The organism is Pseudomonas sp. Leaf59 (assembly GCF_920984685.1).
Lineage (GTDB): Bacteria > Pseudomonadota > Gammaproteobacteria > Pseudomonadales > Pseudomonadaceae > Aquipseudomonas.
Genome location: NZ_CAKLBR010000006.1, coordinates 173,015 through 288,357 on the forward strand (window position 1 = coordinate 173,015; position 115,343 = coordinate 288,357).

The 115,343-nt window shown below is 63.2% G+C and carries 95 protein-coding genes and 1 pseudogene (1 of these 96 cut by a window edge); 38 read left to right on the forward strand and 58 right to left on the reverse strand.

Annotation, left to right across the window (positions count from 1 at the left end; all coding sequences use genetic code 11):
* The 3 genes from LUB09_RS09105 to LUB09_RS09115 form a co-directional block, all read left to right on the forward strand.
* Positions 1-75: the end of a transglutaminase family protein gene (locus LUB09_RS09105; RefSeq protein ID WP_231422396.1), read on the forward strand. 3,216 nt of this gene lie to the left of the window's left edge; the window shows 75 of its 3,291 coding nt (coding positions 3,217-3,291); its start codon lies beyond the left edge, outside the window; its stop codon occupies positions 73-75.
* Between the two features lie 158 nt (positions 76-233).
* Complete coding sequence (locus LUB09_RS09110) at positions 234-2,720, forward strand: circularly permuted type 2 ATP-grasp protein (protein ID WP_231422397.1); 2,487 nt, start codon at positions 234-236, stop codon at positions 2,718-2,720.
* Positions 2,720-3,610 (forward strand): transglutaminase family protein, encoded by an 891-nt coding sequence (locus LUB09_RS09115; RefSeq protein ID WP_209987939.1) that lies wholly within the window; start codon positions 2,720-2,722, stop codon positions 3,608-3,610. Before LUB09_RS09110 ends, LUB09_RS09115 begins: the two co-directional genes overlap by 1 nt.
* A gap of 36 nt (positions 3,611-3,646) precedes the next feature.
* Here the strand turns inward: LUB09_RS09115 and LUB09_RS09120 are convergent, their stop codons facing one another.
* Positions 3,647-3,829, reverse strand: a complete 183-nt coding sequence (locus tag LUB09_RS09120; RefSeq protein ID WP_209987942.1) for a hypothetical protein — start codon at positions 3,827-3,829, stop codon at positions 3,647-3,649.
* Between the two features lie 222 nt (positions 3,830-4,051).
* On the opposite strand from LUB09_RS09120, the gene azu reads away from it, so the two are divergent.
* Positions 4,052-4,498, forward strand: coding sequence for an azurin (azu, locus tag LUB09_RS09125; protein ID WP_231422398.1), 447 nt, complete (start codon positions 4,052-4,054; stop codon positions 4,496-4,498).
* A gap of 119 nt (positions 4,499-4,617) precedes the next feature.
* On the opposite strand, the gene nadE is transcribed toward azu, so the two are convergent.
* From nadE to LUB09_RS09140, 3 genes are all read right to left on the reverse strand, one after another.
* Positions 4,618-5,445, reverse strand: a complete 828-nt coding sequence (nadE, locus tag LUB09_RS09130) for an ammonia-dependent NAD(+) synthetase (RefSeq protein ID WP_057009741.1) — start codon at positions 5,443-5,445, stop codon at positions 4,618-4,620.
* Between the two features lie 3 nt (positions 5,446-5,448).
* Positions 5,449-6,663, reverse strand: coding sequence for a nicotinate phosphoribosyltransferase (gene pncB, locus LUB09_RS09135; RefSeq protein ID WP_209987948.1), 1,215 nt, complete (start codon positions 6,661-6,663; stop codon positions 5,449-5,451).
* A 222-nt stretch (positions 6,664-6,885) separates the two neighbouring features.
* Positions 6,886-7,776, reverse strand: coding sequence for a LysR family transcriptional regulator (locus LUB09_RS09140; RefSeq protein ID WP_209987952.1), 891 nt, complete (start codon positions 7,774-7,776; stop codon positions 6,886-6,888).
* 153 nt (positions 7,777-7,929) lie between these two features.
* On the opposite strand from LUB09_RS09140, the gene amaB reads away from it, so the two are divergent.
* The 9 genes from amaB to LUB09_RS09185 all read left to right on the forward strand — a co-directional run bounded on the left by amaB (position 7,930) and on the right by LUB09_RS09185 (position 18,873).
* Positions 7,930-9,420: an L-piperidine-6-carboxylate dehydrogenase gene (amaB, locus tag LUB09_RS09145; RefSeq protein WP_231422399.1), complete on the forward strand. Its 1,491-nt coding sequence runs from the start codon at positions 7,930-7,932 to the stop codon at positions 9,418-9,420.
* 106 nt (positions 9,421-9,526) lie between these two features.
* The gene (gene amaA, locus LUB09_RS09150; protein WP_231422400.1) at positions 9,527-10,810 is read left to right on the forward strand and encodes an L-pipecolate oxidase; all 1,284 of its coding nucleotides are present in this window, start codon (positions 9,527-9,529) and stop codon (positions 10,808-10,810) included.
* A 373-nt stretch (positions 10,811-11,183) separates the two neighbouring features.
* Positions 11,184-12,320 (forward strand): branched-chain amino acid ABC transporter substrate-binding protein, encoded by a 1,137-nt coding sequence (locus tag LUB09_RS09155; protein ID WP_057009736.1) that lies wholly within the window; start codon positions 11,184-11,186, stop codon positions 12,318-12,320.
* Positions 12,321-12,522: 202 nt separating this feature from the next.
* A complete protein-coding gene (locus LUB09_RS09160) occupies positions 12,523-13,437 on the forward strand; it encodes an ABC transporter permease subunit (RefSeq protein ID WP_003236186.1) in 915 nt (304 codons plus the stop codon).
* A 2-nt stretch (positions 13,438-13,439) separates the two neighbouring features.
* A complete protein-coding gene (gene livM, locus LUB09_RS09165; RefSeq protein WP_231422401.1) occupies positions 13,440-14,717 on the forward strand; it encodes a high-affinity branched-chain amino acid ABC transporter permease LivM in 1,278 nt (425 codons plus the stop codon).
* Positions 14,714-15,589 carry an ABC transporter ATP-binding protein gene (locus LUB09_RS09170; protein ID WP_209987963.1) on the forward strand — a complete coding sequence of 292 codons (876 nt, stop codon included), beginning with the start codon at positions 14,714-14,716 and terminating at the stop codon, positions 15,587-15,589. The genes livM and LUB09_RS09170 overlap by 4 nt, the downstream gene beginning before the upstream one ends.
* Positions 15,586-16,302: an ABC transporter ATP-binding protein gene (locus LUB09_RS09175; RefSeq protein WP_209987966.1), complete on the forward strand. Its 717-nt coding sequence runs from the start codon at positions 15,586-15,588 to the stop codon at positions 16,300-16,302. The genes LUB09_RS09170 and LUB09_RS09175 overlap by 4 nt, the downstream gene beginning before the upstream one ends.
* Positions 16,303-16,996: 694 nt before the next feature.
* A complete protein-coding gene (locus tag LUB09_RS09180; protein ID WP_231422402.1) occupies positions 16,997-17,761 on the forward strand; it encodes an SDR family oxidoreductase in 765 nt (254 codons plus the stop codon).
* Positions 17,762-17,967: 206 nt separating this feature from the next.
* Positions 17,968-18,873: a cation diffusion facilitator family transporter gene (locus LUB09_RS09185; RefSeq protein WP_231422403.1), complete on the forward strand. Its 906-nt coding sequence runs from the start codon at positions 17,968-17,970 to the stop codon at positions 18,871-18,873.
* Positions 18,874-19,225: 352 nt separating this feature from the next.
* Here LUB09_RS09185 and LUB09_RS09190 read toward each other — a convergent pair whose 3' ends face one another.
* The 7 genes from LUB09_RS09190 to LUB09_RS09220 all read right to left on the reverse strand — a co-directional run bounded on the left by LUB09_RS09190 (position 19,226) and on the right by LUB09_RS09220 (position 24,285).
* Positions 19,226-20,335, reverse strand: a complete 1,110-nt coding sequence (locus LUB09_RS09190) for an AGE family epimerase/isomerase (RefSeq protein WP_231422404.1) — start codon at positions 20,333-20,335, stop codon at positions 19,226-19,228.
* 171 nt (positions 20,336-20,506) lie between these two features.
* A complete protein-coding gene (locus LUB09_RS09195) occupies positions 20,507-21,079 on the reverse strand; it encodes a HupE/UreJ family protein (protein WP_209987979.1) in 573 nt (190 codons plus the stop codon).
* Between the two features lie 23 nt (positions 21,080-21,102).
* On the reverse strand, positions 21,103-21,717 hold the full coding sequence (ureG, locus tag LUB09_RS09200) for an urease accessory protein UreG (protein WP_003236172.1): 615 nt from the start codon (positions 21,715-21,717) through the stop codon (positions 21,103-21,105).
* 23 nt (positions 21,718-21,740) lie between these two features.
* A complete protein-coding gene (locus LUB09_RS09205) occupies positions 21,741-22,415 on the reverse strand; it encodes an urease accessory protein UreF (RefSeq protein ID WP_231422405.1) in 675 nt (224 codons plus the stop codon).
* Positions 22,412-22,912, reverse strand: a complete 501-nt coding sequence (gene ureE / locus LUB09_RS09210; RefSeq protein ID WP_231422406.1) for an urease accessory protein UreE — start codon at positions 22,910-22,912, stop codon at positions 22,412-22,414. The genes LUB09_RS09205 and ureE overlap by 4 nt, the downstream gene beginning before the upstream one ends.
* A gap of 192 nt (positions 22,913-23,104) precedes the next feature.
* Positions 23,105-23,737 carry a TetR family transcriptional regulator gene (locus LUB09_RS09215; RefSeq protein ID WP_209987987.1) on the reverse strand — a complete coding sequence of 211 codons (633 nt, stop codon included), beginning with the start codon at positions 23,735-23,737 and terminating at the stop codon, positions 23,105-23,107.
* A gap of 179 nt (positions 23,738-23,916) precedes the next feature.
* Positions 23,917-24,285, reverse strand: coding sequence for a hypothetical protein (locus LUB09_RS09220; RefSeq protein WP_231422407.1), 369 nt, complete (start codon positions 24,283-24,285; stop codon positions 23,917-23,919).
* A gap of 345 nt (positions 24,286-24,630) precedes the next feature.
* Between LUB09_RS09220 and LUB09_RS09225 the strand changes: the two genes are divergently transcribed.
* Entirely contained in the window at positions 24,631-26,697 is a 2,067-nt protein-coding gene (locus LUB09_RS09225) for an AsmA family protein (protein ID WP_231422408.1), read from the forward strand.
* A 134-nt stretch (positions 26,698-26,831) separates the two neighbouring features.
* Here LUB09_RS09225 and LUB09_RS09230 read toward each other — a convergent pair whose 3' ends face one another.
* Both LUB09_RS09230 and LUB09_RS09235 read right to left on the reverse strand, forming a co-directional pair.
* Positions 26,832-27,362 carry a ferritin-like domain-containing protein gene (locus LUB09_RS09230; RefSeq protein ID WP_209987997.1) on the reverse strand — a complete coding sequence of 177 codons (531 nt, stop codon included), beginning with the start codon at positions 27,360-27,362 and terminating at the stop codon, positions 26,832-26,834.
* An 88-nt stretch (positions 27,363-27,450) separates the two neighbouring features.
* Entirely contained in the window at positions 27,451-28,365 is a 915-nt protein-coding gene (locus tag LUB09_RS09235; protein WP_231422409.1) for a DMT family transporter, read from the reverse strand.
* A gap of 122 nt (positions 28,366-28,487) precedes the next feature.
* On the opposite strand from LUB09_RS09235, the gene LUB09_RS09240 reads away from it, so the two are divergent.
* Together LUB09_RS09240 and LUB09_RS09245 are read left to right on the forward strand one after the other, a co-directional pair.
* On the forward strand, positions 28,488-28,787 hold the full coding sequence (locus tag LUB09_RS09240) for a PsiF family protein (protein ID WP_209988003.1): 300 nt from the start codon (positions 28,488-28,490) through the stop codon (positions 28,785-28,787).
* 199 nt (positions 28,788-28,986) lie between these two features.
* On the forward strand, positions 28,987-30,000 hold the full coding sequence (locus LUB09_RS09245; protein ID WP_209988006.1) for an AI-2E family transporter: 1,014 nt from the start codon (positions 28,987-28,989) through the stop codon (positions 29,998-30,000).
* Between the two features lie 338 nt (positions 30,001-30,338).
* On the opposite strand, the gene LUB09_RS09250 is transcribed toward LUB09_RS09245, so the two are convergent.
* Positions 30,339-31,607, reverse strand: coding sequence for an Hsp70 family protein (locus LUB09_RS09250; RefSeq protein ID WP_209988014.1), 1,269 nt, complete (start codon positions 31,605-31,607; stop codon positions 30,339-30,341).
* Between the two features lie 238 nt (positions 31,608-31,845).
* Here LUB09_RS09250 and LUB09_RS09255 point away from each other — a divergent pair, with 238 nt between their 5' ends.
* Positions 31,846-32,787, forward strand: coding sequence for a DnaJ C-terminal domain-containing protein (locus LUB09_RS09255; RefSeq protein WP_209988018.1), 942 nt, complete (start codon positions 31,846-31,848; stop codon positions 32,785-32,787).
* 78 nt (positions 32,788-32,865) lie between these two features.
* Positions 32,866-39,855, forward strand: a complete 6,990-nt coding sequence (locus tag LUB09_RS09260) for an NEL-type E3 ubiquitin ligase domain-containing protein (protein WP_231422410.1) — start codon at positions 32,866-32,868, stop codon at positions 39,853-39,855.
* Between the two features lie 48 nt (positions 39,856-39,903).
* On the opposite strand, the gene ureC is transcribed toward LUB09_RS09260, so the two are convergent.
* The 11 genes from ureC to urtA form a co-directional block, all read right to left on the reverse strand.
* The gene (gene ureC, locus LUB09_RS09265) at positions 39,904-41,604 is read right to left on the reverse strand and encodes an urease subunit alpha (RefSeq protein ID WP_209988027.1); all 1,701 of its coding nucleotides are present in this window, start codon (positions 41,602-41,604) and stop codon (positions 39,904-39,906) included.
* Positions 41,605-41,716: 112 nt separating this feature from the next.
* Positions 41,717-42,022 carry an urease subunit beta gene (locus LUB09_RS09270; RefSeq protein ID WP_003236142.1) on the reverse strand — a complete coding sequence of 102 codons (306 nt, stop codon included), beginning with the start codon at positions 42,020-42,022 and terminating at the stop codon, positions 41,717-41,719.
* The gene (locus LUB09_RS09275; RefSeq protein ID WP_231422411.1) at positions 42,019-42,552 is read right to left on the reverse strand and encodes a GNAT family N-acetyltransferase; all 534 of its coding nucleotides are present in this window, start codon (positions 42,550-42,552) and stop codon (positions 42,019-42,021) included. Before LUB09_RS09275 ends, LUB09_RS09270 begins: the two co-directional genes overlap by 4 nt.
* A 5-nt stretch (positions 42,553-42,557) precedes the next feature.
* The gene (locus LUB09_RS09280; protein WP_209988033.1) at positions 42,558-43,070 is read right to left on the reverse strand and encodes a GNAT family N-acetyltransferase; all 513 of its coding nucleotides are present in this window, start codon (positions 43,068-43,070) and stop codon (positions 42,558-42,560) included.
* Between the two features lie 10 nt (positions 43,071-43,080).
* Positions 43,081-43,383: an urease subunit gamma gene (gene ureA, locus LUB09_RS09285; RefSeq protein WP_003171437.1), complete on the reverse strand. Its 303-nt coding sequence runs from the start codon at positions 43,381-43,383 to the stop codon at positions 43,081-43,083.
* Positions 43,384-43,463: 80 nt separating this feature from the next.
* Positions 43,464-44,303, reverse strand: coding sequence for an urease accessory protein UreD (locus LUB09_RS09290; RefSeq protein WP_231422412.1), 840 nt, complete (start codon positions 44,301-44,303; stop codon positions 43,464-43,466).
* 31 nt (positions 44,304-44,334) lie between these two features.
* Complete coding sequence (urtE, locus tag LUB09_RS09295) at positions 44,335-45,033, reverse strand: urea ABC transporter ATP-binding subunit UrtE (protein ID WP_209988035.1); 699 nt, start codon at positions 45,031-45,033, stop codon at positions 44,335-44,337.
* Positions 45,034-45,103: 70 nt separating this feature from the next.
* Positions 45,104-45,937, reverse strand: coding sequence for an urea ABC transporter ATP-binding protein UrtD (gene urtD / locus LUB09_RS09300; protein WP_231422413.1), 834 nt, complete (start codon positions 45,935-45,937; stop codon positions 45,104-45,106).
* Positions 45,934-47,001, reverse strand: coding sequence for an urea ABC transporter permease subunit UrtC (gene urtC, locus LUB09_RS09305; RefSeq protein WP_231422414.1), 1,068 nt, complete (start codon positions 46,999-47,001; stop codon positions 45,934-45,936). Before urtC ends, urtD begins: the two co-directional genes overlap by 4 nt.
* Positions 47,001-48,503, reverse strand: coding sequence for an urea ABC transporter permease subunit UrtB (gene urtB / locus LUB09_RS09310; protein ID WP_231422415.1), 1,503 nt, complete (start codon positions 48,501-48,503; stop codon positions 47,001-47,003). Before urtB ends, urtC begins: the two co-directional genes overlap by 1 nt.
* Before the next feature lie 139 nt (positions 48,504-48,642).
* Positions 48,643-49,908: an urea ABC transporter substrate-binding protein gene (gene urtA / locus LUB09_RS09315; RefSeq protein WP_231422416.1), complete on the reverse strand. Its 1,266-nt coding sequence runs from the start codon at positions 49,906-49,908 to the stop codon at positions 48,643-48,645.
* A gap of 286 nt (positions 49,909-50,194) precedes the next feature.
* Here urtA and LUB09_RS09320 point away from each other — a divergent pair, with 286 nt between their 5' ends.
* Complete coding sequence (locus tag LUB09_RS09320) at positions 50,195-54,805, forward strand: DUF4329 domain-containing protein (protein ID WP_231422417.1); 4,611 nt, start codon at positions 50,195-50,197, stop codon at positions 54,803-54,805.
* 4 nt (positions 54,806-54,809) lie between these two features.
* Here the strand turns inward: LUB09_RS09320 and LUB09_RS09325 are convergent, their stop codons facing one another.
* The 12 genes and pseudogenes from LUB09_RS09325 to cbiE form a co-directional block, all read right to left on the reverse strand.
* Positions 54,810-55,820 (reverse strand): FecCD family ABC transporter permease, encoded by a 1,011-nt coding sequence (locus LUB09_RS09325; RefSeq protein WP_231422418.1) that lies wholly within the window; start codon positions 55,818-55,820, stop codon positions 54,810-54,812.
* A complete protein-coding gene (locus LUB09_RS09330) occupies positions 55,817-56,764 on the reverse strand; it encodes an ABC transporter substrate-binding protein (RefSeq protein WP_231422419.1) in 948 nt (315 codons plus the stop codon). The genes LUB09_RS09325 and LUB09_RS09330 overlap by 4 nt, the downstream gene beginning before the upstream one ends.
* Positions 56,761-57,549, reverse strand: a complete 789-nt coding sequence (locus tag LUB09_RS09335) for an ABC transporter ATP-binding protein (protein WP_231422420.1) — start codon at positions 57,547-57,549, stop codon at positions 56,761-56,763. Before LUB09_RS09335 ends, LUB09_RS09330 begins: the two co-directional genes overlap by 4 nt.
* A gap of 59 nt (positions 57,550-57,608) precedes the next feature.
* Entirely contained in the window at positions 57,609-59,717 is a 2,109-nt protein-coding gene (locus LUB09_RS09340; RefSeq protein ID WP_231422421.1) for a TonB-dependent receptor, read from the reverse strand.
* A 148-nt stretch (positions 59,718-59,865) separates the two neighbouring features.
* Positions 59,866-61,248 carry a PepSY-associated TM helix domain-containing protein gene (locus LUB09_RS09345; protein ID WP_231422422.1) on the reverse strand — a complete coding sequence of 461 codons (1,383 nt, stop codon included), beginning with the start codon at positions 61,246-61,248 and terminating at the stop codon, positions 59,866-59,868.
* Between the two features lie 130 nt (positions 61,249-61,378).
* Positions 61,379-61,768 (reverse strand): DUF2946 domain-containing protein, encoded by a 390-nt coding sequence (locus tag LUB09_RS09350; protein WP_209988060.1) that lies wholly within the window; start codon positions 61,766-61,768, stop codon positions 61,379-61,381.
* Positions 61,769-61,779: 11 nt separating this feature from the next.
* Positions 61,780-62,253: a copper chaperone PCu(A)C gene (locus LUB09_RS09355; RefSeq protein WP_231422423.1), complete on the reverse strand. Its 474-nt coding sequence runs from the start codon at positions 62,251-62,253 to the stop codon at positions 61,780-61,782.
* A 47-nt stretch (positions 62,254-62,300) separates the two neighbouring features.
* Positions 62,301-62,696 (reverse strand): DUF2946 domain-containing protein, encoded by a 396-nt coding sequence (locus LUB09_RS09360; RefSeq protein ID WP_209988065.1) that lies wholly within the window; start codon positions 62,694-62,696, stop codon positions 62,301-62,303.
* A gap of 97 nt (positions 62,697-62,793) precedes the next feature.
* On the reverse strand, positions 62,794-63,081 hold the full coding sequence (locus LUB09_RS09365) for an addiction module antidote protein (RefSeq protein WP_231422424.1): 288 nt from the start codon (positions 63,079-63,081) through the stop codon (positions 62,794-62,796).
* Between the two features lie 3 nt (positions 63,082-63,084).
* Positions 63,085-63,240: pseudogene (locus LUB09_RS09370) on the reverse strand (type II toxin-antitoxin system RelE/ParE family toxin); the annotation flags it as partial.
* A complete protein-coding gene (locus tag LUB09_RS09375) occupies positions 63,241-63,960 on the reverse strand; it encodes a cobalt-precorrin-6A reductase (protein ID WP_231422425.1) in 720 nt (239 codons plus the stop codon).
* Entirely contained in the window at positions 63,957-65,162 is a 1,206-nt protein-coding gene (gene cbiE, locus LUB09_RS09380; RefSeq protein WP_231422426.1) for a precorrin-6y C5,15-methyltransferase (decarboxylating) subunit CbiE, read from the reverse strand. Before cbiE ends, LUB09_RS09375 begins: the two co-directional genes overlap by 4 nt.
* Positions 65,163-65,200: 38 nt before the next feature.
* Here cbiE and cobG point away from each other — a divergent pair, with 38 nt between their 5' ends.
* The 5 genes from cobG (at position 65,201) to LUB09_RS09405 (ending at position 70,530) form a co-directional block, all read left to right on the forward strand.
* Entirely contained in the window at positions 65,201-66,538 is a 1,338-nt protein-coding gene (gene cobG, locus LUB09_RS09385) for a precorrin-3B synthase (protein ID WP_231422427.1), read from the forward strand.
* A complete protein-coding gene (locus LUB09_RS09390; RefSeq protein WP_231422428.1) occupies positions 66,531-67,157 on the forward strand; it encodes a precorrin-8X methylmutase in 627 nt (208 codons plus the stop codon). The genes cobG and LUB09_RS09390 overlap by 8 nt, the downstream gene beginning before the upstream one ends.
* Positions 67,157-67,888 carry a precorrin-2 C(20)-methyltransferase gene (locus tag LUB09_RS09395; protein WP_231422429.1) on the forward strand — a complete coding sequence of 244 codons (732 nt, stop codon included), beginning with the start codon at positions 67,157-67,159 and terminating at the stop codon, positions 67,886-67,888. Before LUB09_RS09390 ends, LUB09_RS09395 begins: the two co-directional genes overlap by 1 nt.
* Entirely contained in the window at positions 67,888-69,525 is a 1,638-nt protein-coding gene (gene cobJ, locus LUB09_RS09400; RefSeq protein ID WP_231422454.1) for a precorrin-3B C(17)-methyltransferase, read from the forward strand. The genes LUB09_RS09395 and cobJ overlap by 1 nt, the downstream gene beginning before the upstream one ends.
* Before the next feature lie 225 nt (positions 69,526-69,750).
* Positions 69,751-70,530, forward strand: coding sequence for a hypothetical protein (locus LUB09_RS09405; RefSeq protein ID WP_209988080.1), 780 nt, complete (start codon positions 69,751-69,753; stop codon positions 70,528-70,530).
* Positions 70,531-70,908: 378 nt separating this feature from the next.
* On the opposite strand, the gene LUB09_RS09410 is transcribed toward LUB09_RS09405, so the two are convergent.
* The 12 genes from LUB09_RS09410 to LUB09_RS09465 form a co-directional block, all read right to left on the reverse strand.
* Positions 70,909-73,680, reverse strand: a complete 2,772-nt coding sequence (locus LUB09_RS09410) for a hybrid sensor histidine kinase/response regulator (RefSeq protein ID WP_209988082.1) — start codon at positions 73,678-73,680, stop codon at positions 70,909-70,911.
* A 100-nt stretch (positions 73,681-73,780) separates the two neighbouring features.
* Positions 73,781-75,073: a phosphoribosylamine--glycine ligase gene (gene purD, locus LUB09_RS09415; RefSeq protein WP_209988085.1), complete on the reverse strand. Its 1,293-nt coding sequence runs from the start codon at positions 75,071-75,073 to the stop codon at positions 73,781-73,783.
* Between the two features lie 166 nt (positions 75,074-75,239).
* Positions 75,240-76,847 carry a bifunctional phosphoribosylaminoimidazolecarboxamide formyltransferase/IMP cyclohydrolase gene (gene purH / locus LUB09_RS09420; RefSeq protein WP_231422430.1) on the reverse strand — a complete coding sequence of 536 codons (1,608 nt, stop codon included), beginning with the start codon at positions 76,845-76,847 and terminating at the stop codon, positions 75,240-75,242.
* Between the two features lie 81 nt (positions 76,848-76,928).
* Complete coding sequence (gene fis / locus LUB09_RS09425; RefSeq protein ID WP_003221275.1) at positions 76,929-77,249, reverse strand: DNA-binding transcriptional regulator Fis; 321 nt, start codon at positions 77,247-77,249, stop codon at positions 76,929-76,931.
* Entirely contained in the window at positions 77,246-78,259 is a 1,014-nt protein-coding gene (dusB, locus tag LUB09_RS09430) for a tRNA dihydrouridine synthase DusB (protein ID WP_231422431.1), read from the reverse strand. The genes fis and dusB overlap by 4 nt, the downstream gene beginning before the upstream one ends.
* Positions 78,260-78,445: 186 nt before the next feature.
* Positions 78,446-79,642, reverse strand: coding sequence for a DUF3426 domain-containing protein (locus LUB09_RS09435; protein WP_231422432.1), 1,197 nt, complete (start codon positions 79,640-79,642; stop codon positions 78,446-78,448).
* Positions 79,643-79,672: 30 nt separating this feature from the next.
* Positions 79,673-80,551 carry a 50S ribosomal protein L11 methyltransferase gene (gene prmA, locus LUB09_RS09440; protein ID WP_231422433.1) on the reverse strand — a complete coding sequence of 293 codons (879 nt, stop codon included), beginning with the start codon at positions 80,549-80,551 and terminating at the stop codon, positions 79,673-79,675.
* Positions 80,552-80,844: 293 nt separating this feature from the next.
* The gene (gene accC, locus LUB09_RS09445) at positions 80,845-82,206 is read right to left on the reverse strand and encodes an acetyl-CoA carboxylase biotin carboxylase subunit (protein ID WP_046033970.1); all 1,362 of its coding nucleotides are present in this window, start codon (positions 82,204-82,206) and stop codon (positions 80,845-80,847) included.
* A 17-nt stretch (positions 82,207-82,223) separates the two neighbouring features.
* Positions 82,224-82,685: an acetyl-CoA carboxylase biotin carboxyl carrier protein gene (accB, locus tag LUB09_RS09450; protein WP_015373672.1), complete on the reverse strand. Its 462-nt coding sequence runs from the start codon at positions 82,683-82,685 to the stop codon at positions 82,224-82,226.
* A gap of 24 nt (positions 82,686-82,709) precedes the next feature.
* Positions 82,710-83,165, reverse strand: coding sequence for a type II 3-dehydroquinate dehydratase (gene aroQ / locus LUB09_RS09455; protein WP_015373673.1), 456 nt, complete (start codon positions 83,163-83,165; stop codon positions 82,710-82,712).
* 307 nt (positions 83,166-83,472) lie between these two features.
* Positions 83,473-85,434, reverse strand: coding sequence for a methyl-accepting chemotaxis protein (locus LUB09_RS09460; protein WP_231422434.1), 1,962 nt, complete (start codon positions 85,432-85,434; stop codon positions 83,473-83,475).
* A gap of 53 nt (positions 85,435-85,487) precedes the next feature.
* On the reverse strand, positions 85,488-87,158 hold the full coding sequence (locus tag LUB09_RS09465; RefSeq protein ID WP_209988104.1) for a response regulator: 1,671 nt from the start codon (positions 87,156-87,158) through the stop codon (positions 85,488-85,490).
* Positions 87,159-87,458: 300 nt separating this feature from the next.
* Here LUB09_RS09465 and LUB09_RS09470 point away from each other — a divergent pair, with 300 nt between their 5' ends.
* The 5 genes from LUB09_RS09470 (at position 87,459) to LUB09_RS09490 (ending at position 92,706) form a co-directional block, all read left to right on the forward strand.
* Complete coding sequence (locus LUB09_RS09470) at positions 87,459-88,526, forward strand: DUF2333 family protein (protein ID WP_209988107.1); 1,068 nt, start codon at positions 87,459-87,461, stop codon at positions 88,524-88,526.
* A gap of 2 nt (positions 88,527-88,528) precedes the next feature.
* The gene (locus LUB09_RS09475; protein WP_231422435.1) at positions 88,529-89,065 is read left to right on the forward strand and encodes an NUDIX hydrolase; all 537 of its coding nucleotides are present in this window, start codon (positions 88,529-88,531) and stop codon (positions 89,063-89,065) included.
* Positions 89,066-89,248: 183 nt separating this feature from the next.
* A complete protein-coding gene (locus tag LUB09_RS09480; RefSeq protein ID WP_209988113.1) occupies positions 89,249-89,620 on the forward strand; it encodes a translation initiation factor Sui1 in 372 nt (123 codons plus the stop codon).
* 142 nt (positions 89,621-89,762) lie between these two features.
* The gene (gene speA / locus LUB09_RS09485; protein WP_003233168.1) at positions 89,763-91,676 is read left to right on the forward strand and encodes an arginine decarboxylase; all 1,914 of its coding nucleotides are present in this window, start codon (positions 89,763-89,765) and stop codon (positions 91,674-91,676) included.
* A gap of 136 nt (positions 91,677-91,812) precedes the next feature.
* A complete protein-coding gene (locus LUB09_RS09490) occupies positions 91,813-92,706 on the forward strand; it encodes an alpha/beta hydrolase (RefSeq protein WP_231422436.1) in 894 nt (297 codons plus the stop codon).
* Here LUB09_RS09490 and LUB09_RS09495 read toward each other — a convergent pair.
* Positions 92,651-93,988 carry an MATE family efflux transporter gene (locus LUB09_RS09495; protein WP_231422437.1) on the reverse strand — a complete coding sequence of 446 codons (1,338 nt, stop codon included), beginning with the start codon at positions 93,986-93,988 and terminating at the stop codon, positions 92,651-92,653. The two genes, LUB09_RS09490 and LUB09_RS09495, sit on opposite strands and share 56 nt — an antisense overlap.
* A 473-nt stretch (positions 93,989-94,461) precedes the next feature.
* On the opposite strand from LUB09_RS09495, the gene LUB09_RS09500 reads away from it, so the two are divergent.
* Positions 94,462-99,357 (forward strand): alpha-2-macroglobulin family protein, encoded by a 4,896-nt coding sequence (locus LUB09_RS09500; RefSeq protein WP_231422438.1) that lies wholly within the window; start codon positions 94,462-94,464, stop codon positions 99,355-99,357.
* A 57-nt stretch (positions 99,358-99,414) separates the two neighbouring features.
* Here the strand turns inward: LUB09_RS09500 and LUB09_RS09505 are convergent, their stop codons facing one another.
* Complete coding sequence (locus LUB09_RS09505; protein ID WP_003233162.1) at positions 99,415-99,708, reverse strand: hypothetical protein; 294 nt, start codon at positions 99,706-99,708, stop codon at positions 99,415-99,417.
* A 209-nt stretch (positions 99,709-99,917) separates the two neighbouring features.
* Here LUB09_RS09505 and pbpC point away from each other — a divergent pair, with 209 nt between their 5' ends.
* The 5 genes from pbpC to LUB09_RS09530 all read left to right on the forward strand — a co-directional run bounded on the left by pbpC (position 99,918) and on the right by LUB09_RS09530 (position 104,669).
* Positions 99,918-102,233 carry a peptidoglycan glycosyltransferase PbpC gene (gene pbpC, locus LUB09_RS09510; protein ID WP_269325484.1) on the forward strand — a complete coding sequence of 772 codons (2,316 nt, stop codon included), beginning with the start codon at positions 99,918-99,920 and terminating at the stop codon, positions 102,231-102,233.
* Positions 102,234-102,392: 159 nt separating this feature from the next.
* Positions 102,393-102,701, forward strand: coding sequence for a MazG-like family protein (locus LUB09_RS09515; RefSeq protein ID WP_003233158.1), 309 nt, complete (start codon positions 102,393-102,395; stop codon positions 102,699-102,701).
* The gene (locus LUB09_RS09520; protein ID WP_231422439.1) at positions 102,694-103,443 is read left to right on the forward strand and encodes a methyltransferase domain-containing protein; all 750 of its coding nucleotides are present in this window, start codon (positions 102,694-102,696) and stop codon (positions 103,441-103,443) included. The genes LUB09_RS09515 and LUB09_RS09520 overlap by 8 nt, the downstream gene beginning before the upstream one ends.
* Before the next feature lie 24 nt (positions 103,444-103,467).
* Positions 103,468-104,088, forward strand: coding sequence for a DUF4136 domain-containing protein (locus LUB09_RS09525; protein WP_231422440.1), 621 nt, complete (start codon positions 103,468-103,470; stop codon positions 104,086-104,088).
* A gap of 23 nt (positions 104,089-104,111) precedes the next feature.
* The gene (locus LUB09_RS09530; protein ID WP_209988133.1) at positions 104,112-104,669 is read left to right on the forward strand and encodes a DUF4136 domain-containing protein; all 558 of its coding nucleotides are present in this window, start codon (positions 104,112-104,114) and stop codon (positions 104,667-104,669) included.
* A 63-nt stretch (positions 104,670-104,732) separates the two neighbouring features.
* Here LUB09_RS09530 and LUB09_RS09535 read toward each other — a convergent pair whose 3' ends face one another.
* Complete coding sequence (locus LUB09_RS09535; RefSeq protein WP_209988136.1) at positions 104,733-105,581, reverse strand: MaoC family dehydratase; 849 nt, start codon at positions 105,579-105,581, stop codon at positions 104,733-104,735.
* A gap of 2 nt (positions 105,582-105,583) precedes the next feature.
* A complete protein-coding gene (locus LUB09_RS09540) occupies positions 105,584-106,927 on the reverse strand; it encodes a 3-oxoacyl-ACP reductase (RefSeq protein ID WP_231422441.1) in 1,344 nt (447 codons plus the stop codon).
* A 105-nt stretch (positions 106,928-107,032) separates the two neighbouring features.
* Here LUB09_RS09540 and LUB09_RS09545 point away from each other — a divergent pair, with 105 nt between their 5' ends.
* Both LUB09_RS09545 and LUB09_RS09550 read left to right on the forward strand, forming a co-directional pair.
* Entirely contained in the window at positions 107,033-108,310 is a 1,278-nt protein-coding gene (locus tag LUB09_RS09545) for an acetyl-CoA C-acetyltransferase (RefSeq protein WP_231422442.1), read from the forward strand.
* 134 nt (positions 108,311-108,444) lie between these two features.
* Positions 108,445-109,344 carry a PA4780 family RIO1-like protein kinase gene (locus LUB09_RS09550; protein ID WP_057009670.1) on the forward strand — a complete coding sequence of 300 codons (900 nt, stop codon included), beginning with the start codon at positions 108,445-108,447 and terminating at the stop codon, positions 109,342-109,344.
* Positions 109,345-109,485: 141 nt separating this feature from the next.
* Here LUB09_RS09550 and cueR read toward each other — a convergent pair whose 3' ends face one another.
* The 3 genes from cueR to LUB09_RS09565 form a co-directional block, all read right to left on the reverse strand.
* Complete coding sequence (cueR, locus tag LUB09_RS09555) at positions 109,486-109,887, reverse strand: Cu(I)-responsive transcriptional regulator (protein ID WP_231422443.1); 402 nt, start codon at positions 109,885-109,887, stop codon at positions 109,486-109,488.
* Positions 109,884-112,076: a heavy metal translocating P-type ATPase gene (locus LUB09_RS09560; protein WP_231422444.1), complete on the reverse strand. Its 2,193-nt coding sequence runs from the start codon at positions 112,074-112,076 to the stop codon at positions 109,884-109,886. Before LUB09_RS09560 ends, cueR begins: the two co-directional genes overlap by 4 nt.
* A 72-nt stretch (positions 112,077-112,148) precedes the next feature.
* Complete coding sequence (locus tag LUB09_RS09565) at positions 112,149-112,529, reverse strand: hypothetical protein (RefSeq protein WP_003233137.1); 381 nt, start codon at positions 112,527-112,529, stop codon at positions 112,149-112,151.
* A gap of 204 nt (positions 112,530-112,733) precedes the next feature.
* On the opposite strand from LUB09_RS09565, the gene LUB09_RS09570 reads away from it, so the two are divergent.
* Positions 112,734-113,927 carry a multidrug effflux MFS transporter gene (locus tag LUB09_RS09570; protein WP_209988152.1) on the forward strand — a complete coding sequence of 398 codons (1,194 nt, stop codon included), beginning with the start codon at positions 112,734-112,736 and terminating at the stop codon, positions 113,925-113,927.
* A 4-nt stretch (positions 113,928-113,931) separates the two neighbouring features.
* Here the strand turns inward: LUB09_RS09570 and LUB09_RS09575 are convergent, their stop codons facing one another.
* Together LUB09_RS09575 and LUB09_RS09580 are read right to left on the reverse strand one after the other, a co-directional pair.
* Entirely contained in the window at positions 113,932-114,945 is a 1,014-nt protein-coding gene (locus tag LUB09_RS09575) for a zinc-binding alcohol dehydrogenase family protein (protein WP_231422445.1), read from the reverse strand.
* Between the two features lie 37 nt (positions 114,946-114,982).
* Positions 114,983-115,276, reverse strand: a complete 294-nt coding sequence (locus tag LUB09_RS09580; RefSeq protein ID WP_231422446.1) for a putative quinol monooxygenase — start codon at positions 115,274-115,276, stop codon at positions 114,983-114,985.
* Positions 115,277-115,343 lie beyond the last annotated feature (67 nt).

The window sequence follows — 115,343 nt, forward strand, 5'->3', positions numbered from 1 at the left end:
GTGCCCACGGTGGTGCTCAACGATGAACTGCCGATGACGCTCGATCTGCGCCGCTTCCCCAATAAAAATGACTGAATGCAATTCAACCTGTGGGAGGGGGCTTGCTCCCGATCGCGGTATATCAGCCGATACATAAGTGACTGATCCGCCGCCGTCGGGAGCAAGCCCCCTCCTACATTGGATTGCGGCAAGTTTGAATTACACTGACCCCCCTTTGCCCTGCCGAGCGTTCCATGTCCGATTTGCTCGACCGTTACCCGCTGACCGCGGGCACCTACCACGAACTGCTGGATGACAGCGGTGCCGTGCGTGCCCATTGGCAGCGCCTGCTCGACCACCTGCAACGCAGCACGCCCAACCAGTTGGCCCAGCGCCAGGCGCTGCTGACCCGGCAGATCCAGGAAAACGGCGTGACCTACAACGTCTACGCCGACCCCAAGGGCGCCGACCGCCCGTGGGAGCTGGACCTGCTGCCCCATGTGCTGGCTGCCGATGAATGGCAGCACCTGGCGGCCGGTATCGCCCAGCGTGCGCGCCTGCTCAACGCCGTGCTCGCCGACCTGTACGGTCCGCAACGCCTGATTGCCGAAGGCCTGCTGCCGGCCGAGCTGGTGTTCGGGCATAACAACTTCCTGTGGCCGTGCCAGGGCATCCAGCCGCCGGACGGCGCGTTTCTGCACCTGTACGCGGTGGACCTGGCGCGTACGCCGGATGGTCGCTGGTGGGTGACGGCCGACCGCACCCAGGCCCCCTCGGGCGCCGGCTACGCCCTGGAAAACCGCACCATTGTGTCCCGCGCCTTCCCGGACCTGTACCGCGACCTGCAAGTGCAGCACCTCACCGGTTTTTTTCGCACACTCCAGGAAACCCTGGCGCGCCAGGCACCGGGCGACAACCAGCCGCCACTGATTGTGCTGCTCACCCCGGGGCGCTTCAACGAAAGCTATTTCGAACACCTGTACCTGGCCCGCCAGCTCGGCTACCCGCTGGTGGAAGGCGGCGACCTGACCGTGCGCGACAGCACCGTGTTTCTCAAAACCCTCAGCGGCCTGCGTCGGGTGCACGCGATCATGCGCCGCCTGGACGATGACTTCTGCGACCCGCTGGAGCTGCGCACCGACTCGGCGCTCGGCGTGCCCGGCCTGCTCGACGCCGTGCGCCAGGGCAATGTGCTGGTGGCCAATGCCCTGGGCAGCGGTGTGCTGGAGTCCCCTGGGCTGCTCGGCTTTTTGCCGAAGATCAACGAGTTCCTGTTCGGCGAAACACTGATCCTGCCGTCGATTGCCACCTGGTGGTGCGGCGAGGCGCCGGTGCTGGCCAAAGCCTTGGAGAAACTGCCCGAGTTGCTGATCAAACCGGCGTTTCCCTCGCAGAGTTTCGCCCCGGTATTCGGCCGCGACCTCAACCCCGAACAACGCCAGGCCCTGGCCGAGCGCATGCGCGCGCGGCCCTACGCCTACGTCGCCCAGGAGCTGGCGCAATTGTCCCAGGCGCCGGTGTGGCACACCGTCGACGACCACCTGCAACACCGCGCCATCGGCATGCGCGTGTACGCCGTGGCCAGTGAGGACGGTTATCGCGTGCTGCCCGGCGGCCTGACCCGCGTGGCGGCCGATGCCGACGCTGAAGTGGTGTCGATGCAGCGCGGCGGCGCGAGCAAGGACACCTGGGTGCTCGGCGAGCGCGCCGCCGCTGGTGAGCTGTGGCGTGCACAACGCACAATTGGCGCCCATGACCTGGTGCGCCGAGACCCTTATCTGCCCTCGCGCGTGGTGGAGAACCTGTTCTGGTTCGGCCGCTATTGCGAGCGCTGCGATAACAGCGCGCGCTGGTTGCGTATCGTGCTCGCGCGCTATGTCGACGGCGACGACCCGCTGGCCTTGCAGGCGGCGGTGGAGCTGGGAGAAAACCTGCGGCTGCTGCCGGAGGAGGGCGAGTTGCCGGAGCGCCTGCTCGCGGCCTTGCTGGGAGATGACTGGCCGTCGAGCCTGCGCGCCAACCTGCAACGCTTGCAGTGGGCGGCGTCCCAGGTGCGCGGCAAGTTGTCCCGCGAAAACTGGCAGGCGCTGGTGGAGCTGCAGCGCGAAGCCATGGAGTTGGAGCGCGACGCTGCGGATGTGGGCGAGCTGCTGGACTTCCTCAACCGCCTGGTGATGTCCCTGGCGGCGCTGTCCGGCTTTGCCCTGGACGACATGACCCGCGACGAAGGCTGGCGCTTTCTGATGATGGGGCGGCGCATCGAGCGCCTGCAGTTCCTGAGCAGCAGCCTGGCAGCGTTCCTGCGCGGCGTGGCGGTGTTCGATCAGGCCGGGCTTGAGTGGTTGCTGGAGCTGGGCAACAGCAGCATCACCTACCGCTCGCGCTACCTGGCAGTGCCGCAGTTGATCCCGGTGCTCGACCTGTTGCTGCTCGATGAGCAGAACCCCCATGCGGTGCTGTTCCAGCTCAAACTGGTGAGCCGTACCTTGCGCCGCTTGAACGACGACTTCGGCGTGCCGCGCGAAACCGGCCTGGCGCCGTTGGTGGAGCGTCTGGCGCGTTTCGACCTGGCGTGCCTGGAGAACCCGCTGTTCGGCGAGCCCGGTGTGCGCGCCGCACTGAACGGTCTGGCCGACCTGTTGCAGGCGGTCGCCGATGAGAGCGGGCAAGTCTCGGATCGCCTGGCCCTGCGCCATTTTGCCCATGTAGATGATGTCAGCCAGCAAACGGTGTCGGTGTAATGAGCGCGCGCTATCAGATTTTTCACGATACCCACTACCACTACGACAGCCCGGTGTCCCTGGCCCAGCAGTTGGCCCACCTGTGGCCCCGGCCTTGCGCCTGGCAACGTTGCAGCTCGCAGCAACTGGACATCAGCCCCGAGCCGTCCTCGCGGCGCGATGAACTGGATGTGTTCGGCAACCCGATCACCCGCCTGGCGTTCGAGCGGCCTCACGATGAATTGCTGGTCAATGCCAGCCTGAGCGTGGAAGTGCTGGCGCGGCCGGCGCTGGATTTTCGGCAGTCGCCGGCCTGGGACCGCACCCGTGACAGCCTGGCCTACAGCAGCCAGCCGCTGTCGCCAGAGCGGATCGAAGCCTGTCGCTACCGGTTCGAATCGCCTTACGTGCACCTCAAACAAACGTTCGTCGAGTTCTCCGCCAGCTGTTTCCCGCCCGGCGCGCCGTTGCTGGTAGGCACGCAGGCATTGATGGAAAAGATCTTCAGCGAGTTCACCTTCGATGCCGAGGCCACCCAGGTCGCCACGCCGCTGGTGGAAGTGCTGGAACGTCGACGCGGCGTGTGCCAGGACTTCGCCCACCTGATGCTCGCCTGCCTGCGCTCGCGTGGCCTGCCGGCGCGCTACATCAGCGGCTACCTGCTCACCCAGCCGCCGCCCGGCCAGCCACGGCTGATCGGCGCCGACGCGTCCCACGCGTGGGTTTCGGTGTTTTGCCCGGTGTCGGGCTGGGTCGATTTTGATCCGACGAATAACGTGCAGCCGGCACTGGAGCACATCACCCTGGCCTGGGGCCGGGATTTCTCCGATGTGTCGCCGTTGCGGGGGGTGATTCTGGGAGGGGGGAGCCATGACCCGGAGGTGCGGGTGACGGTGATGCCGCTGGAATAACTGTGGCAAGCGCGCTTGCCACAGTGTGGGGAATACTTATTCAGCCGGATCTTTTGGTGTTTCGCTCTCGTCGCTCGTTACTTCAGCATCTGCATCCGGGGTCTCGCCACCGGCTTCTTCGTCTGCAGCGGCTTTTTTGCGTTGCAGTTTTTCCTCTTTCTTCTGTTCCTTGGCCAAGTCTCTCTGACGTTTGGCGAAGGAGTAATTAGGTTTGGCCATGGGCGATCCTCTAGGGTCGAAGGGGAGGGGGGCGGCGCGCAGCTGCCTTTGGGTCGCTATGGTAGCAGCTTAGCGGCGCGGTTGGCGGCTGGCAGATTGTGCTGAGCAGGCTGATAGCCTAAAGTTGTATACAATCTGCCGGTGCAGATCATAAGAATTCAAGCCCGTCTGAGGCGCCCTTTGCGGTATTACGCGTTTTAAAACCTTGCCATGGAGATTCACATGTTTGCCAAAATCGTTGCTGTTTCCCTGCTGACTCTGGCCAGCGGCCAGTTGCTTGCAGCAGAGTGCGCGGTCACTGTTGATTCCACCGATCAGATGTCCTTCAACACCCAGGAAATCACCATCGACAAGAGCTGCAAGACATTCACCGTCGAGCTGACTCACTCCGGCAACCTGCCGAAAAACGTTATGGGTCACAACTGGGTGCTGACCAGCGCGGCCGATATGCAACCGGTCGCCAGCGAAGGCATGGCTGCTGGCATCGACAAGAGCTACCTGAAAGAGGGTGATGCGCGCATCATCGCGCACACCAAGATCATCGGTGCCGGTGAGAAGGATTCGGTGACTTTTGATGTGTCGAAGCTGGCTGCGGGTACTGACTACGCGTTTTTCTGCTCGTTCCCGGGGCACATCTCGATGATGAAAGGTACGGTGGTGGTCAAGTAACACCGCGTTATCGTTCATCGGGGGCAAGCCCCCTCCCACATTCGACCGCATTCCAAGTGTGGGAGGGGGCTTGCCCCCGATGACTATCTGACAGTCAACACAAAACTACCTGACTCACCTCACGGCGCAAACGGCATCACCCGCTTGTGCTCGGTCTTGCGATACGTCTCGCAGATAATCCGGAACGCCTCTTCGCGCACCGGCTCACCGTGCAGGAACGCATCGATCTCGGCATAGGTCACGCCATGTGACGCTTCATCCGGCTTGCCCGGCGACAAATCTTCCAGGTCCGCCGTCGGCACTTTCTCCACCAGCGACTCCGGCGCGCCGAAGTAACGCGCAATCGCGCGCACCTGGTTTTTCACCAGCCCGCTCAAGGGGGCCAGGTCGCAGGCGCCATCGCCGAACTTGGTGAAGAAACCCATCACCGCTTCTGCCGCATGGTCAGTGCCGATCACCAGGCCACCGGCCGCGCCGGCGATGGTGTACTGCGCCACCATGCGCATGCGCGCCTTGGTGTTGCCCAGCACAAAGTCGCGGGACGCGGCGGGCTTGTCTTCAAACGCCGACACTTCAGTGGCCAGGGCTTTCACCGCCGGGCCGATGTTCACGGTGTGGCGCTCGTGCGGGTTGATGAAGTCGACCGAAGCCTGGGCATCGAGTTCGTCGAACTGGGTTTCGTAGGGCAGGCGCACCGCGATAAAGCGATAGGCCTCGTCGCCGCTGCTGGCGCGCAGTTCCTGCATCGCGCGCTGGGCCAAAAGGCCTGCGGTGAGGGAGTCGACGCCGCCGCTGATGCCCAGCACCAGGGCCTTGAGTCCGGAATTGCGCAGGCAGTCCTGGATAAACGTTATGCGCCTGACCACTTCGGCCTCAAGGGCCGCCTGGTCGTTGAACGGCGCCTGGACCTTGAGCTGCTGCGCAATTTCACGCTGTACGGCTTGCATGGTTCACTCCTTGCTGGATAGGGCAGGTACTTTGAAAACGTGACGCAAATAGGCGACGAAATTGGGGTCGGTGCAGTGGGTCTTGCCCGCTTCATCGGAAATCTTCGCGACCGGCTGGCCATTGCAGGCGGTCATTTTAAGCACGATGCTCATCGGCTCCACCCCTGGAATGTCGCAGGTCAGGTTGGTGCCGATACCAAAGCTCACATTGATGCGACCGCGCAGCGCACGGAATATCTCCAGCGCCTTGGGCAACGTCAGGCTGTCGGAGAACACCAGGGTCTTGCTCATCGGCTCGATGCCCAGTTTGTGATAGTGGGCGATGGCTTTTTCGGCCCATTGCACCGGGTCGCCGGAGTCGTGGCGCAAGCCGTCGAAGAGTTTGGCGAAGTACAGATCGAAGTCGCCGAGGAACGCGTCGGTGGTGATGCAGTCGGTCAGGGCGATGCCGAGCAGGCCACGGTATTCGCGCACCCAGCAGTCGAGCGCGGCGATCTGGCTGTCGATCAGGCGCGGGCCGAGTTGCTGGTGGGCCATGATCCACTCGTGGGCCATGGTGCCCAGCGGCTTCATGTCGAATTCGCGGGCCAGGTGCACGTTGCTGGTGCCCACGAAGCGCCCGGGGAAATCGTGCTTGAGCACGCTCACCACTTCTTCCTGCACGCGGTAGGAAAAGCGTCGGCGCGTGCCGAAATCCGCCACTTGCAGCTCCGCCAGCTCCTCGCTGCTCGCATGGGCGGTCAGCCAGTCGAATTTGCGATACAGCTGCTCGCGCGCCTGTTCGAGGATCACGCTCTGGTAGCGGTAGCGGTTACGCACTTCGCTGACAATCGCCAGCATCGGCACTTCAAACAGGATCACATGCAGCCACGGCCCGCGCAGGCGGATAAACAACTCGCCGTTTTCGATACCGGTCTGCACGTAGCGCAGGTTGAAGCGGAACAGCCCGAGGAAGCGCAAAAAGTCCGGCTTCATGAAACTGATGCGTTCCAGAAAGCCCAGTTGGTCGGGGCTCAGGCTCAGTTCGGCGAGGCGCTCGATCTGGTAGCGGATTTCCGCCAGGTACGGACGCAGGTCTTCGCTGTTGCGGCAACGAAACTCCCATTCAACGTCCACGTTCGGGTAGTTGTGCAGCACCGCCTGCATCATGGTCAGCTTGTAGAAGTCGGTGTCGAGCAGGTTCTGCACGATGCGATCGGCAAACACACTCTCGCTCATAACGGGAATCTCCAGACGGGTCGGCGATGGGCGCCGGCCTTTACGCATAATTGAGGAAAGAGCTAGTGGCGCATAGACCTGTAGGGTTTTGCCAGCGATTTTTTTTGCTGAGGCCACTGGCGCTATCGGGAGCAAGCCCCCTCCCACACTTGACCGGGTTGGCACATGAGTACACGGTCAACTGTGGGAGGGGGCTTGCTCCCGATAGCGGTATTCCACGCACTAAATGACTTGCTCCATCATCCACTTCACAAATTCCCGCACCTTGGGCACCTCTGCCGAATGCTCCGGATACGCCAGGTAATACGCATCCTGGCTGGGCATCGCATGCTGCCAGGGAATTACCAGCTTGCCCTCGGCCAGTTCCTCTTCCACCAGAAACCTCGGCAACAGCGCCACACCGCACCCCACCTGCGCGGCGCGAATGCACATGTAGAAGGTGTCAAAACGTGGCCCGTGGTAGCTGTGTTCGGTATGAAGCCCCTGATCGGCGAACCAGTCATGCCAGCCCTGCGGGCGTGAGGCGTTTTGCAGCAGCACCAGGTCGCTCAATTGTGTGGGGTCGGTGAACGGCGTCGCGGGCAGGCTTTCCGGGGCGCACACCGGCACCAGTTCCTCGCTGAACAGCTTCAGGCTCTCGGTGCCGGGCCGCGAGCCCTGGCCGAAGTAGAAAGCCATATCGGCCTTGCCTTGCAGCAGTTCGTCCGGTTCCTGCTCGTTGCACAGGTCCAGATGAATCTGCGGGTGACGCAAACGCCAGCCCTTGAGGCGCGGCACCAGCCAGCGCGCGCCGAACGTGTAGGGCGTGGACACGCGCAGCACTTCGGTCTCGCCGCCGTAGGAGCGCAGGTAATGGGTGGACATCTCCACCTGCGTGAGGATCTTGCGCACTTCCACCAGGTACAGATCACCCGCCGGGGTCATCTGCAGGCGGCGCCGCACCCGGCGAAACAACAGGTGTTGCAGCAACTCTTCCAGCTGCGCCACCTGCTTGCTCACCGCGCTTTGCGTGAGGTTGAGTTCCTCGGCGGCGCGGGTGAAGCTCAGGTGGCGGGTGGCCGCTTCGAAGCACTGCAGGGCGGTGATCGAGGGCAAATAGCGTTTGTTCAGCACGGCACGCCTCTTTTTATTCTTTGCATGAATAAACGGAATGATATCTCGCCTAATCGTCGTTTGTTGGCAAGTCTTGGGCCAGCTACAAATAGGCCCTGAATTGCCGTGCGTGTGGCGGCGCGATTTTTTGTGTGCAGATTGAAGGAGTGACCCATGGTTGCCGCATTGCTTGATCGTCTCGGGGTGAGCCCGGCGCTGTACCAGGCGGGTAAACAGCCCGTGCATTCGCCGATTGATGGCAGCGTGATCGGCAGTGTGCACTGGGAAGGTGCCGCCGAGGTGGAGCAACAGGTCAGTCGCGCCGAGCATGCATTCGACGCCTGGCGCAACGTGCCGGCACCGCGTCGCGGCGAACTGGTGCGCCAGTTTGGTGATGTGCTGCGCCAATACAAGGCCGACCTCGGCGAACTCGTGTCCTGGGAAGCCGGCAAGATCACCCAGGAAGGCCTGGGCGAAGTGCAGGAGATGATCGACATCTGCGACTTCGCCGTCGGCCTTTCGCGTCAGCTCTACGGGCTGACCATCGCCTCCGAGCGTCCCGGCCACCACATGCGTGAAACCTGGCACCCGCTGGGCGTGGTCGGCGTGATCAGTGCGTTCAACTTTCCGGTGGCCGTGTGGGCGTGGAACACCGCCCTGGCGCTGATGTGCGGCAATGCGGTGATCTGGAAACCGTCGGAAAAGACCCCGCTCACCGCCCTGGCCTGCCAGGCATTGTTCGAGCGCGTGCTGAAGACCTTCGACGGCGCTCCGGAGTACCTCTGCCAGGTGATCATCGGTGGTCGCGATGCGGGCGCCGCGCTGGTGGATGACCCACGCGTGGCGCTGATCAGCGCCACCGGCAGCACCCGCATGGGCCGCGAAGTGGCGCCGAAAGTCGCCGCACGCTTTGCCCGCAGCATCCTCGAGCTGGGCGGCAACAACGCGATGATCCTCGGCCCCAGCGCCGACCTGGACATGGCGGTGCGCGCCATCCTGTTCAGTGCCGTCGGCACCGCCGGCCAGCGTTGCACCACCCTGCGCCGCCTGATCGCCCATGAGTCGGTCAAGGAGGAAATCGTCACCCGCCTCAAGGCCGCCTATTCCAAGGTGCGCATCGGCCACCCGCTGGAAGGCAACCTGATCGGCCCGCTGATCGACAAACACGGTTTCGACGCCATGCAGGACGCCCTGGAACAGGCGTTGAGCGAAGGCGGCAAGGTGTTCGGCGGCCAGCGCCAGTTGCAGGACAAATTCCCCAATGCGTACTACGTGTCCCCGGCCATTGTGGAAATGCCTGAGCAGAGCGACGTGGTGTGCACCGAAACCTTCGCGCCGATCCTTTATGTGGTCGGCTACAGTGACTTTGCCGAAGCCCTGCGCCTGAACAACGCCGTGCCCCAGGGCCTGTCGTCGTGCATCTTCACCCTTGATGTGCGCGAAGCCGAGCAATTCATGTCGGCGGTGGGCAGCGACTGCGGCATCGCCAACGTCAACATCGGCCCGAGCGGCGCGGAGATCGGCGGCGCGTTCGGCGGCGAGAAAGAAACGGGCGGCGGGCGTGAATCGGGTTCGGATGCCTGGCGCGGGTACATGCGTCGCCAGACCAACACCGTGAACTACTCGCTGGAGCTGCCGCTGGCGCAGGGCATCACCTTCGACTGATTCCCCAAGGCGGAGCGCGGTCAATGTGGGAGGGGGCTTGCTCCCACAGTTGATCGCATTTGCACATCAAGAATGGTTGTTTGTTGGGTCTCATCGGAGTCTGGCAATGGCACTGCGCGAAGCATGTTTGTGGGAACACCTCACCCCCGGCCGGCCCGACCGCGCCGCGCTCAAGGGCGAGGTCAAGGTGGATGTGTGCGTGATCGGCGCAGGCATCACCGGGTTGTCGGCAGCCATTCACCTGCTGGAGCAGGGCAAAAGCGTCGCCGTGCTCGAAGCCCATCGCACCGGCCACGGCGGCTCTGGGCGTAACGTCGGGCTGGTGAATGCGGGCCTGTGGATCCCGCCGGACGAGATCGAAGCCGGTTTTGGCGAAGCGGTGGGCAGCCAGCTCAACCGTATGCTGGGTGCGGCGCCGTCGCTGGTGTTCAGCCTGGTCGACACATACAACATCGATTGCCAATTGCGCCGCGAGGGCACCTTGCACATGGCGCACAACGCCCGGGGCGAGGCGGATTTGCGCAGTCGTGAGGAACAATGGAAGCGCCGTGGCGCGCCGGTCGAGCTGCTGACCGGTCAGGCCTGTGAACAGGCCACCGGCACCCGCAAAATTTCCGCCGCCCTGCTCGACAAGCGCGCCGGCACGTTGAACCCGATGGCGTACACCACGGGGCTGGCGAATGCCGCGGCCGGCCTGGGCGGGCAGATGTTCGACCATTCCCCGGTGACACAATTGGAGCGCCAGGGCGCGAACTGGTCGGTGCAGACGGCCCAGGGTTCGGTACAGGCGGCCCAGGTGGTGATCGCCTCCAATGCCTACACCGAAGGCGAATGGACTGAGTTGCGGCGCAATTTTTTCCCCGGTTATTACTATCAGGTCGCCTCTGCGCCGCTCACCGATGATGCCGCCCGGCAAATCCTCCCCGGTGGCCAGGGGTCATGGGACACCCGTCAGGTGCTCAGCAGCATTCGCCGCGATGCCGATGGCCGCCTGTTGCTCGGTAGCCTGGGCAACGGCAATCAGAAGCCGGGCTGGTTCCTCAAGGCGTGGGCTGATCGGGTGCAACAGCATTACTTCCCGTACCTCAAATCGGTGCAGTGGGAATACACCTGGACCGGCTGCATCGCGTTTACCCCGGATCACCTGATGCGCCTGTTCGAACCGGCGCCGGGCCTGGTCGCCGTCACCGGCTATAACGGGCGCGGCGTCACCACCGGCAGTGTGGTCGGCAAGGCGTTTGCCGATTACCTGTGTCACCAGAATCCCCAGGCCTTGCCGATACCGTTTGCGCCGATGCAGCCGCTGGCTGGTGTGGGCGTGCGCAGTTGTCTGTATGAAGCGGGATTCTCGCTGTATCACGCCGGGCAATGCCTGCGAATCGTGATCTGAACAGCGACCTGGCGTGTAAAAGCCTGCCTCTTCCTGGCAGGCTTCCCATCTGTATTGGTGCAAGTCGTAGCAATCGCGCACTGTAAATGTGCAGTTCCGTTACGCCTGTTGTTACAGGTGCAGGCGCTGTCGTTTGCGGGTCCGGTTGCAGGTGCCACCGGGTCGGGTTGTACTTTTTTTGCCTGCTGGTTGCACCTATGCCTGCCAGAGGGTTGCACGTACTGGCAAGCGGCGCCGAAACGCCTGCAATAACAATGACACGGTGTCTTTTTGAAGAATAAAAAAGTAATGGCACGCGGCTTGCTCTGAGCTTTCGGTGAAAGGATGGAATGCAAGTCGTCGTGCCTAAAATCAAAAATACGGAGCACCACTCATGTCCCAGACGTTTTACAAGAAAGGTTTTCTGGCCCTCGCCGTTGCAGCGGCGCTGGGTGTTTCTACGTTTGTTCAAGCTGATGTGAAAATCGGCGTGGCGGGCCCGATGACGGGCGCCAACGCCGCTTTCGGTGAGCAGTACATGAAAGGTGCCCAGGCGGCGGCCGATGTGATCAACAAGGCCGGCGGCATCAACGGCGAAAAAATCGTGCTGGTGGCTGGCGATGATGCGTGTGAGCCCAAACAGGCCGTGGCCGTGGCCAACCGCCTGGCCGACCAGGACAAAGTGATCGGCGTGGTCGGGCACTTCTGCTCCTCCAACACCATCCCGGCGTCCGAGGTGTATGACGAGGCCGGCATCATTGCGATCACGCCGGGCTCCACCAACCCGCAAGTCACCGAACGTGGCCTGGGCGCGATGTTCCGCATGTGCGGGCGTGACGACCAGCAGGGCGTCGTCGCCGGCGACTACATCGTCGATGTGCTCAAGGGCAAGAAAGTCGCGGTCATCAACGACAAGGACACCTACGGCAAAGGCCTGGCCGACGCCACCGCTGCCCAGTTGACCAAGCGCGGCGTCAAGCCGGTGCTGGAAGAAGGCCTCACCCGTGGCGAGAAAGACTTCAGCGCCCTGGTCACCAAAATTCGCTCCACCGGCGCCGACGTCGTGTACTTCGGCGGCCTGCACCCCGAAGCCGGCCCTCTGGTGCGCCAGATCCGTGAAGCGGGCCTCAAGGACGTCAAGTTCATGTCCGATGACGGCATCGTCACCGACGAACTGGTCGCCACCGCCGGCGGCAAGCAGTACGTGGACGGTGTGTACATGACCTTCGGTGCCGACCCGCGCAAACTGCCGGACAGCAAGACCGTCGTGGAAGAGTTCCAGAAGAGCGGCTACGAGCCGGAAGGCTACACCCTGTACGCCTACGCATCGGTCCAGGCGCTGGCGGCCGGCTTCAATGGCGCCAAGTCCAACAAGGGCGAAGACGCTGCCAAGTGGCTCAAGGCTCACCCGGTAAAAACCGTCATGGGCGAAAAAGCCTGGGATTCCAAGGGCGACCTGAAAATCTCCGACTACGTGGTTTACCAGTGGGATAAAGACGGCAAATACCACCAGCTGGAAAAACAGAAGTAAGCCTGAGCACCACAGCTCCACTGTGGGAGGGGGCTTACTCCCGATAGCGGTATGTCAGGCAACACCTGCATGACTGACCCACCGTCATCGGGAGCAAGCCCCCTCCCACAGGAGACGGGGCTGTTATCGAGATCTGTTTTTTCCTCCAGAAGCGCCGCACACCCACCCGGTGTGCAGGTGCTCACCGCGTGAGATTTGCGTTATGGATGGTATTTTCCTGCAGCAACTGGTCAACGGCCTGACCCTCGGGTCGGTCTACGGCCTGATCGCCATCGGCTACACAATGGTCTACGGCATCATTGGCATGATCAACTTCGCCCACGGCGAGGTTTATATGATCTCCGCGTACCTCGCGGCGATCAGTCTGGCACTGCTGGCTTACTTCGGCATCGAATCCTTCCCGCTGCTCATTCTCGGCACCCTGATCTTCACCGTGGTCGTCACCGGCGTGTACGGCTGGGTGATCGAACGGGTTGCCTACAAACCGCTGCGCAACTCCACCCGACTGGCCCCGCTGATCAGCGCCATCGGGATTTCGCTGATCCTGCAGAACTACGCACAGATCGCCCAGGGCGCCAAGCAACAAGGCATCCCGACCCTGCTGGCCGGCGCCTGGCGCGTCGATATCGGCAGCGGGTTCGTGCAACTCACCTACACCAAAGTGTTCATTCTCGTGGCGGCGTTTGCCGGCATGGCCCTGCTCACCTACATCATCAAGTACACCAAGCTGGGCCGCATGTGCCGCGCGACGCAGCAAGACCGCAAGATGGCCTCGATCCTCGGTATCAACACCGACCGCGTGATCTCCTATGTCTTCGTCATCGGTGCCGCCATGGCTGCGTTGGCCGGCGTGCTGATCACCCTCAACTACGGCACCTTCGACTTCTATGCCGGCTTCATCATCGGCATCAAGGCATTTACCGCAGCGGTGCTCGGCGGCATCGGCTCCCTGCCTGGGGCGATGCTCGGCGGGATCATCCTGGGGATTTCCGAGTCGCTGTTCTCCGGGTTGATCAACTCCGACTACAAAGACGTGTTCAGTTTCTCCCTGCTGGTGGTGATTCTGATTTTCCGTCCCCAGGGCCTGCTGGGTCGCCCACTCGTGGCTAAGGTGTAAACATGTCTGCTGCCAAACCTATCGATATCAAGAAAAGTGTGGTCGATACGATCCTTGCCGGGCTGATTTCGTTGATCGTGTTCGGTCCGATCGTCGGCGTGGTCCTCGACGGCTACAGCTTCAATCTGGAACCGGCCCGCGTGGGCCTGCTGGTGGCCATCGTGATGGTCGGCCGCTTTGCCATGAGCCTGTTCCTGCAAACCCCCAGGGGCCTGAAGATCCTGCAGGGCTTCGAAAGCAGCGGCTCCGGCGTGCACGTGCGGGCGCCGGACTATAAATCGCGGCTGCGCTGGATCATCCCGGCGCTGATCGTGATCGCCATCGTGTTCCCGATCTTCGCCAACAAGTACCTGCTCACCGTGGTGATCCTCGGACTGATCTACGTGCTGCTCGGCCTGGGCCTGAACATTGTGGTCGGCCTGGCCGGTCTGCTCGACCTCGGTTACGTGGCGTTCTACGCCATCGGTGCCTACGGCCTGGCATTGGGTTATCAATACCTCGGCCTGGGCTTCTGGACGGTGCTGCCGTTGGCAGCCATCGCGGCGGCGTTAGCGGGGTGCATACTCGGCTTCCCGGTGCTGCGAATGCACGGTGACTACCTGGCCATCGTGACGCTTGGCTTCGGTGAAATCATCCGCCTGGTGCTCAACAACTGGCTGTCGTTCACCGGCGGGCCGAACGGCATGCCCGTGCCGTCGCCGACCTTCCTGGGCCTGGAGTTCGGCCGGCGCGCGAAGGACGGCGGGATACCCTTCCACGAATTTTTTGGCATTGACTACAACCCAAACATCAAATTCCTGTTCATCTACATCGTGCTGTTCCTGGTGGTGCTGGCCGTGCTCTACATCAAGCACCGCCTGACCCGCATGCCGGTCGGCCGCGCCTGGGAAGCCCTGCGTGAAGATGAGATCGCCTGCCGCTCCATGGGCCTGAACCATGTGCTGGTCAAGCTTTCGGCGTTCACCATCGGTGCATCGACTGCCGGCCTGGCCGGGGTGTTCTTTGCCAGCTATCAGGGTTTTGTGAACCCGTCGTCGTTCACCTTCTTCGAGTCGGCGCTGATCCTCGCCATCGTGGTACTGGGCGGCATGGGTTCGACGGTGGGCGTGGTGATCGCGGCGTTCGTATTGACCGTGGCGCCTGAGTTGCTGCGCAGCTTCTCGGAATACCGCGTGCTGCTGTTTGGCGTGTTGATGGTGGTGATGATGATCTGGCGACCACGCGGGTTGATCCGCATCAGCCGAACCGGTGTGACCCCACGCAAAGGAGTGGCGCCATGAGCAAGGAAGTCGTTCTGTCCGTGGAACACCTGATGATGCACTTCGGTGGCATCAAGGCCTTGAGCGATGTGAGCCTCAAGGTCGAACGCAACTCGATCTTCGCCCTGATCGGCCCCAATGGCGCCGGCAAGACCACCGTGTTCAACTGCCTCACCGGCTTCTACAAGGCCAGTGGCGGCAAGATCCAGCTCAACATCCGCGGCAAGCAGACCAACGTGATCCAACTGCTCGGCGAACGCTTCAAGGCCGTCGACTTCGTGTCGCCGAAAAGCTTCTTCAGCCGTGTGTATTACAAGATGTTCGGCGGCACCCACCTGGTCAACCGCGCAGGCCTGGCCCGTACGTTCCAGAACATTCGCCTGTTCAAGGAAATGTCGGTGCTGGAGAACCTGCTGGTGGCCCAGCACATGTGGGTCAACCGCAACATGCTCGCGGGCATCCTCAACACCAGGGGCTACCGCAAGGCCGAAAGCGATGCGCTCGACCACGCCTTCTACTGGCTGGAAGTGGTCGACCTGGTGGACTGCGCCAATCGCCTCGCCGGCGAACTCTCCTATGGCCAGCAGCGCCGCCTGGAGATCGCCCGCGCCATGTGCACGCGGCCGCAGATCATCTGCCTGGACGAACCGGCCGCCGGCCTTAACCCGCAGGAAACCGAAGCCCTCAGCGCGATGATTCGCCTGCTGCGCGACGAACACGACCTCACGGTGGTGCTGATCGAACACGACATGGGCATGGTGATGAGTATTTCCGACCACATCGTGGTGCTCGACCACGGCAACGTGATCGCTGAAGGCGGGCCGGAAGCGATCCGCAACGACCCGAAAGTGATTGCCGCCTACCTGGGCGCCGACGAAGAGGAGCTGGTATGAGTGGGCCTATCCTCGAAATGAAGGACCTGGATGTGTTCTACGGCCCGATCCAGGCCCTGAAAAAAGTCTCGCTGCACATCAACGAAGGCGAAACCGTGAGCCTGATCGGCTCCAACGGCGCGGGTAAGTCCACGCTGCTGATGTCGATCTTCGGCCAGCCACGGGCAGAATCCGGACAGATTCTGTACAACGGCGTCGACATTACCCACAAGTCGTCCCACTACATCGCCTCCAATGGCATCGCACAGTCGCCGGAAGGGCGGCGGGTGTTCCCCGACATGACGGTCGAGGAAAACCTGTTGATGGGCACCATCCCCATCGGCGACAAGTTCGCGCAGGAAGACATGCAGCGCATGTTCGAGCTGTTCCCACGGCTCAAGGAGCGGCGCAACCAGCGCGCCATGACCATGTCCGGCGGCGAGCAGCAAATGCTCGCCATCGCCCGTGCGCTGATGAGCCGGCCCAAGCTGCTGCTGCTGGACGAACCGAGCCTGGGCCTGGCACCGATTGTGGTGAAGCAGATCTTCTCCACGCTGCGCGAGCTGGCGGCCACCGGCATGACCATCTTTCTGGTGGAACAGAACGCCAACCACGCGCTGCGCCTGTCCGACCGCGCGTATGTGATGGTCAACGGCGAGATTCGCCTGACGGGCACCGGCAAGGAGTTGCTGGTGAACGAGGACGTGCGCAGCGCCTACCTCGGCGGGCACTGATCGCTGTGGGAGGGGCTTGCTCCCTCCCACACGGGTTTTGTGTGGTCCGCAAGACCCCTTTCGAAATTGTGGAAAACAAATCCAGCCGCCCTCCAAACCGCGACATATAGCCGCCGCAAATCCCTGTTTTGTCACAGTTTTGACTTGTCCCCATTCGCTGTGGAACCGGCTGTGGGTAACGTGGGTGTAGCTGGCTGAAAGCCTTTAACGCCGTGGCTTTCAGCGCGGTGGTCGTTTATTGATCAGCGGTTTTTTCGTGGCCTGTCGAGGGGTTTGTCAACCTGTTTAAAGACACAGGTATATGACCGATTGATGTCGGATCAGCCTGTGGATAAGTCTGTGACTAAACTCTGGAAAGACCTCCGTAGGGGCCGGATTAACTGGCCTGGAGCCATCGTTCGGTTTTTGCCTTTTCACCCAGGCCTACATACGGCCCGGTCCAGGTCAAGCAAAAAACTTTCTAAAATCGCCTGCGGGCCTTGTGTACAGCGGCCTGGAGCCTTTTCGACTTGCCCCCAAAGACTGTGGGCGCAGTTGTGGATAACCTGCGCGCATATGGCTGCAAGCCACGGTTCATAAGGCGTTGAATCAATTGATCAAAAAATGATCAGTTGGTCTGCCTGGCGGTTGCCGCAAGCGCCGTGTACGGGCATTCTGCTGGCAACTTTTTCCCGATGTTCGCAAGGAGACCACCATGTCCGACACGTTGTTTATTACTGGCGCCACCTCAGGTTTCGGCGAAGCCTGTGCCCGTCGTTTTGCCGAGGCCGGCTGGAAACTGGTGCTCACCGGTCGCCGTGCCGAACGCTTGAATGCGCTGGTCGAAGAGCTTTCCAAGCAGACCGAAGTACACGGCCTGGTGGTGGACGTGCGTGACCGCGAGGGCATGGAAGAGGCCATCGCCAACCTGCCGCCGTCGTTCGCGACCCTGCGCGGGCTGATCAACAACGCCGGCCTGGCCGTGGGCACCGACCCTGCGCCCAAGTGCAGCCTCGACGATTGGGAGACCATGGTCGACACCAACATCAAGGGCCTGCTGACCACCACCAACCTGCTGCTGCCGCGCCTGATTGCCCATGGGCGAGGCGCGGGCATCATCAACCTGGGCTCCATCGCCGGCAACTACCCTTACCCGGGCAGCCACGTGTATGGCGCGTCCAAGGCGTTCGTGAAGCAGTTCTCGCTGAACCTGCGTTGCGACCTGCAGGGCACCGGCGTGCGCGTGACCAACATCGAGCCGGGCTTGTGTGAGAGCGAGTTTTCGCTGGTGCGCTTCGGTGGTGACCAGGCGCGCTATGACGCCACCTACGCCGGCGCCGAGCCGATCCAGCCGCAGGACATCGCCGACACGATCTTCTGGGTGATGAACACCCCGGCGCACGTCAACATCAACCGCCTGGAGCTGATGCCGGTGAGCCAGACCTGGGCTGGGTTTGCGATTGAACGGGGCGGTAAGTAAGGCTTTAAACCGGGTCGTTGCCATCGGGAGCAAGCCCCCCTCCCACACTTGACGGTGTTCACACGTCTGAATGTGAGAACTCAGTCCCCTGTGGGAGCGGGCTTGCCCCCGATGGCGTCAAATCGGCCAAAACAGGCCATAAGGTACACTCCCACCCTGAAAACCCCACCGCACCCGGCGGTTCAAAGGTTTTGACGGGAGGAAATGTGAGTAACCGAGGTGAGCAGGCACTGCTCAAACAATCGACGATTCTGATGTTCGCGGTCGCGATCGCCGGGATTGTCACGGGTGTGATATCCGGCGCCCAGTCCATTCTGTTCGACGGCTTCTTCTCGCTGATCGCCACCGCCATCAAGGTGTTGATGCTGATCACGGCCAAGCTGATCGCCAGGAAAAGCAACGAGCGTTTCCAGTTCGGCTATTGGCACCTGGAGCCGATGGTGTTGTTGATCGAAGGCAGTTTCCTGCTGCTGATCGCCCTCTATGCATTCCTCAACGGGGTGTTCGGCATTATCAACGGCGGGCGCGAGATCGAGTTGGGGCTGGTGATCATCTATGCAGCGGTGTTTACCGTCGTCGAGTTCGCTTACTTCTTCTATGTGCGCTACCGCAATCGCACGCTCAAATCATCGCTGATCCAGTTCGACAACATCAGCTGGCTGGTGGACGCGATGCTGTCGATAGGCTTGCTGTTCAGTTTCCTCGCCGCGCTGTTGCTCAAGTCCCGGGGCTATGGCGAGTGGGCCGTGTATGTCGACCCGGCCATCCTGATCCTGCTGGCCCTGAGCATGCTGGCGCCGGCCTTCAAGATCCTGCGTCCGGCGTTGCGCGAGGTGCTGGGGATCGCTCCGGATCACCTGGACGACAAGGTGCGTGAAGTGATGGACGCGGCCCAGGCCAGACATGGCTTCGACGACTACGTGTCCTACGTGCAGAAGCACGGGCGCGCGCGGTTTATCGAAATTCATGTGGTGTTGCCGGCGGATTACCCGGTGGAGAACGTGGCCACCTTCGACAGGCTGCGCGAAGAGATATCCACAGGGCTCGGCACGCCGGATGCGGCGCGTTGGCTGACGATCAGCTTTACCGGGGATCGCAAGTGGATTGCATGAGGCCGGTTAGACCGCGGTGAGGCAATCGCAGGCAAGCCAGCTCCCACATTCAGCACAGTCAAGTGTGAGAGGGGGCTTGCCCTAATGCCGTTCAGTTAAGCCAGCGTGTTTGACGGGGCGCCTAAGATCAAGATCAAGAGCGCGGCGGCCTGAGAGCCGACCGAAATGGTCTGCCGAACGCTGTACAAAATGTGGGAGGGGGCTTGCTCCCGATGGCGTCGGCCCAGCAAACATTGATGTTGACTGACCCACCGCTTTCGCGGGCAAGTCGAATCGTCGCACCGACGCTCCCACAGGGGAGCTGCGCTTAACTGACTGGCATTAGGGCTTGCCCCCGATGAGGCCCGAAAGGTCAGCGCAGATGCTTGATCAGCCCCTGATAGCAAGTCGCCAAATGATAAGGGGTGGTCGACGGCATATCCCGTCGGCTCACGACACCCTTGGCATCCAGGCATTCATGCCAGCCTTTTGCATGCAGGAAATGGTCTTGCAGCGCCAGCAATTGGCGCTGCAACACCGCTTCGCTGCCCGGCCGCAACGTCAGCGCGCGCAGGTATTCGGCCTGGGCCCAGATACGCTGAGTGCCGTCACGCACATTGCCGTCTAGGTCGAGCATGCCGCTCACGGCGCCGCTCAGCTTATCCACACCCTTTTGCTCGGCGTAGACAAACGCCCGGCTGAGCGATGCATGCAGCGGCGTGCCGCGCAGCACCTCGGATGAGTCGAGCAGGAAGAACCATTCGAACTGATGGCCCGGCTCGAACCAGTTGTCCACAGCGCCCAGCGGCTTTTCCAGCATCACGCCGTGCCCCGGGTCGATGAAGCGCTGCTGCATGGCCGTCGCCAGGTTCAGCAGGGCGGTTTGCACGTGTGCGTCCTCACGCACCGCCAGGGTGGCGAGGAACGCTTCGGCCAGGTGCATCAACGGGTTTTGCAGCGGGCCGGACGAGAGTGACGACCAGTCGCGCTCCAGCACCGCGTCGTACAGGCCGTCACCGCTGGCGAACCGCTGGGCAACCACTTCGAGCGCGGCATTGAGGACCGACGCCACCAGCGGCTCGCGCACCTTGGCCCAGTAATGGGCGCAGGCGAAGATGATGAAGGCATGGGTGTAGAGGTCTTTGCGCGTATCCAGCGGTTGGCCCGCCGGGTCGATGCTGTAGAACCAGCCGCCGTGTTCGGCGTCATGGAAGTGCTGTTGCAGGGAGCGGAACAGCGCAGCTGCGCGCGCGTGCGCAAAATCGGCCTCGGGCTCGCCGATCAGGCTGGCAAACAGGTACAACTGACGGGCGCAGGCCATGGCGCGGTAGCGCTGGGGCGGCAAGGGCTGGTGATCGGCGTCCAGTGCCTCGTAAGGCAGCGCCAGCTCGGCATTCCAGCCCGGGCCTTGCCAGAGTGGCACGATCAGATCATGGAAATGGTTGAGCACGGTATTCAAAAGCGGTTGGGAAGCGCTGGGCATCGGCTGGCGTCGTCACGGCAGGGGTGTAGGCGCGCATGGTAGCAGGCTTGGGTGCGGTGGTGTCTGCGCCACCGTTATCGCGGGCAAGCCCGCTGCCACATTTTTGAATGGCGAATCCGCTCAAATGTGGGCGCTGGCTTGCCTGCGATGGGGCCGGCACAGGTGCCGAAATCAGCCCGCGAGCAACCACACGCCAGTCGCCGCCGAAGCCGCCCCAGCCACCCGCACCAACGGCGCCGCCGCTGCCGGCAGCACGCGCACCACGGCATAACCGGCGGCATGCAACATGGCCGTCGCACCGACAAACCCCGCCGCGTACGCCCAGGGGCTGGACATCTCCGGCAGTTCCAGGCCATGCGCCACGCCGTGGAACAGCGCAAACAGCGCCGTCGCGCCCACTGCCACAAACAGCGGCGGACGCACCGCCAGCGCCACCGCCAGGCCCAGTGCAAGCACCGAGGCGGCGATGCCGCTTTCCAGCGCCGGCAATGCCAGGCCTTCAAACCCCAGCACGCCGCCGATCAGCATGGTGCCGACGAAGGTGCACGGCAGCGCCCAGCGTGCCGCGCCTTTTTGCTGGGCGGCCCACAGGCCCACCGCGAGCATGGCCAGCAAGTGGTCGATGCCGCCCAGAGGATGGCTGATGCCGGCCACCAGGCCGTTGTCGCCATGGCCCGGATGGGCGAAGGCCAGGGCAGGGGCCAGCAGCAGTGCGGCGGCGGCGAACAGTTTGTTGAGGCTCATAAACAGGCTCCGTAAAGGGTTGATCAGGCGGCGGTCAGCAGGCCCTGGCGTTCGATGAAGGCGACGATCTCGTCCAGGCCGACGCCGGTTTTCTGGTTGCTGAACACAAAAGGTTTACCGTTGCGCATGCGCTGGGTGTCGCTGTTCATCAGCTCCAGCGAGGCGCCCACCAGTGGCGCCAGGTCGATCTTGTTGATCACCAGCAGGTCGGATTTGCAAATACCGGGCCCGCCCTTGCGCGGCAGCTTGTCGCCGGCCGACACATCGATCACGTAGATAGTCAGGTCTGACAGTTCCGGGCTGAAGGTGGCCGACAGGTTGTCGCCGCCGGACTCCACCAGGATCAGGTCCAGGCCGGGAAAGCGCCGGTTGAGCTGGTCGACCGCTTCGAGGTTGATCGAGGCGTCTTCGCGGATCGCCGTGTGTGGGCAGCCGCCGGTTTCCACACCGATGATGCGCTCCGGCGCCAGGGCCTGGTTGCGCACCAGAAAGTCGGCGTCTTCGCGGGTATAAATATCGTTGGTGACCACGGCCAGGTTGTAGCGATCGCGCAGCGCCAGGCACAGGGCCAGGGTGAGGGCGGTCTTGCCGGAGCCCACCGGGCCGCCGATGCCGACACGCAGGGGTTGTGAGTTCATGTGCTTCTCCACATCAAGGGAATTTAGGAACGGAACAGGCGGCTGTATTGGCGCTCGTGGGCCATGCACGCCAGAGACAGGCCGAACGCGGCGCTGCCTGTTGAGTTGGGGTCGATGCGCGCGGCGTCCTGCTGGGCCTGCTGCAGCAGCGGCAGCAGTTCACTGGTCAGGCGCTGCGCGGCTTGCTGGCCCAGGGGCAGGGTTTTCATCAGCACCGCCAACTGGTTTTCCAGCCAGCTCCACAGCCAGGCGGCGAGGGCGTCGTCGGGGCTGATGTGCCAGGCGCGCGCGGCCAGGGCCCAGCCCAGGGCCAGGTGAGGTTCGGCGCGCAGAGCGAGAAAGTCTCGGGCCGCGTCATCCAGTTCGGGCAAGCCATTGAGCAGTTGCTGCAGCGAGTAGCCCATCTGCCGGCTCTCCTGGTACAGCTCGCGGGTCTCACGGCTGGCGCGGTGCTCTTCGCACAGGTGCGCCAGTTGCGACCAGTCATCAACAGCGGCGGCACGGCAGTGGGCGAGCAGCAGCGGCGCTTCGAAGCGCGCCAGGTTAAGCAGCAACTGGTCGCTGATCCAGCGGCGTGCGCTGGCGGCATCCGGCACGCGGCCGTTGTCCACGGCCATTTCCAGGCCCTGGGAATAGCTGTAGCCGCCAATCGGCAATTGCGGACTGGCCAGGCGCAGCAATGCCCAGGCTGGATTCATGTACGCACGCCGAATTGATGCAGTTTGGGCGGGTAGTTGAAGTCTTCATCGCCATGGCGCGAGTGATGATGGCCGCCGCCGTAGGCACCGTGTTCCGGCTGGAACGGCGCCTCGATGGTTTCGGCCTGCGCGCCCAACTGTTCAAGCATGGCCTTGAGCACGTAGTCATCGAGCAGGCGCAACCAGCCATCGCCGACTTGCAGGGCCACGTGGCGGTTGCCCAGGTGGTAGGCGGCGCGTGTCAGTTCAAACGCGCTGCTGCAGGTAACGTGCAGCAGCTGTTCTGGCCGTGCGCACACGCGTACCACCCGGCCGTCTTCAGCCTGCAGGTATTCGCCGTCATGCAGCGGTGGCTGGCCACGCTCCAGAAACAGGCCGACGTCTTCGCCGTCGGCACTGAAACAGCGCAGACGGCTTTTGCTGCGGGCTTCGAAGTTGAGCCGCAGCTCGGCGGCCCATTGGGCCTGGGGGGCGATTCGGCGGTGGATCACCAGCATCAGAGGGCTTCCAGCTATGAGCGATAACGGAGCTAGAGCAAGGGGCTTGCCAACCCAGGGCGGGTTGTAGGAATTGCCTGTCGGCGCGCGCCGTTGTGCCTCCGAATAGGGCGGCGGCTTGTTCAGGTCGTGACTCAATGTGGTGCATTGCGTGTGCTAGGGCACTGGATGAGGGCGTTTTTGCCTGGCGGCCTATTCGGTGCTGCCCAGGCCTTGCCAGTGCTTGAGACCAATAAAGATAAAGCGCAACTGCTGGGTGATTTTCGCCTGGGGCGTGAGGTGTTCAGGCAGGGCGTGGGCGGGCGGGTCGATGATATCGGGCAGGGTGGCGAACACGCTCTTGACGATCAGGTCGGCCATCACGTGCAAACCGTCGGCCTGCAGGTGCGCCAGCTTGGGCATGCGGGTGAGGTCGGCGGCGAGGTCGCGGGTGATGTCTTCGCGCAGGGCCGCGATGGCCTGACGCACGGCGAGGCAGCCGCCGTATTGCTCGCGGGCCAGGAACAGGAATTGCGAACGGTTGGCCGATACCACGTCGAGAAAGATCCGCACCGAGGCATCGATGATGCCGCCCATCACGAATTCGTTGTGGCGTACCAGGCGAATGGTGGCGCGAAAGGTCTGGCCGACCTCGCTGACCAGCACGAGCCCGAGCTGATCCATATCGGCAAAGTGCCGATAGAAACCTGTAGGCACGATCCCGGCGGTTTTGGCCACTTCGCGCAGGCTCAGGCTGCCGAACCCACGGCCGCACTCCATCAGATGGCGGGCTGCGTCCATCAGGGCGAGGCGGGTCTGTTGCTTCTGTTCGGCACGGGGCAGCATGGCGGGTGAGCTTTGTCGGCAAGTACAGCGACGCACTCTAGCAAAAGCGCTTTGCCGGCGTCGAACTTGGCGGTATGAAGCGAGGGCGTTGCGTGAAATCAGGGGGCAGACGTTAGTGACGTTGGCGAGCAGGCTCGCTCCTACGGATGTCGGAGCGAGCTGTCTGGGCCACCACAGGCTCAGCTCTGTGCTTGATGCAGGTCTTGCAGGCGATCAGCACCACCTTCGGCAACACCTTCAGTGTAGGCACGCTCGTTGGCTTGCTCGGCGCCGCCTTCAACCAGGCCTTTTTCTTCCAGGCGGTGACGGCCGTTTTCGCTCAGGCCTTCGGTGTAAGCGCGTTTGTTGGCTTGCTCCGAACCGTTTTCGGCAACGCCTTTGGCGTAGTCGCGGTTCTCATCTTCTTGCGAGCCGCTGCGGGCCAGAGTCTGACTGGACTGAACGGCCTGAGCCTGGTGTTGCGGGATAGTCTGCTCGGCGGCTGGCAGGGCGAAGGCACTGGAAGCCAGGACAGACAACAGGACGGTAGCGAGTACTTGGCGTTTCATGATGGTTGCTCCTTGGGAGGGCGATAAAGTGGGTACAGGACTCATGCTACTCTCGATATATCGATATAAAAGTTCATAAACGCAATGGTAATAATCAACACAATTGATGGTTCAAGCGGAGGGCTCTAGATCGGGCCTCTCAAGCACGCGGTTTTGCACCCAAGTGGGTATTTTCGACACAATGGTGGGTAGCAATGGTGCAGGCGAGCAGGCGAAATCTGTCGGTCCGGTCAGAAAAAAAGCGTTCTGCGGTTAAATCCATCAATGGGTTAAACCCTGCTGAGGTTTGCCAGTCGTACCCTTATGAGCTGTATTCCAGCTATCCGTGTTCAGGAGTTCTGTGCAATGACGCGCACTCGTAAAATCGTCGCCTGGTGCTGCGCCGGCTTCGCCGTATTGATCGCCGTGGTGGTGGTGTTCCTGGTGTTTTTCGACTGGAACCGCATCAAACCGCCGCTCAATGCCAAAGTCTCCGAAGAGCTTCATCGTCCGTTCGCCATTAATGGCAACCTCGCGGTGGTGTGGCAGCGCGAACCCGAGGAAGGCGGTTGGCGCGCCTGGGTGCCGTGGCCCCATGTGATCGCCGAGGACCTGACCCTGGGTAACCCGGACTGGTCGAAGCAGCCGCAGATGGTCACCTTGAAAAAAGTCGAGCTGCGCATTTCGCCGCTGGCCTTGCTGGCGCAGCGCGTAGCGATTCCGCGTATCGACCTCACCGAACCGAGTGCCCAGTTGCAGCGCCTGGCCGATGGCCGCGCCAACTGGACCTTTACGTTCGACCCCAAGGACCCGGACGCCGAGCCGTCCAACTGGGTGGTCGACATCGGCGCCATCAAGTTCGACAAGGGCCACGTGACCCTCGACGACCAGACCCTCAACACCCAGCTCGATGTGATCATTGACCCGCTGGGCCAGCCGATTCCCTTCGCCGAAATCGTCGGCGACGCCGATGCCAAAAAGGCCCTGGAAAAAGGCGCTGCGCCGCAGGATTACGCGTTCGGCCTCAAGGTCAAAGGCCAATACCATGGGCAGAAACTCGATGGCAGCGGCAAGATCGGCGGCCTGCTGGCCCTGCAGGACGCGGCCAAACCGTTTCCCCTGCAAGCCCAGGTCAAGATCGGCGACACCAGCATTGCCGTGGCCGGTACCCTGACCGACCCGCTCAACCTCGGTGCGCTTGACCTGCGCCTCAAACTCGCTGGCGCGAGCCTGGGCAACCTCTACCCGCTCACCGGCGTGACCCTGCCGGATTCGCCGGCCTATTCCACCGACGGTCACCTGATCGCCAAGCTGCATGAAGCCAGCGGTGCGTCGTTCCGCTATGAAAACTTCAACGGCAAGATCGGCAACAGCGATATCCACGGCGACCTGGCCTACGTCGCCAGCCAGCCACGGCCCAAGCTCAGCGGCACCCTGGTGTCCAACCAGTTGCTGATGACCGACCTTGCGCCGCTGATCGGCGCCGACTCCAACGCCAAGCAAAAGGCCCGTGGCGGTGCGAGCAAGCAGCCGGCCACCCGGGTGCTGCCAGTGGAAGAGTTCCGTACCCAGCGCTGGCGTGAAATGGATGCCGATGTGGAATTCACCGGCAAGCGCATCGTGCACAGCGCCGACCTGCCCTTCACCGACCTTTACACCCATGTGGTGCTCAACGATGGCGAACTGAGCCTGGAGCCGCTGCGTTTCGGCGTGGCCGGCGGCAAGCTCGATGCGCAGATTCGCCTCAACGGCCGCATCACGCCGATGGAAGGCCGCGCGAAACTCAGCGCGCGCAACTTCAAGCTCAAGCAGCTGTTCCCGACCTTTGAACCGATGAAAACCAGCTTTGGCGAACTCAACGGCGATGCCGACATCGCTGGGCGCGGCAACTCGGTCGCAGCCTTGCTGGGCAGTTCCAACGGTGACCTGAAGATGCTGATCAACGACGGCGCCATCAGCCGTGGGCTGATGGAGATCGCCGGGCTCAACGTGGGTAACTACGTGGTTGGCCGCCTGTTCGGCGACAAGGAAGTGAAGATCAACTGTGCGGCGGCGGACTTCGGCATCAAGACGGGCCTGGCGACCACCCGGCTGTTCGTGTTCGATACCGAGAACGCCATCATCTACATCGATGGCACCGCGAACATGGCCACCGAGCAGCTTGATCTCACGATCACCCCGGAATCCAAGGGTTTCCGTCTGTTCTCGCTGCGCTCGCCGCTGTACGTGAACGGGCCGTTTATCAAGCCTAACGCTGGCGTCAAAGCCATCCCGCTGGCCCTGCGTGGCGCGGGGATGGTGGCATTGGGCGTCATCGCAGGTCCGGCCGCCGGCCTGCTCGCGCTGGTGGCGCCGAGCGGCGGCGAGCCCAACGAGTGTGCGCCGTTGCTGCAGCAGATGAAGGAAGGCAAGGCGCCCAAGACCGTTAAATAACTGACGGCGCATGGTCCGATGGGGGAGGGAGCAAGCCCCCTCCCACCGTTTATTTTCGGTGTGGCAAAAAAGAGGGGAGAGCCGTTTAACCGGCTCTCCCCCCTCTTTTTTGTGCGACTTTTTCGTGCGACGACTTACAGGCTTTCGAGAATGTCCGCCATGTCGTCGGCGTGCTCTTCTTCCTGAGCCAGAATCTCTTCAAACAGACGGCGGGTGGTTGGATCCTTGTCGCCGATGTACTGGATGATTTCGCGGTAGCTGTCCACGGCGATACGCTCGGCCACCAGGTCTTCGTAGACCATTTCCTTCAGCGAATTACCCGCCACGTACTGCGCGTGGGAGTTTTTCGACAGCAGGTCAGGGTTGAACTCCGGCTCGCCGCCCAGTTGCACGATGCGCTCGGCAAGTTTGTCGGCGTGTTCGGCTTCCTGGGTCGCGTGCTCGAGGAATTCATCGGCGGCGACGGAGGCCTTGATGCCGCTGGCCATGAAGTAGTGACGCTTGTAGCGCAGCACGCACACCAGCTCAGTGGCCAGCGATGTGTTGAGCAGGCGAATGATCTCTTCGCGGTCGGCGTTGTAGCCTTCGGTCACGGCACCGTTTTCGACGTTCTGGCGGGCGCGGCTGCGCAGGGTCGCAACGTCAGTCAAGTTTGCTTCGGTCATCTCAATCTCCTGGTGCTAATCCGGTTGTACGCCACGCTCTGTCGGCGTGATCGCTACAGGTTGTGAGTCGCGGCCAGGGCAAAAAGTTTTATCGGATTTTACCGGATGTGTCACGAGGGCCTGGCTGACGGTTCTGGCTCACCGGTGTCGTCCAGCGCTCCGACAGGATCACCCCGCCCAGGGTCAGCAAGCCGCCCAGCAAGTGATACAGCGCCAGTTCCTCTTTCAGCACCACCGCTGCAATCAGCGCGGTGATCAACGGCAGCAGGTTGAAAAACAGCGTTGTGCGGCTCGGGCCCAGGGTCTTCACCGAATGCATCCACGCCAGCGGCGCCAGCATCGAGGCCAGCAAACAGGCGTACAGCACCAGTGGAATGTTCGCCCAGCCCAACCCTGTTTTGGGCGAGAACAGGAACAGCGGAAACAGCACCACCACCGCCACCAGCACCTGCAAGTACAACAACACCAAAGGCGGCAGGCGCAGTTGCCATTTTTTCAGCAGGGTGCTGTAGACCGCGTAGGCCAGGGTGGCCACCAGCATCATGCCGTCGCCCAGGTTGACCCCGTGTTGCAGCAGCGCGCCCAGGCTGCCGGACGACACCACCACGACCACGCCGGCAAACGACAGCATCGCCCCGGCAAGCGCGCCGTACGTGAGGCGCTGGCCCAGGCTGATAATCGCGGCAGTCAGCGCCATCAACGGCATCAGCGACAGGATGATGCCCATGTTGGTCGCCGAGGTCAGCGTCGCTGCGTAATAGGCCAGGCTCTGATACACCGCCATGCCCAGCACGCCCAGCACGAAGACCTTGCCCAGGTTAGGGCGGATTAACGGCCAGTGGGCAATCACCGGTTTAAGCATGAACGGGGTGAACAGCAGCGCCGCCAGCAACCAGCGGTAAAAGCCGATTTCGGCCGGGAAGATCGAGCCCACCGCCAATTTGTTGATCACGGTGTTGCCGGCCCAGATAAAAATGGCCAGCAGGGGATACGCGTATTGCATGAACATCGCCGTATAGATGGATGGGCGAGGATTATCCACCGTCCGCGCAGGAAGGTGTAACAGGGTTTGACTACACTCTGCCAAGGCCGTGCCCGTCGGCGCGGTAACCGGGAGAAAACTCCATGAAGATGCTGCGTATTCCTTTGCTGATGATGGGACTGTTGCTGTGTTCCCAAGGCTTTGCCGCCACTGCCCAGCAAAACAAGATGACCACCTGCAACGCCGAAGCCACTACCAAGACCCTCAAGGGCGACGAGCGCAAGGCCTTTATGAAGACCTGCCTGTCGGCCCCGGCCGCCAATGACGCCAAGGCTGTCACGCCGCAGCAGCAAAAGATGAAGGACTGCAACGCTTCAGCAAAAACCAAGGCGCTGGCCGGCGATGCGCGCAAGGCCTACATGAGCACCTGCCTCAAGGGCTGACGACGCTTTTGTAGCCACTGGCAATCGAGTGTGGGAGGGGGCTTGCCCCCGATAGCGGGATGTCAGGTAAAAGATGTGCTGGCTGACTGACCGCCATCGGGAGCAAGCCCCCTCCCACACTTGATCGCATCCCCCTCGCTTGATTCCCTCAAGGCTGGCAGACTGCCCATCCTTTTATCGCCGTTCGTTCTGAGGCTGTATGCCAACGTTTTCTCAGCGTCACGTGATATTGCTGGCCAGCTACATCATTATTCTCGGCGGGTTGCTGCTGGTGCTGCCGCTGAAGTTGCTGCCCAGCCTGCTGGCAGGCCTGTTGGTCTATGAACTGGTCAACATGCTCACCCCCCAACTGCAGCGGCTGATAGAGGGTCGCCGCGCGCGCTGGCTGGCGGTGGCGTTGCTCGGCACGCTGATCGTCAGCGTGCTGGCGCTGATCTTCGCCGGCGCCATCAGCTTTCTGCTGCACGAAGCGGAAAATCCCGGCGCCTCTCTCGACAAATTCATGGGCGTGGTTGACCGCGCACGCGGCCAGTTGCCGCCGTTCCTCGACGCCTACCTGCCCGCCAGCGCCGCCGAATTTCGCGTGGCCATCGGCGACTGGTTGAGCAAGCACCTGAGCGAACTGCAACTGGTGGGCAAAGACGCTGCGCACATGTTTGTCACCCTGCTGATCGGCATGGTACTCGGCGCCATCATTGCCCTGCAGCGCGTGCCCGACCTGACCAAACGCAAACCCCTGGCCGCCGCGCTGTTCGACCGCCTGCACCTGCTGGTGCAGGCCTTTCGCAACATCGTTTTCGCGCAGATCAAGATCGCTGCGCTCAACACCGCTTTCACCGCGATCTTCCTGGCCGTGGTGCTGCCGCTGTGCGGCATCCACCTGCCCCTGACCAAAACCCTGATCGTGCTGACCTTCCTGCTCGGCCTGCTGCCGGTGATCGGCAACCTCATGTCCAACACCCTGATCACCATCGTCGCGCTGTCGCTGTCGATCTGGGTGGCATTGGCCGCGCTGGGCTACCTGATCGTGATCCACAAGGTCGAATATTTTCTCAATGCCCGCATCGTCGGCGGGCAGATCAGTGCCAAATCGTGGGAATTGCTGCTGGCGATGCTGGTGTTTGAAGCCGCGTTCGGCTTGCCAGGTGTGGTGGCGGGGCCGATTTACTATGCGTACCTCAAGAGTGAGCTGAAGCTGGGTGGGATGGTCTGAGGCAATAACCCAGGCGCATTTGCTTCTTGGACTTTAAAGGGAATTAGGGGACGGCCAGCGATGAGTGATCAACTTCGCTGCGGGCGATCCCGACGGGCAGAGCAATGACCGCTTCAATGCGTGGAATTACCTGGTGATCGTGTCGGGTATCGCTGTCTGGTGCCTGACGGTTTTGAGACTCTGGATGTTTTATCCGCGCTGAGCAGTCTCTCGACAGGACCAAAATGTGGGAGGGGGCTTGCCCTCGACGGAGGTGTGTCAGTCAGCGCCTCTGGCACTGACCTGCCGCTATCGGCAGCAAGCCCCCTCCCACCTGCCTATCCGCAACGTTTGGGACATCAGCTGCCGTAGCGCTTGCTCGCCTCAATCGCCAAACCACTGCCGATACTGCCGAAGATGTTCCCTTCCACATGCCGTGCATTCGGCAGCATCGCGGAGATGCTGTGGCGCAGCGCCGGGATGCCGCTGGAGCCGCCGGTGAAGAACACCGTGTCCACCTGCTCGACGCTCACCGAGGCGTCATTGAGCAACTGCGTGACACTGCCGCGCACACGTTCCAGCAAATTGTCGATGGACGACTCGAACAGAGCCCGGCTCAAGTCCACGCTCAGGCCTTTTTCGATGCGGTCCAGCGCCACATGGCGGCTGTCTTCATGGGTCAGCTGGATCTTGGTTTCTTCCACTTCCATCGCCAGCCAGTGCCCGGCGCGTTGTTCGATCAACTTGAACAGGCGGTCAATGCCGCCGGTGTCTTCAATGTCGTAACGCATGCTGCCCAATGCCAGCTGGGATTTTTGCGAGTACACCGAGTTGATGGTGTGCCAGGTGGCCAGGTTCATGTGGTGACTGGTGGGCATATAGGCGCCGCTTTTCATGCGGCTGCCGTAGCCGAACAGCGGCATCATCCCTTGCAGGCTGAGCTGTTTGTCGAAGTCGGTGCCGCCGATGTGCACGCCGCCGGTGGCGAGGATGTCGCTCTGGCGGTTGTCGTTGTGGCGGCGGTCCGGCGAAAGGCGTACCAGCGAGAAGTCCGACGTACCGCCGCCGATGTCGACGATCAGCACCAGCTCTTCCTTCTGGATGGTCGACTCGTAGTCAAACGCCGCCGCAATCGGCTCGTACTGGAACGAGATGTCCTTGAAACCGATGGCGCGCGCCACGTCCACCAGGGTGTTTTCCGCTTCCTGGTCGGCCATCGGGTCGTCGTCGACGAAGAACACCGGGCGGCCCAGCACCACTTCCTCGAACTCGCGGCCAGCGGTGGCTTCGGCGCGGCTCTTGAGCTGGCCGATAAACAGCGCCAACAGGTCGGTGAACGGCATCGCGGTGCCGAGCACGCTGGTGTCGTGCTTGATCAGCTTGGAACCCAGCAGGCTCTTGAGCGAGCGCATCAGCCGGCCTTCGTAGTTTTCCAGGTATTCGTGCAGGGCCAGGCGGCCGTATACCGGGCGACGCTCCTCGAAGTTGAAGAACACCACCGACGGCAAGGTGATCTTGTCGTCCTCCAGCGCAATGAGCGTCTCCTCGCCGGGGCGGATCCAGCCGACGGTGGAGTTGGACGTGCCGAAGTCGATACCGCAGGCACGGGCTGGGGCTGGGTTTTTCATGTCTATCGGGTTCCGGTTGCAAAACGGCCGCGCAGTGTATGCCAGTCGGGGGCGGATGCGTAGGCCGACCATCCGTTAAATAGTGCTTGAAACGGCGCGATTCGCCCCCACATCTGCTGCATACGGCACGCGCCGATAACACTTTGACGCACCCCCGGCCACACCACTCGACATGTGCAAACCATCGCACGGTGTGGAGCCGGCGGTGCGATCTCGATTTAAGGAAGGTGAACCGCCGATGGATTTCAAAGACTACTACAAGATACTGGGTGTCGAGCCGAGCGCCGATGACAAGGAAATCAAGGCCGCCTATCGCAAGCTCGCACGCAAATATCACCCGGATGTGAGCAAGGAAAAAGACGCCGAAGCCAAATTCAAGGACGCGTCCGAAGCCTATGAAGCGCTCAAGAGCGCCGACAAACGCGCCGAATACGACGAGCTGCGCAAATATGGCCAGCACGGCCAGCCGTTCCAGGGCCCGCCGGGCTGGCAGAGCCGTGGCGGCTTTGGCGGTGGCGGCGCGGGCACGGAGGATTTCTCCGACTTCTTCAGCTCGATCTTCGGCAATCGCGGCGACGGTTTTGGCGGCGGTCAGCGTCGTCCTGCCGGACGCAAGGGCCAGGACGTGGAGATGCAGCTGACGGTCTCGCTGGAAGAGACACTGGCCACCGAGTCCAAGCAGATCAGCTTCCAGGTGCCGCAATACGACGCCTCCGGTCGCCACGTCAGCAACACCACCAAGAGCCTCAACGTGAAGATCCCCGCCGGCGTGGCCGACGGCGAGCGCATTCGCCTCAAGGCCCAGGGCGCGCCCGGCATCGGTGGCGGTGCCAATGGCGACCTGTACCTGATCATCCGGTTTGCGCCGCATCCAAAATTTGAAGTGGATGGCAACGACCTGATCATCAACCTGCCGCTGGCGCCGTGGGAACTGGCACTGGGCACGGAAGTGGCGGTGCCGACCCTCACCGGCAAAATCAACCTCAAGGTGCCGGCCGGCAGCCAGAACGGCCAGCGCATGCGCGCCAGGGGGCATGGCTTGCTGAACAAGGCCGGCGAGCGTGGCTATCTGTTTGTGCAGCTCAAGGCCGTGATGCCAAAGAGCAGCGACGAAGAGGTCAAGGCGTTGTGGCAGGAGCTGGCCAAAAAAGCGGCGTTCAACCCGCGAGAGCATTTCTGAGCGCCGATAAATAGGTAGGCTTTCCCGCCAGGGCCATTCGATAGGCTGTTTTTTCACAGCCTTCAAGGATGGCCCTTTATGTCACCTCAGCTTGTCACACTCCCCACCCATGGCGTCTTCAATGTCGACCTGCGCGGCGCGCACTACGACTTTCTCAAGGCGCGAGTACCCGATTGGTTCAACCAAGCCAGCACCCGGCGCCAGCAAGAACTCGCCAGCCACGAACTGCACCAGTTACCCAGTTGGTATCAGGCGGCACTGCCCCAGGCCCGGCGCGTGCTGGAGGCCAACCACACCCGCTACCGCGAGGCGCTCAATGCGCTTGAGCAGACGCTGGGCGACATCACCGATATCCAGGCCTTCGCCGAAGAGGCCCTGACAGCGGCGATCAAGCGCACCTTCAACCTCGATCTGGATGTCAAGAACGTCTACTTCGCCAGGAAGTACGCCTATGCAACCGGGCGTACCGACCTGTTTGGTGCATTCACCCTTGAGCGCCAGGACGACCCCGCGCTTGGCTACCGCTACCGTGGTGTTTCATTGCTGGAAGCGGCGCTGGCCAACTTCGAACCCGACGAAGAAATCCCTGCAGCCTGCGACGATTGCCACATTATTACCCGCTACAGCGGGTTTGATGGCGAGGCCAGTCCATCGTTCGAGGCACTCCAGCGCCAGGCCGTGCCCATCACCCCGCATGCCTTCGCCAAACTGTGCCGCACGCTTGACCTGGGCGAGCGTTATCTGGAGCACCTCAACAGCGTGCTGCGCCCATCGGTCACGTACGAGCGCGATAAAGTGCAGCAGCGCCTGCAGGATTACTACCGCCAACAACTGGCCGTGAGCGTTGAGATGGCGCACCTGCAAGTGGCCAGCGTACCAGGCAACGGCGAAATCGATTCAGGCGTGAGTGACGAAGCCTACCAAATGCTCAAGCGCGTGCTGTCCGAGACGCCCGGCGCCAACCTGGACGGCCGCCCGGTGACGTTCGCCGCCTTGAAAGTCTTCGATATCCGACTGGTCGGCCCCATTCTGATCGGCCCGGATCGCCTGCACAGCGACCGTGGTGAACGGGTGCTGGTGTTTATCCCCAACGACCCGCAGCAACCCCTCAAGGAATATGCGTCCAGCGCCGATTTCATGGCCGACCTGCGTACGCGCCTGCACAGTGCTTCCTATCGGCGCTTTTTCAGCAGCTTTATACCCAAGCGCGACCAAGGGGCATTTTTTAAACAATTCAACAAACTGTACCAACCTGCCGATAACAGCGCCGCGTCCCTCGACTTCCCGCACCAGCCCGATTCGGAACGCTTGCGCCTGGGCGAGGCGGTCGTTACCGGAACACTGTGGGCGCACCAGGCCAACGCGTTTGTCGACAAGACGCTCAGCGATGCCCGGGCGGTTGCCGTGCCGACAGGCGACGAAGACATCAAGGCGCGCAACGAACGCCTGGAGAGCTATCTGGATGCGGTGGTCAGCTTCTTGAACCTGGCGGCTTTCGTTGTGCCAGGGCTGGGCCCGGTGATGCTGGCCGTGGGTGCTGCGCAAATGTGCGGTGAGGTCTTCGAAGGCATCGAAGCGGCGGAGCAGGGCGAAGTTCGCGAGATGTGGGCACACTTTTCCTCGGTGGCTCTGAATGCGGCGTTCTTTGCTGGCGGCGCCAAAGTGCTGCCCCATGTCCAGTACGTGAATGTGCTGGACCGCTACAAACCGGTCACGATGCCCAAGGGCAAGCGGATGTTGTGGAAGGCCGACCTTGAACCCTATGAGTCACCGATCAAACCGGCACCCGACGTCAAACCCGATGCGCTTGGCCTGCACGTGCACGAGGGCAAGACGTTGCTGTCCATTGAGGGCAAGTCCTATCAGGTAAGCCCGGACGCGCAGACCGGCGAGTACCGCATCCAGCACCCGAAGCGGCCCAAGGCCTACACGCCAAAAGTCGCACGTCACCCTCAGGGCGGCTGGAGCCATGAAGTTGAAGAACCCTTGACCTGGGATGAGCACACGCTGTACCGGCGCCTTGGACTGGAGCATTACGTGGATCAGGTGCGCATCAGCGGCGTCGAAGCGCCCACCCTGCGCGAAACCTTTATGAGCCAAGAGCCGTTGCCGATGGTGCTGGACGAGACGATCCAGCGTTTCCAAATCCATCAGCAACTCAGCACCTTTGTAGAGCAGATGAGCAGCAGCGATCCCCTGGTCTACGCACAGGCAGACCCGGCGCTGCAGCTCGACATCATGCAGCGGCGCGGCATGCTGCCGCAAAGCTCATCCCTGCGGGTGCTCGACCCAAGCGGCAAAGTGCTCTGGGAAAGCAGCGCTCCAGCGTCCGCCGAACGTCGCATTGCGCCGATCAGCCAGGCCGAGCTCGACAGCGGCCAACTGCTCGACGGGGTGCTCTACACCTTGCAAGGTGTTGACCCGTCACTGCTGGAAATACCCGGTACCCCTCAAGATCCGTTGTCGGTGCGCGCGCGCCTGTTGCGCAGGTTCATTGCCCGCACGGTCGGCGAGCTCAAAGGTAACCTGATGGACGAGCGCTACGCAGCTTCCACCCGCTCAAGCGATCCCAATGTTCAACGCGTGCAGGCCGATTACCCGGGGCTTTCCGCCCCAATGGCTGCGCACATGCTCGAAGGCCTGGACGCCGCTGCCCTGGAACACTTTCACGCCACCGGCCGGCTGTCCGGCACCCTCGCCGAGCAGATGCGCTGGTGCGCACAGGAAACCCGTGTGTCCCGCGCCTACGAAGGGCTGCATCTGGACACGCTGAACGTGATCGACAGCCATCGCCTGGCATTGCATACGCTCCAAACCGTGCCAGGATGGTCGAGCGGCACGCGTGTGGAACTGCGCCATTATCGGACTGATGGGCCGCTGCTGGATGCCATCGGCGCCGCAGACGCGCCGCTGGGCAAGGCGTTGGTATTGCAGGACGACGGACTGTTTTCAGCGCCGCTGGGCGTGGATTTCTACAGCGCGGCATGGGAGGTATTGCCGCCTGCCCAGTGGCAACAGATGGGGTTGAGCGATGCCTCGCAACTCAAGCTAGCGATCCAGCAATCGCCGTTGCCGCGTGAGCCCCTGCGCCAGGTCCTGTTGAAACATCCGGTGCGCAAACCGGCCTACCATCGTGGTTTGCACTTGCTCGGCGGTGGCCCGGGTTTCCGGCAACTGCTCACAAGGACGGCGCAGGTGCTGCGTTCTCCCGAGGCGAGGGTGCGCCGGCTGTTTCCAACGTTCAGTGAGGCGATGGTCACCGAATTCATTCAGTCGCTGGGTAGCGATGTATCGAGTAGCCTGGCTCGGCGCGAGCTTGAGCTGGACACGCTTGAGCGCACGTTGAAGCGTTGGGTCAAGGAAAATACACCGCAACCCACAGGCAGCGGTTTTGCCTCTGTGGTTTCATTAATCACTGGCGAGGCCTCGGATATTTTGTATTGCTGGCGCCGGGGATGGAGGACAGAGCATCTAAGCCTCAACACACGAGCAGCAAAGTTGCCGGCCATCAGCGGCGACTTCAGCCATGTCCAGACGCTCGATCTCTATAACGTGGGCGCAGGTGGCGGTGTAGACACGTTTCTCAAAAACTTCACTCATCTCAAGCATTTGAAGGTGAGCGGTGCTCTGGCTGATGTCCCTTTGGCCGTCGCCGACATGAAGGCCCTGACCTCGCTGGAACTGGAGGGCAATGACATTCGCCTTACCCCGCAAAGCGCGACGGCGCTGAACTCGCTCACCAGCCTGGAAACGCTCAACCTGGGCCATAATCCGCTGGGCGTACCTCTCGATTTCAGTACGATGCCCGCGCTCAAGCGCGTCACGCTCAATGCTACGCAGATGGAGCGGTGGCCAACCGGCTTGTCGCCCTCGCTGGAACTTCTGGACCTGCGCAACAATAACCTGCGCCAGGTTCCCGAGGCACACGTGAACCCGCCGCCTGAACAGGTCGAAACCATGGCAAGGATCAACCGTGTCACGTTGCTGGACGGCAACCCATTTCCCGGGGACTACTGGCGAGTCTTCGATGCTTACTGGAAGCGTCTGGGTGAGTCCCGTCCCGACTTGGCCGCCGGTGCACTGCACGACGCTTTCGATAGCGGCATGGGCACGGGCAAGTCGATCATGCGCAGGCTCTACCCGAACTACAGCGCCCAGCAGATCAGGGACTTTATCTGGAAGCTGGGGACCGGCGCAGGCACCGAGTTGATCGCGCTGGAGCGCGAGTTCAATCTGCTCGAATCTCAACTGGACGCCTGGACGTTCTCGGGTGTGGGCGCGCAGCAGCGTTATGTCAGGCCGCAGCAATGGCAAATGACTATGGCGGTGCACAGTGGACGCTACGAAGCCCGGGAACGCATTTTGCGCTGCTGGCGCAAGGAAACCCCGCAGATGCTGGCCACCGATGGCACGCCAATTGGCCTGGAGTTGGACCTCAGCGGCCTGAACCTGCCAAGCCTGCCTGACCTGGAAGCGGACCTTGGCCATGTGGGCTCGCTCAAGTTGAACAACATGAACCTGACCACCTCCCCGGAGGGCTTTCTCTCGCGCTATCGCGGGGTGCGCTGGCTGGATTTGTCGGGCAACCACCTGCGAGAACTACCGCCAGCCCTGGGCCAAATGCACGGCTTGACGCGCTTGTTCCTGCAATTCAACAGTATTCGCCTGAGTCCCGAGGCGGCCGGCATTCTGTCTGAGCGCGTCACCTTGCGCGCCCTGGACCTGAGCTACAACGACCTGGGCTTGACCCCCGACTTCACTCAAATCACCGATATGCGCTCCCTCAACCTGGCGCACACCGGTCTGGAGACCTGGCCGGCGGGTTTGCTTGAGCAACCCTTGCTCGAAGGGATAAACCTTTCAGGCAACCGGCTGACGACCATTCCCGCCTCGATCATCGCGCCCTCCGACGAACAACTGGCAACCACCGCGCAGGTCAACAACGTGACGGATGCGAGCGACAACCCCTGGACCGACGCGACCTTGCAGGCCACGCGCGCTTACGGCGAGCGGCTTGAACGCGCGGGCCTGGCTTCGCCGGAGCGCCCGAACCGGCTGGTCGCTACAGCGCCACGCAGCACGGGGCGAGTGGCGTGGGGTGGGGGCAACGATGCGGTCTTTCGGCGTTGGGCCGTCGGCCTGTCCGAAACCGAGGCGGCCGCCCGCCAGATCCAGTGGCAAGGCCTGCGTGGGCAGACCGGCTCGCAAGGGTTCTTCGACATGCTCCGGGACCTGCAAACCACTGTCGACGGGCAGGAAGACCTGCAGCGCCGCGTCTGGGCGGTGATCGATTCCATCACGGCCAACTCCACCCAGTCGGAAAGCCTGCGCGCGCAAATGTTCGAGTGGGCGGGCAGGGCGGCATGCTGCGACCGGGCGGCGTTGTCGTTCAGTAACCTGGAAGTCATGTCGCTGGTCGACAAGGCCCGGCTCCAGGCGTTGGACGCGACCCAGGGCGTGGCGCTGTCGAGCTTGTCCAGGGGATTGCTGCGCCTGGACGAGGTTGAGCGGATTGCCCTGCGCGATATTGATCAACGTCGCGCCACGATCAATGCCGACCCGGCGTTGACGGCGGCCGAAAAATACACGCGCCTGGCGCTATTGGAGGAGGTTGAAATCAGGTTGGCCTATCGCTACGGCCTCAAGGACCGCCTGCAACTGCCTGGGCAACCCCTGGACGTCAAGTTCACCCAGTTGGGCAACGTAACCCCGGCCATGCTGGACGCTGCCTACACCCGCGTTGTGGCACTGGATAATTCGGCGCAGATGTTCCAGGCCTTGCTGGCCCGGGAATTCTGGCAGGACTACGTGACGCAGAAATATCGGCCCCGGTTCGAGGCACAGAGCAAACCGTATCAGGACCGGATGGAGGCTTTGCACGACAGGTTTTCTGACGGCACCCTGGCCGAAGCGGCCTACGACACGCAGGCCAGGGCGCTGCAAGCCCAACTGGCGATTGATGATGCCGCGCTGATCGACACCCTGACCCGCCAGGAGATCGCCGCGCACCTGCTCCCCAGGGAGCCGCTTCAAACCTTGAACGAACCGGTGTTCAGTCAGCTCACCTTGCAGTTTTCGAACGCCCAGGCCATCGAATTCGAGGGCAAACAGTATTTCATCGCAAGCCTGCCGGACGCCGGGGATGGGCAGCATTATCTGTTGCGCGTGCAGCGCTCGGACAACCCTTATGAACTGGCCAACAGCGGCATCATCGCCAAGCCGGATGCGGCGGGGGTGTGGAAGCGCAGGGGCCTCAAAGGCGGGGGCGTTTCCGAGGACGAGTACGAGTCTGCGTCGGAGTCCATGCCGGTCACGCCCTACAGCGCTGACGAACTCGCCTTCATGCGTCAGGCCGTGCACTTTTCGGCTCAGAAGAACGTGCTGGGGCGCTACAACCGGGCCAACAACGGCAAGTATCCTCTCAGGGACCTGCAAGGTCGGCCGATTCGTATCCGCAGCCTGGAGCGAGAGGCCCGGATGGACGCCGGGACGACCTATGCCTCGACCCAGATCAAACCCTACATCCGCTTTGAAGGGTATGAGCGCGTGGCGGCCTTGTATGAAGAGAAACTGCAATGGCGCACGTTCACCGCCGATGACGTGAAAGTGCCCGGAGAAAAAGCCTTGATCGGGCAGTCCATGGTGGTGGCCAACCGGCGGATCGCCAAGGGCGAAATCATCGGCCTGTACGGCGGGGTGGTGATCCCCTACGACATGTCGGTGCGCTCGGAGAGCACGTTCGGCATGGTCGTTGCCTATAAAATGCTCCCGGACGCCGGCGCGTTTCGCGCCGATCCGATCTTTATCATCGGCGACACCATCACCTCCAGGATCAACACGAACTTCGAATACGATGCTCAAGGCACGCCGGTACGCCAGGCCACCGGCGGGTACAACGTAGAGTGCGTGCCGTTCCAGGTGGAAGCCGAGCACGCCACCAGCGCGCCAGGCAAGAGAACGACCTATCGGTTGAATACGATGTTTGCCACGCAAGATATCCCGGCAGGTGTGGAACTGCGGATGGATTACGGTTACACCGAAAACATGATCAAGAACAAATTTGCGTGAGGCATCGGCCCTGAACACCGCCTGGTATTCAGGGTCGCCAAGGCCGAGTCAGAACAGGAAATACCGCTGCGCCATCGGCAGCACCTCGGCCGGCTCGCACCACAGCAGCACGCCGTCCGCCTTGACCTGGTAGGTCTGCGGGTCCACTTCGATGTCCGGCAGGTAATCGTTGTGGATCAGGTCGGTTTTCTGCACGTCACGGCAGCCCTTGACCACCGCAATCTGCTTTTTCAAGCCCAGGGCCTCGGGCAATCCGGCGTCCTGCGCCGCCTGGCTGATAAAGGTCAGGCTGGTGGCGTGCAGCGAACTGCCAAAGCTTGCGAACATCGGGCGATAGTGCACCGGCTGCGGCGTGGGAATCGACGCGTTGGCGTCGCCCATCAGGCTTGAGGCAATCGCGCCGCCCTTGAGAATCAGCGTCGGCTTGATACCGAAAAACGCCGGACGCCACAGCACCAGATCGGCCCACTTGCCCACTTCAATCGAACCGACAATATGGCTCACGCCGTGGGTGATCGCCGGGTTGATGGTGTACTTGGCGATGTAGCGCTTGGCGCGGAAGTTGTCGTTGCCGGGGCCGTCGCCGGGCAGCGGGCCGCGCTGTTTTTTCATCTTGTCGGCGGTCTGCCAGGTGCGTGTGATCACCTCGCCGACCCGGCCCATGGCCTGGCTGTCGGAGCTGATCATCGAGAACGCGCCGAGGTCGTGCAGGATGTCTTCGGCGGCGATGGTCTCGCGGCGGATGCGGCTTTCGGCGAAGGCCACGTCTTCGGCAATGCTCGGGTCGAGGTGATGGCAGACCATCAGCATGTCCAGGTGTTCGTCGATGGTGTTGCGCGTGAACGGTCGCGTCGGGTTGGTGGAGCTGGGCAGCACGTTGGGGAAACCGCAGGCCTTGATGATGTCCGGCGCGTGGCCGCCACCGGCCCCTTCGGTGTGGTAGGTGTGAATGGTGCGGCCCTTGAGCGCGGCCAGGGTGGTTTCGACGAAGCCGGACTCGTTGAGGGTGTCGCTGTGAATCGCCACCTGCACGTCGTATTGGTCGGCCACGCTCAGGCAGTTGTCGATGCTGGCTGGTGTGGTGCCCCAGTCTTCATGCAGCTTCAAACCGATGGCGCCGGCCTTGACCTGTTCGATCAACGGTTCGGGCAGGCTGGCGTTGCCCTTGCCGGTGAAGCCGATGTTCATCGGGAACGAATCGCTGGCCTGGAGCATGCGCGCCAGGTGCCAGGGGCCGGAGGTGCAAGTGGTGGCGTTGGTGCCGGTAGCCGGCCCGGTGCCGCCGCCGATCATGGTGGTGACGCCGCTGGTCAGCGCCTCTTCGATCTGCTGCGGGCAGATGAAATGCACGTGGCTGTCGATGCCGCCGGCGGTGAGGATCATGCCTTCGCCGGCGATCACTTCGGTGCTGGCGCCGATGGCCATGGTCACGCCGGGTTGAATGTCCGGGTTGCCGGCTTTGCCGATAGCGTGGATGCGGCCATTCTTGAGGCCCACATCGGCCTTGACGATGCCCCAGTGGTCGATGATCAGCGCGTTGGTGATCAACGTGTCGACCACTTCGTGGGCGAGCAGCTGGCTCTGGCCCTGGCCGTCGCGGATCACCTTGCCGCCGCCGAATTTGACCTCTTCGCCGTAGACGGTGAAGTCCTGTTCCACTTCGACGAACAGCTCGGTGTCGGCCAGGCGGACCTTGTCACCGACGGTGGGGCCGTACATGTCGGCGTAGGCTTGGCGGCTGATTTTCATGTGTGTGAACCCTGAAAAAATGTGTTGAATGTGAAACCGCTATCGGGAGCCAGCCCCCTCCCACAGGGGAGCGTACTTCAACTGTGGGAGGGGGCTTGCTCCCGATGAGGCCCTAAAGATCACCCATGATTCGGCCGGCAAACCCGAACACCCGCCGCCCACCGCTCAAGTCCACCAACTCGATGTCGCGACTCTGCCCCGGCTCAAAGCGCACCGCCGTGCCCGCCGGAATATTCAGGCGCATGCCCCGGCTTGCCGCGCGGTCGAAGGTCAGCGCGTCGTTGGTCTCGAAAAAGTGATAGTGCGAGCCCACCTGAATCGGCCGGTCGCCGCTGTTGGCCACGCTCAGGGTGACGGTGCGGCGGCCGACATTCAGTTCGATCTCGCCAGGCTGGATCTGATATTCACCAGGAATCATGCAGGTTGCCCCAGGGTCTTGAAGTAGATGGCGGTCGGGCTGTAGCGCCCGTCCGGGCTTTGGCAGTAGTCGGGCAGTTCACCGACTTTGGTGTAGTGCAGCGATTGGTAGAAAGCTTCCGCGCCGGAGCCGGCCTCGGTGTCCAGATACAAGAGGCCGCGCCGGTGCTGGCGCGCGGCGAGTTCCAGCGTGTTCATCAACTGCTGGCCCAGGCCATGGCGTCGCGCGCTGCTGTGTACCAGCAGCTTTTGTACTTCGGCGCGGTTGCGCCCGTTGGCTTTCTGGCATAGCGCCAATTGCACGCTGGCAATCACCTGCTCGTCGCGCACCACTACCCACAGCAGCAGGCTCTGGTCTTCGATGCTGGCTTGTACGCCGGTCAGGTAGGCGCGGGCCTGGGCCTCGTCGAAGTCGGCCATGAAGCCGACCGAGGCGCCATGCTGTACCGCGTCCAGCAACAGCTCGATCAACCCCAGGCGGTAGTGGGCAAAACTTTCAGCATTGACTCGACGCAGTTGCGCAGTACTCATCGATGTCACTCCTTGGGCGGTTCGGCGCCCGGGTTCAAGGCCAGTTGCATGAAGGTCAGGTCCAGCCAGCGGCCGAACTTGATGCCCACTTGCGGCATCTGCCCGGTGGTGACGAACCCCAGGCGTTCGTGCAGGCGGATCGAGGCCAGGTTGCCGCTTTCGATGGCCGCGACCATCACGTACTTGCCGCAGGTGCGCGCGCGTTCGATCAGGGTTTCCATCAACCGTGGGCCCAGGCCTTTGCCGCGCTGGTCGTTGCGCACGTACACCGAGTGTTCGACGCTGTAGCGAAAGCCTTCGAAGGGCCGCCAGTCGCCAAACGAGGCGTAGCCGGTGACCTCGTCGTTTTCGATCGACACCAGAATCGGATAGCCCAGGGCCTGTCGCGCCTGGAACCAGGCCTGGCGGTTGGCCAGATCCACCGGTTGCTCGTTCCAGATCGCCGTGGTGTTGAGCACCGCATCGTTGTAGATGGCGCAGATCGCCGACAGGTCGCTTTCAATGGCGTCACGAATCATGGCCGGCCTCTCACGCGATGGGCTGGTGGACGGTGACCAGCTTGGTGCCGTCCGGGAAGGTGGCTTCCACCTGGATATCCGGAATCATCTCCGGGATGCCTTCCATCACCTGTTCGCGGCTGAGCAGGGTGGTGCCGTAGTGCATCAGGTCGGCGACGGTGCGGCCATCGCGCGCGCCTTCCATCAGCGCAGCGGAAATGTAGGCGATGGTTTCCGGGTAGTTGAGCTTCACCCCGCGTGCCAGGCGGCGCTCGGCAACCAGGCCGGCGGTGAAGATCAGCAGTTTGTCTTTTTCCCGTGGGGTCAGATCCATGGTTCAAGGTCCTTCAGACTACATTCATAAAAACACTGGAGATCCCTGTGGGAGGGGGCTTGCTCCCACAGTGCTGATCTTCATGTGCTCCAGATTCTCGGTGCTACCGCTTCCCGTCCCAGCACCGCCGGGCGCAGCAAACGCCATAAATCAATCAACCAGGCCCGCGCCTGCAGCGCTTCACTGGCCAGGCAGCGGGCCACCAGCAGCCCGGGCAGTTGGGTCAGGTCGCCGCGCACCGCATGGGGCAGGGCGCGGCAGGCTTCAAGTAAGTCAGGATCGATGTCGCCGGTGAGCAGCAGGGTGGCGAACACCGGTTGCCCGTCCAGGCCGATGGGTGAGTCGAGCAGGCCATCGGCGCCCACAATGCGCTGGCGCTCATGCCAGAGCAACTGGCCGTCGCGGCGGATATCCAGGTGCGACTGGAAGTGGCCCAGGTCAAAGCGCTCATCGCTGGCCGGGCGACCGAGGGCGACCACGTCCCAGTAGAACAACCGTGCATCGCCCTGCAGCTCAATGCGTGTGGTCAACTCGGCCTGGGCGGCGCTGAACACGATGGTTTCCTGGGGCAGCCACTCCAGCGTGGCGCCGGCCTCCACCGTCAGTTCGAGCTGTTGATACGCCGGACCACTGGCGCGGTACCACTTGGCGGCGCCGGGGCTGGTCAATTGTGCCCACGCCCCTTCGCCAACGTGGGCGCGGATATCCAGCCGATCACCGCCGGCAATGCCGCCGGGCGGGTGCACGATGATGTGCTGGCACACCTCGGGGCCTTCGGCGTAGAGGTGCTTTTGCACGCGCAGCGGGCCGCTGTGCCGGCGCATCACCGGGCGCGTGGTATCGCCGAAACGCGCGTAGCCGAGGTCCAGCGCGGCGTGCCAGCTGGGGGTGAACAGGGCAGGGGAAACGGGCAGGTTCATGGTTTCTGGCTTAGTGTCGGGACGCCACAGGTTAGATGGTTACGAGGCCGCGTACACCCTCGCTTTGCATATTTTCGCCACGGCCCTGCTGCACGATTTCACCCCGCGACATCACCAGGTACTGGTCGGCCAATTCGGCGGCAAAGTCGTAGAACTGCTCCACCAGCAGGATCGCCATGTCGCCGCGCGCCGCGAGTTTTCTGATCACCGCGCCGATCTCCTTGATCACTGACGGCTGGATGCCTTCGGTCGGTTCATCAAGAATCAGCAGACGCGGACGGCTGGCCAGGGCGCGGCCGATTGCCAATTGCTGTTGCTGCCCGCCGGACAGGTCGCCGCCGCGTCGATGTTTCATCTGCAGCAGCACCGGGAACAGCTCGTAGATGAACGCCGGCACTTCCTTGGCCTCGGCGCCAGGAAAACGCGACAACCCCATCAACAGGTTCTCCTCCACCGTCAATCGAGCGAAAATTTCCCGGCCCTGGGGCACGTAGGCAATGCCGGCGTGCACGCGCTGGTGCGGCTTGTAGCCGGTGATGGCTTTGCCTTCCCAGTTCACTGCGCCTTCCCTGGCCGGCAGCAGGCCCATCAGGCACTTGAGCAGGGTGGTCTTGCCCACGCCGTTGCGTCCGAGCAGGCAGGTGACTTCGCCGATCTTCACGTCAAACGAAAGCCCGCGCAGGATGTGGCTACCGCCATAGTACTGGTGCAGCTTGTCGACTTGCAGCATGTTCAAATACTCCTCAAATCGTGCGGGGGCCTGGCTTCTGTGGCAAGCAGGTGTGCATACCACGCACTTTTCAGCGACCGAGGTAAACCTCGATCACCCGCTCGTTTTCCTGCACCTGTTCCAGCGACCCTTCGGCCAGCACGCTGCCCTGGTGCAACACGGTCACGTGATCGGCAATCGAACCGACAAAGCCCATGTCGTGCTCCACCACCATCAGCGAATGCTTACCCGCCAGGCGCTTGAACAGCTCGGCGGTGAACTCGGTTTCGGCGTCGGTCATGCCTGCCACCGGTTCATCCAGCAGCAGCAGTTGCGGGTCCTGCATCAGCAGCATGCCGATTTCCAGAAACTGTTTTTGCCCGTGGGACAGCAACCCGGCCGGGCGCTGCACCGAGGCGGTCAGGCGAATGGTCTCGAGCACTTCCTCAATGCGGTCCTTCTGCTCGCCACTCAGGCGCGCACGCAGGCTGGCCCATACCGACTTGTCGGTCTTCTGCGCCAGCTCCAGGTTTTCGAACACGCTGAGCGCTTCGAACACCGTGGGCTTCTGGAACTTGCGACCGATGCCGGCCTGGGCAATCTGCACTTCGCTCATGCTGGTCAGGTCCAGGGTTTCGCCGAACCAGGCCTTGCCGTGGCTGGGGCGGGTTTTGCCGGTGATCACGTCCATCAGCGTGGTCTTGCCTGCGCCGTTGGGGCCGATAATGCAGCGCAGTTCGCCGACGCCGATGTACAGGTTCAGGTCGTTGAGCGCCTTGAAACCATCGAAACTGACGCTGATGTCTTCCAGGGTCAGGATCGTGCCGTGGCGCGTATTGAGGCCCTTGCCTGCGGCCTGGCCGAGGCCGATGGCATCGCGGCCGCTGCCCGCATCGAAGATAGGTTCCAGCATGACGTTCCTCATTTTTTCAGCAGCCCGATCACGCCCTTGGGCAGGTACAGGGTGACGATGATGAACAGCGCGCCAAGAAAGAACAGCCAGTATTCCGGGAAGGCCACGGTGAACCAGCTCTTCATGCCATTGACCACGCCGGCGCCGAGCAGCGGCCCGATCAGCGTGCCGCGTCCGCCCAGTGCCACCCACACGGCGGCTTCGATCGAGTTGGTCGGCGACATTTCGCTGGGGTTGATAATGCCCACCTGCGGCACATACAAGGCCCCGGCCAGGCCGCACAACACCGCGCTCAGCACCCACACGAACAGCTTGAAACCGCGCGGGTCGTAGCCGCAGAACATCAGGCGGTTCTCGGCATCGCGCAGGGCGGTGAGCACTCGGCCGAACTTGCTTTGCGCCAGGCGCCAGCCGATGTACAGGCTGGCGATCAGCAGCAGCACGGTGGCGATGAACAGCGCCGCGCGGGTGCCGGGCTCGGTGATGCCGAACCCGAGGATGCTGCGGAAATTGGTGAAGCCGTTATTGCCGCCAAAGCCGGTCTCGTTGCGAAAGAACAGCAGCATTCCAGCGAAGGTCAGCGCCTGGGTCATGATCGAGAAATACACGCCCTTGATCCGCGAGCGAAACGCGAAAAAGCCGAACACCAGAGCGAGCAATCCGGGAGCGAGCACCACCAGGCACAGGGCCCAGAGGAAATGGTCGGTGCCGGCCCAGTACCAGGGCAATTCCGTCCACGACAAAAAGGTCATGAACGCCGGCAGCTCATCGCCGGACGCCTGGCGCATCAGGTACATGCCCATGGCATAACCGCCGAGGGCGAAGAACAGGCCGTGGCCGAGGGACAGCATCCCTGCATAGCCCCACACCAGGTCCAGGGCGAGGGCGACAATCGCATAGCAAAGGATCTTGCCCACCAGCGTCAGGGTGTAGGCGGAAACATGAAAGGCGTTTTCCGGCGGCAACAATGACAGCAGCGGCAGGACCAGCAGCACCGCGAGGATCACCACGCCCACCGCAATCGTCACCTTGGGGCCGGCCTTTTGCGTGGCCGTGAGCATCAATGGCTGGTTCATCAGTCGATCACCCGTCCTTTCAGTGCGAAGAGTCCCTGCGGACGTTTCTGGATAAACAGAATGATCAGCGCGAGGATCAGGATCTTGCCGAGCACCGCGCCGATCTGCGGCTCCAGAATCTTGTTGGCGATGCCCAGCCCGAACGCGGCCATGACGCTACCGGCCAACTGACCGACGCCGCCCAACACCACCACCAGGAACGAGTCGATGATGTAGCTCTGGCCCAGGTCCGGGCCGACGTTGCCGATCTGGCTCAGCGCCACGCCGCCCAGGCCTGCGATGCCGGAGCCGAGGCCAAAGGCGAGCATGTCCACGCGCCCGGTGGGTACGCCGCAGCAGGCGGCCATGTTGCGGTTCTGGGTGACGGCGCGCACGTTGAGGCCCAGGCGCGTCTTGTTCAGCAGCAGCCAGGTCAGCACCACCACGAACAGCGCGAAGGCGATGATCACCATGCGGTTGTACGGCAGCACCAGGTTGGGCAGCACTTGAATACCACCGGACAGCCACGCGGGGTTGGCCACTTCGACGTTCTGCGCGCCGAACACCAGGCGCACCAGTTGGATCAGCATCAGGCTGATGCCCCAGGTGGCGAGCAGGGTTTCCAGTGGGCGGCCATAGAGGTGACGAATCACCGTGCGTTCCAGCGCCATGCCGATGCAGGCAGTCACGAAGAACGCCACCGGCAGTGCGATCAGCGGGTAAAACTCGATGGCGGCGGGCACGTAGCGCTGCATCAGCAGTTGCACCACATAGGTGGAGTAGGCGCCGAGCATCAGCATTTCGCCGTGGGCCATGTTGATCACCCCGAGCAGGCCGAAAGTGATCGCCAGGCCCAGCGCGGCCAGCAGCAGGATCGAGCCCAGGGACATGCCGCTGAACGCCTGGCCGAGGATCTCGCCAAACATCAGCTTGCGTTTGACCTGGGCCAGGCTGGTCTCGGCGGCGGTGTGCACGGCGGCATCGGTTTCCACGCCGGGCGCCAGCAGCGCATCGAGGCGAGTGCGGGCCAGCGGATCGCCGGTGCCGCCGAGCAGGCGCACGGCGGCCAGGCGCACCAGCGGGTCGCTGTCGACCAGTTGCAGGTTGGCCAGGGCCAGGCTGAGGGCAGTGTGCACGCCCTCGTCGGTCTCGGCGGCGACCTGCTGGTCGAGCAATTTGAGTTGCGCAGGCACGGCGCTTTTTTGCAGGGTGCGGGCGGCCGCCAGGCGCACTTTGGGATCGGCGGCAAGCAGTTGCTGGCTGGCCTGTACGTTATCGATCAGGCTGCGCAGGCGATTGTTCAGGCGTACGGTTTTGGTTTCGCCGTTGAGTGTGAGCTGGCCTTGTTGCAGGGCGTCCACCAGCTCGATGCGCGCCGGGTCAGGCTGGGCGGCCCAGTCCTGGAGCAGCTTGGCTTGTTGCATCGGGTTGGCGTTGATGAAGTCTTCGGCGTCGCTGGCGTGTGCGGCGAGGGGCAGCAACAGCAGAGCGGCGAGGATGACGCGGTAAAGGGCAGAGGGCATAAACAAATGTCCTGATCATGCGTGGACAGTGTGGGAGGGGGCTTGCCCCCGATAGCGGAGTGTCAGGTGAAACTTCTGTCACTGAACCACCGCCATCGGGGGCAAGCCCCCTCCCACATTTTTAACCTGTGGTGGGGGTTTAGTTGCTCTTCACCGCATAGTCCGGCTTCTTGTCATTGCCCGGAATGTAAGGGCTCCACGGCTGGGCACGGATCGGCTCTTCGGTCTGCCACACCACCTGGAACTGCCCGTCGGCCTGGATCTCGCCGATCATCACTGGCTTGTGCAGGTGGTGGTTGGTCTTGTCCATGGTAAGGGTGAAGCCGGACGGCGCGGCGAAGGTCTGGCCGGCCAGGGCTTCACGCACTTTGTCGACGTCGGTGGACTTGGCTTTTTCCGCTGCCTGCGCCCACATGTGGATGCCCACGTAGGTGGCTTCCATCGGGTCGTTGGTCACCGCTTTGTCGGCGCCCGGCAGGTTGTGTTTCTTGGCGTAGGCTTTCCAGTCGGCGACGAATTTCTTGTTCACCGGGTTCTCCACCGACTGGAAGTAGTTCCAGGCGGCGAGGTTGCCCACCAGCGGCTTGGTGTCGATGCCGCGCAGTTCCTCTTCGCCCACCGAGAACGCCACCACGGGCACGTCGGTGGCTTTCAGGCCCTGGTTGGCCAGCTCTTTGTAGAACGGCACGTTGGAGTCGCCGTTGACGGTGGAGATCACGGCGGTTTTGCCGCCGGCGGAGAACTTCTTGATGTTGGCGACGATGGTCTGGTAATCGGCGTGGCCGAAGGGGGTGTAGACCTCTTCGATATCCTTGTCCGCCACGCCTTTGGAGTGCAGGAACGAACGCAGAATCTTGTTGGTGGTGCGCGGGTAGACGTAGTCGGTGCCCAGCAGGAAGAAGCGCTTGGCGCTGCCGCCTTCTTCGCTCATCAGGTATTCCACTGCCGGGATCGCCTGCTGGTTGGGCGCCGCACCGGTGTAGAACACGTTTGGCGACATCTCTTCACCTTCGTATTGCACCGGGTAGAACAGCAGGCCGTTGAGCTCTTCGAACACCGGCAATACCGATTTGCGCGACACCGAGGTCCAGCAACCGAACACCACGGCGACCTTGTCCTGGGTCAGCAACTGACGGCCCTTTTCGGCGAACAGCGGCCAGTTCGACGCCGGGTCCACGACCACCGGCTCAAGCATCTTGCCGTTCACACCACCCTTGGCGTTGATCTCGTCGATGGTCATCAGCGCCATGTCTTTAAGGGACGTTTCGGAGATCGCCATCGTGCCGGACAACGAATGCAGGATGCCGACCTTGATGGTCTCTGCGGCCTGTGCGGTCCAGGTCAGGCTCATGGCGACGATGGAGGCGGAAAGAGTGAAAGCCTTGATCAAGCTGCGACGCTTCATGGTGCGATCTCCGAGAACCTGTTGGTGTTGTAAGGGCAGATGCAGGAGGCATTGCAAGGGGTGTGCCTAGTCGGAAAAGAGCACCTGTCGGTCGTTTCGCCAGGGGGCCTGGCGCGATGGCGCACCACAAGCGGGCAGGCGCAATTGATGGTGCGCTGCCAAGCGCCAAAATGACGCGCGTTAGCTATGTTCAAGCCAGGTTTGCAGCAGGACACCGTGGGGTACGAACCGCACAGTGTCAGCGAGAGCAACTATGTAGCGCCCGCGGCGTTGGCGAAGGGAGAGGATGAAACGCTTATCCATATTGCGTTTCGAGGTTTATGTCATGGATGCACCCCTCTCCCGGGAAAAGCGCGCCACTCTCGGCACCCTGACCCCCGCTTTTCTCAGCGCCGATGATGCTGCACGCTACGTGCACGAGCGCATCCCGCGCACCGCCGAGCAAGAGTACGGCAGCGTGATCCTGCAGCGGCTGTCCGATGATCTGTTTGTCGCCTCGCAACCTGTTGTTGGCCGCGCCAGCGCGTTTGACTGGACCCAACTGCTGGATCGCTCCGGACCCACCGCAGACTTCATTGACCCGACCGGCTACCGGATCGTGGCCAGCCTGCATTCCCACCCGGACATCGTTCAGTCCACCAGTCAATTGAACCCGTCGTGGTCGATGCCGCAGGTCAAGGCGTTTCTCAGTTTCTATTCCGAGCCGGATATTATTTTCAACTTCACGGAGCGCGCGCGATTCAGGCTGGCCTATTTGTCTGGCCCGGACGGCGCCTTGCTCAAGTATCAGGTGCACGACGTCAAGGCTGCCGAAGGCCATGTGAATTGGTTGAAGACGCAGGGTCCCTGGACCTCACCTGACGCGCCCGATGGGACCCTGGAAGGCGCGTTCAAAAAGCTCGCCAGTGTGGGCAAATTGACGTTCCTCGTATCCAGCCCGTCATGGGGCGGCTCCGTCGGCGAGGTGCCGCAGGATTGGCAACCGCTCAGACCGTTCACCAGCGAACCGCTGACCTTGCCCTGCGGGCCGGTGTTTCCCTCGCAGGACCTGGCGCTGAACTACGCTCAACAGCGCATTCAGCGCCAGCCCGCGTTGCAACAACAGGTGGTGATCCTGCAGCAGACGCTCTCGGAGCGTTACATCGCCAGCGAACCCGTCGCGGTCGAGCCGCTGTTCGATCCACTGCCGCCGCTCCCTGCCGGCTGCTACGTACGCGGCTTCTACGTGCAGGCGCGACCGTTGCCGGGCAATTACCCTGAACTGGAAGACTGGCTGTACAAAAACTTCATCAGCCCGATGCAGCTGGCCCGGCACATCGCCCACTACCGACATTTTGCCCGCAGCGTGCAATCAAACCTCGGTGCTTCGCTGTTCATCCGGCTACGTGATGAGGCGATCCTGTACTACCGCTTCTCTGGTTCGGCCGCCGAGTCGAAGCTGTTCGACGCGGGCAGCGACGGCACAGTCAATGACAACGGGCACCAGGCCAAACTCAAGGCCGGCACCTTGTTGACTCGAGCGTTCGTGCGCCAGGTGGCGCAGGCAGGTGAATTGTCGGTGCAGAAGACCAGTGCGCTGTGGGACCGCCTCGGTGTGGTCGAGGAGACGTGGGAACCCTACGCCGATTTTCCGTTGCCGGGGCTCAGTCGCCGTTTTCTGACGGCCGACGATGCGGTTCGCTACGCTCACGCCAGTATCGGCGGGCGTCGGGACAAGATGTCCGGCGGGCTCGTTTTGCAACGCAGTGACGGTCGCTTTGTGGTCACAGAACCTGTTGAGACGCCTGTGCGGGGATTGTTGCATGACGGCTGGTACCCAAAGGGCCGGTTGGGGAAAATGATTATTCTGCATGCAGGCCATCGCTTGAAAGGGCGCTACGGCGCCTGTCCAGGACTGTCGACGATGGAGACGGCCAATAGCGCCCGTCTCAAGTGGACGCACCAGGAAGCCGAACTGTATGGGCAAATGTTCACCGATCAGGAGGTCGAGGCGATTGTTCAGTCCGGGTTGCCGGGGTATTTGTCAGGGACACAGGACAGCTTGATCAGCTTCCAGCCAGGTCCCGCCCCAGGCAATTGGCGGCAGCAGTGGCAAGCCGATGCAGCCGGCGGGATGAGCCCCATCGCCAGGCAACTCGAAGACGGCAAGATCAAGCCAGCCGACGTGGTCCGCTCCCTTGTCGAGGGGGGCACCTTGCGGGTCATGACCGGCACGGCGCTGTGGGGGCCGGCCGAGAAAGTGGCAGTGGACTGGGGGCCTTTTGTTCGCGTGCTGGAGTTTCAGCGCCCGGTCGAGCTGAGTTACGGTGGGCTATTCGAAACGGCGGATGCGGCCGCGCTGGATGTCTACCATCGTCGGCCTGAGCGGGAACAGCAGCGCTATGCCGATCAGTACTTCGCCTTTATTTTCAAGCACGAAGAAAAACAGGAGTACCTCGCCAGCGAGCTCGTGGCGACCACGCGCAAGACACCGCTGCTGTCCCTCGCGGACGTATCCGCAAACCCGGTGCCTGAAGGTTTTGGTTGCTGTGGTGTGTACTACTCCCAGCAATGGTCGAATGAAGGCAAGACGAAATGGCTGGAACGTTTTTTTATCGCGCCGCAGGATTTGAGTATTGCGATTACCCAGTTACGTAACGCCCAGTCGCCGTCTACCCGGCAGCCTTCGTTGTATATCGCACCGCCCGAAGGTGTATTGCTACGCTATCGCTCACCCTCTACCAGCGCCTTGTTTGAAGCGCAAAGCGAAGGCGATACGTTTGAGACGGTCCAGGCCAAGCTGGATAGCGGTACCCTCTCTGCACCGGAGTTTGTCCACAAGGTGGCCAATTCGGGTGACCTGCAGGTCATCCGCTACAGTCATTGCTGGGACCGCCTGGGCAAGGTAACGGGGCAGTGGCAGCCCTACGCGCATATTCAGCGTCGCCGGTTGAGCCCCGCTTTCCTGTCGATGGACGATGCTGCGCGGTATGTGCGTCGGCGTGTGCCGGTGACAGCGCGCGTTTGCTACGGCGGTGCGATCCTGCGACGCGACGATGGCTGGTTCCTGGCCACCGAGCCGGTTGTGGTGCTCAATGAAGTGTTCGATATCAAGCAGATTTTTCCTGACAGGTTGGCCGACCTGGGGCTCCATCCTGTTCTCACCTCGGTGGTTGCGCTGTATCACTCAAAACCTGCGAGGCACATGCCGTTCCTGCTGACAGCCGAGCAGGCAGTGATCTACAGCGCCATGTTTTCCACGCGGGTCCTGGCCCAGGCCATGGCCGCCGTAGCCGATCACATGCATCACTATTCATTGGGGGCGGACGGATCATTGATCAGCCTGCTGATAACACCTCGCTCCAGGCTGATCAGCCGTCAAAATGTGGTATTGCACCCGCAAGGCCGCCACGATTGGCTGCATGGAGAGCTTGAGCGCAAGCTTCGCTCCGGCGAGTTGACGCCTTTGGAGTATGTGAAACTAGTAGCCTTGACCTACCCATTGCAGGTGGTGGTGGGCAGCGGGATGTGGGGTGAGCCGGGCCAGGTATCGAACTGGTGGCTCCCGTTCGCTTCGGCCGCCAGTACCGATCGGGGCTACCCCATGGCTCAAACTGATCCGTCCTGTAGCGCGATCTGCGCCCAACCGGACGACGCCGCACTGTGTGTACACCAGCAAGTGACGACGCGTGCCGAACTGAGTTTCGGTTACCTGCTCAAGTCCATGAAAAACGGCAACTTCACCGCGACGTTGCCAGTGGCCGACAGGGGCGCCAGGTTTGCTCATCGCCGGGTGTTCAGCGACGTCGGTTACCCCTACCGCTATGAAATGGCCGGGCTGTATTTTTGCGTGCCGCAGCACGCTGACTTTCATCCGGCGGGGTCGTCGGTGGCGGGGGCCAGCCGGTACCTGGGGCTGTTCTCGCCTGCTGATTTGAAAAGTGCGCTTGCGCTTCTGCATGCCACCGCGTCGCGCGCGGCCCTTCCGCTCTATATCTCCTGTGCGGACGGTGCGTTGCTCAAGTTCGTGATACAGGACAGGCAGTTTATCAAGCCCAATGACCTGCTCTTTTTAAGGCTGGGGTTGTTGAGTCCGCGTGATTATATTCGCCGCATGGCGTCGGCCGGGGAGCTGCGGGTGCTCCGCTCCAGCGCAAATTGGCCAGGGCTTGGCGTGGTCGGCGACGACTGGCAACTGGGCCATACACGAGCCGTTGCAGACCCGCGCGACAGCCGTTTGGTGCTGGGACCGATTCATTCCCATGCCGAAGATGCCGCGCACTATATCCATGGACGGGCGGGGACATTCAGCGGCGAACAGTATCTGGGTGCTCAACTGGCGAGCCAGGACGGTCTTTGCTACCTGCCAGTGCTTGCGCAGCCCGACGACGGTTTTCCCTCGGCAGTGGCCGAGCGATTGTTTCCTCAGGCGCGCTTTGCGGGCGGACCGAGCCCCTCCCTTGCGTTCCCGCTGCCGCAGTTGCCTCAGGGTTACCAGTTGAATGCTGCTCACCTGGTGTTTCATGCGGGGCTCGACCAGCCTGAAGCGGTCGGTGAAAGTGAGTACAGACAGTACTTCGTCTCCTGGCGTGAGCTGGGGTTCTACCTTCATGAGTTGAAACGCAAGGGGCTGCCTGTAAACCGAGTCTATCTATCGGTGCGCGATGGTGCGTTGTTGAGCTACATGCCGCGGTTCAGCAATGAAGAGGCCACGCTATTCGACACTGCCGCCAAGTGGTCGAAAGACGAGGGCTACTCAGCCGATGCACCAGCCCCTTCCAGGGTTGTCATCGAGCTGGCAGGCATTGGCGAGTTGCAAGTGATTCACCCGGGACGCTTCTGGAGGCTGCAGGGCAAGGTGGAGGCGGATTTCAAGGATGTGAATGGCAGTTTCGTCCCGGACAAGGACGAACTGTGAGCCGTTAGCGCTTGCGCATCAACCCGATGAAAAACAACCCGCCAATCGCCGCCGTGGCCACGCCAATAGGCAGGTCTTCGGGGGCGATCAGGGTGCGTGCGGCCACGTCGACCCACACCAGGAACAAGCTGCCCAGCAGCGCGCACACCGGCAGCAGACGACGATGCTCGGCGCCGACCAGGCGCCGCGCGATATGCGGCACCATCAGCCCGACGAAGCCGATGGAGCCGCTGATGGCCACCAGCACGCCAGTCATCAGCGAGGCCACCAGAAACACCTTCAGGCGCACCGTGCGCGCGTTGAGGCCCAGGGTCACGGCGGTCTGTTCGCCGGCCATCAATGCGTTGAGCGGTCGGGCCATGCCCAGCAGAATCAGCAAGCCCAGCAGTACCGTGACGGCGGGGATCGTCAGTAATTCCCAGCGCGCCAAACCGAGGCCGCCGAGCATCCAGAACATCACCGCCGACGCCGCGCGATGGTCGCCCATGAACAGCAGCAGGTTGGCGGCGGCCATCATCACGAACGATACCGCCACGCCGCACAGCAACAGGCGATCACTCTCCAGCCGGCCATTGCGACTGGCCACCGCCAGCACCACCAGCATGCTCGCCAGCGCGCCGATGAATGCGGCGATGGGCAGGGTCAGCAAACCGATGATTTCACCCACATGCAGCACCACGATCACCGCGCCGAGGGTGGCGCCGGACGTGACGCCGAGCAGGTGCGGGTCGGCCAGCGGGTTGCGCGTGACCGCCTGCAACACCGCGCCGATCAGCGCCAGGCCGGCACCCACCAGCGCCCCCAGCAGCATGCGCGGCACGCGGATCAGCCAGACAATATGCGCCTGCCCGGCCGGCCAGTTCACCTCGCCGAATCCAAAGGCCTTGTGCAGCAGGATGCGCCACACCACGTCCACCGGCACCCGCGCCGGGCCAAAACCCAGGGAGATCACGCAGGACACCAGCAACAGCGCACCGAGGGCGGCGAGCAACAGGGCGTAGCGACGACTGATCATTCGCCGTGGAACCCCTTGGCCAGGGTTTCCACCGCCTGCACGTTGTCGATGCCCGGCGTGGCCTGCACATAAGGGATCACGATAAAGCGCTGGTTTTTGATCGCGTCCACCCCTTGCAGCGCGGGGTTGTTGAGCAGGAATTGCTCTTTTTGGTCGGCAGTGATTTCGCTGTAGTCGACGATCACGATCACCTGCGGGTTGCGCTCCACCACGGTTTCCCAGTTAACCCGGGTCCAGCTCGCATCGATGTCGTCGAGGATATTGCGCCCGCCAGCGGCAGCGATCAGCGCCTGCGGCATACCCAGGCGCCCGGAGGTCATGGCGCGGTCTTCGCCACTGTCGTAGAGGAACACGCGAGGCTTGTCGGCCGGCAGGTCTTTTTGCACCTCGGCGACTTGCGCCTGCATCTGCGCGATCAGCACATTGGCGCGGTCCTGCACGTCGAAGATCCTGCCCAGGTTGCGCAGGTCGTTGTAAGTGTCGTCCAGGCTCGCGGCCTTGCGCTTCATCACGAACGCGCAGGACTCGGTCAGCTCATACACATTGATCCCCAAGGGTTGCAGGGTGGCGGGCGTGAGGTCGCCGCCCACGCGCATGCCGTAGTCCCAGCCGGCGAAGAAGAAATCCACGTTGGCGTTGAGCAGGGTTTCCACCGATGGGTACTTGCTCGCCAGTTCCGGCAGGCCGTCGAGGATCGCGGCCATCTCGGGCGTCACCGACTTCCAGCCAGTGACGCCGCTGTAGCCGGCCATGCGCGACTTGAGGCCCAGGGCGAGCATCATCTGGGTCATGTTGATGTCATGGCTGACCGCGTGTTGCGGCGCTTCCTGGAAGGTCACGTTGCGGTTGCAGCTTTTGATGGTCACCGGGTAATGGGTCGCTTCGGCGAACGCCTGGGCGGTGCCGAACAGCAGGGCGAGAGACAGCAGTGAGCGCAGCATCATGGTTGAGTTATCCAGGTGATTCGGGGGTAGCCGGACAAGGGGTGAGTGTCGATCAGTGCCTGCACGCCAAACACGTCGTACAGCAGTTCGGCAGTGAGGACTTCATGGGGCGTGCCGCTGGCGATGATGCGGCCGTGGTCGATCACATACAGGCGATCACAGAACGCGGCGGCCAGGTTGAGGTCGTGGATGCTGGCCAGGGTGCCGATGTGCAGGCGCTTGACCAGGCGCAGCAGCTCCAGTTGGTAACGCGGGTCGAGGTGATTGGTCGGCTCGTCGAGGATCAGCAGGTGCGGCTCCTGGGCCAGGGCGCGGGCGAGGATCACACGCTGCTTTTCGCCGCCTGAGAGGGTGGCGAAAGCGTGGTCTTCGAAGCCTTGCATGCCAACTGATTCGAGCATGCTGCACACCAACTGCCGGTCGTGCACGGTGTCGCCATCGAACAGGCCCTTGTGGGGCGTACGGCTCATGGCGACCACTTCATCCACGCGCAGGCCGAAGGCATCGGGGAACTCCTGCAGCACCACGGCGATGCGTTGCGCGCACCATTTGGCGCTTTGCTTCCACACGTTCTGATGTTGCAGCAGTACGTCGCCCTGGTCCGGTTTGCTGAAACGATAAGCGCAGCGCAGCAGGCTGGTCTTGCCGCTGCCATTGGGGCCTATCAGCCCCACGAATTCACCGGCGGCGACGTGCAGGCTGGCGTCACACAGGTGGAACTGGTGATGACAGCTGCCGTGGTCCCGTGGGGTCCAGGTGAGGTGGGTGAGGCTCAGTGCGGTCATCAATTTTCTCAGGTGCAGTGCAGGGTCTAAAGGTGGGAGGGGGCTGTGTGTAATGCCGGTCAGAAGGTGTAGTCCGCCGTGACGAACAGCGAGCGCGGCTCGCCTAGGATCCACTGTTGGCCGTCGTTGTACTGGCTGACGGCGTAGGTGCGGTCAAACAGGTTGTTCAGTTGCAGGCCCAGGGTGGTGTTGCGCAGGGCCTTCCATGACACGCTGGCGTCCACCACGGTGTAGCTCGGCAGCTCGTTCTGATTGGCCATGTCGGCATAGCGCGCGTCGACATACCGCACGCCGGCACCGGCGCGGATGCTATCGCTCACGGCCTTGCTCAGCCACAGGTTGGCGGTGCGGCGCGGCACGTCCACCGGGCGGTTGCCGTCGCGCGATACCTGCACGCCGCCGACGTCCTGCTGGAAGTCGTCGTACTGCGCACGCACGAGGGCGGCGTTGGCTTGCAGCTGCCAGGCATCGGGCAGTTGCAGGTCGAGGCTGGCTTCCAGGCCACTGGAGGATTGCTGGCCGACTTGCTGCTTGAGGTTCGGGTTGCCCGGAACGTCGGTCAGCAGCTTCTTTTTCACAATGTGGTAGGCCGCCAGGGTCCAGTCGCCGCGTCCGCTCCAGAACGCCTGCTTGATGCCGATTTCGCTTTGTCTGGCCGTGGACAGGTCGAACTGCTGCTGGCCCGGGCTCAGCGAGATCAGGCCGCCGACGCCGTCGGTGCTGGTGGCGTACTGGCCATAGAGCGAGGTGTCCGGCGTGATCGCATACACCAGCCCGGCCTTCCAGTTGTTGCCGGTCAGCGTTCTGCTTGTTTGGCTGCCATCGCGCAAATCATCGCGATCGACATGGGCGTAGTCGCGGCGAATGCCGGTAACCAGTGCGAGCTGGTCGGTGAGCTGCAGGCGGTTTTCGGCAAAACCTGCGACGGTTTTGGTGGTGGTGGCGAACAGCGGTTCGAACGGATCGGCGCTGGCAAACGGCCCCGGTTGCGGGTGGTTCACGTCGATGGGCTGGCCGTTGGCAAAGGTGTCGTCAAACGGCGAGTTGCTGGCCAGGCGAAAGCGGATGCGGTTGTACTCAATGCCGGTCACGGTCTGGCTGTCGAGACCGAACAGCGTGTGCTTGAAAGTGAAGGTCTGGCGATCACCCACCTGTTGCTGATTGTGCTTGATGCCGAAGTTACCGCTGCGGGTGAGTTGGCCGTTGGTGAAGTTGTAGTTCTCGGCGTTCTGCCAGCGGCGCTGGTTTTTCAGGTAGAACAACTCGTTGGTGGCGCTGACGCTGTCGTTGATCTGCCACTCGCTGGTCAGGCGCGTCCACTGGTCGTTGTAGTGTTGGGTGTCGTTGCTGACGTTGTAGTTCTTGTCGCGCAGGCCCTTGTGCAACTGGCCGTTGATCAAGGGGGTGCCGAAGTAGTTTTGCGGTTGCTGGTCGCCGTAGTCGCTGGCGAGGGTGAAGCTCAGGGTGTCCGCCGCTTGCCAGCGCAGGGCGCCGCTGACGAAGTCGCTGGCCGAATCGCCACGGTCGATGAAACCGTTGCTGCGCAGGCGATTGAGGTTCAGGCGGTAGCTCAAGGTGTCGCTCAGCGAGCCGCCGCTGTCGAGGGCTTGCTGCTGGCGGTCGTAGGAGCCGTAGCCGAGGCGCACGTGGTTTTCGATTTCGCCTTCGAACGGTTTTTTCGGCACCGTGTTGATCACCGCGCCGGTGGCGCCTTCGCCGTACAGCACCGAAGCCGGGCCGCGCAGCACGTCGACGCGCTCCACCGACCAGGTGTCCACCGGGAAGGTCGAGGTGCCCATGCCCATGTACATGCGGTTGCCGTCGTACAGCTGCATCACCGAACCCTGGCCGGTAAAACCGCGCGCCGACAACGAGGTGCCGCCGTCGCCCGGCGAGCCGGTGCGGCTGATGCCGGTGGCACGGGAGATGGCGTCCTGCACACTGGCATCGCCACGCTGGCGAATCTGCGTGCCGGTCTGGCTTTCGACGCTGCCCGGGGTTTGCAGGGCGCTGAGGTTAAGGCGCGAGCCAGCGGTGGTCGGGGTGTTCAGGTCGACCCGTTCGTCATCCACGGCGGGCGCGGTGACGGGGCTGGCGGGCAGGGTCAGGGCCTGGGCGCTGTTGTGCAAGGCGAGCAGGCACAGGCCGGACGCTAGGTACTTGTTCATCGGTCGATCAGTCTTCCTGGGGTGTGCTCGCCGCAGGGTGCGGCGAGCAACGATAACGCACAAAGTGTTATAAGTTAACACTTATCGGCTGCGTGACTAACGTCCGCGCAGCCTACACAAGCCTTGCGGCGTGGGCATCTCGCCGGTTTCACGCAGAACCTGAGGCGGATTCACCTTGAGCAAAAAGACGCGACAGCACCAGGCGATCGACTGCCCACACGGCGATCAACGAAGCGCCCACCAACGGGAAAATGATCGCCAGGCCGAGCATGATCAGCATCGCGGTTTTCCATTTCGGCAGGTCATGGCGCAGCGGCGGAACGCCCAGCCCGCCCATGGGCCTGCGCTTCCACCAGATCACCACGCCACTGACCGCGCTGAGCAGAATCATCAGGCAGATCAGCAGTACGATCAGCTGGTTGACCCAGCCGAACATCTTGCCCTCGTGCAGCATCACGCCGGTCTCGGTGGCGCGCGCCGCCAGGTTGTAATGCTGCCAGCGCACGTCGGCGAGGACCTTGCCGGTGTACTGGTCCACGTGCAGGGTGGCGTCATTGCGCGGGTCGTCGGCGAACACCGAGACCGTGAACACGCCCGTGGCAGTGGTGGGGAAGGTGATGCTGTAGCCGGGTTCGACCTTGCGCGCAGTGGCCAGGTCGACCACCTGTTGCAGGCGCACGCCGGGCGCGGCGGGGCCTGCATGCATGGCGCCGTGGTTCACGTGTTCGGCATGGTCGCCGGACATCGGCATCGGCGTGTTTTCCATCGCCCACGGCACCGTCTGCTGGCTGGCGCTGTTGAGGATGCGCGCCTGCTGGTCGGACTGCGGCACGTTGTTCCACATCGCCGCCGGGAAGGTGTTCCACAGGGCGGCGTATTGCTTGCCCCAGAAGCCGGTCCAGGTCATGCCGCTGAGCAGCATCACCAGCAGGAAGGCCGCGCCCCAGAAGCCGGCGACGGCGTGCAGGTCGCGCCACAGCAGGCGGCCCCTGGCGTTCAGGCGCGGCCACAAGACCCCAGCCGATGACTTGCCACGCGGCCACCACAGGTACAGACCGGACACCACCAGCATGACCCCCCAGCCGGCGGCGAGCTCCACCAGGCGGTCGCCGGTGGTGCCGATCATCAATTCACCGTGCAGTGCGCGGGCGATGGCTTGGAGGTTGTATTTGGCGTCCTGCTCGCCAAGCACGTTGCCGCGATAGGGGTCGACGAACACGGTTATTTCGCGGCCGTTGTTGTGCATGACGAATTGCGCGCTGCGGGTGGCGTCGGTCGGTGGCAGGTACTTGCTGATCGTCGCCTGCGGGTAGGCGGCCCTGGCGCGTTGCAACTGTTCATCGGCGCTGAGGGCGTGTTCAGCGCTTTTTACGTTGAGCAGGTCGGCGTACATCAGCGGGTCGAGCTGGGGTTTGAACAGGTAGATGATGCCGGTGAGGGCCAGCAGCACCATGAACGGGGCCACGAAGAGGCCGGCGTAGAAGTGCCAGCGCCAGGCGAGGTTGTAGAAGGATACTTTTTGGGGGGTCATCAGGGGCTCCGCAAGCCATGAATATTGGATGCCGATTGGGCCGTCATCGGGAGCAAGCCCCTCCCACACATTTACAGGTGCGAAGGGGGCTAGCTCCCGATGCTTTTTACAAGCACAGGGTGTGAAGGGCCTACGCGGCAGCGGGCGGAGCGCGGCTACGGGCGCCGGGGAAGGTACTTTGCCGGGCATGGCCCAGGCGCGGAGCGGGGGTAAGGGCGGCTATCGGCGGCGGAATGTCGAGGGCGACCCAGGACACGCCGCCGGGCAGGGCAGGGCAACTGAACAGCAGGTCGCAGTAGCCGCATTTTGCCCAGAGTGCGTGATGATCGTCGGGGGCTTGAGGGTGATGGGAGTTGCCGTGGTGTGCCGGCATGTCCATGGACATGCCGACGTGATGATTCATCGGCATCGCCTGGGAAATCAGCGGACCGATAAAGATCATCAGCATGGCGAACAGGCTGACCCAGCCGCCGCGTGTCAGGCGGTGGCGTGCAGACAACCCGGCGCGAGAGGCGCCCATCGATCAGCGACCTATTGGGCGTGGTTATGCGCGTGGGGCGGTGCCTTTTGTACCGACACCTGGACCTCGACCCTGCCGGCCTTTTCGAAGGTCAGGGTCAGCGGGAAGTGCTTGCCATCGGCCAACAAACTGCGGTCCTTGAGGCCCAGCAGCATCACGTGATATGCCATGGGCGCGAAGGTCAGCTCGCCGTTGGCCGGCACCGCGACGCTGGTCACTTGCTGCATCTTCATCAGGTCGCCCTGCATCACATGCTCATGCAACTCGGCCTTGTCGGCCACGGGGGTTTCGACACCGAGCAGGCGGTCCGGGGTTTTGCCGTCGTTATGGATCACGAAATACGCTGCGACGGTGGGCGCATTCGGTGGCAGCTCCTGGGACCAGGGGTCGCTGACCAGCAGCTCGCCGGCCTTGTAGTCATCGGCATTGGCGGCGCTGAACACGGGCATCAGCAATGCGGCCAGCAGCAGGGAAGATTTGAGCATGACAGTTCTCCAGAACGGTTTTGAACGCAGTTCACGAGCGAAGCAAATCAGACCGTGGGAGAGGCGCGGGGGTTGAGGCTCGGCCATTGACGGCGCGGGTTTGGGGCGTGTGGCGACGGCGGTGAAAGGCCCTGGGAGGCTTCAAAACGAGCGACGTACAACTGCGGCACATGCCCCGGCAGCGCCACCCATGGCGTCGAGCCCGAGCAGCACCAGCAATGCTGCATCGTGGAGTGATCGTCCTGCTGCGGCGCCGGGATCTCCAACTGGCCCAGGGCGACGGTCTTGAGGCTTGCGCCAGTGGACGAACAGAACCCGCCCCAGAACAGCTGCTTGACCGGATCGTGCGCTGGCTGCATCGCATTGGCTAGCGGCATGGCAAACGCATTGAACAGCACTGCAAGGCAGGCGATCCAGGCAAGTGCAAAGCGTTGACGGGCCATGGCGGACAATCCGTGGGGGTAAGCGATCAGGCGAGTATTTAGCCTGAACGGGGTGGATAAGTAAAAAGGGCTGGTGTGGTGGGGTGGCGCAGTGCAATCAGATGGCAGTGGCGTGAAGCTTGAGTCCCAGCGCCTTCATGACTTTCATGATAGTCGCGAACTCGGGATTGCCAGTGCTGGAGAGGGTTTTGTATAAACTTTCGCGGCCCAGGCCTGTATCGCGGGCTATCTGGGTCATGCCTTGGGCGCGGGCGATGTTGTTAAGGGCTGAGCGAATAAGCAATCCATCACCGGAATCCTCTTCGAAAGAGGCTTCAAGGTACTCGGCCATATCCTCGGGGGTGTTGAGGTGCTCGGCTATATCGAAATCTTTGAACCTGGTCATGCGTCACTCCGGTTTTTCAAATTCAGCTGCGATGTGTCTCGCGCGTTGTATATCGCGTTTTTGCGTTGATTTATCGCCACCCATCAACAGCAGGTAAATAACTTCATCTATGCGCTTGAAGTACACCCGATATCCAGGACCGTAGTGGATGCGCATTTCTCAGTGAGAGTGGATTGCCTGCAGCACCGCATCCACCGCTGTGAATTCTCGATCCACTCCTGCCAACACTGGCCGCTTCAACACCAGCACCGGCACCCCCAACTCCCGTGCCACTTCCAGCTTCGGCTCGGTGGCCGTGCTGCCACTGTTTTTGCTGATCAGCACATCAATTCGCTGGCGCGCAAACAACTGACGCTCATCCTCCAGCAGAAACGGCCCGCGCGCGCCGATCACTTCGCAGCGCTCATTGCCCGGGTACACCTCCAGCGCGCGCAGGGTCCAGAACTGGTGGTCGGGGATTTCGTCGAGGTGCTGCAACGGCTCGCGCCCCAGGGTGAACAACGGTCGTTTGAACGGTTTCAACGCTTCAACCAACTGCGTCCAGTCACTGACTTCGCGCCAGTCGTCCCCGGGCTGCGGCTGCCAGGCCGGACGCCGCAGTGCCCAGCACGGCACCCCGCAGGCGCGCGCCGCCTGGGCTGCGTTGTGGCTGATCTGCGCCGCATACGGGTGGGTCGCGTCGAGAATCAGGCTGACGCCTTCGGCGCGCACAAACTGCGCCAGGCCGTCCGCACCGCCATAACCGCCCACGCGCACCTGGCAGGTCAGGTCGGTGGGCACGCGCCCAACCCCCGCCAGGCTGTAGATATGCTGCGGCCCCAGCGTCCGCGCGATGGCCAGCGCCTCGGTCACGCCGCCCAGCAGCAAAATCCTGTTCATGACGGCTTGACCATGTCCAGCAGGGTGATCGGCAGCGCCTGGCGCCACGTATCGAATTCCCCCAACGGCTGCGCCTGGGCCACGTGGATGCGTGTGAGTTCGCCGCCATGCCGGGCGCGCCAGTTCATCAGGGTCATTTCGCTTTGCAGAGTTACTGCGTTGGCGACCAGCCGCCCGCCTGGGCGCAATTGCTGCCAGCAGGTTTCCAGCACGCCCTCGCGGGTGACGCCGCCGCCGATGAAGATCGCGTCCGGCGCCGCAAGCCCCGCCAGAACCTCGGGTGCCTTGCCGCGAATCAGTTGCAGGCCCGGCACGCCAAGGGCATCACGGTTGAGTTCGATCAGGCCCTGGCGACCAGTATCTGCTTCAATCGCCAACGCGCGGCAGCTTGGGTGCGTGCGCATCCATTCGATGCCGATGGAGCCACTGCCCGCGCCCACGTCCCACAGCAGTTCGCCGGGCAGCGGCGCAAGGCGCGCAAGGGTCATGGCGCGCACGTCACGCTTGGTCAGTTGACCGTCGTGCCGGAACGCCGAATCCGGCAGGCCGGCAAGGCGTGACAGCCCCGGCGTGTCGCTGCAGGCCTGGCAGTCGATGGCGACCAGGTTCAAATCGGCGACCCGGTCCAGCGTCCACGACTGCGCGAGCCCATCGATGCGCTGCTCATCCGCGCCGCCCAGGTGTTCAAACACGCTCAGTCGGCTTGATCCAAATCCGGCCTGTGCCAGCAACGCGGCGATCAACCCAGGGCTGCTGCCGTCGTTGCTTAACACCAGCAAACGCACGCCGCTGGCCAGATGCGCGTTGAGCGCCGCCAGCGGCCGGGCGACCACGGATAACGTCACCACGTCCTGCAACGGCCAACCCAGCCGCGCCGCCGCCAGCGAGACGGACGACGGCGCCGGCAACACCAGCAGTTCGTCAGCCGGCACCTGCCGCGCCAAGCTGGCGCCCACACCGTAGAACATCGGATCGCCGCTGGCCAGCACGCACACCGGCTCTCCGCGCCGTGCCAGAACGGGCGCCAAAGAAAACGGGCTCGGCCACACGTGCCGCTCGCCGCGAATACACACCGGCAGCAGGTCCAACTGGCGCTGACCACCTATAATCCGCGTAGCGCGCAACAGGGCGTGCCGGGCGTTTTTGCCCAGCCCCTTGAAGCCGTCTTCACCGATGCCTACAACCGTCAGCCAGGGCGACATATCCATTCCTTGAGCGACATCCGACGGGCAGGCTTTTCATGCCGCCGGACAAAGCAGGCATAATACCGCGCCTTTACCCGTCAACCGGTAGCCCCGTGAACCCATCGCCCGCCCTGAACACCTTGCGCCCCTCGGCTTGTCCGGGGTTGCTGCGTATCGTCCAGGCGCTGGATGGCGGCATCTGCCGGATCAAACTGCCCGGCGGTTCGATCACCGCCACCCAGGCCCACGCGGTGGCGGACGCGGCCCGGGCCTACGCGGGCGGCGTGATCGAGGCGACCAACCGCGCCAACCTGCAGATTCGCGGGATCGGCGCCGAGCAGGACGCCTTGATCGCGGCCCTGCTGGCTGCAGGCCTTGGGCCGAATAATGCGGCGGGTGACGACGTGCGTAACCTGATGCTCAGCCCCAGTGCCGGCATCGACCCGCAGATGCTGTTCGACACCCGCCCGCTGGCCGCGCAGATCCTCGCCACGCTGGAAAACCATCCGCGCTTTCATGAGCTGTCGGCCAAATTCGCCGTGCAACTGGACGGCGGCGAGGCCCTGGCGATGCTCGAGCACCCGCACGACGTGTGGTTGTCGGCGTTTGAACGCGGCGGCGATACCTTGCTGGCGTTCGGCCTGGCCGGGTGCCCGGGGCTGGATGCGCCACTGGCGGCCGTGCGTCTTGAGCAGGGGCATGCCCTGGTGGTCGCCGTGCTGGAAGCGTTTCTGGCGCTGGCGACGCCGCAGCAAACACGCATGCGTCATCTGGCTGTGGATAACCTTGTGAGCCGTCTGAGCCTGCCGCTGTTGCCGGCAGATGGCTTCAAACGCGCGGCCAGTAGCGCCTTGCTGCACCTGGGCAGTTATCCACAACGGCAGAAAAACCGGTGCTATGTCGCCGCCGTGGCGCCGTTGGGTCGTCTGGATTCGACGATGCTCAACGGCGCCGCACAACTGGCCAGCGAGCACGGCGACGGCACCTTGCGCTTCACTCCCTGGCAAGGCGTGCTGCTGCCCAACCTCACACAACCTCAAGCGGTGACTGCAGGTTTGACGCAACTGGGCTTTCTCTGCTCGGCCGACGCCCCCCTCGCCCGCGTGATCGCCTGCACCGGTTCCAGCGGCTGCGCCAAGGGCCTGGCCGACACCAAGGCCGACGCCCTCGGCCTGCCGCCCGGCCATGACGTGCACCTGTCCGGCTGCTCGCGCTCCTGCGCCGCTGCGCACACCGCGCCAGTCACCTTGCTGGCGGTGAGCCGCGGCCACTACGACCTCTATTTTCGCGATGCAGCCCAGCCGGGTTTCGGCCGGCTGCACGCGCGCAACCTTTCCATTGAAGCGGCGGGCGCCGTGCTGCGCGCTCGTCCACGGAGCAACACCGATGATTGATTACATCCGCGACGGTCAGGAGATCTATCGCAACTCCTTCGCCATCATTCGCGCGGAAGCCAACCTGGAGCGCATCCCGGCCGATCTGGAAAAACTCGCGGTGCGGGTGATTCATGCGTGCGGCATGGTCGGCGCCATCGACGGCCTGCAGTTCTCCGAAGGTGCGGGCAAGGCCGGGCGCGATGCGCTGGCGGCCGGCGCGCCGATCCTGTGTGACTCGCGGATGGTCTCCGAAGGCGTGACCCGCACGCGCCTGCCGGCCAACAATCAGGTGATCTGCACCCTGCGTGACGACAGCGTGCCGCAGTTGGCGCGTGACTTGGGCAACACCCGCTCTGCCGCCGCGCTGGAGCTGTGGCGCCCGCACCTGGAAGGCAGTGTGGTGGTGATCGGCAACGCACCGACCGCGCTGTTTTACCTGCTGGAGATGCTCGATGCCGGCGCGCCGAAACCGGCGCTGATCCTCGGCTTCCCTGTCGGCTTCGTCGGCGCCGCCGAATCCAAGGCGATGCTTGCCGCCGACAGCCGTGGCGTGCCCTTCGTGATCATGCAGGGTCGCCTCGGTGGCAGCGCCATGGCTGCCGCCGCCGTCAATGCGCTTGCCACGGAGGTGGAGTGATGCCGGCACGCGGACGCTTGATCGGACTGGGCGTTGGCCCCGGCGACCCGGAGCTGATCACCGTGAAGGCCCTGCGCCTGCTGCGCGAATCCCCGGTGGTGGCGTACTTCGTGGCCAAGGGCAAGAAAGGCAACGCGTTCAGCATCATCGAGGACCACCTGGTGCCCCAGCAGACCCTGATGCCGCTGGTGTACCCGGTGACCACCGAAGCGTTGCCGGCGCCGCTGTCCTACGAACAGGTGATCAGCGACTTCTATGACACCGCCAGCCTGCACGTGGCGGCGCATCTGGACGCCGGCCGCGATGTGGCGGTGATCTGCGAGGGTGATCCGTTCTTCTACGGCTCCTACATGTACCTGCACGACCGCCTTGCCGAGCGCTACGAAGCACAGGTCATCCCCGGCGTGTGCTCGATGCTCGGTGGCGCTTCGGTGCTCGGTGCGCCGTTGGTGTACCGCAACCAGAGTCTGTCGGTGCTGTCGGGCGTATTGCCCCATGAAGACCTCAAGCGCCGGCTGGCCGATGCCGACGCGGCGGTGATCATGAAGCTGGGCCGCAATTTCCCCAAGGTGCGCCAGGTGCTGGAAGAGCTCGGGCTCGCTGAGCGTGCGCTGTACGTGGAGCGCGCAACCATGGCCAATCAGAAAATCGTGCCGCTGGACCAGGTGGTGCCGATGTCGTCGCCGTATTTCTCGCTGATCATCGTGCCCGGTGAACGGTGGCAAGGGTGATCGATCCCGCGATTGTCATCCTTGGCCAGGGCAGCCTCGCCACCGCGCGCGCTATCCAGCAGGTGTACCCCGCTGCATTGATCCACGGCCTGGCCGGACGCGTCGACGGCGCGGACGTAAATTACAGCGAATTCGGCGCCACGTTGCGCCAGCTCTACCAGCAGGGCACGCCGCTGATTGCGCTGTGCGCTGCCGGCATTGTGATTCGCACCCTGGCGCCGCTGTTGTTGGAAAAGGGCGAAGAGCCCGCCGTGCTGGCGGTGGCCGAGGACGGCAGTGCGGTGGTGCCGCTGCTCGGTGGCCTGGGCGGTGTGAATGTCATGGCGCGCGAGATCGCGGCGGCGTTGAACGTGGCGGCGGCGATCACCACCAGTGGCGAGCTGCGTTTCGGCACCTGCCTGCTCAACCCGCCCCAGGGTTATGAACTGGGAGACCTGGCGCTGGGCAAGCGCTTTGTCAGCGATCTGCTGGCCGGTGAACGTGTGCGCATCGAAGGGGCGGCGCCATGGTTGAACGAGGCGAATCTGCCCCAGGATCAGCAGGCTCATCTGGCGATTCACGTGGGCAGCGCCGCGCGCGCGCCTGCGGCCAATGAACTGCTGATCTACCCGAAAAATGTGAGCGTCACCTGCAAACCGGGCGCGCAGTTGGCCGAGCGGGTGCGCACCGCGCTGCAACAGGCCGGCATCGCGCTGCAATCGCTGGCCTGTCTGTTGGCCAGTGACACGCAGATGGCGGACGCGTCGTTGCACGAAGCCGCAACGCAGTTGGCGGTGCCGCTGCGGTTCGCCAGCGTCAGCGAGGACGCCGATATCGTGATCGATGTTGCCGAGCAGCCGCTGGAGCTGTCCCTGGTCGGTCGCGCGCGTGGTCGTCTCGCAGTGATCGGCCTTGGCCCCGGCGCCGCCGAGTTGATGGTGCCGGCGGTGAAGGCCGAGCTGGCGCGCTGCACCGATGTGCTGGGCTATGAAACCTATGTGCGCATGGCCGGGCCGTTCCGCGACGATCAGGTGCAGCACTGCACCGACAACCGCGAAGAAATGCAGCGCGCACGGCACGCCTTCGAACTGGCCGTGCAAGGCCGTTCGGTGGTGGTGGTGTCGTCCGGCGACCCGGGCGTATTTGCCATGGCCGCGGCCGTACTCGAGGCGCTGCACGAATCCAGTGACCCGGCGTGGCATCAGGTCGACCTGCAGATTTTGCCGGGGGTGTCCGCCTCGCTGGCGACCGCCGCCCAGGCCGGAGCGCCGCTGGGTCATGACTTCTGCGTGATGTCGCTGTCGGACAACCTCAAGCCCTGGTCGATCATCGAAAAACGCCTGGACCTCGCGTCCCAGGCCGACCTGGCGCTGGCGTTCTACAACCCGATCTCCCGCGCACGGCCGTGGCAACTGGGGCGAGCGCTGGACATCGTCGCACAGCACCGCACGCCCGAAACGCCGGTGGTGCTCGGCCGCGATATCGGGCGACCGGGCCAGACCCTGCGCGTCACCACCCTGGGGCAACTCACGCCCGAGCAGGTGGACATGCGCACGATGGTGCTGATCGGCTCGTCCACCACCTGCACATTCCCGCGTGCCGGTGGCGGTGAGTGGGTGTACACGCCGCGCTGGTACGGCGACAAACCCAACGCCTGATACCGTGGGAAAGCTCCGATTGATTCTCGGGTTATACCGGTGGGTGGTCGGGGCTTTTTCTTTTTTCATCGATGAAACAGGCGCGACCTGACGCTGCGCCCGGCAATTGCTGGGCGGCGTGTTGCGGTGCGCGCAGGCAAGGGATAAGTGTCGTCTGGCAAGCGCGCCCGTCACTGGACTAGGGTGGAGGCAGCCCCAATGTGGGGCACTTGTGGAGAGCTGAACATGGAGCGACATCATAGAAGGATCAACAGTACAAAAAGGCGCAAGTTGATTGCGGCCTACAAGCTTCCGGCGGCGTTCGGTGCGCAGGCTTTGTCGGCGCCCGACCCCGACGACGATTCGAACGCGGCGGTGGTCAATAACAGCGTGATCTCGTTTGCCGAGGGCCTGTCCGGCCTGAGCCGCGAATACATTCGCAAAAGTTACTTGCTGGCCAGCAGTTATGTCAGCGATGTGTTGAAGATTCATCGCGGCACCGAGGCGTGGTATGACGAGTTCATCAAGGTGATGATCAGCCTGGGCTGGCTGCCGATGCGCAGCAGCTTCGAGCGGGTCTCCAGCAGCGGCAAGGGCCTGACGGTGCAACTGGCGGTGCTGAACATGATTGCCGCGATGCTCGCCTCGACCGCACTGGCCGGGCCGGTGCTGGCGGCCTTGCCCAAGCTGGCGGCGGATGCGCTGGAGGCCATGAAGCAGCAACCCGCCTCGTTCGAGTTGTTCAAACGCAACAGTACGCTGCGTCAGGGCGGAGACTTTGGCGTGGCGTCGTGCACCGAAGCCAACGGCGAAGTGATGATGGTGCTGGTGACCTACAGCAGCCAGGGCGTGAGCAAACAGGTAGGGCTGCCGTTTCTGGAATGGGACAGTTCCTCGTTCGAGGCCTTCAGCGGGCAGACCTGCCTGGTGCTCAATACCTCGCTGGTCAACGAAAAGACCATCCAGCTGATGCGCGAGAGCGCGGGAGACAAGGTGCAGTCGGCTATCGCCAGATACCGCATCTGAGGCATTTATCAGGCCTGTGGGACCAACGGTGGGAGGGGCTTGCCCTAATGCCGTTCAGTTAAGCGCAGATTCCCTGTGGCGAGCAGGCTTGTCCTGCGTTGGGCTGCGCAGCAGCCCCAAAACCAGACGCTGAGCCGTATCAGGTACACCGCGTTTTGCTTGATTGGGGGCGCTTCGCACCCCAACGCGGGGCAAGCCCGCTCGCCACAGGAATGAGGCTGTCTGAAACTTCAGGTTTTAAAATCAATAAGCTATTTTGTGTTTGATAAGCGCTGGCAAGTCGTACCGCCGCTCCCAATCTGCGCTTAACTGAACGGCATCAGGGCAAGCCCGCTCGCCACAGCGGCTAGAGTTTGCTGCAAGACAACCCCGTTGAAGTCAGGAAGGCGTGTGTTCCGGGCGCTGTTGGCGCTGCGCCACCCAGAACTCCACCAGCTCACGCAACTGCGACAACTCCACCGGCTTGGCCATGTGCCCGTCCATTCCGGCCTGGCGTGCGCGTTCCTTGTGTTCCGAGAGGATATGCGCAGTCAGCGCCACCACCGGCGTGCGGATGCGCTGGTGGCTGACTTCCCACGCGCGCAGTTGCTGGGTGGCGGAGAAGCCATCGAGGATCGGCATTTCGCAGTCCATCAACACCAGATCGTAGCGCTGGGCCTTCATCGCTTGCAGGGCTTCTTCGCCGTTGCTGGCGGTGTCCGGGTTGAGGTTGAGCTTGCCAAGCATGCCGCGAATCACTTTGGTGGAGATGCTGTTGTCCTCGGCCACGAGGATGCGGAAGTCGGCTGGCACGGTAATCGCGGCCGGTGCGCTGAGTTGCGCGCGTGGCTGAGTGTTGCCTTTGTTGCGCTGGGTCAGTTCGTCGGCCAGGGTGGTCTTGAGTGTATAACCGGCCACCGGCTTGGCGAGGATGCGCTTGATCCCGCTGTTGCGCGCGATGATCTTGCTCGGCGCGTTGCTGATGCCGGTGAGCATGATCAGCAGGATGTCGTGGTTCAAGCTCGGGTCTTCCTTGATCTTCGCCGCGAGCTGCATGCCGGTCATGCCGGGCATGTTCTGGTCCAGCAGCACCACGTCGAAGTAATCGCGCAGGTGCGCCTTGGTGCGCAGCAGCGCCAGGGCCTCCTTGCCGGACGACACGGCGCTCACGTTCAGCCCCCAGGCGCTGCATTGCTGCACCAGCACTTTGCGGCAGGTGTCGTTGTCGTCCACCACCAGCACGCGCGCATCCTGCAGCGGGCCGTCGAGGTCGCAGGTCGGGTGTTGCAGGCGCTGCGGGTCCAGCGGCAGGGTCAGCCACAGGGTGCTGCCCTGGTGCGTGCCACTCTTGATGCCGAACTCGCCGTTCATCAACAGGATCAACTGGCGGGCAATCACCAGGCCCAGGTGGCCGCTCAGGCGCGTGGCCGACACGAAGTTCTTGCTGTGCAGTTCGCTGTGCAGCAAGGCGTCACGTTCGGCGGCGTCCATCGGCAGGCCGCTGTCCTGCACGGCAATGCGCAGGCGTGGCTGGGTGTTGCGGTCTTCCAGTGCGATCACGATCAGCACTTCACCTTCGTCGGTTTTCTGCAGGGCGTTTTCCAACAGACTCAGCATCGCCTGGCGCAGGCGCGTGGGGTCGCCGCTGATGACGCGGGGGACCTGAGGCTGGATAAAGCTGATCAGCTCGACGTTCTGCTGTTCGGCCTTGGCGCGGAAGATGCTCAGGCAGTCGTCGATCAGTGCGTTGAGGTCGAACTGCACGTCATCGAGCTCGATCTGCCCGGATTCGAGCTTGGAGATGTCAAGAATCTCGTTGATCAGCGTGAGCAGTTCGTTGCCGGCGCTGTGGATGGTCTGCACATAGTCGCGCTGCTTGACCGACAGCGGCGTGCCCAGCAGCAACTCGGTCATGCCCAGCACGCCGTTCATGGGGGTACGGATTTCATGGCTGATCTTTGCTAGGAACTCGGCCTTGGCGGCGATTTCGGCGTTGCTCGCGGCCAGGTCGCGGCTGAGACTGAAACGGGTTTCGACAATGGCGCGCTGGCGTTCGCCCAGCGCCAGGCTCATCAGCAGACCGCTTAGGCAGATAAAGCCGAGCAATGTCACGATCAGCCCCTGCGGCGCCACCAGCGTCAGGCCGAGCAGGGCGGGCAGGATGATCAGTGTGCCGATGTTGAACACCACCATCGCCGCCACGAACAGGCGCGCCGGGCGGTAGCCTTTTTGCCAGTGATAGGCCGAGACGAACAGCATGCTCAGGCCGGCCAGGGCCACCAGGGCGTAGGTGATGATGTTCAGCGGCAGGGTGTTGACGAACAGCAGCAACAGACCGCAGAGCACGATCACCAGGATATCGGCCATCAACAGCTTGTTCAGCGGGTGCGGGCCCAGCGGCATGAAGAAACGGTAGGCATACATCAGCCCGCAAGGGGCGGTGAGCAGCAGGGCGAGGTAGGCGCCGGGGGTCTGGATCGCGTGCCAGTTGGGCAGCCACGGTCCCACCAGGTTGAGCAGCAGCGCCAGGCTGAGCATCAACAGCACTTCGCAGGCCGCCAGCCACAGGCTGCTGCGCGAGCGGTGATAGGCGAAACGCGTGAGGTTATGCAGGATCAACATCGCCAGTACGCCGAACAGCAGGCCGTAGATCAGCGTCTGGTTCTGGTTGGCGGCGGCCAGTACCGCCGGCTCCAGGGTGATATAGGGGCGCAGTTCGTGTTCCGACACCATGCGCAGGTACACCTCCAGAGGCTTCTGGCTCTGGGGCATCGGCAGCATGAAGTCACTGCTGGGCAGCGGGCGCTCCGATTGCGGCTGGCGGGTGCCGGTGTTCTGCTGTTCGACCAGGGCGTCGCCGTCCAGCACGTACAGGCTCAGGTGCGACAGGTCAGGGGCGAACACCCGCAGCAGTTGCTCGTGCTTGCCGGGTTGCAGCTTGAAGCGTACCCACAGTGCACCGTCCGGCGGAGCAGCGGTGATCCGGTCCAGTTCGGTGGGGCTGAATTGATTGGTGTAGCGCGGGGACCGTATGTCGCTCAGTTGCAGGTCGGCCTGTTCGTCGAGCAATATCGCCCAACCACTGCCTTGTGCGGCCGCCTGGGCCGGGAACAAGCAGAGCAATGTCAGCAGGCTGACAGTGAAACCTATGGCGATCCTGAGCCAGCGCAAGGCGAAATCCCTTCGTAGGTTGGTGCACGGGTGAACTATGCGCGGGGAGGCATGAGTACGGCAAGGGCCGCAGGCCCTCACCTAACCGAACGGATAGCGGTTACGCGTTCTCGCCACGTTCACGGGCAATGGCGCGGTAGCCGATGTCCGTACGGTAAAAACAGCCTTTCCAGTCGATCTTCGCCGCCAGCTTGTACGCCTGTTGCTGCGCGGCGTCGACACTGGCACCCATCGCGGTGGCGCACAATACGCGGCCACCGGCGGTCACGACCTTGCCGTCCTTGAGCGCGGTGCCCGCATGGAACACCTTGCCTTCCAGCGTAGCAGCGTCTTCGAGACCTCCAATCACGTCGCCCTTGGCATAGTCGGCGGGATAACCCCCGGCGGCCAGCACAATCCCGACGCTCGGGCGCGGGTCCCACTGCGCTTCAACCTTGTCCAGCGCCTGGGCCAGGGCGGCTTCCACCAGCAGCACCAGGCTGGACTGCAGGCGCAGCATCACCGGCTGGGTTTCCGGGTCGCCGAAGCGGCAGTTGAACTCGATGACTTTCGGGTTGCCGGCCTTGTCGATCATCAGGCCCGCGTACAGGAAACCGGTATAGACGTTGCCTTCGTCGGCCATGCCGCGCACGGTCGGCCAGATCACCAGGTCCATGACGCGCTGATGCACTTCGCTGGTGACCACGGGGGCAGGGGAGTAGGCGCCCATGCCGCCGGTATTCGGACCGCTGTCGCCGTTGCCGACGCGTTTGTGGTCCTGGCTGGTGGCCATTGGCAGCACGTTCTTGCCGTCGACCATCACGATAAAGCTGGCTTCTTCGCCGTCGAGGAACTCTTCGATCACTACCCTGGAACCTGCGTCACCAAAGGCATTGCCGGCGAGCATGTCGCGTACCGCGTCTTCGGCTTCCTGCAGGGTCATGGCGACGATCACGCCTTTACCGGCGGCCAGACCATCGGCCTTGATCACGATGGGCGCGCCTTTTTCCCGCAGGTAAGCCAGGGCCGGCTCGATTTCGGTGAAGTTCTGGTAGTCGGCGGTGGGGATCTTGTGACGCGCCAGGAAATCCTTGGTGAAGGCTTTCGAGCCTTCCAACTGCGCGGCGCCAGCGGTGGGGCCGAAACAATCCAGGCCACGGCTGCGGAACAGATCCACCACGCCCGCCACCAGCGGTACTTCCGGGCCGACGATGGTCAGCGAAACGTTCTTTTCGGCAAAGTCGGCCAACTGCTCAAGGGCCAGTACGTCGATGGCGACGTTCTCGCACTTGGCTTCAATGGCGGTACCGGCGTTGCCGGGTGCCACGAAGACTTTCTGGACGCGTGGGTCCTGGGCAACTTTCCAGGCCAGGGCGTGTTCACGGCCACCGCTGCCAATGATCAAAACATTCATTTCAAAAACCTCAAATTCTGTAGGCGCTGCAGGAGCGCTTTTAAATGTGGGAGGGGGCTTGCCCCCGATAGCGGTGGTTCAGTAGCACATTAGTTGACTGATGCACCGCCATCGGGAGCAAGCCCCCTCCCACACAAGCCCGCTCCCACATTTCGATCAAGTTGGATCAGTGACGGAAGTGGCGCATGCCGGTGAAGACCATGGCAATGCCGGCCTCATCCGCAGCGGCGATCACTTCAGCATCACGCATCGAGCCGCCCGGCTGGATCACGGCGGTCACGCCTGCCTTGGCGGCGTTATCCAGGCCATCACGGAACGGGAAGAACGCGTCGGAGGCCATCACCGAACCCGCCACCTGCAGACCGGCGTGCTCAGCCTTGATCGCAGCAATGCGCGCCGAGTTCACGCGGCTCATCTGGCCGGCACCGACACCGATGGTCTGGCGGTTCTTCGCGTAGACGATGGCATTCGATTTAACGTACTTGGCCACTTTCCAGGCGAAGATCAGGTCGTTGATTTCCTGCTCGGTCGGCGCGCGTTGGGTCACGACTTTCAGGTCGTCACTGCCGATCATGCCGATGTCGCGGCTCTGTACCAGCAGGCCGCCATTGACGCGCTTGTAGTCCCAGGCAGCGGCACGCTCGGCCGACCATTCGCCGCAGGCCAGCAGGCGCACGTTGGCTTTGCCTGCCACGATGGCGCGGGCTTCTGCGCTGACGCTTGGGGCGATGATCACTTCGACGAACTGACGCTCGACAATGGCCCTGGCGGTTTCGGCGTCCAGCTCACGGTTGAAGGCAATGATGCCGCCGAAGGCCGACTCGGTGTCGGTGGCGTAGGCCAGTTCGTAGGCCTGGCGAATCCCGCCTTCCGCGTCGGGGCTTACCGCCACGCCGCACGGGTTGGCGTGCTTGACGATCACGCAGGCTGGCTTGACGAAGCTCTTCACGCATTCCAGCGCGGCGTCGGTGTCGGCCACGTTGTTGTAGGACAGCTCTTTACCTTGCAGTTGGGTCGCGGTGGCGATGCCGACTTCGGCAGGCTTGGCTTCCACGTAGAACGCCGCGCTCTGGTGCGGGTTCTCGCCGTAGCGCATTTCCTGAGCCTTGATGAACTGGCTGTTGAAGGTGCGCGGGAATTGACTGCGGTCTTCGGTGCTCAGGGTGTCGGCGGCCTGATTCACAGTGCCCATGTAGTTGGCGATCATGCCGTCGTAGGCCGCAGTGTGTTCGAAGGCCTTGAGCATCAGGTCGAAGCGCTGGGCGTAAGTCAGGCCACCGGCCTTGAGGCCTTCGAGCACCTGGGCGTAGTCGCCGGCGTTGACCACGATGGCCACGTCTTTGTGGTTCTTGGCCGCCGAGCGGACCATGGTCGGGCCGCCGATGTCGATGTTTTCGATGGCGGTCGGCAGGTCGCAGCCGGGCTTGTTGATGGTGGCTTCGAACGGGTAGAGGTTGACGGCCACCAGGTCGATCGGCTTGATGCCGTGCTCGCTCATGATGGCGTCGTCGATACCGCGACGGCCGAGGATGCCGCCGTGGATTTTCGGGTGCAGGGTCTTGACCCGACCGTCCATCATTTCTGCGAAACCGGTGTATTCCGCCACTTCCACTGCGGCCACGCCGTTGTCCTGCAGCAGTTTGAAGGTCCCGCCCGTGGAGAGGATTTCCACGCCCAGGGCTTCCAGCTCCCGGGCAAATTCGAGGATCCCGGTCTTGTCGGAAACACTGATCAAGGCGCGGCGGATCGGCAGGCGGGTAGTCTGGTCGGTCATTTCAATTTCCATCAAAAGCAAAGGAGTCAGCAAAAAAGGCGACCGGTTCTACGCGGGCGCCTTTCTGGTTTGATTGAATGCTTACAGCAAATCGTACTGCTTGAGCTTTTTGCGCAAGGTGCCACGGTTGAGGCCGAGCAGCTCACTGGCTTTGGTCTGGTTACCCTTGACGTAGTTCATCACGCTTTCGAGCAGGGGCGCCTCGACTTCGGAAAGCACCAGGTTGTACACGTCCGTGACGGAAGCGCCCTCAAGGTGGGCGAAATAATTGTGCAGCGCCTTCTCCACACTCCCGCGAAGGGTCTGGCCTTCTTCGCTCGGCGTGTTCAGGTGCTGTTTCAAATTGACGTTGTCGCTCACGGGTGCTGTTCCACTCACTAAAGTCTCGGTCATCATCGTCATGCGGCCACCCATTCTCCGTCCCCTGCTCTCAGGCTCTTGTCTCGCTCGGTAAAGAACTCACGAACGGCGGTGACCTGTGCTTGCGTTTCATCCAAACGATTGAACCCGGCGCGAAACTCCCTGGCGCCTGGCAGGGTTGCGAGATACCAACCCACATGCTTGCGAGCAATACGCACGCCCATCACATCGCCGTAAAACGTGTGAAGGGCCGCCAGATGCTCTAGCAGAATACGTTCCACCTCGGGCAACTCCGGTGCCGGCAATACCTCGCCAGTGCGCAGGAAGTGCTCGATCTCACGAAAGATCCATGGCCGCCCCTGGGCGGCCCGGCCAATCAACAGGCCATCGGCGCCGGTGGCGTGCAGCACGCGCCGGGCTTTCTCGGCCGAGTCGATATCGCCATTGGCAAACACCGGCATCGACACCGCCTGCTTGATCGCGGCAATGGTGTCGTACTCGGCAACACCTGTGTACAGATCGGCGCGGGTGCGACCATGCACCGCCAGCGCCGTAATGCCTGCCTGTTCAGCGATCTTCGCCACTGTCAGGCCGTTCTTGTTGTCCCGGTCCCAGCCGGTACGGATCTTCAGCGTTACCGGCACATCGACTGCGGCCACAACGGCCTGCAGGATCTCGGCAACCAACTGCTCGTCCTTCAACAGCGCGGATCCGGCGGCCTTGTTGCAGACCTTCTTGGCCGGGCAGCCCATGTTGATATCAATGATCTGTGCACCCAGTTCCACATTGGCCCGGGCCGCGTCCGCCAGCATCTGCGCATCGCCACCGGCGATCTGTACCGAGCGCGGCTCGGGATCACCTTCGTGGATCATGCGCATCCGCGATTTGCGGGTGTTCCACAAGCTCATGTCGCTGGTGACCATTTCCGAGACTACAAGACCCGCACCCAAACGTTTGCACAGCTGACGAAAGGGCTGGTCGGTGACGCCCGCCATCGGGGCGAGGATCAAGCCGTTCTGCAATGTGTATGGGCCGATGCGTACCGCCGACATAGGACTTCCCTGTTGTGGGGCCGGATCATTAGAGTTCGAAAAAGGGTTGGCATGATACCCGCTCTCGATGACTGGATAAAGGCTGAATTGGATAAAATCTGAACAGTTATTTCTTTATCGCCGTCAGTTCGGTAACCGGCGATTCTGGCAGGTATCTGCCACCAAAGCCCCGCAGAGCGGGCCGTTTCACTCGGGCGAATGAAAGCTCAGGCTGTAATTTACGGCTTTGTTGCCGGGGTCGAGGATATCCAGCGAGATGTGGATCGGCGTTTGTGATGGCATTTCGCTCACTCCGGCCAGCTCGCCGCTCAGGTATTCGGCGGGCTTGAAGCGACGACTGGCGATCAGGCCGCCGTTCATGTCGGCAAAGCGCAGTTCCAGCAAGGGAAAAGGCTGGGAGAACGCCGCACGGTTGTAGATGATCGCATCCACCACCAGCGCCCCGGCGAACTCAGGGTGGCTGCGCACCACCAGGTTGCTGCTCTTGATGTGCGCAATATCGACCCGCGATGGCACCTTGCAGCCAAGCACCGGGCACACTTGCTGGAACCACGGGCGGTAGGCGTCCTGGCGCGCGAGGTCGTCGAACTGGTAGGCGATGAACTGACCGGCGAGGCCGGCAGCGGCGATCAGCACCAGCAGAATCCACAGCAGGCGACGGCCCGGTGTCGATGCGCGTTTCTGCGCGTACAAGTGCAGCGGGTCGTCTTCCAGGTCCAGCAGTTGCTCGTCGTGAACACGGGTTTCGGCGCGCGGGCGCTTGCGGCGCAGCGGCGGGCGTTGTTCCTGCGGCTCGGCCGCGTGGGTCAGGAGTGTGAACGGTGGGTCGGGATTTTCATCATCCAGGGCGGGTTCGTCGTCGAGGGCTTCGGCGCGCCGCGACATCGACGGTTCGGTGCGCTGCCGGCCACTGCTCGGCTCCGCGGGCTCGTCGACAACCGGGGCGCGTTCCTGCGGCGGCTCGCTGAACAGGCTGGCGGCCCATTTTTCTTCCTCGGCCTTCACGGTGTTGCGGCTGGCGCTGAGGGCATCGTCCTTTTGGCGACGGTCGGAGCCGGCGTGACGACGCTCCGCGCCCAGCGGTTTTTCGCGCAGCTCCAGCTTGGCCAGCTCTTCGTCCAGGTCCAGGTTGTCCAGGTCCAGCTCTTCAGCGTTCCACTGTTTCTGGCTGATGGCGCGCGGTGATTCGGGCGTCGGTTCAACGGCCACCGGCAGGTCGGCGTCGCCCGCCTCGGCGCGCTGCTCGAGCAGTTGGCGCAGGGCGTTGAAGACCTGAAGGCACGATCCGCAACGCACCACGCCGCGAGCCGCGCTCAATTGAGCGTGGTTGACGCGAAAGCGCGATTGGCAATGCGGGCACTGGGTGACGAAACTGTCGGTCATGCGGCCATCCGATTCAGGCAAGCGCTCATTCTAGCGCCGACGCCCGCTGATGCGTACCCAGCCATCGCGGTTGGCGATCGGATCCAGCTCAAAATCCTTCGCGTAGGCGGCGGCAACGTCTTCGCCCTGCTCGGCGAGGATGCCCGACAGCGCCAGGCGCCCGCCCGGTTTGACCAGGCTCGACAACTGCGGCGCCAGGGCAACCAGCGGCCCGGCGAGGATATTGGCCACCAGCACATCGGCCTGCACCTGCGGCAGGTCCTGGGGCAGGTACAGCGGGAATTTGCCTTCGGCAATGTGGTTGCGTCCGGCGTTGTCGCGCGACGCTTCCAGTGCCTGCACGTCGATATCGGTGCCCACGGCCTCCCTGGCGCCCAGCAACAGTGCGGCAATGGCCAGGATCCCCGAGCCACAGCCGAAGTCCAGCACATTGCAATCGGTCAGGTCCTGGCCGTCCAGCCATTCCAGGCACAGCGCGGTGGTGGGGTGGGTGCCGGTGCCGAATGCCAGACCCGGATCCAGCAGCAGGTTGACCGCATCGGGTTCTGGCGCGGCATGCCAGCTCGGCACGATCCACAGGCGCTGGCCGAAGCGCATCGGCTGGAAGTTGTCCATCCAACTGCGCTCCCAGTCCTGGTCCTCGATCACTTCGCTGTGATGCTCGGGCAGCGGGCTGCCGGTGAGCAGTTGCATATGGGCCAGCACGGCGGCGGCATCGGTGCCGTCTTCGAACAGCGCCAGCAAATGGGTGTGGGACCACAGCGGGGTGGTATTGAGTTCGGGTTCGAAGATCGGCTGGTCTTCGGCGTCCATGAAGGTCACCGACACGGCGCCCACTTCGAGGAACGCGTCTTCGTAGGTTTCGGCTTGTTCTGGGCTGATGGCGAGACGGACTTGCAGCCAAGGCATGGCGGGCACCTTTGGAAAAATGAGTGTGCAGCGGGGAGGGGGCTGCGAAAGCGCGCAAGTTTACGCGAGCAGCGGGCTTGTGGCGAGCGGGCTTGCCCCGCGTTGGGGCGCGAAGCGGCCCTGAAATCGGCACTCTCGGTTAGGCAGGCAAACCGGGAATGCCCTATTGGGAGTGCTTCGCACTCCAACGCGGGGCAAGCCCGCTCGCTACAACAAGCCCGCTCGGCACAGGTATTTTGCCAACCCTCAAAAACAACAAAGCCGCCAGAAGGCGGCTTTGTTGGTTGGAGCACTTACTGGTTGGCCAGCTTGTGTTCCAGGTAGTGAATGTTCACACCACCTTCGCAGAAGCCTTCATCGCGCACCAGATCCCGATGCAGCGGGATGTTGGTCTTGATGCCGTCGACCACGATTTCGTCCAGAGCGTTACGCATGCGGGCCATGGCCTCGTCGCGGGTGGCACCCCAGGTGATCAGCTTGCCGATCAGCGAGTCGTAGTTGGACGGAACCTTGTAGCCGCTGTACAGGTGCGAATCCACACGTACGCCGTTGCCGCCGGGCGCGTGGAAATGCTTGACCAGGCCAGGGCTTGGGATAAAGGTTTTCGGGTCTTCGGCGTTGATCCGGCACTCCAGCGAGTGACCGTGCATCTTCACGTCGTCCTGGGTGAAGGACAGCACGTTGCCGGCGGCGATGCTCAGCATCTCCTTGACGATATCGATACCGGTGACCATCTCCGACACCGGGTGCTCTACCTGCACACGCGTGTTCATCTCGATGAAGTAGAAGCGGCCGTTCTCGTAGAGGAACTCGAAAGTACCGGCGCCACGGTAGTTGATGTCGATGCACGCCTTGACGCAGCGAGCCAGTACTTCCTGGCGGGCTTTTTCGTCCAGGCCGGGTGCCGGGGCTTCTTCCAGTACCTTCTGGTGACGACGTTGCAGCGAGCAATCGCGGTCGCCCAGGTGGATGGCGTGGCCCTGGCCGTCGGACAGTACCTGCACTTCCACGTGACGTGGGTTGGTGAGGTACTTCTCCAGGTAGACCATCGGGTTGCCGAACCAGGCGCCTGCTTCGGAGCGGGTCTGCTTGGCGGCTTCGATCAGGTCTTCTTCCTTGTGCACCACGCGCATGCCGCGACCACCACCGCCACCGGCGGCCTTGATGATCACCGGGTAACCGACTTCGCGACCAATGCGCAGGGCGGTTTCCTCGTCTTCCGGCAGCGGGCCGTCGGAGCCTGGAACGGTTGGCACGCCAGCGGCGATCATCGCGTCCTTGGCCGAGACCTTGTCGCCCATCAGGCGAATGGTGTCGGCTTTCGGGCCAATGAAGGCAAACCCGGATTTTTCCACCTGTTCGGCGAAGTCGGCGTTTTCCGCAAGGAAGCCGTAGCCCGGGTGGATGCCATCAGCGCCGGTCACTTCAGCGGCCGCGATGATGTTCGAGACTTTCAGGTACGAGTTCGTGGCCAGCGGCGGGCCGATGCAGATGCTTTCGTCCGCCAGTTTCACGTGCATCAATTCGGTATCGGCCGTCGAGTAAACAGCGACGGTCTTGATGCCCTCTTCCTTACAGGCGCGCAGGATACGCAGCGCGATCTCGCCGCGGTTGGCGATCAGGACTTTTTGCAGTTTCTTCGCAGGTTTCAACATCGAAGGCGCTCCGCGGTTCAAACGATGGTGAACAGCGGCTGGTCGTACTCAACCGGCTGACCGTTTTCTACCAGGATGGATTCAATGACGCCGGCTTTTTCAGCGGTGATGTGGTTCATCATCTTCATCGCTTCAACGATGCAGATGGTGTCGCCCACTTTCACGGTCTTGCCGACTTCAACGAAGGCTGGCGAGGTCGGTGCCGGGGTGCGGTAGAAGGTACCGACCATTGGCGACTTGACCACGAAGCCGTTCAGCACAGGCTCTGCCGGTGCGGCAGGCGCAGCGGCAGCAGGTGCGGCGGCCGGAGCAGCAGCGGCCGGAGCCGGCGCTTGCATTTGCGGCGCGTAGAACTGTTGGGCCGGGGTCTTGCTGTGACGGCTGATCCGTACGGACTCTTCGCCTTCCTTGATTTCCAGCTCGTCGATACCGGATTCTTCCAGCAGTTCGATCAGTTTCTTGACTTTACGGATATCCATGAATCATCAACTCCCAAGGGTCGGTCAGGGGCGCTTGGCCGGTTGTTCAAGTTGTTCCAGGGCGGCCTCCAGGGCCAGCCGGTAACCGCTGGCGCCAAGGCCGCAGATCACACCTACCGCTACATCGGAGAAGTAGGAGTGATGGCGGAAAGCTTCGCGTTTGTGCACGTTCGACAAATGCACTTCGATGAATGGGATGCTCACCGCCAGCAGCGCGTCACGTAATGCAACACTTGTGTGCGTAAAAGCGGCGGGATTGATCAGGATAAAATCCACGCCTTCGCCACGCGCGGCATGGATGCGATCAATCAGTTCGTACTCGGCGTTGCTTTGCAGGTAGAGCAAATGGTGGCCGGCTTCACGGGCCCTGCGTTCCAGGTCGAGGTTGATCTGGTCCAGGGTGACTGCCCCGTAGACGCCCGGTTCGCGGGTGCCAAGCAGGTTCAGGTTGGGTCCGTGAAGAACCAGAAAGGTCGCCATCGGCTGTTCCTTGTTATTGATGTGGGTACGGCAGAACCCGGCGACTATGCCGCAAAGCCTTTGTGACTGTCCAGTTCTATGCAGTAGGCAGCACGATTAGCGAGGATAGCGAAAAATTTGTGACTAAGAGCTTGATTCCAGTCATCGGTAACATTGTCTCCAATTCTGTGGAGATCACATTGGGGGAGGGGCTTGCCCCCGATAGGGGTGTATCAGCTACAGATACTGAGACTGACACACTGCAATCGGGGGCAAGCCCCCTCCCACCTGTTGATCTTCATTGGGTTTTGGATCTGCAGTGGGCAGGTTAGACGCGGAAGGCTTTGACCGCCGTGTTCAGTTGCCCGCCGAGCACCAGCAAGTGCTCGCCCTGGCTGCGGCCCTGGCCGATACGCAGCAAATTGTCCTCACCCAGTTGGTGAATCCGCTCGCTGTTGTCGCGTATCTCGCTCACCGCGCCACTTTGCTGTGCGGTCACGTCGGCAATGCGCACCGCCGTCCCGGAAATGGTCTGGATCGCCTCGACGATCTCATCCAGTGCGCCATCCGCCGCCTGGGCTTGCTGGGCGGTGGCCTCGGCGTGTTCGACCTGCGCGCGCATGCCTTGCACCGACTGATGGGCAGCGGTCTGCAGGCCGGCAATCAGGCTCTGGATCTCGGCAGTGGCGCCGGCGGTGCGTTGGGCCAGCGAGCGCACTTCGTCGGCGACCACGGCAAACCCGCGCCCCGCCTCACCCGCGCGCGCGGCTTCGATGGCCGCGTTGAGCGCCAGCAGGTTGGTCTGGTCGGCAATCGAGCGGATCACCGTGAGCACGCCGCCGATGGTGGCCGATTCTTCCGCGAGTTTCTCGATCATCTGCGCGTTCTGCTGTACCTCGTCCACCAGCGCATGCAGCCCGGTCAGGCTCAGGCCGATCACGCGCTGGCCCTGTTCCACCGCCTGGCCGGCGCTGCGACTGGCGCCGGCGGCCTGGCTGGCATCGTCGGCGACCTGCTGGATGGTTGCCTCCAGTTCGCCCAGCGAATCGCGAATCTGCGCGGTGTCCCCGGCCTGGCGTTCGGCGCCGTCGTGCAGGCCGCTGCTCAGCTCGGCCAGGGTGCGGCTGGTGCCGGCCACCGCTTCGGCATTGCCACGAATGGTGCTCACCAGCTCCACCAGGTACGTGCGCAGACGGTTGAGAGACGCTTCGATGTCATGCAGTTCGCGGTTGGTCCTGCCCAGGGCAATCGGCTGACTGAAGTCGCCTTCGGCCCAGGTCGACAGGGCCGGTGCCAGGCTGGTCAGCTTGCGCGCCAGATGCCGTTGCAGGGTGTCGATCAGCAGCGCAATCAGCAGGATCAGGCCGATCATCAGCCCTTGCATCAGGCGCACTTCGCCCTGGATCTTGCCGTGCTGGGCGCGCACCACTGGTTCCAGCCCGGCAATGGCCTGCTGCACCGCGGCGATTTTCAGGTGGGTGGCGGCGCTGAGGTCGGTGCGCTGCTGGATCTGTTCGCGGGTGCGCTTGAGTTCGGCGGGGTAGCGGGTGAGCAGGCTGTTGAGTTCACGCTTGAGGTCGACGCCGGTGTCCTGGGTTTCGGTCTTCGTGGTGTTTTCCAAACCCATCAGCGCTGAAAAGTCGTCGGTATTAGAGTCGGCGCTGGCCTTGACGCCCAGCAGCGGCAGGTGTTCCAGCACCTCGGCCTGGGTGCGCATATTGCCGACTTCGCGCTCCACATCGTCGGCCAGTTCCGCGCGCCCGCTGCTCACCAGCTTGTCGCGGGCCAGGGATAACCGGCCCAGGTGTTGCGACGCTGCCAGCAGCGGCGGCAGGTAGCGTGCGGCATCTACCGAGTTTATGCCGCTGGCGTACTGGCTGAGCTGGTCAAGGTTGGCGCCCAATTCGCGCTCGGCTTGCAGCAACAGCGCCTGCGGGTCGCCGGCCAGTTTGCCGGCGGCCAGCAGCTCGGTTCTGCTGAAGGCTTCCAGGTTGGTCAGGCTGGGGCGCAGGTTTTGCGCAAGCTCGGCGGGCAATTCGTCGAGCTGTTGCAACAGGGTTTCCAGGCTCTGGCTGGCGCTGCTCAGGCGCAGGGCATCACCGCTGGCCAGGTAGTCGTCGATATTGCGCGCGGCCTGGTTCTGGAACGTCTGTGACAGGCCCAGGTAACGCTCCATGAGCAAATAGGGACGCTCCAGCGCGCGTTGCGACCACCACAGCGTCGCTCCCAGCGCCAGGCACACGGCCACCAGCAGCAGGGTATTAAGATTGGTCAGCAGCTTCAGGCGCATGCGGGGTTTCTACCGACAGCAAAAGGTAAGCGCCTGAAGTTATTGCGTTTCCATTACATCCTTATGACGGAATCAGTCGATTCCGGTGAAAAGATGGCACTTTGATTCGGTGCATGCGCGGCATGCACACGATTGCGTCCAGCGTGCTTGGCGCGGTACAGCGCTTCGTCGGCCTGGGCGGCCATCATCAGGCTGTCGGAATCATCGCACAGCTCCACCAGCCCGGCGCTGAAGGTGCACCACAAATCCTGCGGCTTGGCCGGGTAGTGGATTTCGGCGAAGCGCTCGCGAATTTCATCCAGCACTTTGCTGGCCGATTCCAGGTCGGTGTCGGGCATCACGATGGCAAACTCTTCACCGCCGTAGCGCCCGATGTAGTCGGTCTTGCGCAGGCGCTGCTTGAGAAACAGCGCCAGGCTCTTGATCACGCGGTCGCCCATGGGGTGGCCGTGGCTGTCGTTGACCCGTTTGAAGTGGTCGATGTCGAGCATGGCAAAACTCAGCGGCTTGTTCTCGCGGCGCGCGCGGAAGCTGCAGTCTTCGAGCAATTGCAGGATATGGGTGTGGTTGTACAGCCCGGTCAGGCTGTCGCGCACCATCCTCGCCTTGAGGTTACGGGCGCGGGCGGCGCGGTTGCGCACGGTGGTGATCAGGTGGCGCGGCTTGATCGGCTTGGTGAGAAAGTCGTCGCCGCCTTCGCTCATGGCGTCCAGCTGCTTGTCCAGGTCGTCTTCGGCCGACAGGTAGATGATCGGCACGCTCACGTAGCGGTCGTTGTGGCGGATGACCTTGGCCAGTTCGGTGCCGGTGCAGGCGGGCATGTACATGTCGAGGATGATCAGGTCGGGCTGGAAATCGGCCAGCTCGGCCATGGCCTGGATCGGCTCGATCAGCGTGCGGGTGACGATGCCGGCGCTGTTGAGCAGCCGCTCGGTGTGCAGCGCCTGGGCCCGCGAGTCGTCGATGATCAACACTTTATAGGGCTCGTACTGGGCGACGCAGGTGAGCACCTCGATCTTTTCCAGCAGGCTCGATGCTTCGAGGGTGCCGGTAAGGAATTCCTGGCCGCCGGCACGCACCGCCGCCAGGCGCGTCGGGGTGTCGGTTTCATGCAGGCTGAAAAACAGCAGCGGCAGTTTCTGCTCCAGTCCCTCCTGGGCTTCGGCGGCGAGCTTGAGGCCCAGGCCTGCGCCGCAGAAGTCCACGTCCATCACCAGCGCCGATGGCAGGCGCTCGGCCATGGACGAGCGAAACGCCGCCACGCTGTCCAGGGATTGCGCGCTCAGGCCAAAGAATTCCAGCTGCTTGGCCAGGCGTTCAGCGCGGTCGTGATCGGCCAGCATCACGTAGATCGGCTTGCGCATCGGCGGCAGGAACGTCTGCTCCAGTTGGTCGCCCTGGCGCAGGCCGGTGCGCGACAGGCGCTGCATCAGGCGGTTGAGATCGGTGATCAGGTGGCTGCTCAGGCGGCCGCGATTTTCGTCCACCGCTTTCAGCGATTCACCGATATGCCGCGCCAACTGGCAGTGCTCGGGCTGTTCGAAGCGCTCGGCAAAGCGCAGCAGGCGCAGGGTGGCCTCGCTGAGTTCGCAAAAGTCAGCCTCGGACCATTCGCTGCGTTGCAGGCGCTGCCAGATCTCGAGAATTTGACGCGCCTGATGAATTACCCGCTGGGCAAAATGCTGCTTGAGGCGTTCACGGCTGGGGTCTTCTGACTCGGTCATATCCTGACTACTAGTTAGGCTGCATGCTGAGGTCGACTGATGGCGCTATGCTAGCACCTCTTTCGGTCGGATGAGTGTTGTATGTCAATAAACTGCGCGCCGCTGATATTCAGTCACGGTCCTGCTCGTCGCGTCGCGCAAAAAAAAGCGTGCATCCTTTATAGTCGACTGCCCGGCAACCGCCAGTTTGCGCAAAGCCTGCGCACTGACGGGCACGATGGGTTAGGGTTGTGGTCGGAATATTTGAACGCACGCCGCCTTTTGAAGTGCATGAACTCAAGTGATTGAAAGGATATCGCCATGCTGGACTGGAAAAACCGCGCAGGCAGTGCCAAAGGCCCCGCCCCTGAGCCCAAGTCGACCCAACGCGGCTATTTGCGCAGCGTACTGATGAGCCGCGCCGTGCTCGCTGTGCTCGGCTTGTACCTATTGGTCACCGGTGCCCTGGGCTGGTATTGGAGCGAAGAGCCTGCGCTGTTTCCGGTGCAGCAGAATGCCCAGCTTGCCGCCGAGCAGGAAGGCAAGCAGATGGTGATCGGTTACACCACCGTCGAAACCCTCAAGACCGTTGTCGGCACCTTGCTGAACAAGCCAGGTGGCTACATTTCCAACGACCGCTTCCCGCCCGGCCTGTGGATGGACAACATGCCGAGCTGGGAATACGGCGTGCTGGTGCAGGTGCGTGACCTGACCCGTGCCCTGCGTAAGGATTTTGCCCGCTCCCAGTCGCAATCGGCCGAAGACGCTGACCTGGCCAAGGCCGAGCCACGCTTCAACTTCGACAACAAGAGCTGGGTGCTGCCCTCCAGCGAGTCGGAATACCAGCAAGGCATCAACTCCCTGAGCCGCTACGAAGCGCGTCTGTCCGACCCGAACCAGCGCGGCGCGCTGTTTTATGCGCGTGCCGACAACCTCAACAACTGGCTGGGCGATGTTGCTACGCGCCTGGGCTCGCTGTCGCAACGCCTGTCGGCCAGCGTGGGCCGGGTGAAACTCAACACCGCGCTGAAAACCGAGGCGCTGGCGCCAGGTGAAGTGCCGCAGGTCGACGAAGAAGTGGTGGAAACGCCATGGATGCAGATCGATAACGTCTTCTACGAAGCGCGCGGCCAGGCCTGGGCCCTGTCCCACCTGCTGCGTGCCATCGAAGTCGATTTTGCCGACGTGCTGGCCAAGAAAAACGCCACCGTCAGCGTGCGCCAGATCATTCGTGAGCTGGAGGCCTCGCAGGAACCGGTGTGGAGTCCGATGATTCTTAACGGCAGTGGCTTCGGGGTACTGGCGAATCATTCGCTGGTGATGGCCAACTATATTTCCCGAGCAAACGCTGCAGTGATCGATTTGCGTCAGCTCCTCAATCAGGGTTGATGATGGACGCTATTCAAAAAGAGGCCGCACACCGAGCGGCCTCGGATGCTGAATTGATCTGCTGGGTGGACGAGCAGGACAACCTGCTCGGCCACCTTGTACGTTCCGACCTTCGCCAGCGCGGCCTGATCGGCCGTTGCACCTTCATCTTTCTGTTCAATGCCAAAGGCGAGCTGTGTGTGCATCGGCGCACCCTCAGCAAGGCGCTGTATCCCGGGTTCTGGGACACGGCAGCCGGCGGCATGGTGGCGGCAGGGGAGAGCTACGCCGTGTCGGCGGCCCGCGAGCTTGCAGAAGAGCTTGGGGTGAGCGGGGTCGAACTGGTCGAACATGACCACTTCTACTTCGAAGACGGCGACAGCCGCCTGTGGTGCACATCCTATTCCGCCGTATGGGACGGACCGCTGTTGCTGCAGCCAGAAGAGGTCATGGAAGCGCGCTTTCTGCCCCTGGAAGCCGTGCTCGCAGAGGCTGAGCAAAAGCCTTACTGCCCGGACGCCCAGGAGGGCTTGCGACGCTATCTGGCTTCACGTCGCTAAAGCGGCATGAATTGGCGCCATTTGGCCCTTAGCAAGCTGCGTTTTTGCCGTTACACTGCGCGCCTTTTCACCCGAACCGCCTTGGCGATTCGGTAGCGCTGCCCCTGCCTGAGTGGGGCTTCGCGGTCGATATTCGCCCTGTGCTAACGTCGATCAGTCTCCATCCTCCCAAGAGGATTGCCGGTGGCCAAAAAAGCCGCATCCTTCGCCGCCCTCGGTGGCCTGGTATTTTCCACCGACGCAGGTCGACACTGCCCGGACTGTCGCCAGCCCGTGGACGCCTGCCTCTGCAAACAAACCCTGATCCCCGAAGGTGACGGCATTGCCCGCGTGCGCCGCGAAAGCAAAGGCCGTGGCGGCAAGACGGTGACCACCATCACCGGCGTGCCCCTGGCCGAAGACGCGCTCAAGGAGCTGGCCACCACGCTGAAAAAGCGCTGTGGCACCGGCGGCGCATTGAAGGACGGGGTCATCGAGATCCAGGGTGATCACGTCGAACTGCTGTTGGCCGAGCTGATCAAGCTCGGTTACAAGGCAAGGAAGTCCGGCGGCTGAAGGCCGCTTGCCAACTTGTGTCTAAACTCTGCCCCGCAGGCGAGGTCTCACCTGCTTACAGGCAAATCGTCATTTTCATTCTTTAGACTGCGCCAGCCTCCGCTTGAGGTGGCGCTTTCGCCTTCATTTATAGGGGACTTCGATGTCCGTACGACGCACACGCAAAGACGATGGCAGCCAATGGACCGTTGCGGACAGCCGCAGCGTTTACGGGATTCGCCATTGGGGGGCCGGGTATTTCGCGATCAATGAAGCCGGTCGCGTCGAAGTCCGTCCGAACGGCCCGAACAGCACCCCCGTCGACCTCTACGAGCAGGTCGACCAACTGCGCAAAAGCGGCCTGTCGCTGCCGTTGCTGGTGCGCTTCCCCGATATTCTGCAAGACCGCGTGCGCCAGCTGACCGGTGCCTTCGATGCGAACATCGAGCGCCTGGAATACCAGAGCAAATACACCGCGCTGTACCCGATCAAGGTGAACCAGCAGGAAGCGGTGATCGAAAACATCATCGCCACCCAGAATGTGTCCATCGGCCTGGAAGCCGGTTCCAAGCCGGAGCTGCTGGCCGTGCTGGCCCTGGCGCCAAAAGGCGGCACCATCGTCTGCAACGGCTACAAGGACCGCGAGTTCATCCGCCTGGCGCTGATGGGCCAGAAGCTCGGTCACAACGTGTTTATCGTGATCGAGAAAGAATCCGAAGTTGAGCTGGTGATCGAAGAGGCCGCGTCGCTGAAGGTCAAGCCACAGGTGGGCCTGCGCGTGCGCCTGTCGTCCCTGGCGTCGAGCAAGTGGGCGGACACCGGTGGCGAGAAGTCCAAGTTCGGTCTGTCGGCGGCGCAATTGCTGTCGGTGGTCGAGCGCTTCCGCGCGGCCGGCCTGGACCAGGGCATCCGCCTGCTGCACTTTCACATGGGCTCGCAGATCGCCAACCTGGCCGACTACCAGCACGGGTTCAAGGAAGCCATTCGTTACTACGGCGAACTGCGCAACCTCGGCCTGCCGGTGGACCACATCGACGTTGGCGGTGGCCTGGGCGTGGACTACGACGGTACCCACTCGCGCAACGCCAGCTCCATCAACTACGACATGGATGACTACGCCGGCGTGGTGGTGGGCATGCTCAAGGAGTTCTGCGACGCGCAGAGCCTGCCGCACCCGAACATCTTCTCCGAAAGCGGCCGCTCGCTGACCGCCCACCACGCCATGCTGGTGGTGCAGGTCACCGACGTCGAGAAACACAACGACGAAATCCCGACCATCGAAAACAAGGAAAGCCTGCCGGAAACCGTGCAATGGCTGGTGGACCTGCTGGGGCCGACCGACATCGAGATGGTCACCGAGACCTACTGGCGCGCCACCCACTACATGAGCGACGTGGCCACCCAGTACGCCGACGGCAAACTGACCCTGGCCGAAAAAGCCCTGGCCGAACAATGCTACTTCGCCGTGTGCCGCCGCCTGCACAACTCGCTCAAGGCGCGTCAGCGTTCCCACCGCCAGGTGCTGGACGAACTCAACGACAAGCTGGCCGACAAGTACATCTGCAACTTCTCGGTCTTCCAGAGCCTGCCGGACACCTGGGCCATCGGCCAGGTGCTGCCGATCCTGCCGTTGCACCGCCTCGACGAAGAGCCGCTGCGCCGCGCGGTGCTGCAGGACCTGACCTGCGACTCCGACGGCAAGATCAAGCAGTACGTCGACGAGCAGAGCATCGAAACCAGCCTGCCGGTGCACGCCCTCAACGAAGGCGAAGACTACCTGCTGGGTATCTTCCTGGTGGGCGCATACCAGGAAATTCTTGGCGACATGCACAACCTGTTCGGTGACACCGACTCGGTGAACATCTACCAGCGCGAAGACGGTTCGGTGTACAGCGCCGGCATCGAGACCCACGACACCATCGAAGACATGCTGCGTTATGTGCATTTGTCGCCGGAGGAGTTGATGACCCACTACCGCGACAAGTGCGCGAGCGCGAAGATCTCCGCGTCGGAACGCACCCAGTTCCTGGACGCGTTGCGTTTGGGCCTGACGCGCTCTTCGTACCTGTCCTCGTAACCCATGCGGGAGGGGGCTTGCTCCCGATTGCGGGTTGTCAGTTGATGCATGTGTTGACTGACACACTGCCATCGGGAGCAAGCCCCCTCTCACATTTGAAGCACTGCTGATCCTGAAATTTTGTGGGGGCTGAGCAATGTCGCGCAAATGGCTGCAAATGTTCACCCTGGCGATGGCTGCCTTCATGGCCGCCTGCTCGCCCATCAAAGTGCTCAACGCACTCACACCCTCCAGCACCTTCACCAAAACACCCGCAATCGCCTATGGCAGCGACCCCCGGCAGAAGCTCGATGTCTACCGGCCACTCCCGGCCGTCTCGAATGCCCCCGTGGTGGTGTTTTTCTACGGCGGCAGCTGGAACAGTGGCTCCAGAGAAGATTACGGTTTTGTCGGCGAAGCCCTGGCTTCGCGCGGCATTGTGGTGGTGATTGCCGATTACCGGCTTTACCCGCAGGTGCGTTACCCCGCGTTTCTTCAGGACGGCGCCAAGGCAGTGGCCTGGGCCGTTCAGCACAGCGCGGACTACGGCGCCGACCCTAGGCGCCTCTACGTGATGGGCCACAGCTCCGGCGCCTACAACGCTTCGATGCTGGCGCTGGATGCACGCTGGCTGAAAGAGGTGGGCCTGGCACCGTCGGTATTCAAAGGCTGGATTGGCCTGGCCGGGCCTTATGACTTTCTGCCGATTGAAAATCCGGACGTGAAACCGGTGTTTTTCTTCCCTGATTCACCGCCGGATTCGCAGCCGATCAACCATGTCAGCGCTGCGGCGCCGCCCAGCCTGTTGATTGCTTCCAACGATGACAACCTGGTCAATCCCACGCGCAATACCGGTGGGCTGGCTGAACGACTGGCGGCGGCAGGCGTGCCGGTGCAGGCGTTCTACTTCGGTCGCACCAACCACCAGACGCTGGTGGCGGCCCTGTCCAAACCCCTGCGTTGGCTGGCGCCGGTGCTGGAGCGCGTCACGGCATTCATCCAAGCCAGCGACCCTGTCGATTCAAGCGCCAGGCAATTGCCCACAAGGTAAGGCTGCGCACGGCCATGAACAGCAGGAAGCTGATCCACAGGCCGTGGTTACCGTAATCCTGCAACAGCCAGGCGATGGGCAGCAGGATCAACACCGTCAGCAGCATGCCGTTGCGCATCTCCCGCGCGCGGGTGGCGCCGATAAACAGCCCGTCGAGTACGTAACTCCACACCGCAATCAGCGGCAGCACGGCCAGATAGGGCAGGTAGCGGTCGGCGGTGTCGCGCACGCTGGGGATGTCGGTCTGCATGGCGATAAACAGATGGCCGGCGAAGGTGAACAGCAGGGCGAACCCGACGCTGGCGATCAGTGACCAGCCGCAGGCGACGATCAGTGAGCGGCGCAGGGCCTGGCGGTCGTGGGCGCCGATGGCGTGACCGCACAGGGCTTCCACCGCGTGGGCCAGGCCGTCCAGCGCGTGGGCGGTCAGCAACAGGCCATTGAGCAGCAGCGCATTGGCTGCCACCGTGGCATCGCCCAAGCGCGCGCCTTGCACGGTGATCATGAAAAACACCGACTGCAAGGCCAGGCTGCGGATAAAAATATCGCGGTTGACCGCCAGCAGCGGGCGCCAGTTCTGCCACACCTTGAGCGCGGCCCAGGCGATCTGTCCGGGGTAGGCGCGCAGGGCCTTTTGCGTGAGCGCCAGGCCCAGCAGGGCGCCGGTCCATTCGGCGATCACCGACGCGCGGGCGGAGCCGACCACGCCCCAATCCAGGCCAAGCACGAACCACAGGTTGAGTGCGATGTTCACCAGGTTGGTGGTCAGCAGAATCGCCAGCGGTGCACGGGCGTTCTGCGTGCCGAGAAACCAGCCGACCAAGGCGTAGCTGGCCAGCGCGGCAGGCAGGCCGAACAGGCGGGTGTGGAAAAACTCGCGGGTGAGCTGGCCCAGTTCGGGCGAGGGCTGCATCCATTCCAGCGCCAGATGGCTGAGGGGTATGCCCACGGTGCCGAGCAGCATCGCCAGGCCCAGCGCCAGCAGCAGACCCTGCAGCAGAATTTGCCGCAACGCCGCGCCGTCATTGCGCCCGGCAGCCTGGGCGGCAAAGCCGGTGGAGCCCATGCGCAGAAAGCCCATGGCCCAGGCGAGGAAGGTATACAGCGTGGCCCCGACCGCGACGGCGCCCAACTGATGGGCGTGGGGCAAGTGGCCGATGACCATGCTGTCCACCAGCGCCACCAGCGGCACGGAAATATTCGAAAGAATCATCGGCGCCGCAAGCGCCCAGACACGGCGATGAGTGGGGCGGTCGCGCCAGTCGTTCAGTAAGGTCGGCATGGGGACTCCTTCGGGGAGCGGCATTGTAACCTCGTATTAACCACACCAAGGAACCAATGTGGGAGGCAGTGTCGCGCAGCAAACAGAGTCTCTGTGGCAAGCCCTAATGCCGTTCAGTTAAGGAAAATGTGTGGGCTTATTGTGGCGAGCGGGCTTGCCCCGCGTTGGGGTGCGAAGCGCCCCCAATCGAGCAAAACGCGGTGTACCTGATACGGCTCAGCGCCTGGCTTTGGGGCTGCTGCGCAGCCCAACGCAGGACAAGCCTGCTCGCCACAGGGAGTCTGCGCTTAACTGAACGGCATTAGGGCAAGCCCGCTCGCCACAGGAGTGGGCTTGCCTGACGTTTCAGGTTTTAAAATCAACCCGTTATTTTGTGTTTGATAAAAGGTCTCTCCACCTTTTGATCTCCAGCGGCAGTCTCGCTACGGCTGATATATAGTTCACACCCGGTTCCCTCTCACTACGAGTGCCCCATGCTTAACAAAGGATTGTTCCTGGCCTGTGCGCTGGCCCTGCTGAGCGCCTGCGATTCCTCCGATAAACCGGCTGCACCGTCTGCGCCCAGCGCGGCGGCGGTGCCCAAGTCGGCCAAGGCGGCGCCGGATGTGGCGGCGTTGAAGCAACGCTACGTCGGGCGCGAGTTGAGCGTGGTGGACGTGTCCGAAGTACAGCTGGACGGGGCCAGTACCTTGTCGGTGAGCTTTTCCATCCCGTTGGATCCGGACCAGAAATTCGCCGACAAGCTGCATCTGGTCGACAGCAAGTCCGGCAAGGTCGATGGCGCCTGGGAGCTGTCCGACAACCTCATGGAACTGCGCCTGCGTCATCTTGAGCCGCAGCGCAAACTGGTGCTCACCGTCGACCCCGGTGTGAAGGCGGTGAACAACAATCTGCTGCCCGCCGAATACAGCGCGCGCCTGGAAACCCGTGACCTGCAGGCCACCGTCGGCTTCGCCAGCCGCGGCACCCTGTTGCCCACGCGTCTGGCCGAAGGTTTGCCGGTGATCGCGCTGAATGTCGACAAGATCGATGTGGAGTTCTTCCGCATCAAGCCCGAATCCCTGCCCACGTTCCTCGCGCAATGGGGGCGCAACACCAGCCTGCAAAGCTATGAATCCCAGGAACTGCTGCCCCTGGCCGACCTGGTCTACGGCGGCCGCTTCGACCTGAACCCGGCGCGCAACACCCGTGAAACCCTGTTGTTGCCGATCGCCGGCCTCAAGCAATTGCAGCAGCCGGGCGTGTACCTGGCGGTGATGCGCGCGTCGGGCACCTACAACTATTCGCAACCGGCCACGCTGTTCACCTTGAGTGATATCGGGCTGTCGGTGCACCGCTACGCCAATCGCCTGGATGTGTTCACCCAGGCGCTGGAAGGCGGCAAGGCGCTGGAGGGCGTCGAGCTTGAAGTGCTGGACGCCGAGGGCCGCGTATTGGGTCAGGGCAAGACCGAACAGGGCGGCCACGCCGAGTTGCCGCTGCCGAAAAAGGCCCAGGTGCTGCTGGCCAAACAGGGCGAGCAAACCAGCCTGTTGCGTCTGGACAGTGCGGCGTTGGACCTGGCCGAATTCGATATCGGCGGGCAACCGTCACACCCGTTGCAGTTTTTTGTGTTTGGCCCGCGCGACCTGTATCGCCCCGGCGAAACCGTGCTGCTCAATGCCCTGCTGCGCGACAAGGACGGCAACGCCGTCAAGCCGCAGCCGGTGAGCGTCGAGGTGCGCCGCCCGGACGAACAGGTGAGCCGCAAATTCGTGTGGGAGGCCGATGCCTCTGGCCTCTATCAATACCCCTTGCAACTGGCCGGCGAAGCGCCGACCGGGCGCTGGCAACTGGTGTTCGACCTGGGCGACGGCAAACCGCAGTTGTATGAATTTCTCGTCGAGGATTTCCTGCCCGAGCGGTTGGCGCTGGAACTCAAGGGCAGCGACACCGCGCTGAGCCCGGCGGACAACCCGGTCATTCAGGTGAATGGGCGCTACCTGTACGGCGCCCCGGCGTCGGGCAATCGGGTCAGCGGCCAGGTCTACGTGCGCCCGCTGCGCGAAGCGGTCAAGTCGCTGCCGGGTTACCAGTTCGGCTCGGTCACCGAAGAAGAGCTGAGCCAGGATTTCGAGCTGGACGAAAGCGTGCTCGACGCCAAGGGCCAGCAGGCGTTGACCCTGGAAAGCAAATGGGCCGAGGCCAAATCACCGCTGCAGTTGATCGTGCAGGCCAGCCTGCAGGAGTCCGGCGGACGCCCGATCACCCGGCGTCTGGTGCAGCCGATCTGGCCGGCCGAGCAGCTGCCGGGCCTGCGCGGGCTGTTTGACGGCAAGGAAACCAATGGTGACGGCCCGGCGGAATTCGAAGTGCTGGTGGCCAACCAGGCGGGGCAGAAACTCGCCGCGCAGAACCTCAAGGTGCGCCTGGTGCGCGAGCGTCGTGACTACTACTGGAACTACTCCGACAACGACGGCTGGAGCTATCACTTCAACGAAAAATTCCTCAACCTCGACGAGCAGACCCTCAATATCAAGGCCGGCGATACCGCCAGGGTCAGCTTCCAGGTGGAGTGGGGCCCTTACCGCGTCGAGGTTGAAGACCCGCAGACCGGGCTGGTCAGCAGCCTGCGGTTCTGGGCCGGCTACCAGGCCCAGGACAACACCGAAGGCGGCGCCGTGCGGCCGGATCAGGTCAAGCTGGCGCTGGATAAACCCGCCTATGGCGACGGCGACACCGCCAACGTCACGGTGACGCCGCCGGCGGCCGGTAAGGGCTACCTGCTGGTGGAATCCGCCGAAGGGCCGTTGTGGTGGCAGGAAATCGACGTGCCGGCCGAAGGCAAAAGCTTCGCCGTTAAACTCGACCCGACATGGGCGCGGCATGACCTGTACGTCAGCGCCCTGGTGGTTCGTCCCGGCGAGCGCAAGGCCAATATCACCCCCAAGCGCGCCGTGGGCCTGCTGCACCTGCCGCTGGATCGCACCCAGCGCAAACTCGGCCTGACCCTCACCGCGCCGGAAAAAATGCGCCCCAAACAACCGCTGACGGTGAAGATCGCCGCCAAAAATGCCGACGGCAGCGTACCCAGGCAGGTGCATGTGCTGCTGGCGGCGGTGGACGTGGGCATCCTCAATATCACCGAATACCCGACGCCCGACCCGTACTCCAGCCTGTTCGGCCGCAAGGCCTACGGGGTCGATCAGTTCGACATCTACGGCCAGTTGATCGAAGCCGGGCAGGGCCGTCTGGCCAGCCTGGCGTTCGGTGGCGACGCCGCGCTGGCCAAGGGCGGCAAGCGCCCGGACACCAGCGTGACCATCGTCGCCCTGCAAAGCGCGCCGGTCACCTTGAACGAGCAGGGTGAGGGCGAAGTCAGCGTCAATATCCCCGACTTCAACGGCGAACTGCGCCTGATGGCCCAGGCCTGGAGCGATGACCGCTACGGCATGGCCGAGGGCAAGACGGTGATCGCCGCACCGCTGATCGCTGAATTGTCGGCGCCGCGCTTTCTGGCCGGTGGCGACCAGACCACCCTGGCGCTGGACCTGTCCAACCTGTCAGGCAAGGCGCAGAAGCTGGAAGTGCAGTTGAGCGCCGAAGGGCAACTGGAGCTGGTCAATGGCGGTGCGCAAACCGTCGAGTTGAAACAGGGCCAGCGCACCACGTTGCGCATTCCGGTGAAAGCCTGGGGCGGCCTGGGGCAGGGCAAGGTCAAGGTGAGCGTCAATGGCCTGGACTTGCCGGGCGAAAACCTGCCGCCGTTCAGCCGCGAATGGACCCTGGGCGTGCGCCCGGCCTACCCGGCGTTGCTCAAACACTACCGCGCGGTGCTCAAGGACCAGCCGTGGAGCCTGCCGGCGGGTGCGCTGGATCAGTTCGATGCCTCCGGGCGTGAGGCGCTGTTGAGCCTGTCGAGCCGGCCGCCGTTGAACCTGGGCGCGCAAATCGCGGCGCTCAAGGCGTATCCCTACGGTTGCCTGGAGCAAACCGCCAGCGGCTTGTATCCCTCGCTGTATGCCGATGAGGCGTTGCTCAAGCGCCTGAGCATCAAGGGCGAACCGGACACCGAGCGCAAGCGCAAGATCGAGCTGGGCATCGAGCGTCTGCTGGGCATGCAGCGCTATAACGGCAGCTTTGGCCTGTGGGGCGCCGATGGCGAGGAGGAATACTGGCTGACCGCCTACGTCACCGACTTCCTGCTGCGCGCCCGCGACCAGGGTTTTGCCGTGCCGCCTGACGCCTTGAAAAAAGCCAGTGAGCGCCTGCTGCGCTATGTGCAGGAGCGCAACCTGATCGAGGTGGACTACAGCGACAACGCCGAACACACCCGCTTTGCCGTGCAGGCTTACGCCGGCATGGTGCTGGCGCGCAGTCAGCAGGCGCCGTTGGGCGCATTGCGCAGCATTTTCGAGCGACGCAGCGACGCACGTTCCGGGTTGCCGCTGGTGCAATTGTCCATCGCGTTGCAGAAGATGGGTGACCAGCCGCGTGCCGATCAGGCATTGCAGGCAGGGCTCGCCGCCCAGCGCGGCGCCAAGGAATGGCTGGCCGACTACGGCAGCCCGCTGCGCGATCAGGCGATGATCCTGGCGTTGCTGGAGGAAAATGACTTGGCCAAGGGTACGCGTGAAGAGCGCCTGTTCAGCTTGTCGGACCAGTTGGCGGCCAGTCCGTACCTGTCGACCCAGGAGCGCAATTCACTGTTCCTGGCCGGGCGGCTCGGGTTTGCCCAGCCCGAGGCGAACTGGCAGGTCGCCTTGACCGGCAGCGGCGGTGTGCAGGCACTGAACAACCAGCACTCGACTGTGCAACTGGATGACAAGTCGCTGTCGGGCGACCTCAGCCTGAGCAATGGGGGTGAAACGCCGGTGTATCAGCAACTGACGATTTCGGGTTATCCACAAGTGCCACCGGCGCCGGGCGGCGACAACCTGAATATCCGCCGCGAATACCTGGGCATGAACGGCCAGCCGTTGAACCTGCGTAACCTCAACAGCGGCGACCTGGTGCTGGTGCACTTGACGGTCGGTGCCAAACAGCGCGTGCCGGATGCGCTGGTGGTGGACCTGCTGCCGGCCGGTCTGGAGCTGGAAAACCAGAACCTGGCGCAAAGCGCCGCCAGCCTTGAGAACGCCAGCAGCCAGGTGAAGGAATGGCGCGAGTCGATGCAGAACGCATCGCTCAAACATCAGGAGTTCCGCGATGACCGCTATGTGGCGGCGCTGAACCTGGACGGCTACGGCGCCACGCACCTGCTGTACCTGGCGCGTGCGGTCACCCCGGGCACCTACCGTGTGCCGCCGCCGCAGGTGGAGTCGATGTACCGGCCGAACTGGCAGGCGGTGGGCGAGACCCCGGCAGACATGGTGATCAAGGGCCGCTGACGGCCCGATGTGTAAGGGGGCAAATGTGGGAGGGAGCCAGCGCTCTCCCACAGGGGATCAGTGCACCACCCAACTGAGCAACCACAACCCCAGCATCAGCCAGATGATCCCCATGATGATCGAGGCGCGCATGAACGCACGTACCGCCGAGTACAGCAGCATCAGGCCGATGATCAGGGTGATGATGCTGATGATCGAGGTGTCCATGCCCAGGGTGCGCGACAGGCCTTCGACAAAGTTGCCGCCGGCATGGGTCAACGCCCCGAACAGGCCGCTGAGGCCGTCGACGATAAACCGGATCACCGAACCCAGTGCCTGGCCCAACCATTCGAAGAAGCTTTCTACCTGCATGTGTGTGTCCTGATGAGAAGGTGGGCGTGTGTGTGCCTTTGGTTGCCGATAACGCGGGCTAGTTCCCTGCAAGCATAGAGGTTTGGCGGTTTGAGTTTTCGATTAATCATGCAATTCAACGTGGGAGGGGGCTTGCTCCCGATAGCGGTGTGTCAGCTGTGAATAAGTTGGCTGGAAGGTCGCCATCGGGAGCAAGCCCCCTCCCACAGGTGCTGCGCTGGGCCTTTGCGATTGTGTTGTTGGTGATAGCGCTGCTATGGCTGGCCGACCGCCTCTGGCCCTTGCCGCTGCCCCGCGATGACCTCGCCCGTGTGGTGCTGGCCGAGGATGGCACGCCCTTGTGGCGCTTTGCCGATGCCAACGGTGTATGGCGTTACCCCGTGCAAACCGGTGAAGTCTCACCGTATTACCTCGATGCACTGCTCACCTACGAAGACCGCTGGTTCTACGAGCACCCCGGCGTAAACCCGCTGGCACTGGTGCGCGCAACCTGGCAGAACCTTACCGGCGCACGGGTGGTGTCGGGCGGCAGCACCCTGTCGATGCAGGTGGCGCGCCTGCTCGACCCGCATTCGCGCACCTGGCACGGCAAGTTGCGTCAGCTGTGGCGCACCGCGCAGTTGGAATGGCACCTGTCCAAGGAGCAGATTCTTAACCTCTATCTCAACCGCGCGCCGTTCGGCGGCACCTTGCAGGGCGTGGCGGCGGCCAGTTGGGCGTACCTGGGCAAGTCTCCGGCGCAGCTCACCCGTGCCGAAGCCGCCTTGCTCGCGGTATTGCCCCAGGCGCCCAGCCGCCTGCGCCCGGACCGCCACCCGCAGCGCGCCCAGCAGGCCCGGGACAAAGTGCTGCGCCGCCTCGCCGAGTTTCAGGTGTGGCCGCAGGCGGCGGTCGATGAGGCCCTGGAAGAACCGTTGCTGCTGGCGCCGCGCCTGGAACCGAGCCTGGCGCCGTTGCTCGCGCGTCGCCTTAACCGCCCGGACAGCCCGCCGCTGATCCGCACCACGCTGGATGCCACCCTGCAGCGCCGTCTCGAAGACCTGTTGCTGGGCTGGCGCGCGCGCCTGCCCGAGCACACCTCGGCCGCGATTCTGGTGGTGGAGGAAGAAACCATGGCCGTGCGCGCTTACCTGGGCTCGGTGGACATCAAAGACGCCAGGCGCTTCGGCCATGTGGACATGATCAGCGCCCTGCGCTCGCCCGGCTCGACCTTGAAACCGTTTTTGTACGGCATGGCCCTGGACGAGGGGCTGATTCATTCCGAATCGCTGTTGCAGGACGTGCCCCGGCGCTATGGCGATTATCGACCGGGCAATTTTTCCATGGGCTTTACCGGCGCGGTGCCGGCCAGTACCGCGCTGTCCAGTTCGTTGAATCTGCCGGCGGTGCAGTTGCTGGAAGCCTACGGGCCCAAGCGGTTTGCCGCGCAGATGCGCATCGGCGGCGTGCCCCTGGCATTGCCGGCGCTGGCCGAGCCAAACCTGGCGCTGATCCTCGGCGGCGCGGGCAGTCGCCTTGAGGATTTAGTGAGTGGCTACAGTGCGTTTGCCCGCGACGGCAAAAGCGCGACCCTCCGTTTGCAGCCGGACGACGTCTTGCGCGAGCGTCCGTTGCTGTCGCCGGGGGCCGCCTGGATTGTGCGGCGCATCCTCAGCGGCCAGGCGCGGCCCGACCGTGACCCGCGTGCCGAACTGGTGCAACGCCCGACGCTGGCCTGGAAGACCGGCACCAGCTATGGCTTTCGCGATGCCTGGGCGATTGGCGTGGGGCCGCGCTATCTGATCGGCGTGTGGATCGGCCGGCCGGACGGCACGCCGGTGCCGGGGCAGTTCGGCCTGGCGTCGGCGGCGCCGTTGATGTTGCAGGTGCATGATGTGCTGGCCAACCGCGACAGCCAGCGCGGCATCAGTGCGCCGGTCAAGCCGGTGCCGGCCAATGTCGGGGTCGCGGCGATCTGCTGGCCGCTGGGCCAGCCCATGAGCCGCAGCGACCCCAATTGTCGGCGCCAGCGCTTTGCCTGGACGCTGGACAACACCACGCCGCCGACCCTGCAGGCGCTGGATCAGCCGCTGAGCGTGGGCCTCAAGGAAACTGTGTGGGTCAACGCCAAGGGCTTGCGCGTCGACGCCCATTGCCCCGGCGCGGTTGCCCGGGACATTGCCCTGTGGCCCGCGCCGCTGGAACCGTGGCTGCCGAAGGTGGAGCGCCGTGAAGCGCGGATTCCGGCGGCGGACCCGGATTGCCCGCCGCCGGCACTGGCGGCGGCGTCGCCGTTGTCGATTGTCGGCGTGCGCGAAGGTGACCAGCTGCGCCTGCCGGCCGCCAGCCAGCAGGCGCTGCGCCTGAAGCTATCGGCGCTGGGGGGCAGTGGTCGGCGCTGGTGGTTCCTCAACGGTGCGCCGCTGGGGGACAGTGCCAATCAGGACAGCATCAATGCCGGCTTTGATCGGCTCGGGCGTTATCAGCTCAGTGTGCTGGATGAGGCCGGGCAGACGGCCAGGATTGAGTTCAGCGTTGTTGATTAAGGCCTCATCGGGAGCAAGCCCCCTCCCACATTGTGTGGTGTGAATACCTTCAACTGTGGGAGGGGGCTTGCTCCCGATAGTGTCCTGAAGGCCAGCGCAGGCTATTCACTTGCCTTCAAGCCCCATCCCCCTGAAGCTATACCCCTTCAGGAGCCCAGCATGAACCTCGAACACCTCACCGAACGCCTGCACCGCATCCGCGATACCAACGACTGGAAGCAGTTCCACAGCCCGAAAAACCTGGCCATGGCTGCCAGTGTGGAAATGGCCGAGCTGGTGGAAATCTTCCAATGGCTCAGCGAAGACCAGTCGCGCCAGCTACCGCCGGAAAAGCTCGCCCATGCCGGGCAGGAAGTCGGCGATATCGTGTTGTACCTGCTGCTGCTGTGCAGCGAACTGGGCCTGGACATGGACGCGGTGGTGCGCGCCAAGCTGGCCGACAGCGAACGGCGGTTTGCCCATGAGTGACCGCCACTTCGACCAGTTGGCCACGCGCTTCGCCGAGAAGATCTACGGCGGCGCCAAAGGCGCCATCCGCCTGGCGGTGCTCCAGGCCGACCTCGCCGAGGCCTTGCCGCAGCGCCCATTGCGGGTGCTGGACATCGGCGCGGGGCTGGGCCACATGTCGCTGTGGCTGGCCGAACGCGGCCACACGGTGACGCTGGCCGAACCCGCCGCGCCAATGCTCGACGGCGCGCGCCAGCGTTTCGCCGAGGCCGGGCAGAGCGCAACCTTCATTCATGCGCCCTGGCAGGATCTGCCCGGCCAGCTCACCGAGCGCTACGACCTGGTGCTGTGCCACGCCGTGCTGGAATGGCTGGCCGAACCTCACGCGATCCTGCCGGTGCTGCACCAGTTGACCGTGCCGGGTGGCTGGCTGTCGCTGGCGTTCTACAATCGCGATGCGCTGATCTACCGCAACCTGCTCAAGGGCCACTTTCGCAAGATGCGTAACAATGACATGGCCGGTGAGAAGCAGAGCCTCACCCCCCAGCAACCCCTCGATCCACGGGAACTGGCGGCGCAACTCGCCGGCACGTGGCAGGTCGAAAGCCAAAGCGGTGTCAGAGTGTTTCACGATTACATGCCGGTGGAATTCCAGGCCCGCGCCCAGTTGCAGGACCTGGTCGAGATGGAGCTCGCTCATCGTCGTCACCCAGCCTTTGCCGGACTTGGGCGCTATTTGCACTGGATGTGCCGTCCGGTTTAAGCACGCCAGTGTGCGGAGGTCCAAATGCGTCGTCTCGGTTTGATCCTGTTATCCCTGGGGTTGGGCGCCTGTTCCAGCCCCAACCCTTACGTGGCCAGTTCGGCGCCGATGCCGCCGGCACCTGCGCAGGCGGCCAACGTGTTCGATGCCAGCGCGTATCCGGCGCCCGTGCGCGACTACGGCGCCTACCGCAATTGGGCCTGGCGCAACGGCCAGCTCCCGGCGGGCAGTGCCTGGGCGGATTCGGCGCAGATTGCCGAGGCGGTCAGCGGTGCGCTGGACCAGCGTGGCTTGCGCCCGCTGCATGATAACCGTGCGCCGGACCTGTTGGTCAGCGCCGACGTGCACACGGAAAGGCGCCTGCGGCAGGTGCGCGATGATTATGAATACGGCGGGGGGTACGGCGGCGGCTACGGCGGCTACAACCGCTATGGCAATGGCTACGGCATGTACAACTCGGCACCGCTGGTGCGCACCTATGAAGTGCAGGTGGTTGTGGTGCGGGTCGACCTGTTCGACGCGCGCAGCGGCCAGCCGGTGTGGAGTGCCAGCGCGGAAACCGGCAGCTCGGGCAGCCTGGGCGAACGCGCCGATGCGTTGCGCCAGGCGGTGCAAAAGGCGCTGACGGCGTATCCTCCGCATTAACGCTAGGGTCTGGGAGAATCACCATGTTTGGACGTATCGCTGTGCTTGCCGTTGTCCTGCTGCTGGGCGGTTGCCAGAGCGGCCAGGTCAACCACGATTTTGACGCCAGCCGAGACTTCGGCGCCTACCGCAGTTGGGCCTGGAAAGACCCGGCCCTGCAATACAGCCCGGATGATCCGCGCATCAAGAGCGACCTCACCGAACAGCGCATCCGCCAGGCCGTGGGCGAGCAACTGGACCAGCGCGGCCTGCGCGCTGCCGCGCCAGGCGCGCGGGCCGACCTGCGTGTGCAGGCCTACCTGATCGTCGAAGATCGCCAGCAACAAGTCACCACTAATTACGGCGGCCCGTGGGGCAACCCGTGGAACGGCTATTGGGGCGCGCCGATGTACAACGAAACGCGCAACCTCACCTACAAGGTGGCGACCCTGCAGATCGACCTGCTCGACGGCAAGGACGGCAAGCTGGTGTGGCGCGGCAGCGACGAGCAACTGATGGCCAGCTCGCCCAACCCGCAGGATCGCGACAAAGCCATACGTACCACGGTGGCGCGAATCCTCTCCAGCTACCCGCCCCGTTAAAGACACCCCAGCTCCAGTATGTGAATGGGGTTCATGTGGGAGGGAGCAAGCCCCCTCCCACACTCAAGCAATAGGTCGCCAGGTGCCGACCATGTGTTCGATATCACCCGCACCTTTGAGCTGCAATTCACCGCTGGCCCCCGGTGCGCTGGCAGATAGCGTCACTTCGCCGGGCAGACGCACCGGCTTTTTGAACGCCACGTCGATCTCCACATTCGCCGCAGGCAAGTGCTCACCCAGCGCGGCAAGCAGGCGCGCCTTGTTCCACAAGCCATGGGCGATGGCCTGGGGGAAGCCGAACAGTTTGGCGGTGAGCGCGCTCAGGTGGATCGGGTTGTAGTCGCCGGACACCCGTGCATAGCGTCGACCTATGTCTGCCGGAGCTTTCCAGCGGGTCAGTTCGCTGACGTCCAAGGGCGCAGGCCGCGTGTCATCCGGCGCTTCACCGTCGAGCTTGACGCCTCGGCACAGCATGCGGCTCTCGGCTTGCCACAGCAGGCCGAGGGCATCGTGGGCGGTGGTCACCAGATCGAAAGTGGCACCCTTGGCGTGGGGCTGGAGATTTTCGGCATGCACCGCCAGGGTCAGCTCGCTGACACTGCCCAGGGGCCGATGCAGGCGAATGCGATTACTCAGGTGGATCAGCCCCAGCAAGGGAAACGGGAACTGCCGGTCGGTGAGCAGTTGCATTTGCAGGCCGAACGCGAGGATATGCGGGTAAGTCGCCGGCAATATCGGCCCGTCGGCAAAACCGCAGACCTTGCGATACGCCGCCACGTGCCGTGGCTCAAGGCTGACCCGGCAGCGCAGGCCCTTGTCGGGCAGCGTGCTGCCGCTGATCTTGCGCTTGAGCGCCGCGCGCCAGTACAGCGGCGGAAGAAACGGCGGGCTGTCCAGTGTTTGCCAATCCATGCTTACGCTCCCAGAAGACTTTGCCCACAGACCCGCAGGGCCTGGCCGGTGACCGCGCCGGACCCCGGCTGGCCAAGCCATGCCACCGCTTCGGCGACATCCTGGGGCAGGCCGCCCTGGCCCAGTGAACTCATGCGTCGCCCGGCCTCACGCAGGCCGAACGGAATATGCGCGGTCATCTGGGTTTCGATAAACCCCGGCGCCACGGCATTTATGCTGATGCCTCGTTGTTGCAACAGCGGTGCCCAGGCCTGGGCCAGGCCGATCAGGCCGGCCTTGCTCGCGGCGTAGTTGGTCTGCCCGCGGTTGCCGGCGATGCCGCTGATGGAGGCCAGCAGCACCACGCGCGCGTTGTCGTGCAGGGTGCCGCTGTCGAGCAGGGCCTTGGTCAGCACCTGCGGCGCATTGAGATTGACCGCCAGCACGGCGTCCCAGTATTCCGGGGTCATGTTGGCCAGGGTCTTGTCGCGGGTGATGCCGGCGTTGTGCACCAGGATGTCGAGGCCGTCGGGCAGGTGTTCGATCAACTGGGCGGCGGCGTCTTCGGCGCAGATATCCAGGGTGATGGTGCGCGCGCTCAGGCGCGCGGCCAGGGCGTCGAGGTCGGCCTTGGCCTGGGGCACGTCCAGCAGGATCACCTCGGCGCCATCGCGGGCCAGGGTTTCGGCGATGGAGGCGCCAATGCCGCGTGCGGCGCCGGTGACCAGTGCCTTGCGCCCGGCCAGTGGGCGCGTCCAGTCCTCCACTGGCGTTGCGCAGGCTTGCAGGCGCAGCACCTGGCCCGAGATGTAGGCGCTTTTGGGCGAGAGGAAAAACCTCAGCGCACCTTCCAACTGGTCTTCAGCCCCCGCGCCGACATACAGCAACTGCAGCACACCGCCGCTGCGCAACTCCTTGGCCAGGGAACGGCTGAACCCTTCGAGGGCGCGCTGGGCGCTGGCGGCAAACGGATCGTCGAGGCTTTCCGGCGCGCGACCGAGGATCACCAGGTGGGCGCTGTGGTCGAGGTTCTTCAGCAGCGGCTGGAAGAACTCGCGCAGTTGCTTGAGCTGATCGGTGTGCTGCAAGCCGCTGGCGTCGAACACCACTGCCTTGAGTTTGGGACCGTGGCCGGGAATCCAGGTCGAGGCCTCGGTGCCATAGCGGTAAGTGGCGTCGGTAAATTTGTGGGCAAACGCCTGCACCTTGTCGGCCAGCGCGCCGCCGCTCAGCAACAGCGCACCCTCCACCGGGCGCAGGCGCCCGGCTTGCCAGCGTTCCAGGCGCACCGGTGACGGCAGGCCAATGGCGGCGACCAGGCGATGGCCGAGGCTTGAGTTGGCGAAGTCGATATAACGGTCAGACATGGAACGCTCTCCGAAGGCTGGGGTTCAAAAGGTTGACCATTCCAGGGTAGCAGTCGTTCGACTAGGCTCAGTGATCCAGCCCGCAACCGACAGAGGGAGCTTCTTATGACTCAATTGCGCCGTGTGGCGATCATTGGCGGTAACCGCATTCCGTTCGCCCGCTCCAATGGCCCTTACGCCACGGCGAGCAACCAGGCGATGCTGACCGCTGCGCTGGAAGGCCTGATCGAACGCTACGACCTGCACGGCCAGCGCATTGGCGAAGTGGTTGCCGGCGCTGTGCTCAAGCATTCGCGCGACTTCAACCTCACCCGCGAGTGTGTGCTGGGCTCGCGGCTGTCGCCGCAGACGCCGGCCTATGACATCCAGCAGGCCTGCGGCACGGGGCTGGAGGCGGCGTTGCTGGTGGCCAACAAGATCGCGCTGGGCCAGATCGAGTGCGGTATTGCCGGCGGCGTCGACACCACCTCGGACGCGCCGATTGGCGTGAATGAAGGGCTGCGCAAGATCCTGCTGCAGGCCAATCGCGCCAGGTCCATGGCGGATAAATTAAAAGTCCTGTTACAACTTCGCCCGCAGCACCTCAAGCCCGAGCTGCCGCGCAATGGCGAACCGCGCACCAAAATGTCGATGGGCCAGCACTGTGAATTGATGGCGCAGACCTGGCAGATCCCCCGCGCCGATCAGGACCAACTGGCCCTTGAGAGTCATCGCAAAATGGCCGCCGCCTATGCCGAAGGCTGGCACAACGATTTGCTCACACCGTTTATGGGGCTCACCCGTGATAACAACCTGCGCCCCGACCTGACCCTGGAAAAACTCGCCGCGCTCAAGCCTGCCTTCGAGCGCAGTGAAAAAGGCACGCTCACCGCCGGCAACTCCACGCCGCTCACCGATGGTGCGTCCCTGGTGTTGCTGGGCAGCGAAGCCTGGGCCCGTGAGCGCGGCTTGCCGATTCTGGCGTACCTGCGCGACGGCGAAGCGGCGGCGGTGGATTTCGTCAACGGCGCCGAAGGCCTGTTGATGGCGCCGGTGTACGCGGTGCCGCGGCTGTTGGCGAGGAATGGTCTGACGCTGCAGGACTTTGATTACTACGAAATCCACGAAGCGTTCGCCGCCCAGGTGCTGTGCACGCTCAAGGCCTGGGAAGACGCCGACTATTGCCGGACGCACCTGGGGCTGGACACGCCGCTGGGGGCTATCGACCGCAGCCGGCTGAACGTCAAGGGCAGCTCCCTGGCCGCCGGGCACCCGTTTGCGGCCACCGGTGGGCGGATCGTCGCCAACCTGGCCAAGTTGCTCGACGCGGCGGGCAAGGGGCGCGGCTTGATTTCGATCTGCGCCGCAGGTGGGCAGGGGGTAACTGCCATCATTGAACGCTGATGGGCAGTGAAATTGGCACACAGGATGCATTCTTGGGTGGTCAAAGGTCGGTCGCCTCTCCCACCGGCGCGCCGATTGCCGTATAACGAGTGCCATACGCGTATTTGGTAATAAAGGACCCACAATAAAAGCTGATGAAGACTCCTAAACGCATTGAACCCCTGATCGAAGACGGTCTGGTCGACGAAGTGCTGCGCCCTCTGATGAGTGGTAAAGAAGCAGCTGTTTATGTGGTGCGCTGCGGCAACGAATTGCGTTGCGCCAAGGTTTACAAGGAGGCGAATAAACGAAGTTTTCGTCAGGCGTCCGAATACCAGGAGGGCCGCAAGGTCCGCAACAGCCGCCAGGCCCGGGCCATGGCCAAGGGCTCCAAGTTCGGCAAGAAAGAAACCGAAGACGCCTGGCAGAACGCGGAAGTGGCGGCATTGTTCCGTCTGGCCGGTGCGGGCGTTCGCGTGCCCAAGCCGTACGACTTCCTCGAAGGCGTGCTGTTGATGGAACTGGTGGCCGATGAATACGGTGATGCGGCGCCGCGTCTGAACGACGTGACCCTGGACCCGGATCAGGCGCGCGAATACCACGCCTTCCTGATCTCCCAGATCGTACTGATGCTGTGTACCGGCCTGGTGCACGGTGACCTGTCCGAGTTCAACGTACTGCTCACGCCGACGGGCCCGGTGATCATCGACCTGCCCCAGGCGGTGGATGCGGCGGGCAACAACCACGCGTTCAGCATGCTCGAGCGCGATGTAGGCAACATGGCGTCCTACTTCGGGCGCTTTGCCCCGGAGTTGAAGGCGACCAAATACGCCAAGGAAATGTGGGCGTTGTACGAAGCCGGCACCCTGCACCCGGCCAGTGTATTGACCGGTGAGTTCGACGAGCCGGAAGAGCTGGCGGACGTGGGCGGTGTGATCCGCGAGATCGAAGCGGCGCGGCTGGATGAAGCGCGCAAGCAGGCGATTCGGGCGGCGGATGATGCGCCACCGAGCAAGGGATCCGACGAGCCACCGCCGCCGCCCTGGATGCAGTGATCTTCAGATAAATGACGATTAAAAATGTGGGAGGGGGCGTGCTCCCGGTAGCGGTGGGTCAGTCAGTCAATCTGTGACTGGCCCGCCGCTATCGGGAGCAAGCCCCCTCCTACATTGGTTCGTGGTGTGTCATTAAGATCTTCAGGCGCAACAGCTTCCGGACGCCAATTCCTTGAGGATCGGGCAGTCCGGCCTGTGGTCGCCCTGGCAGTGATCCATCAGGTCCTGCAGGGTGTCGCGCAGTTGCCCAAGCTCCAGAATCTTCTGGTTCAACGCCTCGATATGCTGACGCGCCAGTGCCTTTACATCGGCGCTGGCGCGTTGCCGGTCCTGCCACAGGGTCAGCAACTTGCCGACCTCTTCCAATGAAAACCCAAGGTCCCGCGAGCGTTTGATGAACGCCAGGGTGTGCAGGTCCTGCGCGCCGTATACGCGGTAACCACTGTCGGTGCGCTGGACGGCTTCGAGCAGGCCGATGGCTTCGTAGTAGCGAATCATCTTTGCGCTCAGGCCACTGTGGCGAGCGGCTTGGCCGATGTTCATGGGTGTTTGTCCTCCAGGTGTTGCGGTTTCCAGGTGTTCAACAGTAGCGCATTGCTCACCACGCTGACGCTGGACAAGGCCATCGCCGCGCCGGCAATCACCGGGTTGAGCAGGCCGAATGCCGCCAGCGGAATGCCGATCACGTTAAACACAAAGGCCCAGAACAGGTTCTGGCGGATTTTTGCACAGGTTTTGCGGCAGATCTGCAGCGCCGCCGGCACCAGGCGCGGGTCGCCGCGCATCAGGGTGATACCGGCGGCGTGCATGGCCACATCGGTGCCACCGCCCATGGCAATGCCGATATCGGCAGCGGCCAGGGCCGGGGCGTCGTTGATGCCGTCGCCGATCATGGCCACTACGCCGGTTTTTTTCAGTTGCGCGATGATGGCGGCTTTCTCGCCGGGCAGCACCTGTGCGTACACGTCCTCGATGCCCAGCGCCTGAGCCACGGCCTGCGCGCTGCCGCGATTGTCGCCGGTGAGCAAGTGGCAGCCGATGTGTTGCGCCTTGAGCGCCTGCACCGCCGCCAGCGCGCCGGGCTTGAGCGTATCGCCAAAGGCGAACAGCCCGAGCACGCGCGGTTGCGCACCTTGCTCGATCAGCCAGGACAGGGTGCGGCCTTCGGCTTCCCAAGCGCTGGCGCGGGTTGCCAGTTCGCCTGCGCTCAAGCCGTGTTCCTGCAGCATGCGCGTGTTGCCCAACGCCAGTTGCCGACCGTCAACGGTGCCGGTCATGCCGCGCCCGGTGAGGGATTGGCTGGCACTCGCGTCGGCGACGGGCAGTCCCTGTTCGTTGCAGGCATCCAGTACCGCCCTGGCCAACGGGTGCTGGCTGCCACGTTGCAACGCACCGGCCTGTTGCAGCAGCTGTGACGCGTTGCCCACCACCGCCACCAGGTGCGCGATGGTTGGCGCGCCGCTGGTGAGGGTGCCGGTCTTGTCGAACACCACAGTGCTTACGGCATGGGCGCGCTCGAGCGCTTCGGCGTCCTTGATCAGAATGCCGTGATGCGCGGCGACGCCGGTGCCGGCCATGATCGCGGTGGGCGTGGCCAACCCCAGGGCGCAGGGGCAGGCGATCACCAGCACGGCGACCGCATTGATGATCGCGGTTTCCAGCGGCGCGCCGTACAGCCACCAGCCCACCAGGGTGACCAACGCCAGCGCCAGCACCGCCGGGACGAACACCTGGCTGACTTTATCCACCTGTTTCTGGATGGGGGCCTTCGCCGCCTGGGCGTCTTCCACCAGGCGAATGATCCGCGCCAGCACGCTTTCTGCGCCAATGGCCAGGGTGCGCACCAGCAGGCGGCCTTCGCCGTTGATGGCGCCGCCGGTAACCGGGTCGCCCGGCTGTTTGGGCACCGGCAGGCTTTCGCCGCTGATCAGTGCTTCGTCGGCGTGGCTGTGGCCGTCCACCACTTCACCGTCCACCGGGAAGCGCTCGCCGGGTTTGACCATGACCAGGTCGTGGCGCTTGAGCTGGTGGATGGCGACGCTTTCTTCACGTCCGTCCCGCACGCGCACCGCCCGCTCCGGGCGCAGCGCCTCCAGGGCACGGATGGCGCTGGCAGTCTGGCGCTTGGCGCGGCTTTCCAGGTGTTTGCCGAGCAGTACCAGGGCGATCACCACCGCAGATGCTTCGAAATACAAGTGCGGCGCGGTGGCGCTCAGCCACTGATGAATGCTCAGGCCATACGCGGCGCTGGTGCCAATGGCCACCAGCAGGTCCATGTTGCCGCTGCCGGCCCGCACGGCCTTCCAGGCGGCGCTGTAAAAACGCGCGCCGAGGATGAACTGCACCGGCGTGGCCAGGGCGAACTGTGCCCAGGCCGGGAGCATCCAGTGCAGGCCGAAGGGTTGCACCAGCATCGGCAGCACCAGGGGCAACGCCAGCGCAATCGCCAGCAGCAACGCCCAACGCTCGCGGTGCAGGCGCCGGGCCTGGTCGGCCTGAGTATCAATGTCGGATTGGGGCAGGGTGGCGGTGTAGCCGGCCTTGTCGATGGCGGCGATCAATACGCCAGGGTCCATTGGGCCGAGTACTTGGACATGGGCGCGTTCGTTGGCCAGGTTGACGCTGACGCTGTGCACCCCCGGCACCTGGCCCAGCGCGCGTTCGACCCGGCCGGCACAACTGGCGCAACTCATGCCGCTGATGGGCAGGTCGAAGGTGGTGGATCGGTTCATGGGGCAAGTCCTCCAAGGGAAGTTGCCCCCAAGCATCAACCTTGACCTGTGGGGAAGGTCAAGGTTGATGTTTCAGTAATCGAGTTCGGCCGCCTTGAGGTACATGCCGTCCGGCCCCTGGGCAATACGCAACTTGCGTATGTCGCCGGCCTTGAGCGTGATGTTCTGCGCGGGCGGCGCAAGCAGGCCCGGCAGGCAGCCCGGGGTCTGGCCCGGCAGCAGCTTGAGGCGCAGCGACACGTCGCCCGGCGGCAGGTTGAACGAGGTGGACTCTTCCTGGAACAGGCGGCCGGCCAGTTGGTCCTGGATGTAGAGGCCGATTTCGCAGGTGGTCGGCACTTCCAGGCGTTCACGGGAAATGATCAGCACTGCGTAATCCTGTGCGGCACTGGCCAGGGGCGCAGCGGTAGACAGGCTCAGCAGGCCGGCAACGGCGAAATACGACCAGCGCATGGCGAATGCTCCGTGGTTCAGATGCAAAGAGAGGTGCAGCTTGGCCGACCGCGCGTGCAAATACCAGCCCGGCCGATGTTGCTGGAACTTGATGGGAAGAAGGCGACAGGGGCATCTGAACTTCAATAGTTAGCGAGCTATCGTTCTATCCAAGAAACCCACCCGCAGCTAGACTATCGGGCTGCCGACTCACTTGGGTGTCTGATGAACCTTCGCATAATCCTGATCCTGGGCGCCTTGAGCGCCTTCGCGCCGTTGTCGATCGATTTTTACCTGCCGGGCTTTCCGGCGATGGCCACGGCGTTTGCCACCGATGAAAAGCATATCCAGCTGACCCTGGCGGTGTATTTCGCAGGCCTGGCCATTGGTCAATTGATCTACGGCCCGCTGGCCGACCGCTTCGGGCGCCGGGTGCCGCTGCTCAGCGGCGTTATTCTGTTTACCCTCGCGTCTTGCGCCTGCGCGTATGCGCCGTCTCTGGAATGGCTGATTGGCGCGCGCTTCGTGCAGGCCCTGGGCGGGTGCGCGGGCATGGTGATTTCCCGCGCGGTGGTCAGTGACAAGTGCGATGCCATAGGCTCGGCCAAGGTGTATTCGCAACTGATGCTGGTGACCGGCCTGGCGCCGATCCTGGCGCCGTTGGCGGGCGGGGTCATGGTCGGCTTGTGGGGCTGGCAGTCGATCTTTCTGGCGTTGTCGCTGTTCAGCGCACTGGCCGCCATCGCGGTGGCGGTGGGGTTGCCGGAAACCTTCCCGGCCCATCAAGCGCGCCAACCGTTGTCCGGATCGTTGCGTCGTTATGCCGCGCTGCTCTCGGACCGTGTCTACCTCGGTTACGCGCTGACCGGCGGTATCTCGATTGCCGGGATGTTTGCCTACATCGCCGGTTCGCCTTTCGTCTTCATCAAGCTCTATGGCGTGGCGCCCGAGCACTACGGCTGGCTGTTCGGCTCCAATGCGGCGGGCTTTATCCTGATGGCGCAGGTGAATGCGCGGCTGCTGGCCAAGCGTGGGCCGGCGTTCCTGCTGTCGCGTACCGTATGGTTGTATGCGTTGGCGGCGCTGACGCTGTTGGGCATCGCCGCGTTGCGCACCGAGGCGCTGTGGCCGTTGCTGGTGCCGCTGTTTATCTGCATCGCCAGCCTGGGCTGTATTTTGCCGAACACCTCGGCCTGTGCCATGACCGGGCAGGGCGCCCGGGCCGGCAGTGCTTCGGCGTTGCTGGGGTGCATTCAGTTCGGCGTGGCGGCGGGGGCCGCGTCGTTGGTGGGGGTGTTGCACGATGGCACCGCGCTGCCGATGGCGATGGTCATCAGCCTGTGCGGTGTACTCGCGGTGACCATTGCCGTGTCGACCCAGCGCCTGCAACGGGCGCGGGCCGAGCAGGCGCAGGTCTGACCGATCAGAACCCTTCGAGCACGATCTTGCCCTTGGCCTTGCCGCTTTCGAGCAACGCGTGGGCGCGGCGCAGGTTGTCGGCGTTGATCACGCCGAAGTGCTCGCCCAGTGTGGTTTTCAGGGTGCCGTCGTCGATCAGGTCGGCGACGCGGTTGAGCAGGTTGTGTTGCTCGATCATGTCCGGTGTTTCGAACATCGAGCGGGTGTACATGAACTCCCAGTGCAGCGACAGGCTCTTGCGCTTGAGCGTGCTCACGTCCAGCGCCTTGGGGTCGTCGATCAGCGCCAGTTTGCCCTGGGGTTGCAGCGCTTCCACCAGTTGCTCCAGGTGATGCTCGGTCTGGGTCAGGCTGGCGACGTGGGTCACCTGCGGGTGGCCGGCCTGTTGCAGGGCCTGGCTCAGCGGTTGGCTATGGTCGATCACCAGGTGGGCGCCGAGGTCTTTGGCCCAGGCCTGGGTTTCCGGGCGCGAGGCGGTGCCGATCACTTTCAGTGCGGTAAGCCGGCTGGCCAACTGGGTGAGGATCGAGCCCACGCCCCCGGCGGCGCCGACGATCAGCAGGCTCTGGCCTTCATCTGTTTGACCTTCACGCACCTGCAGGCGCTCGAACAGCAGTTCCCAGGCGGTGATGGCGGTCAGGGGCAGGGCGGCCGCTTCGGCGAAACCCAGGCGTTTGGGCATGTGCCCGACGATGCGTTCGTCGACGGTGTGCAGCTCGCTGTTGCCGCCCGGGCGCACCAGGGAGCCGGCGTAGAACACCTTGTCACCGGGCTTGAACAGCGTCACGTCGCTGCCGACCGCCTTGACCACGCCCGCCACGTCCCAGCCCAGCACCTTGGCGGCGCCGTCCTGCGGGGTGACGTTCTGGCGGATCTTGGTATCGACCGGGTTGACCGAGATGGCTTTGACTTCCACCAGCAGGTCGCGCGGGCCGGCGACGGGTTCGGGCAGTTCGATGTCCTGCAGGGATTTTGGATCGTTGATCGGCAGTGAAGCGTAATAGGCGATGGCTTTCATGGGGGCTCCGCAAAAGGGTGATGGGAAGGTGCGGTGATCAGGCGAGCAATGTCAGGCGCTTGAGTTCGAAATGTTCGATCACATCGGCGGCCTTGGCGCGAAAGCTCTGGATATGTGCGCTCTGGTCGTGGTCGGCCAGGGCGGCGTCGTCGCTCCAGCGTTCGAGCATGTAGAAGGTCTGCGGGTGTTGCAGGTCCTGGTGCAGGTCGTATTGCTCGCAACCGGCTTCAAGGCGGGTGGGCTCCAACAGCTCGCGCAGGAGTTTTTCCAGGGTGTCCTGCTGGTCGGGCTTGGCGATCAGCGTGGCAATGACGTTAAAGGCGGTGGACATGGTCGACTCCAGATACGTGATGAGCGGGATGCACAGATGATTGGCTATTTGCAGGGCGGATAAAAGC

What these genes read in the sequence shown, in the direction of transcription:
- LUB09_RS09110 (WP_231422397.1), top strand. Translation starts at nt 234, where the DNA reads ATGTCCGATTTGCTCGACCGTTACCCGCTGACCGCGGGCACCTACCAC.
- LUB09_RS09115 (WP_209987939.1), top strand. Translation starts at nt 2,720, where the DNA reads ATGAGCGCGCGCTATCAGATTTTTCACGATACCCACTACCACTACGAC.
- LUB09_RS09120 (WP_209987942.1), bottom strand. Translation starts at nt 3,829, where the DNA reads ATGGCCAAACCTAATTACTCCTTCGCCAAACGTCAGAGAGACTTGGCC.
- azu (WP_231422398.1), top strand. Translation starts at nt 4,052, where the DNA reads ATGTTTGCCAAAATCGTTGCTGTTTCCCTGCTGACTCTGGCCAGCGGC.
- nadE (WP_057009741.1), bottom strand. Translation starts at nt 5,445, where the DNA reads ATGCAAGCCGTACAGCGTGAAATTGCGCAGCAGCTCAAGGTCCAGGCG.
- pncB (WP_209987948.1), bottom strand. Translation starts at nt 6,663, where the DNA reads ATGAGCGAGAGTGTGTTTGCCGATCGCATCGTGCAGAACCTGCTCGAC.
- amaB (WP_231422399.1), top strand. Translation starts at nt 7,930, where the DNA reads ATGGTTGCCGCATTGCTTGATCGTCTCGGGGTGAGCCCGGCGCTGTAC.
- amaA (WP_231422400.1), top strand. Translation starts at nt 9,527, where the DNA reads ATGGCACTGCGCGAAGCATGTTTGTGGGAACACCTCACCCCCGGCCGG.
- LUB09_RS09155 (WP_057009736.1), top strand. Translation starts at nt 11,184, where the DNA reads ATGTCCCAGACGTTTTACAAGAAAGGTTTTCTGGCCCTCGCCGTTGCA.
- LUB09_RS09160 (WP_003236186.1), top strand. Translation starts at nt 12,523, where the DNA reads ATGGATGGTATTTTCCTGCAGCAACTGGTCAACGGCCTGACCCTCGGG.
- livM (WP_231422401.1), top strand. Translation starts at nt 13,440, where the DNA reads ATGTCTGCTGCCAAACCTATCGATATCAAGAAAAGTGTGGTCGATACG.
- LUB09_RS09170 (WP_209987963.1), top strand. Translation starts at nt 14,714, where the DNA reads ATGAGCAAGGAAGTCGTTCTGTCCGTGGAACACCTGATGATGCACTTC.
- LUB09_RS09175 (WP_209987966.1), top strand. Translation starts at nt 15,586, where the DNA reads ATGAGTGGGCCTATCCTCGAAATGAAGGACCTGGATGTGTTCTACGGC.
- LUB09_RS09180 (WP_231422402.1), top strand. Translation starts at nt 16,997, where the DNA reads ATGTCCGACACGTTGTTTATTACTGGCGCCACCTCAGGTTTCGGCGAA.
- LUB09_RS09190 (WP_231422404.1), bottom strand. Translation starts at nt 20,335, where the DNA reads ATGCCCAGCGCTTCCCAACCGCTTTTGAATACCGTGCTCAACCATTTC.
- LUB09_RS09195 (WP_209987979.1), bottom strand. Translation starts at nt 21,079, where the DNA reads ATGAGCCTCAACAAACTGTTCGCCGCCGCCGCACTGCTGCTGGCCCCT.
- ureG (WP_003236172.1), bottom strand. Translation starts at nt 21,717, where the DNA reads ATGAACTCACAACCCCTGCGTGTCGGCATCGGCGGCCCGGTGGGCTCC.
- LUB09_RS09205 (WP_231422405.1), bottom strand. Translation starts at nt 22,415, where the DNA reads ATGAATCCAGCCTGGGCATTGCTGCGCCTGGCCAGTCCGCAATTGCCG.
- ureE (WP_231422406.1), bottom strand. Translation starts at nt 22,912, where the DNA reads ATGCTGGTGATCCACCGCCGAATCGCCCCCCAGGCCCAATGGGCCGCC.
- LUB09_RS09215 (WP_209987987.1), bottom strand. Translation starts at nt 23,737, where the DNA reads ATGCTGCCCCGTGCCGAACAGAAGCAACAGACCCGCCTCGCCCTGATG.
- LUB09_RS09220 (WP_231422407.1), bottom strand. Translation starts at nt 24,285, where the DNA reads ATGAAACGCCAAGTACTCGCTACCGTCCTGTTGTCTGTCCTGGCTTCC.
- LUB09_RS09225 (WP_231422408.1), top strand. Translation starts at nt 24,631, where the DNA reads ATGACGCGCACTCGTAAAATCGTCGCCTGGTGCTGCGCCGGCTTCGCC.
- LUB09_RS09230 (WP_209987997.1), bottom strand. Translation starts at nt 27,362, where the DNA reads ATGACCGAAGCAAACTTGACTGACGTTGCGACCCTGCGCAGCCGCGCC.
- LUB09_RS09235 (WP_231422409.1), bottom strand. Translation starts at nt 28,365, where the DNA reads ATGCAATACGCGTATCCCCTGCTGGCCATTTTTATCTGGGCCGGCAAC.
- LUB09_RS09240 (WP_209988003.1), top strand. Translation starts at nt 28,488, where the DNA reads ATGAAGATGCTGCGTATTCCTTTGCTGATGATGGGACTGTTGCTGTGT.
- LUB09_RS09245 (WP_209988006.1), top strand. Translation starts at nt 28,987, where the DNA reads ATGCCAACGTTTTCTCAGCGTCACGTGATATTGCTGGCCAGCTACATC.
- LUB09_RS09250 (WP_209988014.1), bottom strand. Translation starts at nt 31,607, where the DNA reads ATGAAAAACCCAGCCCCAGCCCGTGCCTGCGGTATCGACTTCGGCACG.
- LUB09_RS09255 (WP_209988018.1), top strand. Translation starts at nt 31,846, where the DNA reads ATGGATTTCAAAGACTACTACAAGATACTGGGTGTCGAGCCGAGCGCC.
- LUB09_RS09260 (WP_231422410.1), top strand. Translation starts at nt 32,866, where the DNA reads ATGTCACCTCAGCTTGTCACACTCCCCACCCATGGCGTCTTCAATGTC.
- ureC (WP_209988027.1), bottom strand. Translation starts at nt 41,604, where the DNA reads ATGAAAATCAGCCGCCAAGCCTACGCCGACATGTACGGCCCCACCGTC.
- LUB09_RS09270 (WP_003236142.1), bottom strand. Translation starts at nt 42,022, where the DNA reads ATGATTCCTGGTGAATATCAGATCCAGCCTGGCGAGATCGAACTGAAT.
- LUB09_RS09275 (WP_231422411.1), bottom strand. Translation starts at nt 42,552, where the DNA reads ATGAGTACTGCGCAACTGCGTCGAGTCAATGCTGAAAGTTTTGCCCAC.
- LUB09_RS09280 (WP_209988033.1), bottom strand. Translation starts at nt 43,070, where the DNA reads ATGATTCGTGACGCCATTGAAAGCGACCTGTCGGCGATCTGCGCCATC.
- ureA (WP_003171437.1), bottom strand. Translation starts at nt 43,383, where the DNA reads ATGGATCTGACCCCACGGGAAAAAGACAAACTGCTGATCTTCACCGCC.
- LUB09_RS09290 (WP_231422412.1), bottom strand. Translation starts at nt 44,303, where the DNA reads ATGAACCTGCCCGTTTCCCCTGCCCTGTTCACCCCCAGCTGGCACGCC.
- urtE (WP_209988035.1), bottom strand. Translation starts at nt 45,033, where the DNA reads ATGCTGCAAGTCGACAAGCTGCACCAGTACTATGGCGGTAGCCACATC.
- urtD (WP_231422413.1), bottom strand. Translation starts at nt 45,937, where the DNA reads ATGAGGAACGTCATGCTGGAACCTATCTTCGATGCGGGCAGCGGCCGC.
- urtC (WP_231422414.1), bottom strand. Translation starts at nt 47,001, where the DNA reads ATGAACCAGCCATTGATGCTCACGGCCACGCAAAAGGCCGGCCCCAAG.
- urtB (WP_231422415.1), bottom strand. Translation starts at nt 48,503, where the DNA reads ATGCCCTCTGCCCTTTACCGCGTCATCCTCGCCGCTCTGCTGTTGCTG.
- urtA (WP_231422416.1), bottom strand. Translation starts at nt 49,908, where the DNA reads ATGAAGCGTCGCAGCTTGATCAAGGCTTTCACTCTTTCCGCCTCCATC.
- LUB09_RS09320 (WP_231422417.1), top strand. Translation starts at nt 50,195, where the DNA reads ATGAAACGCTTATCCATATTGCGTTTCGAGGTTTATGTCATGGATGCA.
- LUB09_RS09325 (WP_231422418.1), bottom strand. Translation starts at nt 55,820, where the DNA reads ATGATCAGTCGTCGCTACGCCCTGTTGCTCGCCGCCCTCGGTGCGCTG.
- LUB09_RS09330 (WP_231422419.1), bottom strand. Translation starts at nt 56,764, where the DNA reads ATGATGCTGCGCTCACTGCTGTCTCTCGCCCTGCTGTTCGGCACCGCC.
- LUB09_RS09335 (WP_231422420.1), bottom strand. Translation starts at nt 57,549, where the DNA reads ATGACCGCACTGAGCCTCACCCACCTCACCTGGACCCCACGGGACCAC.
- LUB09_RS09340 (WP_231422421.1), bottom strand. Translation starts at nt 59,717, where the DNA reads ATGAACAAGTACCTAGCGTCCGGCCTGTGCCTGCTCGCCTTGCACAAC.
- LUB09_RS09345 (WP_231422422.1), bottom strand. Translation starts at nt 61,248, where the DNA reads ATGACCCCCCAAAAAGTATCCTTCTACAACCTCGCCTGGCGCTGGCAC.
- LUB09_RS09350 (WP_209988060.1), bottom strand. Translation starts at nt 61,768, where the DNA reads ATGGGCGCCTCTCGCGCCGGGTTGTCTGCACGCCACCGCCTGACACGC.
- LUB09_RS09355 (WP_231422423.1), bottom strand. Translation starts at nt 62,253, where the DNA reads ATGCTCAAATCTTCCCTGCTGCTGGCCGCATTGCTGATGCCCGTGTTC.
- LUB09_RS09360 (WP_209988065.1), bottom strand. Translation starts at nt 62,696, where the DNA reads ATGGCCCGTCAACGCTTTGCACTTGCCTGGATCGCCTGCCTTGCAGTG.
- LUB09_RS09365 (WP_231422424.1), bottom strand. Translation starts at nt 63,081, where the DNA reads ATGACCAGGTTCAAAGATTTCGATATAGCCGAGCACCTCAACACCCCC.
- LUB09_RS09375 (WP_231422425.1), bottom strand. Translation starts at nt 63,960, where the DNA reads ATGAACAGGATTTTGCTGCTGGGCGGCGTGACCGAGGCGCTGGCCATC.
- cbiE (WP_231422426.1), bottom strand. Translation starts at nt 65,162, where the DNA reads ATGTCGCCCTGGCTGACGGTTGTAGGCATCGGTGAAGACGGCTTCAAG.
- cobG (WP_231422427.1), top strand. Translation starts at nt 65,201, where the DNA reads ATGCCGCCGGACAAAGCAGGCATAATACCGCGCCTTTACCCGTCAACC.
- LUB09_RS09390 (WP_231422428.1), top strand. Translation starts at nt 66,531, where the DNA reads ATGATTGATTACATCCGCGACGGTCAGGAGATCTATCGCAACTCCTTC.
- LUB09_RS09395 (WP_231422429.1), top strand. Translation starts at nt 67,157, where the DNA reads ATGCCGGCACGCGGACGCTTGATCGGACTGGGCGTTGGCCCCGGCGAC.
- LUB09_RS09405 (WP_209988080.1), top strand. Translation starts at nt 69,751, where the DNA reads ATGGAGCGACATCATAGAAGGATCAACAGTACAAAAAGGCGCAAGTTG.
- purD (WP_209988085.1), bottom strand. Translation starts at nt 75,073, where the DNA reads ATGAATGTTTTGATCATTGGCAGCGGTGGCCGTGAACACGCCCTGGCC.
- purH (WP_231422430.1), bottom strand. Translation starts at nt 76,847, where the DNA reads ATGACCGACCAGACTACCCGCCTGCCGATCCGCCGCGCCTTGATCAGT.
- fis (WP_003221275.1), bottom strand. Translation starts at nt 77,249, where the DNA reads ATGACGATGATGACCGAGACTTTAGTGAGTGGAACAGCACCCGTGAGC.
- dusB (WP_231422431.1), bottom strand. Translation starts at nt 78,259, where the DNA reads ATGTCGGCGGTACGCATCGGCCCATACACATTGCAGAACGGCTTGATC.
- LUB09_RS09435 (WP_231422432.1), bottom strand. Translation starts at nt 79,642, where the DNA reads ATGACCGACAGTTTCGTCACCCAGTGCCCGCATTGCCAATCGCGCTTT.
- prmA (WP_231422433.1), bottom strand. Translation starts at nt 80,551, where the DNA reads ATGCCTTGGCTGCAAGTCCGTCTCGCCATCAGCCCAGAACAAGCCGAA.
- accC (WP_046033970.1), bottom strand. Translation starts at nt 82,206, where the DNA reads ATGTTGAAACCTGCGAAGAAACTGCAAAAAGTCCTGATCGCCAACCGC.
- accB (WP_015373672.1), bottom strand. Translation starts at nt 82,685, where the DNA reads ATGGATATCCGTAAAGTCAAGAAACTGATCGAACTGCTGGAAGAATCC.
- aroQ (WP_015373673.1), bottom strand. Translation starts at nt 83,165, where the DNA reads ATGGCGACCTTTCTGGTTCTTCACGGACCCAACCTGAACCTGCTTGGC.
- LUB09_RS09460 (WP_231422434.1), bottom strand. Translation starts at nt 85,434, where the DNA reads ATGCGCCTGAAGCTGCTGACCAATCTTAATACCCTGCTGCTGGTGGCC.
- LUB09_RS09465 (WP_209988104.1), bottom strand. Translation starts at nt 87,158, where the DNA reads ATGACCGAGTCAGAAGACCCCAGCCGTGAACGCCTCAAGCAGCATTTT.
- LUB09_RS09470 (WP_209988107.1), top strand. Translation starts at nt 87,459, where the DNA reads ATGCTGGACTGGAAAAACCGCGCAGGCAGTGCCAAAGGCCCCGCCCCT.
- LUB09_RS09475 (WP_231422435.1), top strand. Translation starts at nt 88,529, where the DNA reads ATGGACGCTATTCAAAAAGAGGCCGCACACCGAGCGGCCTCGGATGCT.
- speA (WP_003233168.1), top strand. Translation starts at nt 89,763, where the DNA reads ATGTCCGTACGACGCACACGCAAAGACGATGGCAGCCAATGGACCGTT.
- LUB09_RS09490 (WP_231422436.1), top strand. Translation starts at nt 91,813, where the DNA reads ATGTCGCGCAAATGGCTGCAAATGTTCACCCTGGCGATGGCTGCCTTC.
- LUB09_RS09495 (WP_231422437.1), bottom strand. Translation starts at nt 93,988, where the DNA reads ATGCCGACCTTACTGAACGACTGGCGCGACCGCCCCACTCATCGCCGT.
- LUB09_RS09500 (WP_231422438.1), top strand. Translation starts at nt 94,462, where the DNA reads ATGCTTAACAAAGGATTGTTCCTGGCCTGTGCGCTGGCCCTGCTGAGC.
- LUB09_RS09505 (WP_003233162.1), bottom strand. Translation starts at nt 99,708, where the DNA reads ATGCAGGTAGAAAGCTTCTTCGAATGGTTGGGCCAGGCACTGGGTTCG.
- LUB09_RS09515 (WP_003233158.1), top strand. Translation starts at nt 102,393, where the DNA reads ATGAACCTCGAACACCTCACCGAACGCCTGCACCGCATCCGCGATACC.
- LUB09_RS09520 (WP_231422439.1), top strand. Translation starts at nt 102,694, where the DNA reads ATGAGTGACCGCCACTTCGACCAGTTGGCCACGCGCTTCGCCGAGAAG.
- LUB09_RS09525 (WP_231422440.1), top strand. Translation starts at nt 103,468, where the DNA reads ATGCGTCGTCTCGGTTTGATCCTGTTATCCCTGGGGTTGGGCGCCTGT.
- LUB09_RS09530 (WP_209988133.1), top strand. Translation starts at nt 104,112, where the DNA reads ATGTTTGGACGTATCGCTGTGCTTGCCGTTGTCCTGCTGCTGGGCGGT.
- LUB09_RS09535 (WP_209988136.1), bottom strand. Translation starts at nt 105,581, where the DNA reads ATGGATTGGCAAACACTGGACAGCCCGCCGTTTCTTCCGCCGCTGTAC.
- LUB09_RS09540 (WP_231422441.1), bottom strand. Translation starts at nt 106,927, where the DNA reads ATGTCTGACCGTTATATCGACTTCGCCAACTCAAGCCTCGGCCATCGC.
- LUB09_RS09545 (WP_231422442.1), top strand. Translation starts at nt 107,033, where the DNA reads ATGACTCAATTGCGCCGTGTGGCGATCATTGGCGGTAACCGCATTCCG.
- LUB09_RS09550 (WP_057009670.1), top strand. Translation starts at nt 108,445, where the DNA reads ATGAAGACTCCTAAACGCATTGAACCCCTGATCGAAGACGGTCTGGTC.
- cueR (WP_231422443.1), bottom strand. Translation starts at nt 109,887, where the DNA reads ATGAACATCGGCCAAGCCGCTCGCCACAGTGGCCTGAGCGCAAAGATG.
- LUB09_RS09560 (WP_231422444.1), bottom strand. Translation starts at nt 112,076, where the DNA reads ATGAACCGATCCACCACCTTCGACCTGCCCATCAGCGGCATGAGTTGC.
- LUB09_RS09565 (WP_003233137.1), bottom strand. Translation starts at nt 112,529, where the DNA reads ATGCGCTGGTCGTATTTCGCCGTTGCCGGCCTGCTGAGCCTGTCTACC.
- LUB09_RS09570 (WP_209988152.1), top strand. Translation starts at nt 112,734, where the DNA reads ATGAACCTTCGCATAATCCTGATCCTGGGCGCCTTGAGCGCCTTCGCG.
- LUB09_RS09575 (WP_231422445.1), bottom strand. Translation starts at nt 114,945, where the DNA reads ATGAAAGCCATCGCCTATTACGCTTCACTGCCGATCAACGATCCAAAA.
- LUB09_RS09580 (WP_231422446.1), bottom strand. Translation starts at nt 115,276, where the DNA reads ATGTCCACCGCCTTTAACGTCATTGCCACGCTGATCGCCAAGCCCGAC.